The following is an 87,085-nucleotide window of genomic DNA, read 5'->3' on the forward strand; positions in this document are numbered from 1 at the left end:
TTCGGACGCCACGGCATTCGCACTGTGGCGGTGGATTATGGGGGCGAATATCTTACAGCTATTAAAAAAATCGTGGAAAGAGCCATTGTTGCCGCGAAACGGGAAGGGGTCATTCAAGAAACCCATGGCGATGAAGGAGCCGTTGCCGGTGCAACCCGGGAAGCTTTGAGCCAGATTATGCCCAAGGCCATGGGATTGAATATCGGTGGAAAAATAGGCATTGCCAGAAGAGATGAACATTTATCGGTAGCGGTTTTCTTCGGCGTGGGTTTATTGCATTTGGATGAGGTGGCGGTAGGCCTGGGACATAGGGCAGCGCCGAAAGAAATCAAGGACTAAAAGGGAGGTGAACCAATGTGACAAGAGTTCGTGGTATACGGGGTGCCATTACGATTCAAGAAAATAATGCTGAACACATCCGTGAAGGGACACAAGAGCTTTTGCAGGAGATGATCAAGTGCAATTCTTTAGCAACAACGGATATTATCAGTGCCATCTTCACCCTGACCAAGGATATTGATGCGGCATTCCCGGCGACTTTCGCCCGCCAGCTGGGCTGGGACCGGGTCCCTATGATCTGTCTGAATGAAGTTCCTGTTCCGGGTTCACTGCCGATGTGCATCCGCGTGCTGCTTCATGTGGAGTCTGCTTTGACCCAGGAAGAAATTCATCCGGTTTATCTAAGGGATGCCGTTAATTTACGCAGAGATCTTGTTGAGTAGAGTTGTATTATGGTAGATTTTGCTCACCTTGCCGGTGAGTAGTGGAAAAATGTAGGATGGTAGTTAAGGAGTGGAACATTATGATTATCGTATTAAAGCGTGGAGCCGGTGAGGCAGAGGTTCAGGAAATCAATGAGCGTTTAAGCCAGGAAGGATTCAAAATTCACCTCTCCCAAGGGGTGGAGAAGATCATCATCGGTGCTGTAGGGGATCGCTCACGGCTGAAAGCCCTGGATCTGGAAGCCCTGCCTTGGGTAGAGAAAGTGGTTCCGATTCTGGCGCCGTACAAACTTGTCAGCCGTGAATTTCAGAGTGGGAATACCATTATCAAGATCGGCGATTATGAGATCGGCGGCGAAGAAATTCACGTGATGGCGGGACCCTGCAGTGTGGAAAGCCGGGCCCAGATTATCGAGACTGCCCATGCTGTTAAAGAAGCAGGAGCTACCTTCTTGAGGGGGGGAGCCTTCAAACCCCGTACTTCCCCGTATGCTTTTCAGGGCTTGGAAGAGGAAGGCTTAAAGCTTCTTGCCGAGGCCAGGGAGGAGACAGGATTGCTGGTTATAACCGAAGTAGTGGATGTGCGGGATGTGGAACTTGTAGCCCATTACGCAGATATCCTGCAAATCGGGGCCCGCAATATGCAGAACTTCTTCCTCCTGAAAGAAGTAGCCAAAACCAATAAACCCATTCTCTTAAAACGAGGACCCTCGGCAACTCTTGAAGAATGGATGATGGCCGCCGAGTACATTATGGATGGCGGCAACTACCAGGTCATGTTCTGTGAGCGGGGGATTCGTACTTTTGAAACCTATACCCGGAATACCCTGGATTTAAGCATGGTCCCCGCTCTTCAATCCCTTTCCCATCTGCCGGTTATTGTCGATCCCAGTCACGGAACCGGTCGCTGGAACCTGGTGCCTCCCATGGCCAAAGCGGCGGTAGCAGCCGGAGCGGACGGTATCATTGTTGAGGTGCATCCCCAACCGGAGAAAGCCGTATCCGACGGCAAGCAGTCCTTAACTCCGGATAATTTTGCCTCGATGATGGCAGAGCTGGAGATTCTGGCTCAGGCACTGGGCAGACCGGTGAAAGGGGCTCGCCGGTGATGGAAAAAGGTCGGGAAATTATTTTGTCCGGAGGATGGACAGGGCAAAGGCAGCCCCGTGCTTGTGTCATCGGCCTCGGCCTGATTGGAGGGTCCTGGGCAGGTGCGCTGGCAGGGCAGGGGTGGTCTGTCTGCGCTGTAGAATGCAATGAAGAAAGTCTGAAAGAAGCAAAAGTTCGGGAATGGATCAAAGAGGGCTGGCAGGAGATACCGGAGAGCCTTGATGTGGATCTGGTTATCCTGGCGACGCCTATTTCCCTGCTGGCAGAAAGTTTTGCCCGGGTCGTCGGTTGTGTGCCTGCCGGCAGCCTCATCACCGATGTAGGAAGTGTAAAAATAGACATATGCCGGGCAGCCAATCAGATGAATTCGGTCTATTTTATTGGGGGCCACCCCATGACAGGATCAGAGCAGCAGGGATTTCAAGCGGCTAAACCGAATTTATTCCAGGGCTATCCTTATGTGATTACTCCTCCCCCCTCTTGTCCTCAGGAGATGGTGGAAAAGTTTTCTCAATTGGTCCAGAGGCTTGGGGCAAGAATCATCTTGCGGGAAGCTGAGGATCACGATGATGAAGTGGCCTTGATCAGTCACCTGCCTCATGTGCTGTCCCTTGCCCTGGCCTTAACTGCAGCAGAAGGGAATTTAAGAGGGAAACCCCTTGAAATAGCCGGTCGGAGCTTCCGGGAAATTACCCGGCTGGTGGATAGTTCGCCGGAAATGTGGCGGGATATATTGTTTTCCAACGCCTCGGCAATTCTCCGCTCCCTGGATATCTGGGAAGAAAAGGTTAAGGAGATTCGGGAGATCATCGCGGGCACTGATGGCGAAGAGATGCTTAAAGTGTTTGCGAGGGCTCAAGGGGCCAGGAGTCAAATGCTGAACCGGAGGGAATCAGATGCAAATAAATAATGAGTCTAAAGGAATACGGATTAATCCTATGGGGCGGATTCAAGGTGAGATAGAGGTCCCTGGAGATAAGTCCATATCCCACCGGGCTGCTTTGTTCGGCGGGATGGCTCAGGGTGAAACCCATATTACGAATTTTTTGCTGGGACAGGACTGCTTAAGTACGCTGGCATGCCTGAAGACACTGGGTGTGGAATGGGAACGACGGGATGCGGAAGTCTGGATCAGAGGCCGGGGCTTTGAGAATTGGCATGAGCCCCAGGATATTTTGGATGTGGGGAATTCCGGAACCACCATGAGGCTCATGCTGGGTGTTTTAGCAGGCTGTCCCTTCAGCGCGACCTTGACCGGGGATTCTTCCATCAGGTCCCGGCCCATGGCCCGGGTAACCCTTCCTTTGCAGGAGATGGGGGCTCGCATCCTCGGCCGGCAGGAGGGAAAATATGCCCCCCTGACCATTCAAGGCGGCCTCTTACAGGGGATTCAATTCCGTTCACCTGTGGCTTCCGCTCAGGTCAAGTCTGCCATTCTTCTGGCCGGGTTAAGAGCAAAAGGGGAGACTATGGTCACAGAACCTTGCCTTTCCCGGGATCATACGGAACGAATGCTGAGGGGCTTTGGTGTGGATCTGAAGAGTGAAGGGCGCACCGCCAAGGTAAGGGGAGGAGCCGCCTTATCCGGGCAAGAGGTAGCGGTGCCGGGGGATATTTCCTCCGCTGCCTTTTTCCTGGTTCTGGGAACCCTCATTCCCCAAGGAGAACTTCTGATTAAGAATGTGGGGATGAATCCTACCCGAACAGGGATCCTGGACGCTCTTTGGCAAATGGGGGCAGATATCCAGGTAGAAGAGGAACGGGAAGAATGCGGTGAACCCCGGGCCAATCTGCGCGTACGGCCGGCCCAGCTCCATGGCATAGAGATCCAAGGAGAAATGATCCCCAAGCTCATCGATGAAGTTCCAGTTTTGGCCGTAGCGGCCAGCCTTGCCCAAGGTGAAACCGTGATTCGTGATGCTGCTGAGCTCCGGGTCAAAGAGACGGATCGGATACAGACGGTCGTCCAGGGCCTGCAGGCTCTGGGTGCCAACGCTCAGGAGCTTCCCGACGGCTTGCGGATTCAAGGGGCTAAAAGCTTGCGCGGGGGAGCGGCTCATAGTCATGGTGATCATCGTCTGGCCATGGCTTGGGTGGTGGCAGGCCTGCTTGCCGAGGAAGGGATAAGTCTGCAAGGCATCGAAGCAGCAGAGGTTTCCTTTCCTAACTTTCTGGAACTGATCCATGAGATAGCTGAATCGTAAGCTTCTTAACTTATGAACGAAATATTCTCAATAAGGTAAAAAGGACTGCTTGGCATATAAGCGGTTCTTTTTTGCTTGTTTCTATACTATTTATTTAGGAAACCGAATATTTTGATAATAGGTAAAATAATTAATTATTAAAAAAGTTGCGCAAGTAGGAAGGAATTGACACGATGATGTCGAATTTCTTCGTTCAATGCTTTTAAAATTATTTTTGGTCTAGTGGTCAGCTCGGCAGATGATAGACGGATTATTGATAAATCACACTATCCGAAATAGAGTGAGTATTAAAATTATTGGAAATTATTTATTTCACGAAGAAGGGAAACGTATTATTACGTAGAATAACAGATAAATATAAACTCAAAATTCAGATTATTGAAAGTAAGCGGAATACTTTTGAAATTTTGAAAGGGGGGATGCTTAAAGAAGAAATGACTTTGCCGGATGTTCAGAAAATTATTTTATTCCAGATTTTGGAGGTGAGAAATTCAGCAAAGATCAGCCATAAGTGAAAGGGCAGTAGATATTATGAACATTTAGATTTTACTTCTGGAAATATTACTACCCTGAAATTACTGAATTATTATTTGTCATTTTTCTTAATTGGTTTAGTAGTATTAAAAAAGTAAATCTTATTGAGCAGTTTAAAATCACGAGCGGGAGGTAAATACATGAGCATTCTATTGCAAGGATTTTTGGCCTTATTGCCGATTTTGGTTGTGGCGATTTTTCTTGTCGGCTTGAGATGGCCGGCAAGTAAAGCGATGCCCCTTTCATATATTACGGTAGTAATCGTTGGCTTGTTAGTATGGAAATTACCGGTTATCCAGATCGTTGGCGGAACAGTCAAAGGTCTTGTCGTATCCCTTAGCCTTCTTTATATTATCTTCGGTTCCGTTCTTGTCCTCTATACAATTATGGAGTCGGGCGGTTTGGCACAGATTCGGCAAAGCCTTATCGGGGTTTCTGCTGACAGGCGTATTCAGGTCATCATCGTGGCCTGGCTGTTTGGTTCTTTCATTGAAGGCGCTTCCGGTTTCGGTACTCCGGCGGCTGTGGCTTGCCCCTTGATGCTGGGACTCGGCTTTCCGGCCTTTGCCGCGGTTATCGCCGGTATGATGATTCAGAGCACACCGGTTTCCTTTGGCGCAGTAGGAACTCCCATGCGTACGGGAGTCGGTTCCGGTCTGGGAGCCGGAGCGGATTCCGGCATCAATGAATTTGCCTCTAAACTCGGCATTAATATTGTGGATCAAGCAGGCAATCTGAATCCAATTGCTTATTATGATCAGTTTGTAGCGCTTATTGCTCATAATGTGGCTATTTTACACTTCGTCGGCGGATTTTTGACTCCTCTTTTCGTCGTCGCTTTCATGACCAGATATTTTGGCAAGAACAAATCCTGGTCGGAAGGGATCGCTATTTGGCCCTTCGCTTTGTTTAGTGCTCTTGCGTTTACCATCCCATACGTTTTAATCAACCGTTTTGTCAACTACGAGTTAACCTCGATGCTGGGAGCCCTCATCGGACTGGTGATCGTCGTTTTCGCTGCCAAGAACAAGTTCCTTACTCCCAAAGAAGAAGACACCTGGGACTTCATTGACAAGAAGGACTGGGATCCCTCCTGGACGGGCAATATTGATGTTCATTATGTTGAAAAGCCCGGTGGTATGTCAACATTGGTCGCATGGCTTCCTTACGTTTTTGTAGCAGGTCTGATCCTCATTACCCGTCTTGTGCCGCCTCTTAAAGCCTTTTTAAATGATGTGGCGATTACCTATCCTGCCATCGGCGGCTTGACTGAAAAATGGGTCATTCTCTATTCGCCGGGTACGATCTTTATCATTGTTTCCTTACTGACCTTCCTGGTTCATGGGATGAAGACAGATGCCTACGTCAAAGCCTGGAAACAAGCGGGTAAAGTCACTGCCGGTGCCAGCGTGGCCTTGATTTTCACCGTGCCCATGGTTCAAGTGTTCATCAACTCCGGTGGCGGAGCCGCCGAACTGCTCAAAATGCCCTATGCCTTGGCTGAAGCCACTTACCAATTAGCAGGTGGATTGTGGCCGTTGTTTGCACCGATTATCGGTGGTTTAGGCGCTTTTGTCGCCGGTTCCAATACCGTCAGCAATATGACCTTCTCCTTGTTCCAGTTCCAGACTGCTCAGCTGATTGTAGACGGCAATCCTGCCCTGGCTCCCATGGCAATGCAGTGGCCCCTTTGGGTTGTTGCTCTCCAGGCCATTGGCGGTGCAGCAGGAAACGTTATTTGTATCCACAACGTTGTAGCTGCTTCTGCTGTGGTTGGCTTCCTGGGCAGAGAAGGGGATACCATCAGAAAGACCTTTATGTTCTTCCTCTACTATGCCTTTATTCCCGGTGCCTTTGGCTATTCGCTTCTGTACTGGAACGCCCAAGGACCGTTTAACTTAGGTTCAATCATTCTTGCCGTGTTCTATGCAGTATTGATCTATGTTATAGCCACGAACAAAAACAGGCTTAAAAAGTTGAACACCTCCATACCCAAAAGCATCAATACTTGATTTATTTACTCCTTAAGCGAACTGTCGCAGTTAGACAGACTGAAAACAAGCAAAAAACGGCTTCTGGCATTCAGCCAGAAGCCGTCTTTTGCCGTAGATTCATTGGCCAAAATAGCGTGGTAATAAAAAATGAGTCGAAAAAAGAGGAAATAAAGGGACTAGGTCGAATTATAGGAATATGCTAAGCATTTAGAAAATATAGAATTAATAGTATAAACATCCTTACAAGTATCTTGAGAAAATTTTAATTATTGTAAATTTTCAAATTAAAAAGAGGAATATTAAGCTCTTTGTCGAAATAGTAAAACAAAGGCTGGTCTAGCCAGATGATATATTATCATTTGACTATTTTTTTTACGCTTAAAGGGGGGATGCTTATTGAGGTGAATGATATTTTAGAAATCAGCTTTAGAAACTAAATACTTTCTGGAAAACGATGAACAAGCAAACAAAGATTAAATGAGTATTATTTAGAGAAAAATTGAGGAGGTCTATAATGAGTACAGGACTATTAGCCATCCTATCATTGATGCCAATCTTAGTCGTTGCAATCTTTCTAGTCGGCTTAAAGTGGCCCGCAAGTAAAGCGATGCCAATTTCTTTTGTAGTAGCAGTGGTACTAGCCCTTTTTGTATGGAAAGTTCCGGGCGCCCAGGTCGGTGCAGCCACGGTTAATGGTATTGTCACTGCCATCACGCTCTTATATATTATTTTCGGCTCCATCCTGCTTCTGAACACCTTGCAGGAGAGCGGCGGGCTTCAAACCATTCGGAATGGTTTTACCAATATCACGCCTGACCGTCGTATTCAGGTTATTATTGTAGCTTGGCTTTTTGGTTCCTTTATCGAAGGCTCCTCCGGCTTCGGTACACCTGCTGCAGTAGCCGTTCCTTTGATGGTCGGCCTTGGTTTCCCAGCTATGGCGGCCGTTGTGGCAGGGATGATGATCCAAAGTACTCCTGTTTCCTTCGGTGCAGTTGGAACACCAATGCTCACCGGGGTAAGTACGGGGTTGAAAACTGCGGAACTCGAAGCTTATGCTTCCAGCTTAGGATTCTCTGACTGGCATAATTTCATAGCCTTTGGTATCGCCAATAAGGTTGCCTTGCTGCATGTCACAGCCGGTATCTTAATGCCCCTCTTCGTCGTTGCCTTCATGACTCGTTTCTTTGGCAAAAACAAATCCTTTAGTGAAGGTCTTGCCGTATGGCCATTTGCCATCTTTGCAGCTTTAGCCATGACTGTTCCTTATATTATCGTTGCCAACCTGCTCGGACCCGAATTCCCCTCTATGCTGGGTGGTTTGATTGGTCTGGCAATCGTGGTTCCGGCCGCTAAAAAAGGATTCCTTATGCCGAAAGGTGAAGCTTGGGATTTCGATGAGAAGAAAAATTGGGATCCATCCTGGACTGGCACTATTGAAATCCAAAATATTGCAGCTAAAAATAAGATGAGTGGATTAGTAGCTTGGATGCCCTATGTTCTCATTGGCTTAACCCTCGTGGCTACTCGTGTCTCTTTCTTACCTTTGGCAACCCTTCTTAAGAAAGCAAAAATTGTTATCCCCAATATTTTTGGAACGAGCATATCAGCTTCTTGGGAAATTCTGTTTTCCCCAGGATCAGCCTTCATCTTTGTTACCATCATTACTTTCTTCCTCCATAGAATGGACGGAGCGGCTTATGGCCGGGCATGGAAGAGTTCCTTCAAAACCATGCTGGGGGCCGGTTCTGCGTTAATCTTTACAGTGCCCATGGTTCAAGTATTCATGAACTCAGGTGGCGGATTGGCAGGCTATGCCCAAATGCCCATCGTTCTTGCTGAAGCAGTTGCAGGTTTAGCAGGCTCCGCATGGCCCCTCTTTGCTCCCACCATCGGTGGTCTGGGTGCCTTCGTAGCCGGCAGTAACACCGTATCAAATATGATGTTCTCCTTGTTCCAGTTTGGTGTAGGTGAGCGGATTGCTGTCGATCCGACCTGGATTGTCGCTCTTCAAGCCGTCGGCGGTGCAGCGGGCAATATTATCTGCGTCCACAACGTTGTTGCTGCATCGGCAGTCGTAGGTCTTCTGGGAAAAGAAGGTCTGGTTATCCGCAAAACATTCTTCCCCTTCCTCTACTATGCATTCCTTCCTGCAGCCATCGGCTACTCAATTATCTATACTCCGGCATCGAGTATTTTCAACATTGGTACGATTATCGCTGTGGCAGTATACACAGCGGCAATAGTCATTATTGCTACCAATAAAGGAAGACTGGCTAAACTTCCTCCGATGACACCGAATAGAAAAATCAACGCCTAGAGGCATTTCCGGGACGGACTAAGCAAGTTCAGGGATGGCTGGAGCATTTATGCTGCCAGCCATTCTTTTTTTCTCAGCACCACCAAAAGTATGCGCAAGGATGTTGTCGGCACTCTACTGGGAACCCAAAGGAGACTCCGAAGGATAACGGATGGCGGCATCAAGATAAACATAGTGGTCATCATGCTCCTGCCGTACCATGCCGAGGATACCGGGATCTTTCATCTCATCTAAGTAATGCTGAACAAAAAGCTGATAGGCCTGTTCATCCCAGGGATCAGTGAATTCAGCCACCCCGTCGAGGTAAACAGGAAGAGGAATTTTCAACCGCTTATGAAAAACCTGCAGTGTGGTAACAGGGGCAGTATCCACAACAATTGAATCGATGCCATCCATGCTTTGACCTCCCGGACACTTTGTTTTACAATAAGAATAGTATTGCCATAAACTCAATTAATTAGCAAATGGTAATGGTGAGGTGAGGGGAATCGAAAATCAAGAGCATGAACTAAAACAGGAACCCCATATAAAGCAGGAAGATGGACCAGAGATGATGCCCAGAAAATTAACTTGGGTTGACTTATTTTATGCCCTTCTGGGCATCATCTTTCTTTATCTCGGTGTAGGCTATGTCATGGCCTGGTTCGCCAGTTGGTGGGAATATGAGCGTGTTCTGCTTTATGTCAATGGCTTTGTGACCCAAGGTATGTTTCTGGTTGTTATTATAGCCATCATGAAAGTCCGCCGCTGGACCTGGAGTGATTTGGGATGGAAGGATGTTAAGGGCAGATATGTGGGAAGTGTAATCGCCTTTTATATACTGACCTGGATTATTAATATTTTTTATGCAGCGTATTTGCTGCAGAAAGGATTTACCCCTCCGGATACAGATGTTTATACACAATTAATGGGCAATGCCACGGTGGTGACCTTTTGCCTTAATCTTATCCTGGCCGGCATGCTGGCCCCGATTATTGAAGAGACCATGTTTCGCGGAATTATCTTCGGCAGTTTGCAGACTTATATGGGTAAGTGGACTGCAGCGGCCGTAAGTGCGGCGATTTTTTCCGGACTGCATTTGCAGTCTTACGGCTTTCTGCCCCGTTTTGTTCTGGGGATGGTTTTGGCTTATCTTGTAATGAAGCATAAGTCCATCAAACCTGCCGTAGCTTTACATGCCGTCAATAATATTGTGGCCTTGCTTTTAGTTGCTCTTTCCGAGGGACTGGTGTGAGGGAAGGATGAAGAACGGATTGTTGGTCAGGGGCCATTATGGTATAATAAACTGTCGTTTTGAAGTTGGCCAAATTGAGGGTGTTACTGTGAAAAAAAATCTTCAGATAGCAATTGACGGCCCTGCCGGTGCGGGAAAAAGTACAATTGCCAAGGCAATCGCCAGGCAGTTGGGATTTTTTTATGTCGATACAGGAGCAATGTACAGAGCCATAGCTTACAAAGCTTTGCGCCTGAATATAGCGCTTACACAGGAAGAGGAGATTGCGGGCATGGCCCGGCAAACGGAGATCACTCTGGAACACTCAACGGCAAGAAGGGTGTTTTGTGATGGCTTGGATGTTACGGAAGCTATACGCAGCCCTGAAGTATCCCGTTCGGTTTCCATCATTGCCGCTTACCCCGAAGTCAGAGAACGCTTGGTAGAACTCCAGCGGCAGGAAGCCGGGCAGGGAGGGGTGGTCATGGACGGCAGGGATATCGGAACCTATGTCCTGCCTGATGCCGACCTCAAAATCTTCCTGACCGCTTCATCTGAAGAAAGGGCCCGGCGGCGTTGGCTGGAACTTCAGCGAGCCGGAAAAGAGCTGTCCCTGGCTGAGGTGCAAAGGGACATGGATGCCCGGGATCACTATGATCAGCAAAGGGCTGTCTCTCCTTTAATTCCGGCGGCGGATGCGATTTTGCTGGATACGACCGGTTTACAGATCGAGGAGATTGTTGACCGTATCCTCAGCTTATTCAATGATAAAGTGGAGGATAAAGTGGAGACAGGGTACGTAAGGAGTCAGAACCAATGAACCTATATCAGTTTCTTAAAAGGATATTCCGCCTCCAGTTTCGAGTGATGGGCTGGAAAATCCATGGTGTTGAGAATCTCCCCAAGGAGGGACCGGTGATCATAGTCAGCAACCATGTCAGCATCTGGGATCCTGTGGTAGCTGCCTGCAGTGTTCCCCGGGATGTTTCCTTTATGGCTAAGGAAGAACTATTCGCCAACCCCCTTTTGGGGGGGATTTTTCGCAGATTGGGAGCATTCCCCGTCAAGCGGGGACAAGGAGATACCAGCGCGATTCGCAATTCCCTGAAGGTTCTTAAGGAGGAGAAAGTTCTGGGACTTTTTCCCGAAGGAACCCGCTCTAAAACCGGTGCAATGCAAAAGGGGTTTCCCGGGATGATTTTGTTGATGGAAAAAAGCCAGGCTCCCATCGTGCCTGTGCGGGTCAATGGAACTCAAAATCTTTTTGTGCGGGGATGGGGACACCTGGAAGTCATTGTGGGAAAACCGATCTTTCCTGAACAGCTCAAAGCGCCTGAAGGGGTTGAGAACCGCAGAGAGTGGGCTGCCGACCAAATCATGAAGGCCATTGTGGAATTAAAAGCCTAGATTATTTGTCCGTAAACGGACAATGAATTTTTTTTCTCAGAGAGGGCAATTTAATTCTAATGAAGGAATTTTGGGAATTATAGCGAATTTTAAGCGTAATGCGAGTTAAGGAGGGGCAAACTTGAAAATCATCCGGGCAGAAAAAGCCGGATTTTGCTTTGGTGTTAAACGAGCTTTGGATATGGCGGAGCGAACAGTTCAATCTTCAAGTACCGCTTCTTTAGGTCCCTTAATTCATAACCAACAGGTTGTGGAAAAAATGGAGAAACAAGGGGTTCGTGTCGTCGGGGAAGTGAAGGAGACTCAAGCCGGGGACACCTTGATTATTCGCTCCCACGGAGTGCCTCCGGATATCTATGAGGAAGCCCGGCGCTGTCAAGTCAAGGTGGTGGATGCTACCTGCCCCTTTGTGCAAAAGGCTCAGCGGCTGGCGGCAGAATCTTCCCAGTCCGGTCAGGTCGTGGTGGTGGGGGATCGGCAGCACCCGGAAGTCCAGGGGATTTTAGGCTGGGCCGGCGGCAATGCCATTGCTATTGAGACCCTTGAGGAAGCCAGGGAACTCCCCTTTTATGAGCAGCTCTCCGTGCTTGCTCAAACAACCCAGCCGGCTGCTAATTTCCACGGGATTGTGGATGAGTTAAAAACCCATACTCACGCGCTCAAGGTACATAATACGATTTGCAATGCCACTGAAGAGCGGCAGACCGTGGCCCGTGAATTGGCCGGCAAAGTTGATGTGATGATTGTGGTTGGGGGCAAAAACAGTGCCAACACCAGAAAACTGGCGGGGATTTGCTCTGAACGAACTCAGACCTATCTTATCGAAACCGCCGACGAATTGGAAGATAACTGGTTCACAGGGGTGGTCACCGTAGGATTAACGGCGGGAGCCTCGACACCAGATTGGATTATTGAGGAGGTTTATAGGAAGATGTCAACAATGGAAAACAAGGAAACTCATGAAATGATGAATATGGAGGACTGGGCCGAGGGAATGCAAAATTTGCACCGGGGAGCTCTGGTCACAGGAACTGTAGTAAAAATCAATCACGATGAAGTATTTGTCGATTTAGGTTGGAAATCGGAAGGCGTTATCGCTTTGAAAGAGCTTACCGTAGCTTCCGATCTGCAAACCAGCGATATTGTAGCCATCGGCGATAAAATCAGCGCCGTTGTTCTCCGTGTGGAGAATGAAGAAGGAAACCCGGTGCTCTCGAAACGCCGGGCTGATGAAATGGCTGCCGTGGACAAGCTGAAAGAATTAGCGGAGAGTAAAGAAGAAATTCAAGGCAAAGTGGCCGATGTGGTCAAAGGCGGGCTGATTGTTGATGTAGGTATGCGCGGCTTTGTTCCTGCCTCTCAAATTCAACCGGGTTATGTGGAAGATTTGAACCAATTTAAAGGCCAAACCCTCCGTCTCAGAGTGATCGAGTTTGATCCGGCTAAGCGGCGCGTTGTCCTTTCTCAGAAAGAAATCCTCCAAGAAGAGCAGGCGGCTAAGAAAGAGCATCTCCTGGCGACCCTTCAGGAAGGGGATGTGGTCAGCGGTGTGGTGAAGAGGCTGGCTCAGTTCGGTGCTTTTGTGGATATCGGCGGAGTGGATGGACTGCTTCATGTTTCCGATATAGCTTATACCCGGATTAAGCATCCTTCTGAATATGTCAATGTGGGGGATGAAGTAGAAGTTCAAATCCTCAAAGTGGATAAAGAGCAGGGCAAAATTTCTCTGGGTCTGAAACAATTAAAACCCAGCCCTTGGGAAAGTGCTCCTGAAAAATATGCCTTAGGCTCTTTGGTCACTGGAAAAGTAGTGCGCATCGCCCCCTTCGGAGCCTTTGTCCAACTGGAGGACGGCATCGATGCTCTGATTCATATTTCCCAGCTTTCCGAAAAGCGGGTTAATAAAGTTGAAGATGTAGTGAAAGTCGGTGACATGGTTCAGGCTAAGGTCATTGAATGCAAGCCGGAAGAGAAGCGGATTAGTTTAAGTATCCGTGAAGCCGCTGCCGAAGCACAGGCTACGGAAGATGCAGAACTCTTGGCCAGTCAGCCTGAAGCACCTCAGGTTACCATCGGTGATGTGGTTCAATCCGAATCAGAATCCTAAAAGGTAAAACTTGATCATTTGGCATGTATGACTTCTTGCAAGGTTGCAGGAAGTCATTTGCTGTCCGTAGAAATAATCCACTGATGAAAGTTAAAGTGAGGGATCAGCAGTGCCGAAAAAACGCAAACGCTCTCTTCTTGGAAAAATGCCCAAACCCTTGCATGAGGTGGATTTTTACTTATTGATAGCGGTGCTTGCTATCCTCGCTTTTGGGATGGTCATGGTGCTTACAGCTGGTTCGGTGCGAGGCTACAATGATAACGATAATACCTTTTTCTATGTGGTGAAGCAGGGGAAGTGGGCATTACTGGGTGGCTTTGCGGCACTGATCATGACCAGGATCCCCTATCCCTTCCTTAAAAAATTCGCCGGTATTGGGATGGGTGTTACCATGATTCTGCTGGTTATGGTCCTTAGCTCAGACAGTGTTGAAGAAGTCAACGGAGCTTCCCGCTGGCTGCAAATCGGCCCTGTCAATGTCCAGCCTTCGGAAATTGCCAAAGTCGCCATGGTGCTTTTTTTGGTCAACTTTATAGATCGTTATCCCGTGAAAAACCTAAAGGATCTTACCTTGCCGGCCCTCATCCTGATTCCTCTTTTTGCTTTGGTCTACAAACAGCCTGATTTAGGAACGACCATGGTTCTGGTGTTTACGGCCGCCGCCCTTTTCTGGCAGACAGAGCTGTCGGCGCTGTGGTTTATCCTGGCGGTTCCTTGTTTGGGCGGCCCTCTTCTCTACCTGATTTATAACACTTCCTACCAGTGGCAGCGCATTGTCGTTTGGCTGGATCCCTGGAAATATGCCATGAACGCGGGGTATCAGATTACCAATGCGGAAATTGCCTTCGGGTCGGGGGGGATTTTCGGTGTGGGCTTAGGACGAAGCATGCAAAAGTTCGGCTATTTGCCGGAGACCTATACAGATATGATCTTTGCTTTAATTGGCGAAGAGCTGGGATTAATGGGTGCCTTATTATTGATCAGCTTGTTTATCCTCTGCTACGGAAGGGGATTCTATATTGCCAGACGGTGCCCGGACCGTTTCGGACGTTTGCTGGCCTTTGGGATTACCTTTTCCCTGGCTGTTCAAACCGGGATCAATCTTGGCGTCGTCACAGGAGTATTGCCTGTAACCGGGATTACCCTGCCCTTAGTCTCTTACGGAGGGAGCTCCTTGGTGATTACTTTGGTGGAGATTGGCATCCTGCTGAATATTTCCCGATACAGCAAGATATCCAGGCCTCATGGGCGCTCTTCAGCTATGACCCCGGTTGAAGGACGGGCTTTGCGGGAATAATAGGAAAAGTCAAGCATAGGAGGGATGGGCTTGGTTTTTCCTTTAGGAGAGTGGCTGCTCCTTAGTCTGGGTTTTTTGGCCTGGATGGAGTGGCCCTATTTCCATATTGAAAAAGGCTTGAGGATGATCCCTTTGGCTTGGGTTCTGGGCTGGATTGTGGAATACAATGTCGCCTTTTCTCCGCCCTGGGATTGGCACTTTCCGCGGATCTTTGTCCTGATAACCCTTACCTTAGTGGCCTGGAAGAAGACCGAAGAGCGAAAATACCCAGGTATCCTTTTGGCAAGCTTTTGCTTAGTGGCTCAGGATTTGTTCGTACTCAATGAGCCGGGTATTTTTGCCTATGAACAATGGCTCTTTGCAGGGTTCTTTGTAGCGGTGGCCTTTTTCAGTACCCGCAGTCAGTGGGGCATGATCGCCACTCTTGGCGGAGGAATGCTTATAAGCATGGCCTTCACCGTCTTTTTGTTTGACGGAGTGGTGAGATATTATACGATTCCCAATGCCTTCCTTTGGCACTTCAGCATTGGGGCCTGCGCCATCATTGCTGTGCTCAGAGAAGTTCGGGAACATTACCAAACCAGAAAAGCCTTAAGCCTCTTGCCGATGGCTGCTCCTCAGGAATCACAAGGGGAAGAAGGCAGTGTTTATAGAAAGGATGACTAACTTGGCACAAGGTTTAGTCGTTGCGGCTGTCCATGCAGGCAGTATCGCCGAAGAGATGGAGATAGAATGTGGTGATCAGATCCTTGCCATTGATGGACAGGAGATTGGGGATATTATTGACTTTCAGTATTTAACCGCGGAAGATGAGTTTACCTTGCTGCTGGAAAAGGCCGGCGGAGAGCTTTGGGAACTGGAGATTGAACGTTCCTACGGCGAGGAATTGGGCTTGGAGGTTCAGGCTGTCAGTTCCCACGGTTTAAAGTTATGCCGGAACAATTGTATCTTCTGTTTTGTAGCCCAGATGCCCCCAGGAATGAGAGCCAGCCTCTATGATAAAGATGATGATTACCGCCTTTCCCTGACCCAAGGGAGCTTTATCACCCTTTCCAACTTAGATGAGGATGAGTTTGAGAGGATCCTTAAGTTCCATCTTAGTCCCTTATACATTTCGGTTCACGCCTGGGATGCCGAAGCCCGGGTCCGCCTGATGAAGAATCCCAGGGCAGGTGATTTATCCTCGCAATTAAAGCGGCTTGCCGGGGCGGGGATCCAAATTCATTCCCAAATCGTTTTGGTACCAGGTTATAATGATGGAGAGGTGCTTGAGCAGACCGTACGTGAGCTGGGAAACCTTCACCCCTCGGTGCAATCCATCGCGGTGGTGCCTGTAGGTTTAACAAAGCATCGGGCAAATCTCCCGGATTTACGCCCTTTTACTTCTGAGGAAGCCTGGAGTATTTTAGCCAAGGGTGAAATGTGGCAAAAGGAATACCGCCGGAAAACAGGTCGCAGTCTGGTGTATTTTTCCGACGAATTCTATGCTTCGGCAGGACGGGACTATCCATCTATAGAGATCTATGATGATTTCGCCCAGTTGGAAAACGGTGTGGGCATGGCCAGCAAATTCCGCCAGGAATTCGATTATGCTCGGCAAAGTCTTCCTCCTGCCATCCCGCAACGGAAGGTGCACTTGATTACCGGAGTGTCGGCGGCTCCCTTTTTTGAGGATTTGCTAAAAAAGTTAACGCCTATTGAAGGTTTGACCGTCCAACGTCATACTATTATTAATAGTTTCTTTGGCCCCACGGTGACCGTGGCAGGCTTGTTGACCGCTCAGGATATTGCCGGGCAGATAGGTAATATTAAAGGAGAGATTTTTTTAATTCCACGGGTGATGCTTAAAGCAGATGAAGAGGTATTTCTGGATGATCGAAGCGTGGAATGGCTGGCTGAAGAGCTGCAGGGGATACCACTGGTGGTTGAGAACCAGGGGAGGGCTTTCCTGGAAGCAGTGACCGGATTGGATTTGGAGGGTGAAGATTGTGAGTAAACCAGTTGTAGCTATCGTGGGAAGGCCTAATGTAGGAAAGTCAACCCTGTTCAACCGTCTGGCAGGGGGGCTTGTGGCTATCGTGGAGAACCGGCCCGGTGTGACACGGGACCGGCTCTATCGGGATTCTGAGTGGTTAGGGCGTAAATTTACAATTATTGATACGGGGGGTATCGAATTTGTCAATGAAAATACTCCCATAAGCGCCCAAATGCGCCGTCAGGCGGAGATTGCTATCGAAGAGGCGGATGTGATCGTCTTTGTGATCGATGCCCAGATTTCGCCGACTCCTGATGATGATATGATTGCTCAGACCTTAAGGCGATCAGGAAAGCCGGTTATTTTAGCCGCTAACAAAGTGGAGAATTTCGCTAAAACGGAGCTCTATGAGTTTTATAATCTGGGCTTAGGGGAACCCGTCCCGATCTCGGCAGTTCATGGCATGAATATCGGTGATTTGCTGGATGAGGTGGTTTCCCACTTTCCTGAGGACATTGAGGAAGAGGTGGACCCGGATACCATCCGGATCGCTGTGGTCGGCCGTCCCAATGTGGGGAAATCTTCTTTGGTAAACACCCTGCTGGGAGAAGAGCGGGTGATTGTCAGCAACATTCCCGGCACCACCCGGGATGCCATCGATTCTGCCTTTGAGCATGAGGGCAAGCATTATATCATTATCGATACGGCCGGGATGAGAAGAAAGGGCCGCATCGAGGAATTGACCGAACAATACAGCGTCTCCCGTTCTTTGCGTGCCGTGGATCGTTCCGATGTGATTCTGATGTTGCTCGATGCCGGTGAAGGGGTTACGGAACAGGATAAGAAGATTGCCGGATATGCCCATGAGGCGGGCAAAGGGATCGTCTTAGTGGTCAATAAATGGGATCTGATTGAAAAAGATGATAAGACCATGAACCGCTTTGAAAAGGATATCCGGGAGGAATTGGGCTTTATGCAATATGCCCCGACTCTCTTTATCTCAGCCAAAACGGGGCAGCGGGTCACTAAGCTTTTGGATTTAGTAGATTTTGTGGCCGAGCAGAATTCGACCCGTGTGGCGACAGCTACTCTGAATACCTTAGTGAGAGAGTGGGTCCATCTCAATCCCCCTCCCACGGATAAGGGACGGCGTTTAAAGGTTCTTTATGCCACCCAGGTGGGAGTGAAACCACCGACTTTTGTCTTCTTTGTCAATGATCATGAGTTAATGCATTTTTCTTATCGCAGATATTTGGAAAATCAGCTGCGCAGCAGCTTTGGGTTTGAGGGTTCACCGATTCGGATGATTGTGAGACAAAAGGATGAAGAGAGGGAATAAGGATGTGGGAATACGCGATATTTATTATCGCTTATCTGTTGGGGGCCATTCCTTTTGCTTATTGGGCAGGCCGCTATAAAGGCATGGACGTGCGCAAGCATGGCAGCGGGAACATAGGAACCACCAACGCTTTTCGTTTGCTGGGGGCAAAATTGGGAGTTCTCGTCCTTTTGGGGGATGCTTTAAAGGGAGCCTTGGCCGCTTATCTGGGCTATCGCTTTTTTGGCCCTTGGGGAGGGATTATAGCCGGATTACTGGCTATGGCCGGACACAGCTGGAATCCCTTTTTTGGCTTTAAGCCCAGTGGCAAAGGGGTGGCCGCGGGCTTTGGGATCATTCTCGTTTTGATGCCCAAGATTACTGTTATTGCCATTGTCCTCTTTGTTTTGGTTGTCTTTTTGACACGTTATGTTTCCGTGGGGTCCGTGTTGGCTGCCTTAACCGTGGGAATTCTCGTTTTTCTTTTTAATGAGCCCATGGCTTATAAAGTGTTTGCCGTGATCGCTGTCAGCGGCGTGGTGATTCGTCACCGAACCAATATTCAAAGAGTTCTTAAGGGAACGGAAAATAAATTTAACCTAAAGCGATAAGTGGGAAGGGGGATTACATTGGCTAAAATAGCTGTCTATGGCGCAGGCAGTTGGGGAACAGCCCTGGCCGTTTCCATGGGTAAAGCAGGTCATGAGGTTGCCTTAGTAGGGCGAAAGCTCAGCGAGATGGATCTCATGGAGCAGAGACGCGAAAACCGTCCTTATCTGCCGGGGGTGGTGCTGCCCCCAACAGTGCGCCCCACAGGGGACGCAGGGGTGCTTGAGGAAGCGGAAATGCTGGTGCTCAGTGTGCCCTCCCATAGCGTACGGGAGACGGCCCAAAAGATCAGGGCCTATCTCCAACCGGGAACCATCGTTGTGAACACGGCCAAAGGGCTGGAGGAGGGAAGTCACAAGCGGCTTTCTCAGGTCTTGACTGAAGAACTTCCCCATCATCCCATCGTGGTTTTATCCGGTCCCAGCCACGCTGAGGAAGTAGGCAAGGATATGCCGACCACGGTTGTGGTGGCTTCTCAAAACAGTCAGGCTGCGGAAGCTGTTCAGGATATGCTGATGACTCCTAAATTCCGCGTTTACACCAATCCGGATACCATCGGTGTGGAATTGGGAGGAGCTTTTAAAAATATTATTGCTCTGTGTGCCGGCTTTGCCGACGGCTTAGGCTTTGGGGATAATACCAAGGCTGCACTGATGACCCGTGGGATTGCTGAAATTACCCGCTTAGGTGCGGCCATGGGAGGGAACCCGCTGACCTTTGCCGGCCTGGCCGGAGTGGGGGATCTTATTGTAACCTGCACCAGCCGGCATAGCCGCAATCACCGGGCTGGGGTTGCTTTGGGCGAGGGTAAACCTTTGGAGCAAGTCCTCAAAGAGGTGGGTATGGTGGTCGAGGGCGTTCGCACTACCCGCGTTGCCTACGAGCTGAGCCGTCAGTATGAAATCTCCATGCCCATCACAGAACAGGCTTACCAGGTTCTTTTTCAGGGTGCCGATCCCAGGGCGGCAGTATCCGCTCTGATGATGAGAGGCAAAAAGCACGAGATTGAGGAAGTGGCTCTGATTGCCATGGAACAGGGTTCTTATCAGGAGAATGGCCCGGATGGTCATGGTGAGTAAAACCTGAACGATTGAATACTTGAGAAGGTTGGGAGTGTCGTCAGACTCTTTTTAATAAAGGGTTGGCGGTGCTCTTTTTTTGCAGATATATCCTCTTACAGTTCCGAAATTCGTAATCGATTCCGAATTTGGGTTAGCTTTTTGTACCCTATTTTTCGTTGAAATGGAATATATTGCTTGATTTTTACATAGCAATGATAAAGGATTGGGTGGTGAATTCGGATGAATTCAAGGAGAAAATTAATTTATCAGGGCAAAAAGGAATTTTGACATAATTGCCCAAGCCGGTCAATATACTTATACTGCGTAATGTGCTAGTCCAGTTATCCGGTATCCATCATCTTGTGTCAGGGAGGTGGGGGGATAAGGTGGGGGCCCTTCCCCGGTTTTGGGACAGCACTCAAAAGGGAGGGAATTTTTGTGGAAAAAGTGGACATTTTTAAAGATATTGCTGAGCGTACAGGGGGCGATATCTACCTCGGAATCGTTGGGCCAGTCCGCACTGGGAAGTCCACCTTTATCAAACGCTTCATGGACCTCCAAGTCCTGCCCAATATCATGGATGTATTTGAGCGGGAGCGGGCGAATGATGAACTTCCCCAAAGTGGTTCAGGAAGGCAGATCACCACGACGGAGCCTAAATTTATTCCATCGGATGCGGTAGAAATTCTGATTAAAGACAGCATCCAAATGAAAGTTCGTTTAGTGGATTGTGTCGGCTATGCTGTGGAAGGGGCTATTGGCTACGAGTCGGAAGATGGTGAAGAGCCTCGTCTGGTTCGGACCTCCTGGAGCGATGAGCCCATTCCGTTCCAAGAAGCGGCTGAGATTGGCACACGCAAAGTGATCACAGATCATTCCACCATCGGTATTGTCATTACCACAGATGGCTCCATTACCGACATTCCCAGGGAAGCCTATGTGGATGCTGAAGAGCGAGTCATTGAAGAGCTGAAACAGTTAGGAAAGCCTTATGTGGTCGTTATGAACACCACTCGTCCTTATTCGGAAATGACCATGGAGCTGAGCAGCTCACTCGAAGAGAAATATAATGTGCCTGTTATTCCGGTCAATTGCCTGGATATGACTCCGGAAGATATTACGCAAATTCTCGAAGAAGTTCTTTATGAGTTCCCGGTAGCAGAAGTTAATATTGAGATTCCTAAGTGGGTTGAAGAGCTGGAATCCAGCCATCCTGTCCGGGCCAGCTTCGAAGAGGCTGTTCGCCAATCCGTTGAGGGCATCCGCCGTATCCGCGATATCGATATGGCCCTGGATAAACTGGGGGAATGCCCCAATGCTCAGGATGTTCTGCTTAAGCAGATGAACCTGGGAACGGGGATCGCCGAAATTGAAATGACGGCTATTGATGGACTGTTTAAGACAGTCCTCGAGGAAATGACCGGAGTCAATGTAGAAGGGGAACACACCCTGATGAGGCTGGTCCTGGATTACAGCAAGGCCAAAAAGGAATGGGATAAACTGGCCCCGGCCATCGAAGAAGTGCGCAGCAATGGCTATGGCGTAGTAACCCCCCATCTTGACGAAATGTATCTGGAAGAGCCGGAACTGGTGAAATCCGGCGGGCATTATGGCATCAAGCTGAAAGCCAGTGCTCCCTCCCTCCATATTCTCCGGGCGGATGTTACCACAGAGATTACTCCTCTGATCGGAACAGAGAAGCAAGCTGAGGATTTAGTCCGCTATATCCTTGATGAATTCGAATCCGATCCCAAGAAGGTATGGGAATCCAATATCTTTGGCAAGTCCCTGCATGACTTGGTCCGGGAAGGGGTACAGACGAAGCTTTACCGGATGCCGGAAAATGCCCAGCACAAGCTTCAGGATACCTTACAAAGGATTGTCAATGACGGCAACGGCGGTCTAATCTGCATCATCATCTAGCCCAAAAGTGAATCAAGGGGACAGGTCCCGTTTTTCATTCATGAAAAACGGGACCTGTCCCCTTGATTCACTCTTGCTATAGGATAGACATTTGCTTATAATGGTCACTAATAACACCTGTAGCCCCATAGTTCAGGAGTAGGGAGCGAGAGCCAGTGGCGGGTCAGAACCGGAATAAAGATTTTTTAATCGTCAGCAAAGATATACTCCCCGAGGCCATCCTCAAAACAGCCCAGGCTAAAGAACTGTTGGTTAAAGGGGATGCAAATACGATTAATGAGGCTGTGGACCGGGTCCAGCTGAGCCGCAGCGCCTTCTATAAATATAAGGATGGGGTTTTTCCCTTCTATGAGGCCAGCAGGGAAAAGATCATTACCTTTTCCCTGACTTTGGAGAATACGGCAGGGGTTTTATCCAATGTGTTGAATACCATTGCCCGTTTTAAGGCTAATGTGCTGACCATTAATCAGGGAATCCCTCTCCAGGGGATCGCTAATGTCACCATATCCGTGGAGAATATGGGGATGGTGGATATCCCGGAAAATCTATTATCGGCATTAGGTGAGATAGACGGGGTTCGGAAAATAGAGGTTATCGGACAAAATTAGCTGATAAAATAAAGTGTGTGTTGCCAACTTATGTCTTGCATTTTTTTAAAACATGTGTTATTTTATATAAGTCCCTCAAATACGGGATGCAATCGGGGCGTGGCTCAGCTTGGTAGAGCGCTACCTTGGGGTGGTAGAGGTCGCACGTTCAAATCGTGTCGCTCCGACCATTAACGAAATTAGAGAAATCCGCAAACTTGCTCCAGGCAAAGATTTGCGGGTTTTTTTATACCCGGAGAGGAAGGGGTGCATGAACATATCGGGCTTTATTTTGGGTGTGATATTGATACTCTCTGTTTACGGAGGTGTGAACTATTATATCGGGAGAGGGCTATTCCAATGGCTTAGCTTGCTTTTTCCGTATATCAACGCCAGGGTTTACGCAGGTATCTATCTGTTTTTTGCTTTATCTCTGATCCTTGGTTTTTTGCCTCTTTCTGCTTCCCTAAAAAAGATCATGAGTTGGATAGGCGCACATTGGATGGGTGTCTTTATCTATCTGTTCTTATTTTTTATGGTGGCAGATTTGGTGATAGTATTAGGAAGTATCCTCAAGGTAATTCCCAGGCCTATCCCTCAGAATATCCGTTTCTATGCGGGCCTGCTTGTGATTTTATTAACGGCCGGCCTGGTCAGTTATGGGCTTTATAACGCCAATCAAATCAAATATGTTTCCTATGCCGTTCAAACAAAAGACACGACCTTAGCGGCCGATATGAACATTGTCCTGATCAGCGATCTGCATTTGGGTGCTGTCAATTCCGAAAGAAATCTGGAACATATCGTTCAGGGTATCAATCAGTTGGAACCGGATCTTGTCTGTCTGGCCGGGGATATTTTTAACGATGATTATCATGCGCTGCGCAATCCTTCCGCAGCCATTGAGCTGTTTAAAAGTATTAAGGCAACGTACGGCGTCTATGCCTGCCTGGGCAATCATGACGGGGGCAAAACCTTTAACGAAATGATGGGTTTCCTTGAGCAAAGCAATATCAAGCTTCTGAATGATGAATACGCCATAATTGATGAGCGGCTGGTTTTGATCGGCCGGTTGGACTCTTCACCCATCGGGGGCTTTGGGGAGCTGAAAAGAAAAGATATGACGGAGACCATTGCTTCCCTGCCGACCAATATACCCGTTGTCGTCATGGATCATACTCCCTCAAACCTTGACCAATATGGCCCGGAGATTGATCTGGTCCTTGCCGGGCATACACACAGAGGTCAGATATTTCCAGGCAGTTTGTTCACAAACGCCCTATTCGTTGTCGACTACGGGCACTACCAAAAGGATGCCGACAGCCCCCATGTTATCGTGACGTCGGGTGCGGGGACCTGGGGGATGCCCATGCGGATCGGTACCCACAGTGAAATCGTCAGTATCTTATTGCGTTAGAACGCAAGGGGATTCAATTAAATCTTCTTGCTATACCTTGATCATCTATGTATAATGTACATAGATGATCAAGGTATATTTATAAGGAGAGTGGCACGATGAAAATTGATAAAGGCTTGATTGGTGGCAGCACGAATCTTTTAGTGCTGACTTTGCTTCAAGAGCAGGATCGGTATGGTTATGAAATAATCAAGGAGCTGGAATCCCGTTCGGACAGTACCTTTCTGTTCAAAGAGGGGACACTCTATCCCGTTCTTCATAAGCTTGAAAATAACGGATTAGTCACCTCGTATATGGTGAAAGGTGAAACAGGTAAAGAGCGGAAATACTATAAAATAACCGGTAAGGGTCAAAAGCAGCTGGCGGAGGAGAAGCAGACCTGGGAAACGTTCTCGGTTTCAGTAAACAAAGTCATAGGTGGTAATGTCCATGCCTTCTCCTGAGCTTGATAATTTTTTGAGAAATGTTTTATCCTATGTTAAATTTTCCTTTGACAAAAAGGCCATCCGTTCTGAACTGGAAAGCCACCTTTGGGATAGAATCGAGGACTATCTTGAACAAGGCTATGAGGAAGAAGCCGCCGTACATTTAGCGGTGGAGGGTATGGGGGAGCCAAAGGAAATTGGCATAGAGCTCAATAAACAGCATAATCCGCTCATTGGCTGGTTATGGTGGTTAACCAATAAAGCGGTTGTGTTATTAGTTGCCATTAATCTCTTGATTTATGGAATACCTATCACGGACTCTTTGCTGGCTGATGATCCGGCCAAGGATATTCCCCCTACCGACATAGTCTATGATTTAAAGGTTGATGAAAAAGTATATTTGGATGATACAGTGATTGAATTTACCCGTGTTATTCTGAAAAAGAATGGGGAATTAAGCATTATCTATAAATATTACGATACCCGGTTCTGGGGGAGAGGATGGAGCTTAGGCGGAATCGGCAGGATCTCGGACAATCTGGAAAATGAATATTGGAGTGGCTCCGGCAGCAGCAACGGAGGAATTGTCACGAAAGGAATAAGAACCTTTAAGGATTTTGATAAAACAGCGGAGATCTTAATCATCAGCTATGATCACTTCAATAGAAGTTATCGGGTTGAAATCCCGCTGAAGGCCGGTGATGTCCATGAGTAGATCTAAGAAAATCATGCGCAACATGCTCCTGATGGTTGTGTTAGGCGCTATGTTTATTCTGCGTTCGGGCCTCTACCTGAGTCCGCTGTCAGCCCATGAACATTCTGAACGCAGCATCCATTATGGACCATCGAAGGTTGTGCATATGGAGGACTTTGACAAAGGTAAGTACATTTTGGGGAAATACGATCGATGGGTATCCTGTAATACGGTAAAAAAAGAGCTCTTCTTTTTTTGGAGCTTTGGCAATAACCCCGTCGGCTTTGAAAATGATCCTACTAAGGCAATAGACTATACGATGGATGGTTCTTTTAATGATGGTCATTATGATTTCAAACTTTATGGAATCGCCAATGACCCCAGAATTAAGAAGGTTGAGATTATCCTAAGGGATGGAAGGATTTTGACTCAGACTGAATTCTACGGGGATTTGTTTCTTTTTACCTGGCAGACCGATGAAGATGCTCCGAATGGGGGTCTAAAAGAGGTTCGTGGTTATGGTGAAGGGGACAGTATTTTATTTCGTGCCGAGAATGAAGTGGGCTAAGGGATGTGGTAAGATAGTTATGATGTGATTAGGCTAAGGAAGGATGAGGAATGTATTGAAGAGGCTGGACTTTAACAAATTTGTGGAGGCAGATTTTACTTATATGCGTTTTGTTCACGTAGCCAAACAGGAGAGTCAAATGGGAATGAGAGAGCGTATTGACAGGGAACTGGCTGTCATGATCGATGATTTGATGGCCATCAACTTAGAGTATAATAATGTGGGCAAGCAGGTCCTGGCTATTTGGCAGGGATACTGGATGGCCATATCGGCCCTGGATATCGATGTGGAAGATTAAGTCCGCTGAGAATCCAGGTTGGCAAATAAGGCATAAAGGAAGCGTGCCCGGGCAGGGCACGCTTCCTTTATGTATACTAGGCTGCATGGTGTTGGGTAGTCTGCAGAGCCTTTTTCTTATTTTTTTGGTGACCAAGAAGCAGGACGATAGTTATAAAGACGGCACTGAGGCCCCATTCAAGGAGGGCGCTTTCACCAATGAAATGCTTTACATAAGGTTCACCCACCAACATAGTTACGGCTGTGTGGGTTATGACTGCAGCGCCGAGGGGAATAATGATCGGAAAGCGGTTGATGGCCTTGATAACAAGGGTGCTTCCCCAGACCACGATAGGGATACTGATGCACAGTCCGAAAATAACCAGAAAGGGACTTCCGTGAGAAGCGCCTGCTACGGCTAAAATATTATCCAGCCCCATAATAAAGTCGGCAATAATAATTGTGCGGATGGCTCCCCAGAAATTCGCAGCACTTGCTACATGCTCCCCTTCTTTATCATCGGTAAGGAGGTTGTAAGCCATCCAAACCAGGAGAACACCGCCTACAAACATTAAACCGGGAATCTTTAATAACCAGACAGCCACGATGGTCGCTAAAGAGCGGATCAGGATTGCCCCACCAGTACCGATCAGAATCACTTTTTTCTGGGAGTCACGGGGTAGGTTTCGCGCTGCCATGCCGATGACAATGGCATTATCACCGCCAAGAACCAGGTCCATAAGTACGATGGATAGTACGGCTGAGAAAAACTCCGGGCTAAAGAACTCCATTTCTTTCATCTTCTCTCTTTTTATTTTTTTCAGTACCAGAATGGAATAAGCCTTTAACAGCAGCGGTATAAGGAGCAGTTGTCAGGAATGCGGGCATAAAAAAAACCTTTACCCGGATGGGCAAAGGTCTCGCTAACAACTGTGTTGCCAACAAAGCCGGGACTTTTAGTCCGTGAATGACGACTTTGCTGTACAGCTACTCCCCTTTGGACTTAATGATTTTAGTATAGCAAGGCTGAGGACAATCTTCAAGATTCCTCAAAAGTTTTTTCGTAGTCACACCAATTTCCGCTTCGTTAATATGCTGATAATGGAATAGAGATTATTCCTACTATTAGGTATTGGAGAGGAGAAACGGAAATGGCGTTATTAAGTTACAACAGAAGCATCATAACCAACGAAGCAGAGGCAACTTTTGTGCCGCTCACAGGCATACCAACATTAATTCTGGAGTTCGGTCTTTCTGTACCCGAACCAGCCAATTTTGTAGAATTGCAGACATCTGTTGGCTGGCAGGTTGTGAATACCATTGCCGATTTTCAACCCACCCTTAGACTGGTCGTTTTGCAGGATGGGCTCGAAGTAGGGGCTGCTCACCAGGAAGCCCTTGCAGACGGTGACGATGAACCGGTGGAAATGTTGGCAGCCTTCCAAACGGTTCTGACCGATGTAACGGTCGGTCATCATGTTTACCAAGTGTTGGTTTATAACCTTCAGCCCGCTCAAGGGGACATTGCCGTCACAGGCCCAGCTACGATATCCGGCAAAGTTATCAGCTAGAAACAAGCAGGGGACACTTCGGTGTCCCTTAACTTCATTAACCCGGCAGGAAAAGGCTGCCCCACAGCCGCCATTTATGGATGTCAGGGAGAAGGGGGATGATCCTCCGGCTTGACGGTTTCGGGGAGTTCATATTTATAGCCGCTGATCATGGAGGAGACAGTACCATCATCATCCAAAATATCCTGACGAAAGACCATATAGAGATGGCCGAGGAGAAAGGCGGCATAGCCCCAGGCAAACAGGTGATGGATCATTCTGACTTGACTTTCACTGCCTATCGCCGGGATCAGCCAGGAAAAAAGACCGAGAGCTCCACTGGGCGTGGCGGTGGCTCTCATGGCAAAACCGGTCAGGATCATGACCAGACTGGCCACCCAGATGAAGACAAGATACATCAATTGAGCCATGGAATTATGCCCGACATGGGTTGTATGTTCACGGGTTAAAAAGAGATAGTATTTTAGAGTGGCTACGGCATCCTGCCAGAACTCTTTGCGCCAAAACCGCAGCTTGGCGAACTCATTGCCGACCACAAACCAATACAGGCGGAAGAGAAGATTGGCTGTAAAGATATAAGCAGTTATCCCATGCCAATAGCGCATATTGCCCATGAAGAAATTTCCCACCGCTTCCCCGGGAGAGCTCAGGATGGGATTGCCAATATACAGCCCGGTTATAAACAGAACCACGATGGCGGCGGCATTGATCCAGTGGAAGAATCTGACCGGCCATTGCCACACGTAGATAGGAGAGCGGAGTTTTGAGGGACTCCCATCAGGTTGATAGTTTTTGGCTTCAGCCATGGGGCACACATCCTTTGTCTAGAGAACTTTTACTTTGGCTAATTCTTCTCCTGCCGGAGAGATGAGATGAGTCGCGCAGGCTAAACAAGGATCGAAGGAGTGGATGGTCCGCAGCAGCTCCAGGGGCTGATCCGGAACGGCCACAGGGGTATCCAGGAGGGAGGCTTCGTAAGGGCCTTTGACCCCTTTCTCATCCCGGGGAGCGGCGTTCCAGGTAGTTGGGACCACTGCCTGATAGCTTTCCACTTTGCCGTCACGGATTTTGACCCAGTGGGCCAGAGCACCCCGGGGGGCTTCGGCAAAGCCAACTCCTTGAGCAGTGGCCGGCCAACGGCTGGGTTCCCATTTCTCCGGATTGAAGGTTTGACTGTCCCCTGCTTTAATATTAGCCAGCAAATCCGCGTAAAATCCGGCTAAATGATCTACAGAAAGTTTAGCCTCCAGGGCCCTGGCCAAGGTCCTGCCCAAAGTAGAGAATAAAGCGGTAATGGGAAGGTCTAAGCGCTGTAAAGCATCGTCCACCAACCCCTTGATGGGCTTATTGCCCCGGGCATAGCCCACCACAAAACGGGCCAGGGGACCCACTTCCATGGGATGCCCCTGCCAATGGGGAGTTTTGATCCAGCTGTATTTTTTATTCTCATCGAGATTATGGTAGGGCGGTCTTGGCCCGTCATAAGCCGGAGCAGTCTTGCCCTGCCAGGGATGCAGCCCGGCCTGAGGATCGTCGTATTGGTACCAGGAATGACTGACGAATTCTTTGATGTGTTCGGGGTCTTTTAAGTCTACATCATAGACTTTGCTCAGATCCCGATTTAAGACGGCACCATTGGGGAAGAGGAAGGAATCAGGCTCCCGAATATCGGTCATCGGGACACCGCCGTAGCAAAGGAAATTGCCGATGCCGCCTCCCCATAAATCCCCTTTGTAGAAGCCGGCAATAGCAAAGAGATCGGGAAGGAGGACTTTATCCACGAAAGTTTGGGCCTCATCGATTTTGGACTTGACGAGATTTAATCGTTCCATATTGATCACATGAACATCATTCATATTGATAGTGGAGGGATGACCTCCCACACAATAATTAGGGTGAGGGTTTTTGCCGCCAAAGATGGTGTGGATTTTGACGATTTCTTTCTGCCAATTAAGAGCTTCAATATAATGAGCCACCGCCAGCAAATTGGCTTCAGGTGGGAGACGGTAAGCGGGATGCCCCCAATAGGCATTGGCGAAAATTCCTAACTGCCCGCTCTCCACCAGCCCCTTGACTTTGTTCTGGACATCCCGGAAGTAGCCTGCTGAGGAGTTGGGCCAATCCGACAGGGACATGGCCAATTCGCTGGTGGCTTTGGGATCGGCTTTAAGAGCACTGAGAACATCCACCCAGTCGAAACCATGCAAATGATAGAAATGAACCACATGATCATGAACCATTTGGGTAAGGGTCATGATATTGCGGATGATGTTGGCATTCTTGGGAATCCGGTAGTCAAGAGCATCTTCAACGGCACGGATGGAGGTGAGGGCATGAATGTGGGTGCAGACGCCGCAGATTCTTTGGACAAAGGACCAAACATCTCTGGGGTCCCGGTTCTCGACGATTTTTTCAATGCCTCGAAAGATAGTTCCCGAGCTTAAGGCTTCAGTGATTTGAGTTCCTTCAACCACAGCTTCGATTCTTAAATGCCCTTCTACCCGGGTCAGGGGATCAACGACAATTCTTGTAGCCATAGATTCCAAACCTTTCTTTACTATTCCTGTTTTTGTCTTTTCTCACTGGTTTTGGTGGCAATGGTCGCCGCGGCATGGGCTACCACGCCGACTCCGGCCACTCCCAGAGCGGCCAGGCCCAGTTCGTCGGGATTTTTGCCGATGGCATTATTGGGGATGTCCGCCAGATGAGTATAAAAGGGTGTGCTGGTATCGTACCAGTTATTTTCGGAGCAAGCCATACAAGGATGACCTGATTTCACAGGGAAGCTGATACCCCCATTCCATTCCATGACCGCACAAGCATTGTAAGCCACGGGCCCTTTACACCCCATCTTGTAGAGGCACCACCCTTTTTTAGCTCCTTCATCATCAAACTGCTCCACAAATTGACCGGCATCAAAGAAAGCCCGCCGGGTACACCCGTCGTGAACCCGCTTGGAATAGAAAGCTTTGGGGCGGCCCTGACTGGTTAGTTCAGGAATCTCGCCAAAGGTCAGATAATGCACGATGGTTCCGGTGATCACTTCAGCGATGGGCGGGCATCCCGGTACATCGATGACCGGTTTGTTTTTGACAATACGGCGGATGGGAACGGCTTCCGTAGGATTGGGGTAAGCCCCTTGAATACAGGCATTGGTGGCACAGGAGCCATAAGCAATGACTGCGGCCGCTCCATCGGCACATTCCTTGAGAAGATCATTGGCGGTCATTCCGCCAATGGTACAGTAGACCCCGCCGTCCCCTAAAGTGGCGCTGCCTTCGACCACTAAGACATAGTGTCCATAATAATCCTGCATGGCCTTGAGCCGGGCGGACTCAGCCTGTATTCCTGCAGCAGCCTGGATAACTTCCATATAATCCAGGGATATCATATTCAAGATGAGATCAGAAATCAGGGGATGAGCACTGCGCAGAAACGATTCGCTGCAACATGTGCATTCCTGTAGATTTAAATAAATCACCGGAACCCGGGGTTTTGTTTCCAGCGCTTTGACTATTTTGGGGACAGCTGAAGAATCAAGACCCAGCATAGCCGCGGTGAGTGTACAGAATTTTAGGAAGTCACGCCGTGATATGCCTCTGCGGCGGGCCCAGCTATAATAGGTATCCTCGCCCAAGATTATCCCTCCCTGACGCTGTAATTCAACCTATTGTTTTGCATAAAGTGGTAAATTATACATAAGACGGCCGCTTCTGTCCTCAAGCCAATGCTCTGCATGTGTTCAATCTTGGTTATTCCGGCAATACTAAGAAAGGCTAAATTGATGGAGAAGGTGAAGGGATGAGTCTTCTTATTAAAAACGGGTTGGTATGGCTTCATGAACAAGAGGATTATTTTAAGGCTGATATTCTCATTAAGCACAGCAAAATCAAAGAGGTGAGGCCGGTAATCGAAAGAGAGAAAGGAATCCCGGTTCTTGATGTGCGGGAGGGCTATATTCTGCCGGGATGGATTGACTGTCATACTCATCTGGGGATTATCGAGGAAGCAACAGGAAAAATCGGTGTGGATAATAATGAAATATCGGATCCCATTACTCCGAATCTGAGAGCAATCGATGGGGTGAATCCCATGGACATAGCCTTTAAGGATGCGGTTCGTCATGGCATCACCACCGTCATGTCCGGACCGGGAAGCGATAACCCGGTTGGGGGCCTCAACATGGCTTTCAAGACTGCGGGGCGAATCATCGATCAGATGGTGATTAAGAATCCGGTAGGTCTGAAGATAGCCCTGGGAGAAAATCCTCTCACCACCTATGGTGCAGATAAAAAATCCCCGGTGACCCGGATGGGGACGGCCTCTCTGATTCGTGAACTGTTCATGCAAGCTCAGGATTATATGAGCTTAAAAAAGGCGGATAAAGTGAAAAAGCGTGATGTCAAGCTGGAGGCTGTGATTCCCCTCTTAAGGGGTGAAATCCCCCTGCGGGCCCATGCTCATCGCGCTGATGACATCATAACCGCTGTGCGCATTGCGGAAGAATTTAAGATCGAAAAACTAGTGATCGAGCACGGCACAGAAGCGGATCTGATTGCCGACTACCTGTTTGAAAAGAAAGTCGCGGTAGCTTTGGGCCCCATGCTGACCCCCCGCATCAAGATGGAGCTGCGCAACAGGAATTATGCTTCAGCTCTTAAATTGATGGACTCAGGGTTAAAGGTGGCCCTGATCACCGATCATCCCTACAACTCTATCGAGCAATTGCGGACCATAGCCATCCTGGCTGTGGCCGAAGGCCTCTCCCCAAAAGATGCTCTCAAATGTCTGACGGTCAATCCGGCTGAGATTCTGGGATGTGATGACCGTATCGGCAGAATCGCCGAAGGGTATGACGCCGATCTGGTGGTCTATGATCAGGAACCGCTGAGTATTAACGCTAAAGTTCTGCAGACGATCATTGATGGGAAGATTGTCTACTCGGCCCAATGACTCTGACTATCATAAGATAAAAGTGAAAACCTGAGAAATGGGGAGCAAAGCGGCAGAGAGTTCGTCATATTCCGGAATTGGAGCGGAATAAAGGGTTTTATGGGATAAAGTTCACTTTTTTATTGACAAGCGGCCACATTGTGCTACAATTGTTTTCGATAGGAATTTGGGTCACCGGACGTTGGGTTCGGCTCGGATTCCTTCCATTTTGCTTTTGTAAAGGGGGCAAAGATGACAAAATGAGCAATTCTCTGGGACGTCATGTGTTGGCTGAAATCTATGGTTGCAGTTTTGAGATTCTTAATAACCGCGAAGAAGTCGAAGCAATCATGGTCAACGCAGCCCTGGAAGCAGGCGCAGAAGTACGCGAGGTGGTATTTCATAAGTTCAGCCCGCAAGGTGTGAGTGGTGTGGTGGTCATTTCCGAATCCCATCTAGCCATCCATACATGGCCGGAACTTGGTTATGCGGCAGTCGACGTATTCACATGCGGGGATCAGGTCAATCCCTGGGATGCCTGTAATTATTTGACCGAGCAATTTAAAGCAGGTCATATGACAGCTACGGAAATGAAACGTGGACTGGTGGAAGATCCAAAAGAAGCGGTAAATCTTTAGGAGGGATATTTATTTTATTCCAGACTGAGATAAGGCTGGCATAATAGACCTTGTGACGGGAAAGTTACAAGGTCTATTGTTTTGAATGATGGAATGTCAATATTTGCTAAGTAATTGCGGGATGATTTATATGAACTTGTAAAAAATAATGTTATTGATCCCAGGAACCTTGACAGGGGCAGGATTTTGATGAAAAGCCTCGAATATTACTTAGATTAGCCTCAAATATTAAGGAGAGATTGCCTTGTTGCTACTGTCTGAACACTTCAAGGAGGAGCTTGAAGAAATAAAAAGAACCCTTCGACGTGAAATCAAGCTCAAGGCTGCTGAATTTGACGAACTTGTGGAATTGAATTTTGGTGAACTTGAGAATAACGCCTGCCCGCTGATTGTCCTTGCTGTGAGCCAAACCTTTGGCGGTGCCGCTCGTTCAGCTATTGGCCTGGCCACAATCTTTCAATACATATTTATGGCCGATCAGGTTCATCGCCTGATGAAGGATGATCCGGATCTGGAAGAAAGTAAACGACAATTCCCGGTTCTTGTAGGAGATTTTCTTTATGGAAAGTTTTTTCTGAGTTTGTGTAAAGAGAAAATGCTCCATTTCCTGGCCCCTTTGGCTAAGGTTATTGAAAATATGAATCAAGGAGCAATCATCCGTTGGTTGTCGAGGGATAAAAAAGTAAGTGATGGCGAATATATAAGAACTATTGAGATGGAAAGAGCATCTCTGACCGGCCTTGCGGCACGGTTGGGGGCGGAGCTGGCTGGCTGTCCGCTGAAGGTGCAGGAGCAATGTGAGACCATAGGCTGGAATTTGGGGATTGCCTGGGCGGCGTCTCAAGAACGAAGGTCGGGCGGGGTGGTTGACTTTGCGCTGACTGAGGCCAGATCGATTCTCCGGGAGCTCCCCGATCACAGAAATCATTCTTTAAATCAATTAATCGATTATATTGAAAGCAATGTACAGGTTAAAACTCTGGAGTTGAATTATAGATAGCAAAACAGGGTTGTCTTTGTCAGCAAAGCAATTCCGTGCTAAAATTGAAGAGAACTTAGAAGTCGCAATTATTTCAAAAATGCGTGCTGAATAAAAGTAGAAGGATTATGGGAAGGATGTGTGGGGATGCGCAGGCGGAAACGTGTGGACGAAAATATGCCGCTTATGGAGCATATTAGCGCATTACGCAAAGTTTTCTTATTTGCAGCATACGGAGTCATTTTAGGTACGGTTGTCGGATGGATATACAGCGATCAGGTTTACGCATTCCTTGCCAATCCAGTGATTCAACTGGGTATAGAATTAATTACAACTACCCCCATGGAACCCATCATGGTTAAGCTGAAAGTATCTATTGTCGTAGGGGTAGTCATTGCTTTGCCAATAATTATCTGGCAGATTTGGAGTTTTATTCTCCCGGCCTTAAAGCAAAATGAAAAGAAATACCTTTATATGATTGTACCCAGCTCGGTTATCCTGATGTTGGCCGGTATTGCTTTTGCTTTTCTCTTTGTTATTCCTATCGGGCTTAAATTCCTGCTGTTTACCGGCCAAGCTGTTGTCACTTCAACTACCTTAGTGACAAAAGCGTCGTATTTATCCTTTATTATCCGTTTTCTTTTAAGCTTCGGTTTGATTTTCCAACTCCCTGTTATCCTGCTGCTTTTGATTCGTATTGGCGTCCTCTCCCCGGATAGTCTGGCTAAAAAGAGGAAGTATGCCTTCTTTGGGATTGTCGTGGTGGTTATGCTCATTTCACCTACTCCTGAGATTATGACTCAGGGACTCATGGTGCTGCCCACCTATATGCTGTATGAGGCTAGTATTTGGCTCGGTTACATTGTGGCACGAAAACGAGAGAAAGCGCTGGAAGGATAGGGGGGTAAGAGATGAGTTTTAATGAACTTATTATATTAATGGTTATTGCCTTGGTATTATTTGGCCCTGAAGATCTTCCCGACGTGGCTCGTGCCATTGGCAAAGTGGTTTTTGAGGTTAAGAAAATTGCCGGAGATATGACAAAAGAGTTTCAGGATGCTGTGAATACCCCCAGCAATGTCCTCAAGAAGACCTTGGATGACACACTGAAAACCCCGGCACCCAAGAAAAGCACCCAGGAAGTGACAAAGACGGCAGCGGCAGCCCCTTCAACCGCGGCAGCGGTTGCACCGGAAGCTGCAGATACGCCCAAGGATGAGAATGCAACACCCAATAAAGATGACGAAGAATTATTAACCTATGATGAGGATCCCCTTGCGGAACTCCCACAAGACATGGTGTCCTACGAAAAATAGGGTGCAAGCAGGTGAACCAAGATTGAAACAACTTTGGCTTTTTAACCAAATCAACTCCGATCTGCAGAGGGTTGAGAAAGAACTTCATGCTTATATAAAAACAGATTTTCCTATACTGGATCAATCCGCTGTTCAACTACTGGAAGCCGGTGGGAAGCGGTTGCGCCCGGCTTTTACCCTTTTAGCAGGAAAATTCTATGGCTATCCCATTGACAGGCTCCTTCCGGTGGCTATGGCTTTAGAATTGATTCACATGGCCACTCTGGTTCATGACGATGTAGTAGACGCGTCAATGACCCGGCGGGGACGGCCGACAGTTAAAGCAAAATGGGGAAATGTAGTTTCGATTGCTACCGGGGATTACCTATTGGCTAAAGCGCTGGAGCTGCTTGCTCAGATTAATCATCCTGAAGTGTCCAAGATTCTTGCTGAAGTCAGTGTGGAAATGAGCCAGGGAGAGATCCAACAGATTAAAGCTTCCAATGATGTCAATCAGAACTTGAAACAGTATTATTATCGTATTAAGCGTAAAACGGCCATGCTTATTTCGGCCAGTTGCAAACTGGGTGCTCTGGTTTCTGCTGCTCCGCGGCGGGAGGTTTGGGCTCTGGGTGCTTACGGACACGCTCTGGGTATGGCTTTTCAAATCGTCGATGATGTCCTGGATGTCACCGCTGAAGCCTCCGAACTGGGCAAGCCTGTGGGAGGAGATATCCGTCAAGGAATTATGACCCTGCCTTTGATTCTTGCCCTGCATCAATCCGGGGAGAGGGAGCGTCTGCATGAATTGCTGGTCAAACCGGAGAAGGATGAGGATGACGTCAGAGAGGCCATTAAAATGATCAAAGACTCCGGAGCAATTGCTGACTCCATGCACTATGTGGACTTATATATAAGTAAAGCCAATTCTTACCTTCAAGAGCTGCCCAATGTACCGACCCGGAAGGCTCTCGTGGATTTGGCTTATTTTGTGAAGGAACGCAAGTTTTAGGGTATATTAAAGATAGGTAAAATTTATTGCACTTGCATCTAATTTGCCCCAATGAACACTGGACCGAAAGAAATCAGCCTGGAGCTGATGGACTTCGGTCTTTTCGATAGGTTTATAATTGTGAATTTTTAGTGAAATAGTAATGAGAATGCAAAAATTACCGAAAGCTAATACTTTGCAATAAATAATTTCTATGGTATTCTTTATTACGAAGACAAGAAGCAAAGGCAAAGGTTATGAACTAATAAATAAATATAATATGCCGGAGCTTTTTGTGTGAAAAAATGGGTAAGTACTAGAGGGAATTAGAGAAAGGGGTTGTTCCATGTGTCAAAGCTCGATGTAAAACTAACACGTCGTACAGCTTTAAAAATCGGGGCTTTAACCGCAGCTGCCGTGGCAGTTGGTGTGCCGATGGGAAGTTTGAAAGAAGCGAGTGTTAAGGCTGCAGGAACGGAGTCGAGTGAATCCAAGCAATTAGGTTTTATGTATGACCAAACAAAATGCATTAATTGTAAGTTATGCGCCAAAGCATGTAAAGAAACGAACAAATGGGAGCCCGGTGCCGAATGGCGTAAGGTATATGTAGCAGAGCCGGCAAGCAACAAGGTGTATCTCTCGATGAGCTGCAATCACTGTGCCGATCCTGCCTGTATGGCAGTATGCCCTGTCAAAGCCTATACGAAACGGGATAAAGACGGTATTGTAGCCCATAATACGAAGAAATGCGTGGGCTGTGCCTATTGCCTCTATGCCTGCCCTTACCATGCACCACAGTTTGTTAAGTCCGGTACTGGAGCAGTAACTAAATGCAGTTTCTGTGCCGAGATTCAGGACCAGGGGGGCAAACCTGCCTGTGTATCCGCATGCCCGACCGGTGCATTAACCTATGGTGATATTACTGAACTGAGGAAAACTCCCGGTGCTGTAGCTCCGGAAGTCAATGGTCTGCCGCCGGCCAGCATCACCAATCCTTCATTAGTGATTATTCCGAAGGTATAAGGAAAGAGGAGGAGGAAAAAACATGCATCTTCATTGGCAATGGTTAATCGTTATATATCTCTTTTTAGGTGGTTTAGGTGCCGGAGCATACCTCACTTCTTATGCTGCCGGGAGAGGCTGGTTAGGGAACTCACCTGCTTTAAAACGGGCCGGATATTTTATAGCTGCCCCCATCGTGGCCTTTGGTACAGTGCTTTTAGTATTTGACTTGGGTCAGGGACTAAAGAAACCCTGGCTGCTCATCGGCCTTTTAAGTAACTTCTCCTCAGTCATGACCTGGGGCGTATATATTCTTGCCCTCTTCATCTGTGTGGGGTTAGTGGTTGCCTTCTTTGTCTGGAAGAAAAAAGCGATTCCCGGTGCGTTAGAGCATCTCGGAGCACTGCTGGCTTTCTCGACATGTGCTTACACAGGTTTGCTCGTTGCCGTGGTTGAAGCGATTCCTTTCTGGAATACCTATGTTATGCCGGTATTATTCGTTGTTTCTGCCATTTCCACAGGTCTTTCCATTACGGTCCTGGTCGGCAATATCATTGACAAGGGCGTACATGCCGATGAGTACAAGATTTCCAAGCTTCACTTCTATCTTGTCAGCGTTGAGATCATCCTCGTCGCCTTTATCTTCAGCGTGGCCAATGCCGGTGGCGGGGTGAAAGCCGCTTCTGCCGCTCAAGCCATTTCCGGCGGGCTGGCGCTTTGGTTCTGGCTGTTCCTTGTGGTACTGGGACTGGTGGTGCCTCTGCTGATCTCAGCTTTCGCAGTGAGAAAACTTGGCAGGTCCGCTCATACCGGTCATGCTCTGCATGCGGCAGCTGGAAGCGGCAATACCGTGGCCTTAGAGCAAGGACAAGGATTGGCCAATGTGCTCCTGCTCAGCGATGCTTTGGTTGTTCTGGGGGGATTTGTGCTGCGCTATGTGGTCATCTTTGCAGCACTGCCTATTTGGAACGGTACTTTAATGTAGTTTAGAATTCATAGATTGGGAATAGAATAGGGAGGCAAAGCTCGCAATGCCGGTGATCAGGGTTGAAGAGCTTTGCTTCCTTTTTTGCACTTTATGTACTTTTTGTAACTTAATGGGGGAGATCTTAATAAATCCTTTTTCAACCCTTAACAAACCCTTACGGAATCCTATGGAAACCCTAAATGAATCGTGATTTTTCTGTGAAACAAACTTTCATCCTAGGCTAACCTGAGAATATATAGTAAAATAATACATAAAATAATCCTTTGAATAATTCCATAATTTATACTGGAGGTTATTATGAGCAATAGGTCTGACGGATTGATTGAAAAAATTTGGGACATCTTCAGCTCAATGAAAACAGGGTTGGTATTACTCGGAATCGTTGCTCTGGTTTCAGGGATAGGAACTCTGGTACCACAGGAATCCCTCGATCCCGAAGGAGCACATGCAGTTGCTGAGATTTGGAGAACTTTAGGGTTTACCCATATCTATTCTTCACCTTTGTTTCAATTCTTATTAGGTCTACTCTGTATTAATCTCATTGTGTGTAGTGTACAGCGTTTTGGGGGAATCTATAAGTTGACATTTAATCCCGAGGCTCCCCGGGATAAGTCCAGTCTGCCTCAGAAGATTAGCGCCAAACTATCTGGGCAGACTGAAGATGTCCTAAAACAAAGAACTCAGGAAGTTCTTAAGAAGAAGGGGTTTCGCCTTACCGAAGCGGCAGGCGAAGGTCAATGGAGTTTTACAGCACAGAAGCGGCGCATGGGCAGTTGGGGCTCCTTCATCACTCATCTTGCTTTTGTCATCTTAATCCTTGGTGCTCTGATCGGGTCCCTCTCCGGCTTTAAAGGGTATATGATGGCCGGTGAAGGAAGCGTGGTTCCCATTCAGGAGATTGACCTCTATAAAGGCCAGGTAAAAGAAAACTTTATGGTTAAGATCAATTCGGTGGAAGATAGGATTCTGCCCAGCGGAGAGAGGGATAACTGGTATACCGATCTTAGTATCATTGAATCAGGTACAGAGGTTCACCGCCAATCCATTTCTGTGAATCATCCCTTGACCTATAAGGGTGTAACCTTCTACCAATCCAGCTATGCGCCGGGAGCCCAATTTACTGTGGAAATGGGCGATAAGACCCTTCCGGTAGCACTCCAGAATGGGTATGGTTATTTTAATGCACCGGGAACCAATCTTTACTTTGTGCTGGCGGCCATGAAAACAAGCCCCCAAGAGTCCGTGATCCTTTATCAGGTTTTTGATGAGCAGAGGCAGTTGGATATGGGGCAGCTCACACCGGGAGAATCCAAGAACATCCAGGATGCTTATACCATAACCTTTGATAAAGCGATAGCATTCACAGGATTACAGATTAAAGCAGATCCCGGAGTGGGGATTGTCTGGCTGGGAAGCGGCCTTTTAATGGTGGGATTGCTTTTATCCTTCTACTGGCGGCCTGTTCGGATAGCAGGTGTTTTGGAGGCTAATCATGAGACCCAGGAGGCAACCTTGACTTTGGGAGCTTACACCGGAAAGCTGAGCATGGGAGTCAAAGAAGAGTTCGACCGCATTGTTGCTGAAGTAGAAGGAATATCATAATTTTGTGTAAAGGAGTCGATATCGTTGGGCGGATCCATGGAAAATTTCGAAGTCATTTTATTTTATATCATGGTTGGAGCTTACATAGGAAGCACCGTCTTCTATTGGATCGGGATGGCTGCTAAAAAAGACGTCTTTACCCACCTGGGTACATTCGCTGCCATCATCGGACTGATAGCCAATACAGCGGCCATCGCTTTGCGCTGGGTGATTACGCAACGGCCGCCATTAACCAATGGTTATGAATTTATTCTTACCTTCTGTTGGGGAATTGTCATTATTTATATCTTTGCGGAGTTCCGCTATAAGATTAAAGCTCTGGGCAGCTTTGTCATGCCTGTAACCTTCATATTGCTTATGTTTATTATCATGAAAATGGGCCCTTCGGAAAGAGTGGCCGGAGCTATCCCACCGGCTTTGAAAAGCCAGTGGTTGACCTTCCATGTGTTCACTGCTATGCTGGCCTATGGAGCCTTTGCTATTTCCTGCGGTTTGGGAATCATGTATTTGCTTAAAACCGGCGCCGGTTCTCATGAAAAGCATGAAAAAGAAACCTGGCTCAACCGTTTCCCCCCTGAAAATGTTCTGGATGAACTGGCTTATAAGATGATTGGCTTTGCCTTCCCGATGTTGACCCTGTGTATCGTTACCGGCGCTATTTGGGCTAACTATGCCTGGGGCACCTACTGGTCCTGGGACCCCAAAGAAACCTGGTCCCTGATCACTTGGATTATCTACGCTGCCTACCTCCATGCCCGTTTGATGTATGGCTGGAAAGGAAAACGGGCGGCTTGGATGGCCATCATTGGTTTTGCAGCCGTGTTGTTTACATTCTTTGGGGTGAATTACCTGCTTCCAGGGTTGCATTCTTACGCCTAAAGAAGAGCTTGTTCATAAAAACACTTAATCATCCCATAAGAAATTGCTTGTTTTTTAGTTGGGATTTTCGTTGTAAGATGTGATTAGAATGATTTAAATTTTAAGGGTTCTAAAAAAGAAGCGGGGGGCTGTACGTGTCACATTATTACCCCATCTATGTTGAGTTGCAGAATAAGCCGGTTTTAGTCGTGGGCGGAGGAACAGTCGCTTTGCGCAAGGTGAAGACCCTGCTGGAGCATGGTGCTGTCGTTCGTATCGTCTCACCCGAGCTTCACCCTGAATTGGTGGAGCTGGTGGATGATGAACGATGTCTGTGGAAGAAAAAGGAGTATTCTGCCGATGATCTGCAGGATGAGGTGCTGGTATTTTCCTGTACGGAAATCGAGGAGGTTAACAGCGCCGCTGCCGGAGACGCTCAAAAATCCATGCGCCTGATCAATGTGGTGGATGATCCGGAGAAATGTACGTTTATTGTACCCTCTATATTAGAACGGGGAGATTTAAGCATTGCCGTCTCTACGGGAGGGAGCAGCCCCATTGTCGCCCGGCAGATTCGGGCCGAGCTGGAAGAACACTATGGGGAGGCCTACGAGGATTACCTGACTTTGCTGGGAAGCTGGCGTAAGGACGTTAAAGCCCGGCTGACAGCGGAGCAGAAGGAAAAGTTTTGGAATCGCGCTACGGATGGAGAGATGCTTGAACTTATAAAAAACGGTCGGCTGGACGACGCGAAGGGAGTAATGCAGAAGTGTTTCCAATCACTATTGGGTTGAACCATAAAACGGCTCCAGTAGAGATTCGCGAGAAGGTCAGCTTTCATCCTTCGGAGATCAATAAAGCCTTAATGGAATTGAATGAACTATCCGCCTTAAACGGGATAGTGTTGTTAAGCACCTGCAATCGTTTGGAGATCTATGCCGCCACTCCAGAAGTGGAACTGGGAGTCAGTGTGATTAAGAAATTTCTGGCCCGGCATGGGAAGCTTCGCGAAGAAGATATTAATCAATATCTTTATGTCCATACTCTTTATGATTCCGTACGCCATCTTTTCCGTGTCGTCGCCGGCCTGGACTCCATGGTGATGGGTGAAACTCAAATCCTGGGCCAGGTAGCGGAGGCCTACGAAAAATCATCACAGCTTAATCTAAGCAATAAAATTATTCATGCCATTTTTCAAAATGCCTTGGCAGTGGGAAAAAGGGTCCGCTCCGAGACACAAATTGACCAGCATCCCACCTCGGTTTCTTACACAGCGGTAGAGTTGGCCAAGCAAACCTTTGGCGATGTGCAAGGCAAGAGTATTTTGATTTTAGGGGCGGGCGAGATGAGCGCTCTGACGGCCAAGCATTTGGTGGCCAGCGGAGCGGATACTGTATTGGTGTCCAACCGTTCTATGCAGCGCGCTCAAGCCTTGGCAGAGGAATTCTCAGGAAGAGCCATTCCTTATGAAGAATTGGATACGGCCTTGGCCGAAGCCGATATCGTTATTTCGGCAACGGCTGCCGCTCATTTTGTCATCAAGCCGGAGCGCATGAGGCGGGTTATGGAACAGCGCCGGCAGCGGGCTTTATTGCTGATCGATATCGCCGTACCCCGGGATATTCATCCCAATGTGGGAGAATTAGAAGGTGTGACTTTGTTTGACATCGATGATTTGCGGGGAGTAGTGGACTCCCATCAAAAAGCCCGGGAGGAAGCAGCCCTGCAGGCTGGGAGGATTCTCGAAGAAGAGATGGGACGCTTTGTGAAGTGGCATAATTCTTTGTATGTAGTTCCCACCATCGTTGCTTTGCAGCGTCGTGGGGAGGAGGTCCGGGAGATTATGCTGAAAAGCGCCTTGAATAAACTGGGTCCTATCGATGAGAAACAGGAGAAGATTATCCGGTCCATGGCCAACTCCATCGTAACTCATCTTCTGCATGCTCCTATTGCCAATTTGAAGGAAGCAGCCAATACCAGCCAAGGTCATCTTTATACGGAAATACTTCAGAATTTATTTGACTTGGATGGTAATGAGCTTTCACCTCATGCGGGGTGGAGTGTTCATCATGCCGCCAGTCATCATTCCAACCAAGGTTAAGGGGGAGCACATGGGAAGCGTTAAAATAGGTACACGGGATAGTCAGCTGGCCCTTTGGCAAGCCGAATGGGTGAAAAGGAAACTGGAAGAGTATTACCCGGAAAGAGAGTTTGTCCTGGTCCCCATGAAAACAAAGGGAGATAAGATTCTTGATGTCCCCCTTGCTAAAATCGGCGACAAGGGTCTTTTTACAAAAGAGTTGGAAGTTGGTCTTCTCAATGGGGAGATTGATTGTGCTGTTCATAGCCTCAAGGATCTGCCTACGGTCTTGCCCCCAGGATTGGAAATCGCCGCTTTTTGCGAGAGAGAAGAGCCGCGGGATGTTTTTTTAAGTAAAGACGGCACGCCTTTAGGGTTATTACCGGCCGGCTCAATCATCGGCACCAGCAGTTTAAGGCGCAAAGCCCAGCTGCAGAATTATCGCTCCGATCTGTCTTTTGCGGATTTGCGCGGCAATCTCCAGACCCGTTGGCGGAAGCTGCAGGAGTCCGATATGGCAGGTATCGTTCTGGCGGCGGCCGGTGTGAAACGCTTAGGCTGGGAAGACCGAATCACCGAATACATCTCTGCAGAGATTATGCTTTCAGCAGTAGGCCAAGGAGCCATTGCTGTGGAGATTGCTGCCCAACGGGCTGATGTCAGGGAAATGCTTGACCTGCTGAACCATGGGGATACGGAAAGAGCCGTCAAAGCAGAACGGGCTCTCCTCTACCGCTTGGAAGGGGGCTGTCAGATTCCCATCGGAGCCTGGGCTGTGACAGAGGAGCAGCAGATTGTTCTGAAGGGAATGGTCGCTTCCCTGGACGGTCAACGCATCCTGAAGGTCACTCTGTCGGGAGAGCATCCTGAAGAACTGGGCAGGCAGGCTGCCGATCTGCTGATTGCTCAAGGAGCCCTGGAGATCCTGCAGGAAATTCGTACACCCTTAGAAAAGTAAGTTTTTATGCTCATAATACGCTACAGCAAGCAAGGAGTGTTCTGATTTGGACAAAGGATATGTATATTTGGTCGGTGCCGGGCCGGGGGATCCGAAACTCATTACGGTTAAGGGCGCGGAGTGCATTGCCAGGGCCGATGTGCTGATCTACGATCGCCTGGCTTCACGCCGTCTCCTGACCTTAGCCCGTCCCGATTGTGAACTTATTTATGTAGGGAAATCCCCGGACCGGCACACCCTGCGCCAGGAAGAAATCAACGCTCTTCTGGTCAGGAAAGGCCTGGAGGGTAAAATAGTGACGCGTTTAAAGGGGGGGGACCCTTTTGTTTTTGGACGCGGTGGGGAAGAAGCAGAGGATCTGCTTCAGGCAGGGATTCCCTTTGATATTGTTCCCGGTGTTACCTCAGCGATTTCCGTACCTGCTTATGCAGGTATCCCGGTGACTCATCGTGATTTAACCTCTTCTTTTGCTGTCATAACCGGTCATGAAGACCCCACTAAAAACAGCTCGGCTTTGGCTTGGGAACATTTAGCCACGGCTCACGGGACTTTAATCTTTTTGATGGGCATGGAAAATCTGTCCTTGATCGCCACTAAACTTATGGAAAATGGCCGTTCACCGTCAACCCCTGTGGGAATTATCCAATGGGGGACCCGGCCGGAACAAAGGGTGCTGGTCGGTGAACTTCAAAATATTGCTCAATTGGTAAAGGAAGAAGGCTTTACCAACCCCTCGATCATCATCGTGGGAGAGGTTGTTCAACTAAGGGAGAAACTGCAATGGTTCGAAAAGAGACCTCTCTTCGGTCAGCGGATCATTGTGACCCGGGCCAGGCATCAAGCCAGTGCCTTGTCTCAAGGCATTGAAGATCTGGGCGGAGAACCCTGGGAGTTCCCGGCGATCGAAATCGTACCCCCCAGGGACCCTCAGCCCCTGATTCAGGCCATCAAGAACCTGAAGCGGTTTGAATGGCTGATCTTTACCAGTGTCAACGGCGTGGAGGAATTCTTTAAAGTTCTCATGGAGCAGGGCAGGGACGTTCGTGATCTGGCCGGTATGGATGTGGTCGCTATCGGTCCGGCCACCAGAGATGCTTTGGAGAAGCGCTGCCTGAAGGTCTCTTTTGTTCCTGAAGAATATCGTGCTGAAAAAATCATCGAAGGGCTGGCCAGCCGGGTTCTGCCCGGTCAAAGTGTGCTCCTGGCCCGGGCCGAAGAAGCCCGGGATATTCTGCCCGAATCCCTGAAAGCTTTAGGGGCGGATGTCTGGGATGTTCCCACCTATCGTACAGTTTTGGGGAATGCCAACAAGGAGGAATTGATGAAGTTGCTGGAGGAGAAAGCTGTAGCGGCTGTTACCTTTACCAGTTCCTCCACAGTACGCAATTTCCTGCAACTAATTGATGGCAGGCAAAGCCTTTTGGATGGAGTTAAACTCTATTCTATTGGCCCCATTACCAGCAAAACAGCTCAGGAATTTGGGTTGAGCATTTACCGGGAAGCAAAGCAGTATACTATTAAGGGGCTGCTTGAGACTCTGGCAAGGGGGAACGAGGAATGATCAGTTTAACAAAATTGCTTTTTAATACAGAGTACTTCGGTGATTCGCTGCGCTACAGCAAAGAGTCAAAAGGGTCTATGCACGGAACCACTTCCGGATCAGGTCCGGTGGTGGTCTGGAACTCGACCCGGACCTGCAATTTGCAATGCGCCCACTGTTATATGGAATCCGATGCCCAAAAGTATCAAGGTGAATTGACCACAGAAGAGGCCAAACGCTTTATTGATGATTTGGCCGATTTTAAAGTGCCGGTGCTGCTTTTCTCAGGGGGGGAACCCTTGATTCGCCCGGATTTTTTTGAACTGGCTGAATATGCCGCCGCCAAAGGGATCCGTCCCACTCTATCCACCAATGGCACCTTGATCACCAGGGAAGTGGCCCAACGCATTAAAAACATTGGCGTAGGCTATGTGGGCATCTCCTTGGATGGCTTGCGGGAGGTTAATGATAAATTCCGCGGCAAGCAAGGGGCTTTCCAAGCGGCCATGGCGGGCATTCAGAACTGTGTCGCCGTAGGCCAGCGGGTAGGGCTGCGCTTTACGATTAATAGCCATAATTATGCGGAGCTGGATAAGATCTTTGACTTTATTGAAGAAGAAAATATCGATCGGGTCTGCTTCTATCACCTGGTCTATTCCGGACGGGGCAATCAAATGATCGCTGAGGATGTCACCCCCGAGCAGTCCAGACAGGCCATGGAGACCATCATCCGGCGGACCATCGACTTTGAAGAACGGGGACTCCGCAAAGAGATTTTAACGGTGGATAACCACTGTGACGGGGTTTATCTTTACCTGCGTACGTTAAAGGATGATCCGGAGAAGGCTCAAAAAATCAAGGAATTGATCAGCATGAACGGAGGCAACCGCTCCGGGATCGCTTTCGGGGAAGTGGATCCTCTGGGCTATGTGCATCCGGATCAATTTACTCAACATATCACCTTCGGCAATGTGCGGGAACGGAAATTCGGAGAGATCTGGACGGATCTGAACCATCCTATCCTGGCTGGGTTAAAGGATCGCAAACCCCTTCTCAAAGGCCGTTGCGCCCGCTGTCAGTACTTAAATAACTGTAACGGCAATTTCCGCACCCGTGCGGAAGCTGTCACCGGAGATTTCTGGGAATCCGATCCAGCCTGCTACTTGACCGATGAAGAGATCGGTATAGTGTAGGGAAATGGAGGAGGAATGAACAAATGCCAATGATTAGACGCCCCAGGAGATTAAGAAGCAGTGCAGCCATCCGCAGAATGGTCCGGGAACATCATGTCCGGATTGAGGATTTGATTTACCCGATGTTTGTCACGTTTGGGGAGAAGAAAAAGATCCCCGTTTCCTCTATGCCCGGAGTGTATAATTACTCTTTGGATGAGTATGCAGCGGCCTTAAAGGATGTGGTGGAGGCGGGAATCCCTGCCGTGCTGCTCTTTGGTCTGCCCGAGTCCAAAGATGCAGCAGGGACCGGGGCCTATGACCAGCACGGTATCATCCAGGAAGCTGTTCGTCTGACCAAGAAACATTATCCGGACCTTTATGTGATCACCGATGTCTGCCTCTGTGAATACACGGATCATGGCCATTGCGGAGTGATCCAGGATGGCCGGGTGCTCAATGATCCTACCCTGAAATTGCTGGCTCAGACAGCGGTTTCCCATGCTGAAGCCGGGGCGGATATGGTAGCGCCTTCAGATATGATGGACGGCCGGGTGGGAGCGATCCGGGAAGCTTTGGACGAAGCCGGTTACACGGATATTCCGATTATGTCCTATGCGGCCAAATTCGCTTCTGCCTTCTATGGGCCCTTTCGTGAGGCGGCCGGTTCGGCCCCTCAATTCGGAGACCGCCGCACTTATCAAATGGACCCTCCTAACGGCAATGAAGCCATGCTTGAGACGGCCCTCGATATCCAGGAAGGGGCGGATATGATCATCGTCAAGCCGGCCCTGGCCTATGGGGATATTACCTATCGGACCAAAGAGCAGTTCGGGCTGCCCATCGCCGCCTATAATGTCAGCGGTGAGTATGCCATGGTTAAAGCAGCCGCTGAGAAAGGCTGGATTGATGAAAAACGTGTGGTCATGGAGAGTCTGGTCAGCATGAAACGAGCGGGAGCCGATCTGATTATTACTTATCATGCCTTGGATGCCGCACGCTGGATAAAGGAGGAACAATCATGATTGTATCCTGGAATACCACCAATGCCTGCAATATGTATTGCGATCATTGCTACCGGGACGCCGGCTGCCAAGCCGAAGAAGAGCTGAACACTGCCGAAGCCAAAACCCTTCTGGAGCAGATTGCCAAGGCCGGCTTTAAAATTATGATCTTCAGCGGCGGGGAACCTCTCCTGCGCCCGGATATCGTGGAATTGGTGGCTCATGCCACTTCCCTGGGCCTGCGCCCGGTTTTCGGCACCAATGGGACCTTGATTACCGTAGAAATGGCCCGCCGCCTGAAAGAAGCAGGAGCCATGGGCATGGGCATTTCCTTGGACTCTCTGCATATTGACAAGCATAATCAGTTCCGCAAGTATCCCCGAGCCTGGGAAGAGGCTGTGCAAGGGATGCGCAATTGCCGGGAAGTCGGCCTGCCTTTTCAGATTCATACCACCGTCATGGATTGGAACCGGGATGAGCTGGAAGCCATTACGGATTTTGCCGTAGCGGAAGGGGCGGTAGCCCATCATTTCTTTTTCCTGGTTCCCACAGGGCGGGCCGTATCCATTGAAGAAGAGTCCCTGCGGGCTGAGGAATATGAAGATGCTTTAACCCGCATCATGAAGAAACAACAAGAAGTCGATATAGAGCTTAAACCAACCTGCGCTCCCCAGTTTATGCGGATTGCCAAAGAGATGGGGGTGAAGACCCGTTTTGGACGGGGCTGCCTGGCCGGTACTTCTTACTGCATTATCAGCCCCAAAGGTCAGGTACAGCCTTGTGCCTACCTCAATATCCCTTTAGGTGATGTCCGGGAGACACCCTTTGATGAGCTGTGGAAGACCCACCCGGTCTTAAATGAATTGCGCACTTTGGATTATAAAGGGGGCTGCGGCAGTTGCGGTTATAAAACCATCTGCGGTGGCTGCCGGGCCCGGGCTGCTTATTATGAAGAAGGAGACTTTATGGCAGAGGAGCCCTGGTGCCTTTATCACGGGCGTAAGGGGGGTAAATAATGGATGCTCTCGATCGGGCTCTGCTGAATATCGTGCAGACGGATTTTCCCATCACCTCCCGCCCCTATGAGACCTTAGCAGGTCTTACCGGGACCACGGAGGAGGAAGCCTGGCAAAGGATACAGCGCTTTCGCCAAGAGGGTGTGATCCGGCGCTTAGGGGGAGTCTTCGATTCCCATCGTTTGGGCTATAAAAGCACCTTGTGTGCGGCCAGAGTGCCCGAAGATAAGATTCAGATCCTGGCCGATCTGCTGATGGAACTTCCCGGCGTGACTCATAATTATCTGCGCAGCCATGACTATAATATTTGGTTTACCCTGATTGCCTCTTCCCAGAAGGAAGTGGAAAAAATCCTGACCACGATCAAAGGGCTCATCGGCACCGATGAGGTGTATTCTTTGCCCGCTCTCCGCTTGTTTAAAATCAGTGTGGATTTTGATTTTAATACGGAAGAACAGGCCGGAGAACAGCGCCATAGCGAAGAATGTGAGTGTACAGCCAATCCGCGGGGGTCCCAAAAGCTGGAGCCCTACCCGGTGGACGACATGGATAAATTGCTCATACGGGAACTGCAGGGGAATATCCCGGAGTCCCTGACTCCCTATGCCGAGATTGCCGCCAAGCTGATGTGGCAGGAGGAGAAGGTCCTCAGACAGACCCGGGCTTTGGTTGACAACCAGGTGATTCGGCGCTTCGGAGCGGTTCTCCGCCACCAGAAAGCCGGATTTACCGCTAATGCCATGGGTGTTTGGCAGATCCCCGAGGCCGAAGCTGAAGCCATCGGCAAAGTCATGGCCTCCTTCCGGGAGGTGAGCCATTGTTATCAAAGGCCTACGCTGAAAGATTGGCCCTATAATCTCTTTACCATGATTCATGGCCGTTCCGAAGCGGAGTGCGGCGAGGTGATGGCCAGGATCGCCCAAGCGACAGGAATCAAAGATTATGCCATGCTCTTCAGTATCAAGGAGTTAAAAAAGAGCAGTATGCAATACTATAGGGAAGAAGACGATTAGGAGGGTTTAATCTTGGGGTTTCAGGATCAACGAAGTAAAGAAGCTTTTGCCCGGGCCAATGGCGTCCTTCCCGGCGGAGTCAACTCTCCGGTAAGGGCTTTTAAATCCGTAGGGCGGGAGCCCATATTTATCGCCAAAGGACAGGGGGCAAGACTATGGGATATTGACGGCAATTCCTATCTGGATTACGTTTTGTCCTGGGGACCGCTGATTCTTGGTCATGCCCACCCGGTGGTGGTGGAGGCCATTAAAGCGGCCGCGGAGCGGGGAACCAGCTATGGAGCACCCACTGAGATTGAAACGGAATGCGCTGAAGAAGTGATTAAAGCCTTCCCCTCCATGGAAATGGTCCGCATGGTCAGCTCCGGAACCGAGGCCACCATGAGCGCCTTGCGCTTAGCCCGGGGAGTGACAGGCCGCAACAAAATTATTAAGTTTGAAGGGTGCTATCACGGTCATGGTGATTCCTTGCTGATCAAGGCGGGCAGCGGGGCTTTGACCTTTGGCGTCCCCACCTCTCCGGGTGTACCCTCTTCAGTAGCTTCACAAACTATTGTAGCTCAATATAACGACCTGGAAGGTTTAAAAGAGATTTTTAAGGAATGCGGAGAAGACATTGCCGCAGTGATCCTGGAGCCGGTTACCGGGAATATGGGCGTTGTTTTACCTCAACCCGGGTTTTTGGCGGGTTTGCGAACCCTGACTCAGGACTATGGCAGCCTGCTGATCTTTGATGAAGTGATGACAGGCTTCCGGGTGAGTTATGGAGGGGCACAGGGCCGCTATCAAATCGATCCGGATTTGACCTGCCTGGGTAAAGTGATTGGCGGGGGCCTCCCTGTGGCAGCCTATGGCGGCAAAAGGAAGTACATGGAACAGGTAGCTCCCAGCGGGCCAATTTATCAAGCCGGCACCTTATCCGGTAACCCTTTGGCCATGGCGGCGGGGCTGGCCACCTTAAAGCTCTTGCAGCAGGAGGGGGTCTATGAGGGACTGGAGAAGAAAACCACCCGTTTAGCTGAGGGCTTGCAGTCCATCGCTCAGGAATTAGGATTCCCCATCTGGGTCAATTCCGTGGGAGCCATGTTCTCCGCTTTCTTTACCGATCAACCTGTGATTGACTTTAAAAGCGCCTGCTCTTCCGATGTGGAGCGTTTTGGCTCCTTCTTCAGAGGGATGCTGGAGCGGGGGATCTACTTAGCGCCCAGCCAATATGAAGCGGTATTCCTTTCTGCCGCCCATACGGATGCAGATATTGACTATACCTTGGAACAGGCCAGGGATGTCCTTAAATCCTTGGGCTAAATTGTTGAGAAAGGATTAAACGGATGGAAGGTAAGAAAATCATTCGCGCGGTCATATCCATAGGTTTAGTTGTGGCTTTGATTACCATCATTTTTGTTTCTCAAGGACATGATCCCAATAATCCCCATGCCTCCATTCCCAGGGAAGAGTGGATTAGCGGGGAGAAGGGGCATGGATTTTCGGTTAAGAATAACCAGAATCCCCAAAAGCAATGCTATAGATGTCATGTCAAGCAGGATTTAGGCGGCAAGAGCTATTGCCAATCCTGTCATGACGCATCCGGGGTGGACTATGCTCTGCCTGACTAATACAGGGTTGCCCAGGGACCCGGCTTTCCTGAACAGCATAATGCGATAAGCCCCAAGAAGCCGCCGGTGCAATGACCGGCGGCTTCTTGAGCATGGGCCCGGAAAGAAGTCCAAATGATCCCAATCCCCTGATGAAGACAGTCACAGCTGTCTAGAATGTGGAATAATATGGTATATAATTCATCGGCATGGGGGTATTCTATGGATAAGGATGAACGACTTCATTATTTGGACAGTTTGGAAAGACTAAGAGGCTCAAAGGTTTTAGTTTACTTCGCCTATACACCCCTCGATGATAGCATTCTCGTGCCCCTCTACGAACAACTCAAAGCAATCGGGCATACAGAGAAAATTGATTTACTCCTGCACAGTTATGGCGGAGCGGTAGACACCCCCTATAAGGTTGTCATGCTGATTCGTGAGTTCTGCAACGAATTCGGCGTTATCGTCCCTTTTGTAGCCAAATCTGCGGCATCTATGCTGGTTCTGGGAGCGGATGAAGTTGTTATGGGACCCATCTCTGAGCTGGGGCCCATTGATCCCCTGATTAAGCACCCTATTTACAAGGAGTTATGGGTTCCCGTCCAAGCAATCCGCTATTGTATCGATTATCTTCAGCGTTCTATCGAATCCAATCCCAATCCGGAGCTGGTAACCGGCATCATCACCCCTATGATCAATAAACTGGACCCCTGGCTGATTGGAGATTACGAAAAAGCTTTAAAAGCATCCCACCAATATGCTGAAGCCCTCTTATCCCGTTATATGTTAAAAGATAACCCCGAGCTTGTTCCTATTGTAACCCGGGCTTTGACGGAGGGCTATTTTTCTCATGGCTATCCAATCGGGCGTCAGGAAGCCAAAGAGCTGGGTTTACGGGTAACAGAGGCCGAGGATGAGCTTTGGGATGTGATTTGGAGCTTGTACCGGGGCTACGAGGAACTTTTCAGCACTTGCGATAGTGGAGATAGAGTCTGAATTCAGGCTCTTTTTCTCGTCTACTTAAATACTCAATAAAATCAATATACCCAATAAAATCATATTGAAAAAATGGACATAATCCTGTAGGATAAGGGATGTAAAGGGAATGCAATATTATTCACGTTTTATTGGTTTTATTAAAATTATTGCTATGGTAGACTAGACTATGGAGGTGTATGACATGTTAGCAACATTTGGTATGGTAACCCCAACTGTAATGATCATTGTATTAATCATTGCATTGGTTATTTTTGGGCCCGGAAAACTACCTGAGCTTGGCAAGGCTTTGGGACGAGGAATCTCTGAATTTAAATCGGCAACCAATGGCGAAGAGGAAGAAAAGAAAGAAGTTGAAAGCAAAGAAGTTTAACCCCAGGGTAACTGTAATGCTCTTTCTTTTCTAAGTACTGTAAATTGATGGAACGAATAGACAGGAAGCAGGCATAACCAGCTGTAAGCGGGCGCCTGCTTTTTCTTTTAAATTAAAAGAACATGCCGCATTATATCTATAATAAAGATCTGCGGCACGTCCTTAACTTCTGTGCAAAATATTTAAGCTAATACAGCGCTATTGCTAGTCACCATCCATTTTTAACACCTCTTCAACAGATATTTGACTTTATTATATATCCTTTAGTATGGACAAGCAAATTACCAGTTATACATTTTTATACATAATATGTATTTGAATTAAAAAGGTGAAAATCAGGTGAATTCCCAGCTTATCCGATAGTAATATAATAGGCTGGGGTTATCAATGACCCATTCATACACATCATTATTACCAATTATTTTACAATGGATTATTTGTGGCTGGGATAAATTAATTTGCGCAAAACTATCGGCATAAACGCAGCGCTTGACACCTTTCACCATGTCGTTAGGGACACAAAGCCTTAGTATGATTCTTTCTGTTGGGTTTCTTACTAAATGTCCGATCATGGGCTGCATTATTTTTAATGAATCGCCTAGTTCATATTTCAACTTAAAGGTGGTAGGCTGGTTTTTCTCCAAGGGTACATCAAAGATGATTTTGGCCGTAGTTAACGGGCTGGCATCCTTGCATAGCTCTACTTTATGATTATGGGCCGATTCAAGAATTGGTGAACTGATATAATCACCTGTCCAGTTATGAGAACGTTTCATTTCACTTATTTCTTTTAAAGCAGATATATTATAATTTGAAGAATAGGCGATATTTTCCCGGGTTTTAAAGTGCAATTCTGTTTCGATTTCTTTATAGATATAATCCATTGAAAGTGAAGGGAACCTGGGTTTGAATTTATTCGAGTTATTCCTATAGAACTGGATGGAGCCCACTAACATTGCTCCTATAGAAATCCCTGCAACTAAATACTGCCAAAACAAAACAACTTCACTATGCCATAATGAAACTATATTTGCCGCAATTAATGACCAAAGGCTAATCAGGATAACCCAGATAATCGATGCGGATAAACTAGATACGATGCCCACCTTGTATTCCACAGTAAACTTTTTATCTAGTTTCATTTTATTCCCTCGCGATAATTCCATTTTTTACCTAATAGGTATAATTCGGCATAGTGCCGATAATTCCTTCTTGGGATGGGAGAATTATTGCACAAGGAAATGGGGTTAGGGGAGGGAGGACTGGTTAAACTAGAGTGGAACTTGAAATCGATAAGGAAGTGTATCTGTGGATATTGCCAAAGAAGTTTCTAATCCCCAATTGATTTATTCGTTTGTCAAAACCATATTTCCAGCGGTAAAGGCTCAGCTGAGCTTCTGGGAAGAGAAAGCGGGGCGTTGTCCTGACCGGGTGCTTGGGGAGCAAGCCCTGGCCAGTATAGCCCATAAGGAATTTCATTGTTTAGGGGGCAGTATTTATTCTCTGTATCCCGGGGCCAGGGTTGCCGAGGTGATTGAGTTTGTCGTGGCCTATCAGACCATCAGCGATTACCTGGATAATTTGGTGGATGCCCTGGAGATTCAGGATGAACAGGCTTTTCGCCAGCTTCATCTGGCCATGACTGAAGCTCTGGATGCCGATGCCCGGTGTTCCGATTACTATGCTTATTATCCTCACCGTGAGGACGGAGGTTATTTGGCCGAATTGGTACAGACCTGTCAGAGGAGGGTGCAAAAGTTGCCTTCTTATGAAGTCGTTCGGCCCTACATGATGAAACTGGCTGAGCTTTACACTTTGCTTCAAGTCAGCAAACATTTGCATCCGGCTGAGCGTGAACAAAAGATGTTAGGCTGGTTAGAGCAGGTCATTCCTGAATATCCGGGGCTATCCGTCTGGGAGCTGGCAGCTGCCACAGGATCAACCCTGGGGACGTTCTGCCTTTTTGCTATGGCTTATGATGCTCAGCTGACGGACAGAGAAGCAAAAAAAGTCAGGGATGCCTATTTTCCCTGGATTACAGGCTTGCATATTCTTCTGGACTATTTTATCGATCTTGAAGAAGACAGAAAGACCAACCAATTAAATTTTGTCGAGTATTATGCTTCAAAAAAAGAGCAGCAGGAGCGGCTGCTGCTCTTTGTAGAGACTGCTCTCAGTCAGGCAAGGTCTTTGCGCTACCCGGATTTTCATGAAGCCATTATCAGGGGGCTGCTGGCTATGTACCTATCCGACCAAAAAGGAAAATCCAGAGAATGCGGTCAAGTGACCGCGGAGCTGATACGGGCAGGGGGCAGGCCTGTTAAGGTGCTGTTCTGGATATGTCTCCAGTTAAGAAAAAAAGGCAAGCTATAGCTGCCTCTATGCTTGACGATAAAGGATAGTATGGGTGAGTTCGCTCAGGAAGGTTTTGGAGGGCGAAGGGGGGAGGGAGCTCAAGGCCTGAACGGCGGTTTGAGCACAACGAAGGGCAGTGGTAAAAGCTTCATTCAGGGCCCCTGAGGAAATAAGGGCCTGAATAATTCTCTGAACATTCGCCGGGGATAAATCCCGGGCTTGCAGCATCTCTCTTGCCCAAGGTCCGTAGAGGGGCTTATCCAAAAGATAGATGACGGGTAAAGTGATGTAACCGTTGAGGAGATCGGCGGCTGCGGGTTTACCTGTTACCTGGGGATTGCCAGTGAAGTCCAGAATGTCATCAATAATCTGATAGGCATACCCCAGATTCATGCCATACTGGCCAAGGGCTTCGACGGCCTCCTGGTTTGCCCCCGCACTGGCCGCACCGGAGCAGCAACAGCTTGCTAAAAGAATTCCTGTTTTCTGGGCAATGCGCTGGAAATATTGGCTGGGTTCAACAGCTAAGTCACAGCGTTGTTCAGCCTGTTGTATTTCACCGTCACACATGGATTGAATGGCGTCCACCAGGTAGGACATACTCGTAAGGAGATGTTTATTGGCTAAAATACGAAAGGCCTCGGCAAACACATAGTCCCCGGCTAAAACGGCCACCTGATTCCCCCGTTGCGAGTTGATCGTGGGTATGCCCCGCCGCCGGTCCGAATGATCGATGACATCATCATGAATCAGGGAAGCCATGTGAATTAATTCTGCGGCCACCGCCGCATCAAGTGCCGCCGAGTTGAGAGGGCCAAAACACTGGGCGCTTTGTAAGGTCAGCAGGGGCCTTAATCGCTTCCCACCTGAGTCAAGGAGCAGGAGACAAGAATCTTTGATGGTGTCCCCAGCTCTCAGAAAAGATTCCCGAAGCCGCTCTTCGACAATGAGCAATTCGGGAAAAGAGATAGCGGAGTTTGCGGATTTTATGGTTACAGAAGCCATATCCGGAGAAGCCATGAAATCAGTCCTTTACACTAACCTTTTCCTTAGTATTCCATGTTGATGAAAAAGGATACCTTAAAGGATTGGGATCTTGAACGTGCTCTCCTTCTGGGCTATACTGGAGAAAGCAAAAAGATGGATGCTTGCGGAAAGAGTTGTTAAGGAGGAAACGGTGATGTTGCAAGGGAAAACCGCTTTAATCACAGGAGGAGCGACAGGAATTGGCCGCGCCATTGCTTTAAAGCTTGCCCAAGAGGGTGTTAATATTGCTGTCAATTATTCCCGCTCCCGGGAAGATGCCGAACAAACCTCTCAGGAGATCGAAAAACTCAAGGTAGCCTGCAGGATTTATCAAGCCAATGTGGCAAAGGATCAAGAGGTTCGGGAAATGATCGGTGCAGTGGTCCGGGATTTTGGACAATTGGATATTCTTGTCAATAGTGCGGGAATGACTCATTTTGTTGAGCATGCCGATCTTGAAGGCATGAAAGATGACTATTGGGACGAGATTTTCAGTGTCAATGTCAAAGGCCTTTTCAATACCTGCCGTGCCGCGGCGGAAGCCCTCAAGAAGCAAAAAGGCTGTATCGTTAATATTACTTCTATCGCCGGTCTGACCGGATTGGGGAGTTCTATCGCCTATAGTGCTTCCAAAGCCGCTGCGATCAGTGTCAATAAATCCTTGGCCCGGGTTCTGGCTCCCGATGTCCGGGTTAATTCAGTGGCCCCAGGAGTAGTGTTGACCCGCTGGGTCAGCGGTCAAGAGGAACATATCACCCGCATGGCTGAGGGAACCCCTTTACAGAAGGTGTGTACTCCGGAAGATGTGGCTGAAGTCGCCTATGCTTTAATCGCCCATGCCGGATTTGTCACAGGTCAAACCTGGGTTGTGGACGGTGGCAATTTTATCTGATCATCAAGTTTGGTTTAGGCTTTCAGGTTTAGGGAGAGGATGATATGTTCAAGAGAGAGCATATATCCTCTTTTTTTGAAAAAGCCGGGCCGCGGCTTAGTCCTTGAAGGGTAAGGATTCCAACATGCCCAAGGCTTTGGTGCAGTATTCCAGAATTTCACGGCGGCGGACAATCCCGATAAAGATTTTTTGATCATCCACCACCGGGATAAAGTTCTGCTCAACAGCCCGGGAGATCAGGTCTTCCATGCGGGAGTTGATGGAAACCGGATAGTTTTGAATATGCTGTTCGATCTCTGTCAGCCGGATGCTCTGAGTGTTTTGAAAGTTGAGGCCGGGAGTATTTTTAAGCTTCCACAGAAGATCCCCTTCCGTAATCGTGCCGCGGTAGCAGCCCTGGTCATCAATAAGGGGAATGGCCGAGTAACGGTGGAATTCCATTTTTTCTATAGCCTGACGCATGGTAGAATTGATCTTGAGGTAAATTACATCTTGCTTGGGTATCAGGAAAAAAGCAACATTCATCGTTTTGAACACCTCTCTTTGTTTAACAGAAAGAGTAAAGATTCATTAGCCTGCCCTAGTATAGTTCAGCACAAATTAATTTGCAAGAGTATTTGTTTAAGGAGAATGAAAATATGAAAGCAGCTTATCTTGATTGTTTTTCCGGTATCAGCGGGGATATGCTTTTGGGCGCCCTGGTCGATGCAGGATTGGATTTTAATCTTTTGCAGAGGGATTTGGCTGGCTTGGATCTGGATGAATATGAATTGTATGAACAGAAAGTCCTTAAACAGGGAATCAGGGGTACCCAGATCCATGTTCACGCTTTGGAAGGTCATGTCCACCGCCATCTGTCGGATATTCAGGCAATCATCGGCAGAAGTGCTTTGCCTCCCCAGGTTAAAGAGAAGAGCTTAGAGATATTTACCCGTTTAGGGAAAGCTGAAGCGAAGATTCATGGCACCGATATCGAACAGATTCATTTTCATGAAGTCGGCGCAGTCGACGCTATTGTGGATATTGTCGGGGCAGTCATAGGCTTTTGGCGTTTGGGGATTGAAAAGGTGTTTGCTTCGCCAATTCATGTAGGGAAAGGCTTTGTTAAGGCGGCTCATGGGCTGCTGCCCGTACCTGCTCCGGCTACCTTGGAATTATTGACCGGGGTTCCGATCTATGCTCAGGATGTGGAAGGAGAGCTGGCTACTCCCACCGGAGCTGCCATAGTAACCGCCTATTGCCGGGAGTTTGGTCCATTCCCTAAAATTAGAGTAGAGAGAGTCGGCTATGGTGCAGGAGTGAAAGATTTAACCATCCCGAATCTATTAAGGCTGACCGTCGGAGAGCTGGCCGATGAGGATAAAGGGCAGGAGGGCATTCGGGAAGGAGAGGCATTAACCCTGGAAGTAAATATCGACGATATGAACCCGGAGTGTTACGATTATCTCTTTGAAAAACTTTTCCAAGCAGGAGCAATGGATGTCTATATCCAGACTATCCAGATGAAAAAAAACCGCCCTGCCGTACTGCTGACGGTGCAGACTCCCTATCATAAGCTGGAGGAAATGCGCAGGATTCTTTTCCAGGAGACGACCACCATAGGATTACGGGTTTATCCTATCAAAAAATATATGCTTCCTTACGAACTTCTTACTGTTGAAACAAACTACGGTTCAGCGAAGGTCAAGGTAGCTTTTATGGAAGGGAGAGCCTGCACGGTCAGCCCGGAGTACGAGGACTGCCGCCGGCTGGCCCGATTGACCGGAGAACCCCTTAAGCAGATCTATGAAGAGATAAAAGAAAAGGCGAAGATTTTACTTTATTCGACGAAATATCCTATGGACTAATTGGGCCAGATTTTGTAAGATATTTTTGTTAGGCTATTATTTGTTATCAATATAGAAAGGGAGTCAAATCTATGTGGAACCAGCAATTGCTTAGGCTCATTGAGGATATGAGAAAAGAGCTTAATCAATTAGGTAAGAGAAAGCCTCTTACCGACCCGGAAGTTATTAGTTTAAGCCAAAGGCTGGACGAGCTTCTCAACGAATATCACCTTACAGCGAAATAATGATTATTAATATGTAGCCCTATCAGCAGATAGGGCTTTTTTGTATCTTTTCGAACGGTCTACATCCCATGCTTCAATTACTGGAATTAAAGATATTCCAAATATAATCTTTGATGGTAATCATCGCTTTTTGGTACCCTTTGCTCCATATCCTGACCTCGTAGTTGTAGTCTTCGAGTGGTTTTTCGGCTTCGCGCTCGACAAAATCCAGTAATTGTTTTAGTTTTACATACAGTTCATCATTCATCATAATGCTCACTCCCTATTTGCCCTCTCTTTAATGTATGCACAGGGAGGCAGAGTCGTGTACAAGCTTTTAAAGTAAATTTATTTTTTTGCATATATTTTATAAACGGATTTTAAAATATTCTATTGACAAGTCGGCTTGGTTTTCATATAATGAATATTGTCTCGCGGACGTGGCGGAACTGGCAGACGCGCTAGTTTCAGGTACTAGTGAGTGTACGCTCATGGAGGTTCAAGTCCTCTCGTCCGCACCATAATGAAATTTTGAAGCCCTTGAAAAATCAAGGGCTTTTTCATTTTACATCTTGCAAGGACAGACCGCTGGAAGAGTTATTTCGATAAAGGGTATAATTTTAATTATTATAAATATAAATTTTTTATTAATCTTAATAATTGGTTGTTCATTTTTCACAGAAGCATAAGTATAATGGTTTTAAGGGAAATAGGCCCGTTTAAAGCCTTATAGGACCAAAGGGAAAATATTTTAGAGCAGAAAAAACAGAAGAGGATAAAGAGTAATTTTGGCGAAATTGTATATACGTTTTGTTTAAATGAGATAAAAAGTACATATTTGTAAATTGAGGGCAGGAGTGTTATATGCGTTTAGTAAATATTGCTTATGTGGGCGAAGGAGAAGTGCTTGCCCGACCGCTGGTTAGTCCCAACGGAAAGGTCCTATTGCAGGCAGGAGTAAAGCTCACTCGTAATTATATAGATAAATTATCCCATTTGGGGTTTGATACCATGTTTATTGAGGATGATACATTTCAGGATGTGGAGATTTATTCTGCGGTATCCATAAAAACACGTGAAGCAGCTTACGCGTCACTGGAAAATCTGAGCAAAAATCTCAATGAAGCACAACCTCACACCGTTAATCTGGGTGAGGTTAAAAAGGCAGTGCAAAACATCATCGCTGATCTTCTTTACAGCAAGGACATGCTGGGAAACGTTATGGAGATTCAGGGATACGATGATTATACTTTTCATCATTCCGTGAATACCACCATTATCGCCTTAATTATGGGAATATCTATGGGCTGGCATAACGGAAAACTGCTGGAGCTTGGCATGGGTGTGCTCATGCACGATGTCGGCAAGATAAAGATCCCTTCGGAGATACTTAATAAGAGAGGACCCCTTACTCCTGAAGAATTCGCGGAGATTAAGAAACATGCTGAATATGGATTTGAAATCCTCCGGAAAAACCATGACATTAACTTACTGTCTGCTCACATCGCTCTTCAGCACCAAGAGCGTTGGGATGGCAGCGGTTATCCGAGGGGATTAAAAGGGAACCAGATTCATGAATATGGCCGGTTAGCTGCTGTTGCCGATGTTTATGAGGCATTAACCAGCAAAAGGGTTTATCGGAATGCTCTGCAGCCGTATGAGGCCTACGAATATGTTATCGCCAATTCGGATACCCTTTTTGAACCTAAAGTAGTGCAGAACACCTTTTCCAAATGCATTACGCCCTATCCTACAGGTACAGGGGTCCGTCTTACCAACGGACTTCGCGGTAATGTGGTAAAGCAAAATTTCACTTTTCCCACCCGGCCTTATGTCCGAATGACCCATGAAGGAGAGATTCGCCTCATTGCCCCCATTGATTATAACCTGGCGGAACATCCTTCCTTGATGATTGTCGGCATAGAGAACAAATAAAGGATTAAGATTAAAGATGAAATAAAGAAGCAAAGCCGGATTTGGTATAGTATGCCCGGTTTTGCTTCTCTTTGCGTGGATTAGGTCAGTAAGGCAGACAGCTCTTCAGCTTTATGAACGGGTTTATGGCAAGCGTAATTCTGACACAGGTAGGCGGTCATCTTTTCAGAATCCAGGGGATAGTCTTTTAACCAAGGAATAAGCTCAGAAAGGGTACCCTCCTCATAAAGAAGAGTGGTATAGGGATGGAACTTTTTAAAGATTGTGGTCTTCATGTTCTTTAGCTCAGGATGCTGCAGAGAGCCGGCCAGGATAATCTCCCTGCTTTCCTGGAGAGCAAACTGGATGGCTTGCAGAAAAGCGCTGTACCCTGAAGGATAAGTGGCAAGGGTGGCTTTAAAGGCATTTATCTGTTCATAGGCTCTCTCTTCCAGCATGCCATCTCCGGTAAGCCGGGCCAGGCGGATCAGGTTCAGGGCAGAGATAGAATTGCCGGAGGGAGTTGCTCCATCATAGATTTCTTTAGGGCGGATCAGCAGTTCCTCAGCATCCCGGCCTGTTAAGAAGTATCCGGACTTTGCCCCATCCCAGAAAAGTTCATCCTGTTCTCTTTGCAGCTGGAGAGCGAATTCCAGGTGTTCCTTTTGGCCGGAAGCCTGATAGAGTTCAATAAGGCCCCAGATTAAAAAGGCATAATCATCCAAATAGCCTAAATGGGCGGAATCCCCATCACGGTAGCGGGCTAACAGGCGCTGGTTGGCATAGAGATTTTTCCGGATAAAATAAACAGCCTGCTCTGCTGCTTCAGCATAGGCGGGCTCGCCAAGGACTTGAGCGCCTTTGGCTAAGGCAGAGATCATTAATCCATTCCAGGAGGTGAGGATCTTGTCATCCTTGTGAGGAGGAATCCTTTCCTTGCGGACAGCAAAAAGCTTTTCCCGGGATTTTTCAAGGCGTCTTTTGAGGACTTCGAGGGAATGCTGCTCCTCTGAGCCCAGAGCTTCCCAATCTGTATCCAGAAGGTTGGGGATGCTTTTTCCTTCGAAATTGCCTTCCGGGCTGACTCCGTAAGCTTGGCAGTAGAGGCGGCCTTCTTCACTGCCAAGAATTTCGTGAATTTCCTGGGGAGTCCAGACATAGAATTTTCCTTCCACTCCTTCGGAGTCCGCATCTTCTGCAGAGTAAAAGCCTCCTTCCGGAGCGGTCATATCCCGGAGGACGTAGGAAAAGATCTCCCGGGCCTTTTGTTCGTCATAAGGGTCATGCTCTGCCTGATAGGTTTCAAGATAGGCGATGGCTAACAAGGCATTGTCATAGAGCATTTTTTCAAAATGGGGAACAAGCCAACGACGGTCCGTGCTGTAACGGGCAAAGCCAAAGCCCACATGATCAAAGATACCGCCTTGCCCCATGCGCTCCAAGGTGGTTCGGACCATAAGAGCTGCTTGCTGGGCTTCCAGCCCATCACCATGATCATGGGCGTAACGCAGGAGAAAGGTTAAATGATGGGGAGTGGGGAATTTTGGCGCTCGCCCAAACCCTCCGTATTGACGATCAAAGGACTTCTGCAGGGTTTGGAAAGCTGTGTCCAGAATCTCCTTAGCCCAAGGAATAAAATCATCCTGCTGAGCAGGGGTCAGTGAACTTACAGAGGGCTCTTCACGAGAAGTAACGGCCTTATAGATAGAGTCAGCCGAGCCGCGAATCTTGGGCTGATCTTTTGCCCAAAGCTCTCCCAGCTGGGACAAAAGATCGAGGATTCCCGGTCTTCCGTAGCGGCTTTCTTTGGGGAAATAGGTCCCAGCATAGAAAGGCTTCCGCTCATCTGGAGTCAGAAACAAAGTCAAAGGCCACCCCCCTGAGCCGGTGAGGGCCTGGCAGAATTCCATATAGATATGGTCTACATCGGGACGTTCTTCCCGATCCACTTTAATGGGCACAAAGTAACGGTTGATGAGCTGGGCGACCTCTTCGTCTTCAAAGGATTCCCGTTCCATGACGTGACACCAATGGCAGGTGGAGTAGCCTATGGATAGAAAGATGGGTTTGTTTTCTGCTTTTGCTTTGGCAAAGGCTTCTTCCCCCCAAGGATACCAGTCCACGGGGTTATGGGCATGCTGAAGGAGATAGGGTGATTTCTCCTGCAGCAATCGATTGGGTACTTTGTTTAAGTTAGTCATTATATCACCTTTTTTCACCATCAAATTCGGTTTTAGTATATCCTTAATGAGTGAAAGATACCATGAATTGTCTTATGATAAGAGAAGGGATAGAGGAGCACATGGTTGAATTTACAAAAGAGCACTTGGATTGGTGCTCTTTTGTAAATTCTCTGATACTTCTATCGTTTCCTTCTCTAAAGGGATGAATCATATTGAGCTCTGACATGTAATAGGCAGCCCTTGCCGAAAATTCTGCAGGGCTTAAAAGCCCTCACCTCTTAGTATTATTATACGAAAACTTAACATAAAAGATAATTTAGATAAGTCTATTTAAAGTAAATTATTGGTTATAGTAACTATTTTGCCATTAATGGCAGTCCACGGGGTTATAGGTGTGCTGGAAAGGATAGGATGATTTTTATAGCACAGCCGTTTGGTACGTCAAGATTAAGTTGAGATGTGCATAATCGTTTTGTTTTATTGGAATCATGAAATGCAGGGAAGGGTCTTTTCTGCTATGCTATGGTTACCTGAATAGGGAAGGAAGATTGTCTTGATCGACGTACATAATATGACCAAAAACTATGGTAAGTTAAAGGCTAACGATAATATCAATCTTTCGGTGTCGGCCGGGGAGCTTGCCGTTCTTCTGGGCCCCAACGGGGCGGGAAAATCTACATTAATAAAATCCGTATGCGGGCTGCTGCGGTATAAGGGTTCCATCACGATCGGCGGGCATGAAAACCATACGGTGGAAGCGAAGCGGCTCTTGGGGTATGTGCCGGAATTTCCCGTACTCTACCCGATGTTGACGGTGAGCGAACACTTGGAGTTCATTGCCAAGGCGTACCGGCTGGAAGGTTGGGAGGAAAGAGCTCAGGAACTGCTCCGCCGCTTTGAACTGGATGATAAGCAGCTGAAGTTGGGCAAAGAGCTTTCCAAAGGAATGCAGCAAAAGGTCAGTGTCTGCTGCGCGCTTTTGCCGGAACCCAAGACCGTTATTTTTGATGAACCGCTGGTCGGGCTTGATCCCCATGGCATTCGTGAGCTGAAAAACCTGATTGCCCGTCTGCGGGACAGCGGCTGTGCCCTGATTGTGAGCACCCATATGATTGAAAGCATGGAAGACAATTGGGATGTGACCTATATTATGGTCAAGGGCAAAATAGAGCGTGTGGTCCGCCGTGGGGATATAGCAGGCCAACGCCTGGAGGATGTCTATTTTGCGATCACGGAAGGACAGCTTCAAGGGGGTGCACAATGAGCAGCCTGGTGTTCCTCTTGGTGAAAAGCGCCAAAAACAGTTTTTTTGAGTTACTGCGCAAGCCGGCAAAGCTGATCATGTGGATTGTATTCCTGGCCATGATTGTGGGGCTCATCGTTCTTTCGCTGTTTACCACCCAGGAAGGGGACAGTTTCCAGGATATCATCTGGCTCAAGGGGATTCTTTTTCTGCTCATTCTGCTTTTTGTCGCGATTGCGGTTCAAAAAGGACTTTCCAACGGTGATGCGATCTTTGAGATGAATGATGTCAATTTGCTGTTCGTTTCTCCGGTCAATCCCCGCCTGATTTTGATGTACGGAATTGTCAAAATGGCCAAAACGTCCTTTCTCGCCGGATTTTTTATTCTCTTCCAAAGCAATTCGCTGAAGCTCGGCTTTGGGGTTGGATTTGACGCAGTGCTCATTGTCCTGCTTGGGTTTATGCTGGCCAACAGCCTGCTTCAGGTTATATCCCTGTTGATTTACACCCTGACCAACAGCAGGCCCAGGCGGAAAATGGCGGTGAAAATCATCGCTGTAGCGCTCTTTCTTCCGCTTATAGCAAAGTTGGGCATCCAGCTTGCCGGGGCCGGTAACCCGATGACTGCGCTGGAAAACACCATGCGCTCACCGGTATTCTCCTGGACACCGGTAGCAGGCTGGACCTCGGAGGGTGTTGTTGCGCTGATTGCCGGCGACCTGGCAAAGGGTCTGCTGTTTCTGGGCATAACGGTGCTGACCGGTGCACTCCTGATTCTCTATATCGCCTTGAGCAACCCCGATTATTATGAGGATGTGCTGGTGGCCACGGAAACCACCTTTGAGAAAAAACGCAGCCTGTCCGAGGGGCAGATTAACCCGGAAGCTGCTTCGACTAAGAAAATAAAGGTGGCCGGGACGGGCATCAGCGGACTTGGTTCGAACACTATTTTTTATAAACATCTGCGTGAATCCTTCCGCGCCAACCGGTTTGGTCTTTGGGGCTTGCCATCCGTGATTATGATTGTGAGCGTGGCGATTCTTTCTTCGTTTCTGCCTTCCGATGCCGGCGGTCTATTGATTATCCTGCAGATTCTGATGTGGATGCAAATTTTCATGATTGGGACAGGGAGAGGGTTGAAGGAACTTTATACCCATTATATCTACCTGATTCCCGAGAGTTCTTTTCGGAAAATCGTCTGGAGCAATTTGGAGATTGCTTTTAAGGTTCTGGTGGAAAGTGTGGTTTTGTTCTCTGTCAGCGGTTTGATCATGGGTGAAACTATTGTGTTGATCCTTCTGACCATTGCGGTTTATACTTTGTTTTCTTTCCTGCTGCTGGGCATCAATTATTTATCCATGCGCTGGACGGGTGCGGACATCAGCGCCGGGATGATGATCATGCTTTACATGTTCGCCGTCATGATCATCATGGCACCGGGTTTGGCGGCCGCGATTGCCCTTGGCACTACGATCGAAGGGATTGGGGTGTTGATCGGAATGGGAGTTCTCGCCGGATGGGAGCTCTTTGCCGGTCTCCTTTGCTTTGCCCTGTCCAGGGGAATTTTGCATAACAGCGATATGCCTGTGTTAAGAACCGGAAAATAATGCGGAAACTATCACTCAAGGACAAAACAAAACGGATGTCCCACAGGGTCAAACATGACCGTCCACTCGTCGCTATACTGGGTATCTGCTTTGGTTGCGCCGCATGAAATGGCGTGTTTCACAGCACGTTCCATATCTTCCTTGCTTTGTACCGCAAAGTCCATGTGCAGCATCTGCTGCTGAGCATGAGGCTCTTCCGGCCAAACAGGCGAAACGTAATCCGTATTGGTTTGAAAGGCGATCTTAACATCACCCAATGGGGAACGGATATCCAGAAACTCCCCTTCCTCTACATAATCCTTTTCCCAGCCAAGCATCCGGATATAAAAATCAGCTAAAGCTTGAATATCGGGGCAATCAATGACAATTGATTTCAGTTTGATTGTGGGTACGTTATTCATTTGCCGGCTCCTTTCCAAAAATATAAGGCTTTTATTATGTGCATTGTAGCACTTTGTTGAAATATATTCCAGGTATTGAGCAGCTTCTTAAACCACCTTTTTAATGGACAAATACTGATAACCTTCCGCAGTAAAGCGGAGAGTATAGGCTTTGGTATAGAAAACATTTTCGTATTCAGGATCACAATAGTCAACTGTTAGCTTCAAGGTATCACTATTAAGCTGTTCTTTCGCAACTAATTTGGGAAAGCGGCCCCCGCCGAATCCACCCAGGCCGCCGACCACAATCTCTTGTGCTTGCGGCTGGTAACCGTCGATTTGAGCTGGGTCGAAGTTATGTCCGTCAAAATAGCGGTTTAACACCTCCTCGATATCAGCTATCGGGACATGATATTTATCATCTGTTTTGGAATACCATTTCTTGTCTTGGTAGTTTCGCTCGTATACATATTGATTGCTGGTCATATAACAGAAAAAAGTAAAAAGCGTTTCAGAAGGAATATCCTTTGCGTAGGCGAAAAGCAAATCGTCCCCAAGACAAAGGTCTATACCGCTGCAGTAGCTGTCCAGCAGTTCTTCATCCGGCAACTTTAACGCCTGTTCCAGCCCTGGGACATTTGCCGGGGGCGGGACGTCATTGGTGCTGGGTGTGCTTTTCTTGTTGCAGCCTGACAGTAGACTCGCGGTAATCAATACTAATAAGAAGAGATAGACAGCTTTTTTCATTTTCTCATCCTCCCAAATTTTTAACTCTATATTATAAAACAATCGACATGATTTTTTGCAACAAATTATTTTCATTCTGAATCCAAAGACAAGCCTGGGCAGAAATGCCAGGCTGAATTTTTTAGATCGGCTGTTCCTTAGTTACAGAACAAAATCATGTTCAGATGCTTCCCTCCTAACCCCTCCTGCAGTTACCATAAACACCTATTTAAAGGAATATGTGTTATTATTGTTATGAGAGGAGGAGTGAATGTACGGTGCTGATGTTATTAACCAGTATAAAAGATGATAGCGATAGAGCTTTTATATTAAGTTTATATCAGGATTATTACGGTCTCGTCCGTAAGAAGATTTTTGATATCACCCGTGACCAGGAAAGCCTGGAAGATCTGATCAATGATACCTTTATTAAACTTATGGAAAAGATTTCTCTAATTCGAACTTTAGAGTGTTGCAAAACAGCCGCCTATGTTGTCTATACTGCTAGAAGCGTGGCGATTAACTTTATAAAACACAGAGATGTGGAAAATAAATATTTGTTTTATGGGGCAGGGGAAGATTTAGCTGAGAAGATTCCTGACTATGAAGCAGTTGAGGAGAGCATTATTCGCGAGGAACGAATTGAAGAGCTGGGTAAGGCCATAGCCAAGCTTCCGGAAAAAGAAAAAGATTTGTTGTACTTTAAATATATCCTGGAAATGGATAATGAGCAACTCGGGCAAATCTTAGGTATAGCGCCCGCCAGTGTGCGGCAGTATTTGACCAGAAGCCGCCGCAAGGCCAAAAAGCTAATCGACAAGGAGGTGAATCAGGATGGCAAATAAGAGCCCGGAACAAACCCGCAAAAAGCTCTATGAGGACTATGAAGACAGCTTATTCAGGCTGATTATGGATGAAGCTGCCGAAGAAGAGGGAAAGGGTTATTTAGAAGAAATTGAACGCTTAAAAAGTGAACCGGAGTTTTTGCCATCCCAGGAAGCACTTGAGAAATTTAACCGACGACTGGATACCTACTTCAAAAAAGAGAATGCCGCCCTCAGAAGGAAGCGTATTATAGGCATTTCCAATAGAGCGGCTATAGCCATGCTGATTGTCATTGCTCTGTTATTTACCACGGTAGCAAGTGTGCAGGCTTTAAGAGTTAAGGTATTGAACTTATTTATAGATATTCAACAGGATCATACCTCTTTTCAAATAAGGGATGAGGATAATCGTGCCAATAGGGAAGGACCGGTTGTTAATTGGACTAAGGCCTATGTACCGACATATATACCGGAAGGATATGAAATCAGGGACATTTCCAGTAATAGCCTTGTTAAAACAATTGTGTTTAGTAATCTAAAGGACTCTACTATCACTTACTCGGAATTAAGTGAAGGAAGCAAACCTGCGTTAGATACAGAGGGTGCTGATAGATTTGAATCCATTGATATTAACGGGCATCAAGGAAGCATCATCGTTAAGAATTCCTTAGTCACACTTATTTGGGAAATGGATGGACATATGTTTATGGTCCAATCTCTAACCACTGAAGACATAGCAATAAAGATAGCTCAAGGCGTAAAATTCGTAGAATAAAAATTTTAAATTTTCTGTTGCAAAAAGCCTCCTTGCTTGTCTCTATATATGAGAAAAACTAAGGAGGTTTTATTGTTATGAAAAAACTTATCTGCATGCTACTTGTTATGTTTATGACTGCTTTCACCGGTGCATCGGTCAACGCAGCGGAGACCAAAGGCCTGGAAGAAAAAAGTGTTGTAAGCCCTCTATACACTTATATCTCCAGCATTATTCCAAGTTTCAAAATTGATTCGTCAGGAAAATCTACCTCCTATGGAGGTGCTTCAGCTTACAACAATAAACATACAATATATGTCAATGTTGAATTGGAGAAATCTTCTGGAAGCAGTTGGAGTACAGTGAAGAGCTGGAGCATATCCGGCCCTGGAGGTATGCTGGTTGGGACAGAAAATGACTACTATGTTACTTGGGGAACTTACAGGGTGTGCGTTACTGCTAAAGTATACGATGCTTTCGGCAAACTCTTGGAGACTCAATCAGCATATTCTCCTGTGATAACCTATTGATTATTGCAGTTGATAATTAAGAGATAAACCATTTGTGTGCTATGCGAGTCACTGGCACATGAATTGTTTATATAATTAACAGAGGAGGAAAAATTACATGAAAAGAAAACTTATCGCCAGTGTTGTCGCATTGGCCTTGGCATTGCCCTTGGGAGTGACCTCTGTTCTCGCCTCAGAAAATGATACATCTTCAATTGCTCCTTTATCTGCTCAAGCACCATTCTCTTTTGCGCTTCAAAAAGGTGCTGCCTCTTCTTCTAGTGCTGTGGCCTACAAGAATGATTATACCTCGGCTGAGGTTTATCCTCAAAACGGCACAATTTCTGCAAGTAATATAGTCGCCTTCCGAGTAAGAAATGGAGATCATACTACGGCCACAGGATTATATGAGAGAGACGATTTAACGTCTTTCGGCATGTACTATTATCCTGACTCAGGAAGTCCTGGGAATAAATATCTGTATGCGAATGCACCTTCAACGAATGCAAGTACTTGGGTAAGTATATCAGGTGTATGGTATCCTTAAGAAGATGATACCTAATCTTTAGAATCAAAACCAACCGGCATACTCGCTGCCGGATATTACAATAAGGGAGAGAGTTTGGGATGATAAAGTCAAGATTTTGGATAGCGATGTTACTTTTGTTTATACTCATAGCAGGAAGCGCTTGTCAGAAGCGGCCTGCCGACTCCGGGCAAGATATCCTAACCAAGCTTCCGGGGGGAGATTCTGAACAATTGATTCAAGCTCAGCTTGCCGAAAACTTGAGTATTGATGCAGAGATAGCCTCTACCCCTGCGGCTCAGAAGCTCAATACCTATCTGGTCAGCTCCCTCAAATTGGACTCACAAGTGCAGAAGCTGAAGGAAAGGCTCATTGCTGAGAGTAAGATTGTGGAAAGTGGGCACCCAGGAGAAGTTGAATTTTTTCGCACAACAGAGGGGAACTATTTGGCAGTAGGAGCTAATTATGTGCGCTTCGATACATCGTACTTTCAGCCCTATGTAAGTCAGCTCTTATTCAAGTATGTTATTCCTGGGGATACCACTTACAATTTAGACCATATCCAAGAGAGCCGGGATTTGGATTTGCCTTTTATGAAGCGTTCCCAGGCGGAAGCTGAGGTCAAAAAGATATTGACGGAAGTGGGGATTTCCGTCCATGACGACGTGGAAACCTATGCCCTGGATTCCAAAGCCTTACAGGCCTTGGAACAATCCATGAAGGAAAAAGGTGATCTGACAAGTCCTCGGGATGGAAGCATTGTGGTTAAGGAGCAATGGAGTGAAGAAGATAGTATCTATTATATGATTTTTCGCACCGATATTGACACTATTCCGGTTTACAATTTGGAACACGGCTCTGTTGAAAGCAATACCCTTGTGATGGGGAGCAGCATTTATGCCGCCTATTCTTCAAGGGGCGTGGAGTATCTGGATATTCATTACCCCTATGAAAAAAAGGCCGTTGCTGAGGAAACTTTACCAATCATCAGTGTTAAAGAAGCATTGGCTTCCGTCACGAATAAATATGCTAATATCATCCTGACCGAACCAACAATCATTACTGCTGTCGAATTTTGCTATGTGCCAACCTTGAACAGTCGTTCCCGGGAAGAGTTCAGGATGGTTCCGGCCTGGGTTTTTGAATTGGAGGAACACAGGACAATCGCTGATGAAAGCTATCTTGCTCATAGCAGAATGATCGTTGATGCCACTACAGGTGGTGAGATCTTATGAGGCGGCTTTTGCGCACCGTTCAAGTGGACGCCTACCGGGCTTTTTTTTCTTTCGGTTTTCTCCTGGCTGCCATGGGCATGTGTCTGTCCATGTTTTTCAATATCAGCACCGAGATTATAGCGATTAAAGAGGGATATGCGGATGTGCTTTACCTTTATAGAGTTGCCCATTTACAGGCTTTCACCATGCTTTCGGTGCTCTTGGCAGCCTTGCCTTATGGAGCCAGTTTCTGCACGGACTGGGATCATCAGTTTATTCGTCCGACTGTTATCCGCTCCGATGTTAAGCGTTATAGTGCTTCTAAGGTCATAGTCAGTGCTTTAGCCGGAGGGAGCGCCGTAGCTCTGGGGGAGCTGATCTTCATTCTTCTGCTGCGGTTTTCCGTGCCCTTGGTCAATGAAAAGGGACCGATGTTTCAAAATGCCCTTGACGATAACCTCTATGGAGGTTTGCTTTCCGAAGGACATTATCTTCTTTATTTTGCGGTTAGGATCGCCATGATTTTTTGCGTCGCCGCTTTTTTTGCCGTGCTGGCTTTTTGGATTTCGACTTATATTACCAATGTCTTTGTCACCTTTGCCTCGCCGATTTTGGCTTATTATTTTTTAGGGAAATTACTTCATGGGTTTGGTGTTCCCGGGTGGTTCAATATCATGAGTATTCTATCTGGAGTCTCCCTTGACCAACCGCTTTTCTCCTTGGCTTATGCTGTTTTGGCCGTGACCTTATCCTGCATCTTTATAGGGATTCTGAGCCTTCATCAGATTCAAAGGAGGCTGGAACATGGATAAGTTGCGTAAAATTCTTTTCTGCAGTATGCAAAATCTACTGAAATGGTCGGCTAACCCGCGGATTTATGTCCTTGGCTTGCTCCTTCTTGTTTTCTTAAGCGAAAGTGTAAGACCCATTGCTGAGTTTTCCAGTGCGGTCAATGTACCGGTGACACCCTGGGTTTTTCCTTATCTAGCCCTTCATCAATTGGTGCTCTTATGTATTATGCTGGGAGTCGTTTTGTTGTTTTGTGACGCGCCCTTTATTGATGCCCATCAACCTTATGTCATTATTCGCTCGGGAAAGAAGAATTGGTTGTGGGGTCAGATCCTCTATATTATGATCGCCGCCGCCTTGTATTTTCTGTTCATTGTGCTGTGTTCCATCCTGATGCTGCTGCCCAATTTGACGTATGCCAATGAATGGGGCAAAGTGTTCAGTACCTTGGCTTTGACTGATGCGGGGAATCAATTTAAGGTTGCCCTTCCCATCAGTTACCAGTTGCAGCATGCCTATACCCCTATGTCGGCCATGGTCTGGAGTTTCCTGATGAGTTGGCTGGTGGGTGTTTTTTTGGGTTTGCTAATGTTCGTGCTGAATATGCGCTTCAAACGGGAGATTGGAGCAGTAGTGGCTACAGCTTTGGTCTTCTTGCAATACTTTGCTTTTGAGGCCAGCGGTTTTTTAACCTTTTCTTTATCCCCTGTATCCTGGGCAAGTCTGGGTAATCTTGATATCACTCATACCTCGGCTTTGCCGTCTCTGACCTATGCCGTTTGTGCGTTAATTGGGCTTAACCTTATATTAATCCTTTTGGCAAATTTACTTAACCGGAAAAAAAGCATCGATGTCTTGCCACCGGTGTAAAGGAGAGAGAAGAATGGCTGCTAAAGATGTGCTGGTGATCCAGGAAGTTACAAAAAAGTTCAAAAATTCGACTGCCCTTCATGAGGTTTCTGCTGCTTTTGCAGCGGGGAAAATTCATGGCATCATTGGACGCAATGGTTCGGGAAAAACCGTGTTGTTTAAATGCATCTGCGGTTTCATGCCGGTTACCTCAGGACAAATTTTGGTTAATGGCAAGAAAGTCGGGGTGGATATCCAGGTGCCGGAGAATATTGGCATTATTATCGAAGCGCCGGGATTTTTGCCTCATTATAGTGGGTTCAATAATCTCAAACTGTTATCCCTCATTCACAGGCAAATTGATGATACTAAAATAAAAGAGACGATCAAACGGGTCGGGTTAGACCCTGAGAGCAGGAAATGGGTGAGTAAATATTCACTTGGCATGAGGCAACGCCTGGGAATCGCTCAGGCCATTATGGAAGATCCCGCTTTTTTGATTTTGGATGAACCCATGAACGGGCTAGATAAGCAAGGCGTTAAAGATGTCAGAGAACTTCTCCTGAACCTCAAAAAAGAGGGCAAAACCATGCTGATCGCCTCTCATAACTCAGAAGATATCGATCAGTTATGCGATACGGTGTTTGAAATGGATGCAGGGGTCATGACGAGGGTTCGCTGAAAAAAGTGGAGGCAAGCATATCAATTTCTTTGGCCAGCCAAGGTCCGCAGCCAGGAAGGGCATGAATCTCCCAGAGGTTATCATTTTGAGGGTCCTGAACTCCTAAGAAGGCATTGTCCTCACAATCAGGATCAATATAGATAATGAGATCCTTATGGGCCCAGGCATTCATTCCCTGCCCGGGGATATAAGGCTTGTAATCAGCCTGATCCAACTATGCTTACTGCCGGTATGATCATAAAAAAGCATCGTTTCATGGGGAAGATTTAGCTCGCTTTCTTTGATGACGGGAAGCTCCGCGGCACTTTTTTTCTCACGTTCAGAATCGGTGAATTCACTGCGGGATACCATCCACAGTATCTGTTCAATATCGGATACCAGTCCATAACTGCCAAGAGTTCGTAATTTATCGGAAGCATCATTGTTTATCCCCACGCATAACCAGAGCTTATCCCAGCCCCGTTGGTAAATGATAGATTCCAGTGCCGGCCGATCCTGAGACAGATCTCCCAGGGAACGGGATAATTCGGAAAGGGATTCCGGCGGGTTCTCCGGGGAAGTTGCAATGTTCGACTTAGCCGCTGTGCTGCAGGCAGTGCTCAGGGTTAGGGTGAGTACCAATATCGAGCCTATAGATGATATTTTTTTCACTCTCTCGTCCTCCGGATTATTTTTTCATCACTAATGAATCATTAGCAAAACCGGCGGTTTTCCCTCATCAAAACACCGGATGTGGATGAGGAATGGAAAAGGTTTCTTTTACGGCTTGAAGAATTGGAGTCTGAAGAGAAGAAAGACCGGGACCGCAGCCCCGGTTGAGATGGCCGCCAAGGTTATCGGCCTGAGCACTACAGCATTTCCTACATTTTCCCGATAAATTTTAAAATGGAACTAGGTGAATTCGGAATGAAAATTTCACAGAAAACGATTGTCATCGTACTTTTACTGCTCACCATAGGTCTGGGAATCGCCTTGGTAATCCAGTCTAGCGCAAAAAATGAGCTGGCATCCCAACTGAGGAAAGCTACTGCTGAAGTGGATCAAAGAGTAGAAGAGATACTAGACGAAAGAAAAGCAGCAAGAGAAAAACATCAGGATGCACAGGACAAACTGTATCAAGCAGTATCCCTATGCGGTGCCTACGACAGCTTTTTTGTGAATTCAGCTAAAAACTGGGGAATAGAACTCCCGCTGTATGAATATGACCTAAAGGATCAGGAGATTGTAGAGAAAGCGGAAGCCTATATTCAAAGCCAGATAAACCCTGAACAGGAATTGATCTATAAAATGGGGCCCGTCACTCAGAAAGAAAACGGGGACTATATTGTAAAATTTATCACCTATAACAAATTGGGTTTGGATACACATTTGAACAGAGATCCTGCTGATTTGGATAAGGATTTGGCTAAGATTACAAGAATTATGCTGATTCCGCTAAAAGGCTATAGCCTTAAATATAGTGATGGTCATTTTGAGTACTGGGGGTAGCATGAAAAAGTATCTTATGTGATCTTGGCTGGTTTATCCTTGGATTAAGGGGGAGCCAGCTTTTTCTTGTTGTAAAAAGCGGTCTTGGTTGTCTTACTTATGAGAAAGCAAGGTATTGCTTGCAGATAGGTAAGATTTTAGGCTCAACTTATTTATATTGTTGTTGTCATATAAGCAAGCATATCAATTTCTTTGGCCAGCCAGGGTCCGCAGCCAGGAAGGGCATGAATCTCCCAGAGGTTATCATTTTGAGGGTCCTGAACTCCTAAGAAGGCATTGTCCTCACAATCAGGATCAATATAGATAATGAGATCCTTATGGGCCCAGGCATTCATTCCCTGCCCGGGGATATAAGGCTTGTAATTCAGCCTGATCCAACTATGCTTACTGCCGGTATGATCATAAAAAAGCATCGTTTCATCATGGGGAAGGTTTAGCTCGCTTTCTTTAATGACGGGAAGCTCCGCGGCACTTTTTTTCTCACTTTCAGTATCGGTGAATTCACTGCGGGATACCATCCACAGTATCTGCTCAATATCGGATACCAGTCCATAACTGGCAAGAGTTCTTAATTTATCGGAGGCATCATTGTTTATCCCCACGCATAACCAGAGCTTATCCCAGCCTCGTTGGTAAATGATAGATTCCAGTACCGGCCGATCCTGAGGCAGATCTCCCAGGGAACGGGACAATCCGGGAAGGGATTCAGGCAGCGTCTCCGGGGAATTTACTGTGTTCGGCTTAGTCGCTGTGCTGCAGGCAGTGCTCAGGGTCAGGGTGAGTACCAGTATCAAGCCTATAGATGATATTTTTTCCATTCCTCATTCTCCCCAATGATTAGTTTCGTAAATATTAGACAACTAACCTGATAATTTGCAACAAGCAATGTGGCTGCATCAACCCCAAACTTACTGTGCCATAAAAAAATTAAATAGCAAATTTTGTAACCTTATCGCCAGATAAACCCTCTAAATAGTAGGGGAGTAAATTCGGCCGGCTGTTAAGCACAGTAGGGCAGCTAAGAAAGGAGGTAAGGGAATGAAATGGAAGAGTATGAACGAGCGGCAATTGGATGAGGCGATCAAAAGGGAGATTGAAAAGGAATTATCCCTCATTCCAGTTCCCGATGTGGATGAGGAATGGAAAAAATTTCTCTTGCGGCTTGAAGAACTGGAGTCTGAAAATAAGAAAGACCGGGACGGCAGCCCCGGTTGAGATGGCCGCTAAGGTTAGCTTCGGCTCTTTATGACGACAGCATTTTCCCCATTTTCCCGATAAACTCACCGATCTCGCCTTTGTATTTTTGGTGGGTTTCCGGGTCTGCCGGGGCTAATTTCGTCAGCTCCTTCAGCAACTCGTTGAAGGATTTGGTCAGGCTATCGAAATGAAAAATAATTTTGTTGGCGGATACTTTAGCCCGGGCAGCCTGGAGCTCTTTTTCCAGGGCGGCGATTTTGCCGGCCGAGGCGTCCCCTTTTTTGGCGGTCTCCAGTTGCTCCTGCAGGGTTCTGATGGTGGCCTCATTCGTTCTGCCGGCCGCCTTCAGCCCTGAGGCCTGTTTTCTCAGCTCGTCCCGCTCGGCGGTTAATTGAGTAATGGTGCCGGTGTTGGAATCCACGGTTTCCTGGAGCTCCGCATTTTTGCCGAGAGCCTCATCTCTTTCTTTGACAGCCTGCTGGAGTTCCCGGGTGGACATAGCGGACACTTCATTCTCAACGATGAATGACTCACGTTCAGCCTCCGGAACCCCCAGAAGGATAACCGCTTGGGTGTAGCTTAAACTCGTCATCGCTTCCGAATTTGCGCCGGCCTGGTGATCGGCGGCCAGTTTGGACCCGTACTCCGCGAAGACGCGCATCAGTTTATTGGCCGTGCTTTGGGAGTAACTCACTGAACTTTCCAGCCATTTCTGCCATTCACCGTGATTGACCATGGCCTTGGCCTCCGTCAGGCGGCGGCCAATCTCAATGGCACTGTGCAGGAGGATCTTTCCGGTTTGCTCTTTGATACTGTTGATTTCAGCCGCAATGATTTGAGGTGTGCGGCTGCTAAGTTCCAGATCCATACAATCTGCCCCTTTACTTATTATTCAGCTTTTCCAGTGGAAAAGCTCCATAAGATTCCGGCGCAGGGCCGGACTTGGGCATAAGAGCGGCCTGGTGGCCGCTAAGGAGTAAAAGTATTAATACTGGGGCGGATCATATAAATCCGCAGTAGTGGTATCCACTACTTTGATGTCCCGGATACCACCCAGCTCGCCTCCGGTTGTCATGAACATATTCTTAGCAAGAATAAGGTTCATGGCGGCCTCCGCTTCCACCGCGGTTAAATCTTCTTTGGGGGCGGGCAAAGTGAGACTAAAGGTGCTCCCCAAAGTCGTAGCGAAAGTTAAGCGAAGAATCTTCTTCTGCGTGTTATCAGCCATATTCAGACCCTCCTTGAAACAAAATAGTTCATAATCTACTCCTCTATGAGATCATAGCGGTTATTCCGGGTTACGGATATTAAGGGATAGTCTAACAAATCAAAAAGTGCAACCGCTACTTCATAAAGGTCGGTGTCAGTTACATCTGCCTTAAGCCCGGTAATACTCTTTTGCCGGATAACCGGCGAGCCGTTGACCATTCCGGTCTGATACCGGACGATCATTTCCGTAGCTAAAGGAATAGAGATGACTGTCATGATTATTCCCCCCTTAGTTTGATGTTGACCGGCCCTGAAGGGGCCCGTCTCTATACTCTATGCTCCCCGGGGAGAAGGGGTTACACTTGTCTGCAAGAAATTTCCTATATTTGTAATTTTGGGATGTGGAAATGGGAAAATTTTAGGCTAAAAGATCTTGACATCCGATAGCTATATCCCTATAATTTAGACAATTTACCTAAATCCAATCAAGGATTAGCCAAATGGCTAATCAAATGGGGGGAGCGCACTGCTCGGCAATTGGCTGCAAAAACATGTGCTGATCGAATACTCACCGTTTTTAGAGATGGTGGCCAGCCTTCATGTTTTACAGGATCCGGAACACCATCTGGGGAGACTGAACTGGGCACGGGAAACAGAGGCCTTACTTTCCCCTGCTCTGAAAAGGCAACTAGTCAAATTGGGACAGATTTCCAACGATTGGCTGAACCTTTATGATCTCCATGATCTGGGTAATTTTCAGGAATCCTCAGTAGAAGAAGGAATCGAAAAGCTTTTGGCAGTTGAGGAGAGACAGTTTGTCTACTGTTTGTTGGGACAGGTCATGCCGCTGGACCACGTTGATCAGTGGTTACAGGGTAACGAAGTAGATAAGGAGCAATGGCGGAAGGAACGGCCCCTTTTACTCAAGCCTGCCACTTGGCGCCGACAGTTTGCAGAGGTGCTCTTCACCTATTATCAGGAGTATTTTTCCCAAGAGTTGCGCCGGATCGAGCCCTGGCTGATTTCCTCCGTACATACCTTCCAGGAAAGGCTTCGTAAAGAGCCTTTGGAGGCCATGGAATCCATTCATCCGCGTTTTGTCCTGCGTGACCAGGAAATTCTTTTCTATAAAGCCCAGACCTGGCGCTTTTCCTATCAGGATATCTCCGGAATTATGGTTCGGCCGTCCACTTTTATAGCCCCTCATCTTTTAATGGGGACCAATGAAGCTGCAGTTACTGTGGGATACGCGGTAACCGTTCCCGGTGCGGAGCGATATGATGCTGTCCCCAGGGATTTGCTGGGTATTATGAACGCCATGTCGGATGAGAGCCGGATGAAGATTCTCAGGCAGGTGTTTTATCATCCCTACTGTACACAGCAGTTAGCAGAGATGTACAATCTTTCCGAAGCAACGGTGTCCAAGCATTTGAAAATTTTAAGCCGGGCGGGGTTGGTTTATAGTCAACGTAAAGGAAACTATGTGTTTTATTACGGGGACAGGAACAGGATTCAGCTGATCCCTGTAGATTTGAATCAGTTTTTTGACCAACCTCTTCTTGACTAACCGATCCTTGATCAATTGAATGAGCGGAAGGGGAAATAGAGATGTGGCAAACCTTCAGAGCCACTTTCCGGCGCAATTATCTCACCATGCGCCGGGCTTATCCGTGGTCCTTTTTTATAGGCAATATCTTAAGTGCCGTCTACACGGTCTTGTTTGCTTATCTAACCTATAACTATGTTTTTTTAGGCCAGATGGAAACCCGGTTTGCGGATTTTGCCGGAACCGGGGATTATATTTCCTACGTAGTGCTGGGAGGAACAGTGTATTCTTTAGCTGTATCCATGCTCATGATCGTCAGCCGTGCTCTGATCACGGAGCTCAGGGAAGGAAGCCTGGAAGCACTGCTGCTAACCCCATCTTCCCGCAAAGGTTATTTCCTGGGAACAGGGTTGCAGGGATTGATGCGTGTTGGAATAGAGTTCAGTGTTATCATCCTGATCGGCTGGTTTCTTGGGCTTAATCTGACCCATATCAATGGGCTGACCGCCTTTATCATCCTATCGATCACGATAGGCTCTTTTTTTGCCCAAGCTTTAGTCTTGGGGTCAATCATGCTCTACTTTCGCGATACTTACATAACTCAAAACACACTTTTCATCGTGATGGCGCTGGTGTCAGGAGTGACTTTTCCCGTTCAGTATTTGCCCGGCTGGCTGCAGCCGCTGAGCATGATGATGCCCCTCAATTACGGGCTGCAGGCTTTCCGACGCAGTGTCATAGAGGGAAGTGGGTTGTGGGCCAGCAGAAATGAGCTCACTTCATTAATTGCACTCGGTTTGATCTATTTTGCAATTGGGGTATGGGCTGTTCAGGTCACAGAAAAAAGGGTTGTGGAAAAGATCTTCGATTAATTGATATAGGGAGGCTGGAACATGTTAACAGCTGTAAATTTGCGCAAAGTTTTTGTCACCAAGGAGAAAAAGGGACCTTGGCGAAGCAGGAAAAAAGAAGTAGTGGCCGTCAATACCTTGGATTTGGCAATAAGGCCGGGGGAAATTGTTGGGCTGCTGGGAATAAACGGAGCCGGTAAAACCACCACGATCAAAATGCTCTCCACCCTATTGGTGCCTACAGCCGGAAGCATTATGGTTGATGGGACAGATGCCGTAAAGGAACCTATGAAGGTGAAGAAACGCATTAATATGATTGCCGGGGGCGAGCGGATGCTCTACTGGCGATTGACGGCACGGGAGAATCTAGCCTATTTTGGCAGTTTATATGGATTAAGCGGGAAAGCGCTGACGGAGCGCATCCATCGTTTGCTGCAAGCGGTGGAACTGGAAGCTGCCGCCGATACTCCGGTGGAGCAGTATTCAAAAGGGATGAAACAAAGGCTGCAAATTGCCCGGGGCCTGATCAATAACCCCAGTTATCTTTTTCTTGATGAGCCGACTTTAGGGTTGGATGCCCCTATCGCCAAACATTTGCGGGAGCATATACGCAATCTGGCCCTTAAGGAGGGAAAAGGGATCCTTTTAACCAGTCATTATCTCACGGAAGTTGAGGCCCTGTGTGAACGGGTCTATATCATTGATCAGGGTGAATTGGTGATCCATGATACCCCGGAGAGGGTTATCCAGAAAGTGGCTGCGGGTGAAATTCTTTTCCTTTGGGTATCCGGGCTTCTGCCTGCAACCCATGAACACCTGAGACAAATGCTGGTGCCCCTTGAAGCTTCATTAACCATCCTGGAGCAAAGTGATGGGGTGGAGCTGCGTATACAGTCCAAGGGAGAGATAACGGCACAGGTGCTGAAATTTTTATTTGAGCATGGTGTCATTCCTCATCGTTTGGAGGTCGAAAAACCAAAGCTTGAGGATGCTATCCTAAAGCTGGCCGGAAGAGAGGAAAAAGGGAGGGAAAAAGCATGAAAGAACTCATTCAGGTTTTGGGGGCCGAGATGAAAAAAAGCCATCGCCTCAATTTTCATAGCTCACTTATTTATTTCTCTTTACTTGTCTGGCCGGCTATTACTTATGTCTCAGCCTACTATTCATTTAAGCCCTTTGATTTGGGGGAGTACAGTCCTCTGAACCGTTTTTTGAACGCTGAGAATATAGGCTTGTTTCTTTTAACCGGGTATTTAGGATATATTTTCTTCTGGTCCCTGGTCCAATCCGCCTGGCAGATGTCTTTTGAACGGTATGCCGGGACCATAGAACTTATTTTTCTTTCCCCTGTATCCCGCTTGGGAGTGATTTATGGGCGGGCTGCCGCTGATCTTTTGGCAGGAGTATGGCTTTTTTCCACCTTCGCTTTTTTGGCGGCAGTGTTGGTGGGCGGCGTTCATCTGGCCGGTTGGTGGAGCGTTCCTTTAGGGTTGCTGATTCTGGCCTTTTCAGCCGTGATTTGGGGTGGATTTTTAAATGTGATTTTCTTATTTTCCAGGGACTCGGGTTTTCTCTACACTATCCTGGATGAACCCATGCTGATTTTTTCCGGAGTGCGTATTCCCGTTGCCGCCCTGCCTTGCTGGGGGAAGCTGATCGCCTTGGTATTTCCCCTTACCTATGTCTTGGCGATTCTGAGAGACCTGGTCATCGAAGGATATGGCTTTACTCAGATTCTTCCCTCTTTGGGGGTCTTGCTGGCAGTGCTGGCGGTGCTTTTTCTTTTCAGCAGCCGTTTGGTGATCCTTGCCGAAAAGCATGCTTTGAAGACTGGGAATCTTAATTTGTTCTAAAGGGACAAAGAATGGGGACGTGAAAGTGGGGAAACATAATATTTACTAGATTTCCACAAGATTCTTATATTGGAAAGGAATATATCATAATGATGACGAAATATAGTAGTAGTGCTACTTAAATAGTGCTGCTTAGTGGTCGCGGTCAAGGCCCGATTGTGCAGATGGTTTCTTAGTCAGTTGATGAGAGCCTCCATAGGGCGTCGTCGACTAGGAATAATCTAAAGGGAGTGAGAGTTATGAGTTTATTCAAAAGGGTGAGTGACAACATCAGGGCCAATCTTAACAGTTTGCTGGATAAGGCAGAAGACCCGGAAAAAATGTTGGATCAATATCTGCGGGATATGGAAGAGGATATTGCCGAGGCGGAAGTGGCTGTAGCCAAGCAATTGGCAGTGGCCTGGAAATTCAAAGCTCAGCTGGATGATGCGGTGGCTCTGGTTGAAAAACGGGAAGCTCAGGCTATGGAGGCTTTGGGAAATAATCGTGAAGACCTGGCCCGCCGAGCCCTTGAGGACAAGAAAATCAATAAAGCTAAAAGCGAGGAATTCCGCCGGCAATACGAAAGCAGCAGTGCCATGGCGGAACAGCTTCGCTCTGAATTAAAAGAGATGAAAAACGAATACGAAAAGCTGCGGATTAAGCGGGATACCCTGGTGGCCAGGGCCCAAGCGGCTAAAGCCCAGCAAGAAATCCACGGGGCTGTGAGCGGATTGGGCAAGGACAGCACCCGGAGGAACTTTGACAGAATGGAGGACAAAGTCCTGCGTATGGAAGCCGAGGCCAAGGTTGCGGGGGATTTAAGAGAAAAAGATCTTGATCAGGAATTGGAGTCCCTGGGCAAGGATGCCGAAATAGAGAAGGAATTGGCAGCCTTAAAGGAACGCCTTATGACTAAAAACGAGTAAGGGCCGTAGGTTGAACAGCGCGGGGAGGGGATAGTAGTGCTGGAAGTATATTGGATGTGCTTAAGCGGCGGAGTGCTGTTCGCGCTGGTGAGCATTATCTTTGGTGATGTATTAGGAGATATCTTTGACGGTGTATTTGATGCCCTCTCTTTCGATCATGTTGATTTTCTCCATCCCATGGTTTTGGTGGGAGGAGTTACGATCTTCGGCGGGTCCGGGGTGATGTTGAGCCGTTATACGGCTATGGAGCCTGTTCCCGTGGCTCTTCTTTCCTTGATGATTGCTATTGCCCTCTCGATTTTGGTCTATTTTGCCTATGTGAAGCCCATGAAAAACAGTGAGAATTCCACAGGTTTTTCCATGAAGGATCTTGTGGGAAAAATCGGTGAAGTAAGTGTTCCTATCCCGGTGGGAGGTTATGGAGAAGTGATTCTTAGGGTTGGGGCCGGCAATACCAACCAGATCGCGGCCACTCTTGAGCAGGCGGACATACCTGCCGGAACGAGAGTTGTGGTTGGGGAAACGAAAGACGGAGTACTTTATGTATTCCCTTATGATAAGTCCTTCGGTAATATGTCAAGACTCTAAGCGAGTCAAATTTTCAGTTAGCTAATAATCAGTGGGCAAAAAAGGCAACAAGAAACCATCTCATTCCCAAACTATCGTGGGAAAAAGTTACAAAAATGGAGTATCGGTTAGCGCAATTCATGCTTGGTTAGCATTCCCCCTATTGCCATGTGGCCTATAGATTTGGTTGCTGCGTAGCAGAGCATCAACCATACGGACGAGTTTGCGTGCAGTAAGCACGAGAGCACGGCGATGATGATGAGTCTTACTTTCCGAAAATTTACGTTGGTAGAAGACCTTGTACTCTGGTTCCTTTTGGCGTACTAAGTTAGCAGCCTGGATGATATAACTGCGCAAGTAGGTGTTGCCAGTTCGAGTTAAGGGTGTGTCATCGGCTGTAAAATCACCTGACTGGTGGGTACGCCAGGTTAACCCAATAAACTTTGCTAAGGCTCCTTCATTCGGAAAACGACGGATGTCTCCGATCTCAGCAATAATACCCGCTGAAAGCACAGGGCCAATACCGGGAATGGTAATGAGCGTATTCGGGAAATGCCTGATTTCTGCTTCGATTGCCTTATCGATTTTCTTTACCTGCTTCTCCAAGGTGTGGATGGTTTCAATGCTCGTGGCCAGGATAAGGTTAATGGGTTGCAATAGGCTTCCACGCAGTCGATGGGCCTTGCGGGCAGCTTCCTTCAACTCTCTGGCTTTGGTTTCCGGATCCTCGAAATGACGTTTTCCTTTCTCCATGAGGAAATCAATCAGTTCATCAAGCGGTCGAGCCGCAACCTCTTCTGGAGAAAAAAACTCAAGTGTCAAGGATTCAGAAGTAGCGCCGAAAGTGTTACTAAAAACCGCACCTTGGGCAAGCGTGCTAAACTTCAAGAACAAGTTCGTGAGAAAATAATTCTTCTCTCTGGAAATCATCTCAATCAAATGACACCGAAAGCGAGTGAGGCGCTGTAAGGGTAAGTAGCGGAAATCGACCTGAGAGCCCTCTGGGAGCCGACCGAAGCGTAGACGTTCGGCAATGACCCAGGCATCAATCCAATCGTTTTTCGGAAGGTCCACATAAGCCTTCTTGAAATTAGCAACGACCTTGGGGTTAAAGGAATAAATTTGGGGCTGCAAAGGGGCTAAAGAATGGTCTTCCGCTAAGAACATTTGTAACGGCCAACTGTATACGGAAGTGGCCTCTAAACCAATAACCAGCCGGTCCACATTCACTTGAGCACAGGCGTCAAAGAGATATCGGGCAACTTGCTCACAACCAGGCTGATCATTCAAAGCCCGTAGCCTTTTAACCGGTTCATTACCACGCTCATCTAAGATTCGCACTTTAAAATCACTGGAACTCACATCAATACCGACAAATAAACTCAATTAAAATCACCTCACTTTCTGAGCCAAACAATTTGTAAGATTAACGTTGGGACCAGGCACCACAACAGGTCAACAACCTCGCCGAATCAGCACTTGTCCTAAAAAGACCTCGGATCCAACCGATCTGCTACTATCGGAGGAGTTCCCTTTAAGCTGTGCAACCTTCGAGTTAAAAGTTCAAATTGTGGGCTGGCAGTCAGACTTAAAAAGAGGTCAGAGCCTCAAGGAGGAAAAGGCTTTGCCAGAACGAACCTCACGGTACCATTTTGCTTGAAATCCCAACAAATTTAAATACTTTTTTGTTGTCAAAGAACGATCTGAGGAATCTCAGGTATTCCTCATCCTGAGCCTGTGGACAGTGCCAGCCTGTGGAAAAGTCCTTTGGGGTCTGTCTTAAAAGAGCTTTCCCAACAGGCTTTGGACAAGTCGAATTTGAAGTATGCCTTGGGGTTGACTTGTCCACACTGCCCACAGGCACGACGGCTGCATGGGGTATGCGTTATCCTGTGTGCATCTTGTTGCTGTTGACCATATCTACTGAATTTCCAGTTTTCTATGGTCATTTAAATACCCCACGTTCCATTAGTTTTTGGGACTCGTGGGGCAGGAACTAAATCAATTATACGAGGAGGAAATATAATGTTGGATTTTTTAGCGATACCGATGATTGTGCTGGCGGTTATTATTGTGCTCGGGTTGGCCTTTTGGGCCAGGTATAAGACGGTAGGTCCGGATCAGGCCATGATCGTCACCGGTTCTTATCTGGGCACGAAAAATGTTTATACCGACGAATCGGGCCGCAAGATTAAAATCGTCCGCGGTGGCGGGGCCTTTATTCTGCCGGTTTTCCAGCAAGCGAAATTTATCTCTCTGCTTTCCCATAAGCTTGACGTTACCACTCCGGAGGTGTACACGGAGCAGGGGGTTCCGGTGATGGCGGATGGGGTGGCTATCATCAAAATCGGCGGTTCGGTGGAAGATGTGGCTACAGCGGCTGAGCAATTTCTCAGCAAGCCTGCTCAGGCTTTAAGTCAGGAAGCCCAGGAAGTTTTGGAAGGACACCTGCGGGCGATTTTGGGGATGATGACTGTTGAAGAAGTCTACCGTAACCGGGATAAGTTCGCTCAGGAGGTTCAGGGGTCGGCAGCCAAGGATTTACGGAAAATGGGTCTGCAAATCGTCTCCTTTACCATCAAAGATATCCGCGACAAAAACGGTTACCTGGAAGCCTTAGGTAAACCGAGGATCGCTATCGTCAAGAGGGATGCCGAAGTTGCGGAAGCGGAAGCAGTGCGTGATGCCCGGATTCAGAAAGCGAAAGCCGCCGAAGAAGGTCAGAAAGCGGAGCTGTTGAGAGATACCAGCATCGCTGAAGCAACGAAAGAAAAGGAACTCAAAGTCGCTTCCTTCAAAAAAGAACAGGATACGGCTATGGCTGAGGCTGACCAAGCCTATCATATTCAGGAAGCCCGTTCCCAACAACAGGTCACAGAAGAGCAGATGAAGGTTACTTTGGTCCAGAAAGAAAAAGAAATCGAAATTCAGGAAAAAGAAATATTGCGCCGCGAGAAGCAATATGATGCTGAAGTGAAGAAAAAGGCCGATGCTGACAGGTATGCAGTGGAACAGGCTGCGGAAGCGGATAAAGCCAAAAGAATGCGGGAAGCTGATGCCCTAAAATATAAGATCGAAGCGGAAGCCAAGGCCAATGCCGAGCAGAAACGCCTGGATGGTCTGGCTATAGCCGAGGCTGAAAGGGCGAAAGGAACGGCTGAAGCAGAAGTGGTCCGCCTGAAGGGATTAGCTGAAGCCGAGGCTAAGGAGAAACTGGCGGAAGCCTTTGAAAAATACGGTCAGGCTGCCGTTCTGGACATTATCGTCAAGATGCTGCCCGAGTTAGCCGGCAAGATCGCCGAGCCCTTGAAAGCCATTGATAAACTGACGGTTGTCGATACCGGAACGGGGCAGGGGGCGGCTAAGTTAAGCAACTATGTCACCACCCTGATGGCCACCGCCCCGGAAATGCTCAACAGCGTGTCGGGCATCGACTTGGACAAACTGGTCAAGCAGCTCACCGGTGAGATTGTGGATGCAGCTGAGCCTGAAGATAAAAATAGGCAGGGATAGTCAGGCCAACCAAAGGTGCGGAAAATTTTCCGCACCTTTATCAATGTGCACATGGCCGCCAGGGTGCCAGGGACTACTCCAGCAGCTCAAAGATCTCCAGCCAGCGCTTTTCCAATCCTTCCTTCTCAGCATAGACCTGTTGCAATTGGGCCAGGTCCACAATCTCCCGGAGTTGAAGATCCAGGGATGATATCTGCTCCTCCAAGTCCTTGAGCTCTGATTCCAGTTTTTCGAGGCGATAGTCCGGAGTTATTTTATCCCTGGTCGGGAGGGAGTCACTCCCGCCTTGTTTGACCGTCGGTTTCTCTCTCTTGAGTTGTACTTCCTCGTTATGAACCCTCTCATTTTGATGGTGGGCGGTTCCCATCTTCTCTTCCGCATAGCTGAAGTTTCCCTCAAAGCAGTGCACCGCTCCGGCTTCAAGCCAATACACCTTGTGAAAGAGCTTATTGAGAAAGTAACGGTCATGAGAGACAGCCAGCAGGGTTCCATCATAGTTTTCCAGGGCATCCTCCAGGACCTGCAGGGAGTCCATGTCCAGATGATTGGTGGGTTCATCAAGGATCAGGAGATTATTGTCCTGATACATAAGCTGGGCTAAGCGGAGCCGCATCCGCTCCCCGCCGCTCAGCTGAGATACCTTCTTATAAACCATAGGCCCGTAAAAGAGGAAGCGGGCGAGAGTATTTCTGGCCTCTCCTTCAGTCATGGGGATGTCTTCACGGAAAAGATCGATCACTGTTTTTTCTTTCGTGTCGGAGAAAACCTGCTGGGATAGATAGCCGATTTTGACATTGCTGCCGATGCGCACTTCTCCTTGGTCCGGGCTCAGTTCCCCTAAGATCAATTTAATTAAAGTGGATTTTCCCGTGCCGTTTTCACCGACGATGGCAGCCCGCTGCCCAAAAGCAAGGTGGAGGTTGACGTTGGTGAAAAGGGGGTGATTGCCGCCAAAGCCCTTGGCGACATCCTGGAGCAGAACCACATCTTTACCGCTGCGCTCGGAAGCCTCCATCTCCAGATTCATTTTCTTGCGGTTGAGCTGAGGGCGGCTGAGTTTTTCCAT

The 87,085-nt window shown here is 47.6% G+C and carries 91 protein-coding genes, 2 tRNA genes and 1 pseudogene (1 of these 94 only partly in view); 73 read left to right on the top strand and 21 right to left on the bottom strand.

Annotation, left to right across the window (positions count from 1 at the left end; genetic code table 11):
* The 7 genes from DESLBE_RS25940 to DESLBE_RS25975 all read left to right on the top strand — a co-directional run.
* Positions 1-339, top strand: the 3' portion of a protein-coding gene (locus DESLBE_RS25940; RefSeq protein ID WP_015944588.1) for a HutP family protein. Its footprint begins 90 nt before the window's first position; 339 of the gene's 429 nt are visible here — the last part of the coding sequence; its start codon lies beyond the left edge, outside the window; it ends in the stop codon at positions 337-339.
* Positions 340-356: 17 nt separating this feature from the next.
* Positions 357-722, top strand: a complete 366-nt coding sequence (aroH, locus tag DESLBE_RS25945; protein ID WP_144678554.1) for a chorismate mutase — start codon at positions 357-359, stop codon at positions 720-722.
* 80 nt (positions 723-802) lie between these two features.
* On the top strand, positions 803-1,831 hold the full coding sequence (gene aroF, locus DESLBE_RS25950) for a 3-deoxy-7-phosphoheptulonate synthase (protein ID WP_011460211.1): 1,029 nt from the start codon (positions 803-805) through the stop codon (positions 1,829-1,831).
* Positions 1,831-2,742: a prephenate dehydrogenase/arogenate dehydrogenase family protein gene (locus tag DESLBE_RS25955; protein ID WP_144678725.1), complete on the top strand. Its 912-nt coding sequence runs from the start codon at positions 1,831-1,833 to the stop codon at positions 2,740-2,742. Before aroF ends, DESLBE_RS25955 begins: the two co-directional genes overlap by 1 nt.
* Positions 2,729-4,036, top strand: coding sequence for a 3-phosphoshikimate 1-carboxyvinyltransferase (gene aroA / locus DESLBE_RS25960; RefSeq protein WP_011460209.1), 1,308 nt, complete (start codon positions 2,729-2,731; stop codon positions 4,034-4,036). Before DESLBE_RS25955 ends, aroA begins: the two co-directional genes overlap by 14 nt.
* A 674-nt stretch (positions 4,037-4,710) precedes the next feature.
* On the top strand, positions 4,711-6,582 hold the full coding sequence (locus DESLBE_RS25970; protein WP_144678556.1) for an L-lactate permease: 1,872 nt from the start codon (positions 4,711-4,713) through the stop codon (positions 6,580-6,582).
* 496 nt (positions 6,583-7,078) lie between these two features.
* Positions 7,079-8,884 carry an L-lactate permease gene (locus DESLBE_RS25975; protein WP_144678557.1) on the top strand — a complete coding sequence of 602 codons (1,806 nt, stop codon included), beginning with the start codon at positions 7,079-7,081 and terminating at the stop codon, positions 8,882-8,884.
* Positions 8,885-8,998: 114 nt separating this feature from the next.
* Here the strand turns inward: DESLBE_RS25975 and DESLBE_RS25980 are convergent, their stop codons facing one another.
* The gene (locus tag DESLBE_RS25980) at positions 8,999-9,337 is read right to left on the bottom strand and encodes a hypothetical protein (protein ID WP_172625505.1); all 339 of its coding nucleotides are present in this window, start codon (positions 9,335-9,337) and stop codon (positions 8,999-9,001) included.
* A 25-nt stretch (positions 9,338-9,362) separates the two neighbouring features.
* On the opposite strand from DESLBE_RS25980, the gene DESLBE_RS25985 reads away from it, so the two are divergent.
* The 18 genes from DESLBE_RS25985 (at position 9,363) to DESLBE_RS26070 (ending at position 25,783) form a co-directional block, all read left to right on the top strand.
* On the top strand, positions 9,363-10,118 hold the full coding sequence (locus tag DESLBE_RS25985) for a type II CAAX endopeptidase family protein (RefSeq protein WP_018306792.1): 756 nt from the start codon (positions 9,363-9,365) through the stop codon (positions 10,116-10,118).
* An 88-nt stretch (positions 10,119-10,206) separates the two neighbouring features.
* Entirely contained in the window at positions 10,207-10,917 is a 711-nt protein-coding gene (gene cmk, locus DESLBE_RS25990) for a (d)CMP kinase (RefSeq protein WP_144678559.1), read from the top strand.
* The gene (locus DESLBE_RS25995; RefSeq protein ID WP_005811133.1) at positions 10,914-11,504 is read left to right on the top strand and encodes a lysophospholipid acyltransferase family protein; all 591 of its coding nucleotides are present in this window, start codon (positions 10,914-10,916) and stop codon (positions 11,502-11,504) included. The genes cmk and DESLBE_RS25995 overlap by 4 nt, the downstream gene beginning before the upstream one ends.
* Positions 11,505-11,625: 121 nt before the next feature.
* Complete coding sequence (locus DESLBE_RS26000; RefSeq protein WP_144678560.1) at positions 11,626-13,611, top strand: bifunctional 4-hydroxy-3-methylbut-2-enyl diphosphate reductase/30S ribosomal protein S1; 1,986 nt, start codon at positions 11,626-11,628, stop codon at positions 13,609-13,611.
* A 109-nt stretch (positions 13,612-13,720) separates the two neighbouring features.
* Positions 13,721-14,908 carry a putative lipid II flippase FtsW gene (gene ftsW, locus DESLBE_RS26005; RefSeq protein ID WP_018306795.1) on the top strand — a complete coding sequence of 396 codons (1,188 nt, stop codon included), beginning with the start codon at positions 13,721-13,723 and terminating at the stop codon, positions 14,906-14,908.
* 24 nt (positions 14,909-14,932) lie between these two features.
* The gene (locus tag DESLBE_RS26010) at positions 14,933-15,574 is read left to right on the top strand and encodes a hypothetical protein (protein ID WP_144678561.1); all 642 of its coding nucleotides are present in this window, start codon (positions 14,933-14,935) and stop codon (positions 15,572-15,574) included.
* Complete coding sequence (locus tag DESLBE_RS26015; RefSeq protein ID WP_144678726.1) at positions 15,567-16,904, top strand: DUF512 domain-containing protein; 1,338 nt, start codon at positions 15,567-15,569, stop codon at positions 16,902-16,904. Before DESLBE_RS26010 ends, DESLBE_RS26015 begins: the two co-directional genes overlap by 8 nt.
* A complete protein-coding gene (der, locus tag DESLBE_RS26020) occupies positions 16,897-18,222 on the top strand; it encodes a ribosome biogenesis GTPase Der (RefSeq protein WP_018306797.1) in 1,326 nt (441 codons plus the stop codon). Before DESLBE_RS26015 ends, der begins: the two co-directional genes overlap by 8 nt.
* A 2-nt stretch (positions 18,223-18,224) precedes the next feature.
* Positions 18,225-18,812: a glycerol-3-phosphate 1-O-acyltransferase PlsY gene (gene plsY / locus DESLBE_RS26025; protein ID WP_144678562.1), complete on the top strand. Its 588-nt coding sequence runs from the start codon at positions 18,225-18,227 to the stop codon at positions 18,810-18,812.
* An 18-nt stretch (positions 18,813-18,830) separates the two neighbouring features.
* On the top strand, positions 18,831-19,889 hold the full coding sequence (locus DESLBE_RS26030; protein ID WP_144678563.1) for an NAD(P)H-dependent glycerol-3-phosphate dehydrogenase: 1,059 nt from the start codon (positions 18,831-18,833) through the stop codon (positions 19,887-19,889).
* Positions 19,890-20,309: 420 nt separating this feature from the next.
* The gene (gene spoIVA, locus DESLBE_RS26035) at positions 20,310-21,794 is read left to right on the top strand and encodes a stage IV sporulation protein A (RefSeq protein WP_015944577.1); all 1,485 of its coding nucleotides are present in this window, start codon (positions 20,310-20,312) and stop codon (positions 21,792-21,794) included.
* Positions 21,795-21,949: 155 nt separating this feature from the next.
* A complete protein-coding gene (locus DESLBE_RS26040) occupies positions 21,950-22,402 on the top strand; it encodes an ACT domain-containing protein (protein WP_005811150.1) in 453 nt (150 codons plus the stop codon).
* A gap of 93 nt (positions 22,403-22,495) precedes the next feature.
* Positions 22,496-22,572: transfer RNA gene (locus DESLBE_RS26045), tRNA-Pro, on the top strand.
* Positions 22,573-22,652: 80 nt separating this feature from the next.
* A complete protein-coding gene (locus tag DESLBE_RS26050; RefSeq protein ID WP_015944576.1) occupies positions 22,653-23,798 on the top strand; it encodes a metallophosphoesterase in 1,146 nt (381 codons plus the stop codon).
* A gap of 98 nt (positions 23,799-23,896) precedes the next feature.
* Complete coding sequence (locus tag DESLBE_RS26055) at positions 23,897-24,241, top strand: helix-turn-helix transcriptional regulator (protein WP_015944575.1); 345 nt, start codon at positions 23,897-23,899, stop codon at positions 24,239-24,241.
* Positions 24,228-24,938 (top strand): permease prefix domain 1-containing protein, encoded by a 711-nt coding sequence (locus tag DESLBE_RS26060; protein ID WP_144678564.1) that lies wholly within the window; start codon positions 24,228-24,230, stop codon positions 24,936-24,938. The genes DESLBE_RS26055 and DESLBE_RS26060 overlap by 14 nt, the downstream gene beginning before the upstream one ends.
* On the top strand, positions 24,925-25,485 hold the full coding sequence (locus DESLBE_RS26065) for a hypothetical protein (protein ID WP_015944573.1): 561 nt from the start codon (positions 24,925-24,927) through the stop codon (positions 25,483-25,485). The genes DESLBE_RS26060 and DESLBE_RS26065 overlap by 14 nt, the downstream gene beginning before the upstream one ends.
* 55 nt (positions 25,486-25,540) lie before the next feature.
* Positions 25,541-25,783: a hypothetical protein gene (locus DESLBE_RS26070; protein ID WP_015944572.1), complete on the top strand. Its 243-nt coding sequence runs from the start codon at positions 25,541-25,543 to the stop codon at positions 25,781-25,783.
* 76 nt (positions 25,784-25,859) lie between these two features.
* Here DESLBE_RS26070 and DESLBE_RS26075 read toward each other — a convergent pair whose 3' ends face one another.
* Positions 25,860-26,552, bottom strand: a complete 693-nt coding sequence (locus tag DESLBE_RS26075) for a TerC family protein (protein WP_026183781.1) — start codon at positions 26,550-26,552, stop codon at positions 25,860-25,862.
* A 360-nt stretch (positions 26,553-26,912) separates the two neighbouring features.
* Between DESLBE_RS26075 and DESLBE_RS26080 the strand changes: the two genes are divergently transcribed.
* Positions 26,913-27,332: a hypothetical protein gene (locus DESLBE_RS26080; RefSeq protein ID WP_015944570.1), complete on the top strand. Its 420-nt coding sequence runs from the start codon at positions 26,913-26,915 to the stop codon at positions 27,330-27,332.
* An 83-nt stretch (positions 27,333-27,415) separates the two neighbouring features.
* On the opposite strand, the gene cybH is transcribed toward DESLBE_RS26080, so the two are convergent.
* From cybH to DESLBE_RS26095, 3 genes are read right to left on the bottom strand one after another with little or no spacing between them, the layout of a single operon-like run.
* The gene (cybH, locus tag DESLBE_RS26085) at positions 27,416-28,138 is read right to left on the bottom strand and encodes a Ni/Fe-hydrogenase, b-type cytochrome subunit (protein ID WP_005811165.1); all 723 of its coding nucleotides are present in this window, start codon (positions 28,136-28,138) and stop codon (positions 27,416-27,418) included.
* Between the two features lie 18 nt (positions 28,139-28,156).
* On the bottom strand, positions 28,157-29,869 hold the full coding sequence (locus DESLBE_RS26090) for a nickel-dependent hydrogenase large subunit (RefSeq protein ID WP_144678565.1): 1,713 nt from the start codon (positions 29,867-29,869) through the stop codon (positions 28,157-28,159).
* 20 nt (positions 29,870-29,889) lie between these two features.
* Complete coding sequence (locus DESLBE_RS26095) at positions 29,890-30,969, bottom strand: hydrogenase small subunit (protein ID WP_011460190.1); 1,080 nt, start codon at positions 30,967-30,969, stop codon at positions 29,890-29,892.
* Between the two features lie 164 nt (positions 30,970-31,133).
* Between DESLBE_RS26095 and DESLBE_RS26100 the strand changes: the two genes are divergently transcribed.
* From DESLBE_RS26100 to tatA, 22 genes are all read left to right on the top strand, one after another.
* Complete coding sequence (locus DESLBE_RS26100) at positions 31,134-32,285, top strand: amidohydrolase (protein WP_144678566.1); 1,152 nt, start codon at positions 31,134-31,136, stop codon at positions 32,283-32,285.
* Between the two features lie 239 nt (positions 32,286-32,524).
* Entirely contained in the window at positions 32,525-32,902 is a 378-nt protein-coding gene (gene speD, locus DESLBE_RS26105) for an adenosylmethionine decarboxylase (protein ID WP_011460188.1), read from the top strand.
* A gap of 244 nt (positions 32,903-33,146) precedes the next feature.
* Positions 33,147-33,902, top strand: coding sequence for a polyprenyl synthetase family protein (locus DESLBE_RS26110; protein ID WP_011460187.1), 756 nt, complete (start codon positions 33,147-33,149; stop codon positions 33,900-33,902).
* 126 nt (positions 33,903-34,028) lie between these two features.
* On the top strand, positions 34,029-34,781 hold the full coding sequence (gene tatC, locus DESLBE_RS26115) for a twin-arginine translocase subunit TatC (protein ID WP_005811176.1): 753 nt from the start codon (positions 34,029-34,031) through the stop codon (positions 34,779-34,781).
* Positions 34,782-34,792: 11 nt separating this feature from the next.
* A complete protein-coding gene (locus DESLBE_RS26120) occupies positions 34,793-35,197 on the top strand; it encodes a twin-arginine translocase TatA/TatE family subunit (protein ID WP_144678567.1) in 405 nt (134 codons plus the stop codon).
* 22 nt (positions 35,198-35,219) lie between these two features.
* Positions 35,220-36,188 carry a polyprenyl synthetase family protein gene (locus DESLBE_RS26125; RefSeq protein WP_011460185.1) on the top strand — a complete coding sequence of 323 codons (969 nt, stop codon included), beginning with the start codon at positions 35,220-35,222 and terminating at the stop codon, positions 36,186-36,188.
* A 327-nt stretch (positions 36,189-36,515) separates the two neighbouring features.
* Positions 36,516-37,190: a 4Fe-4S dicluster domain-containing protein gene (locus tag DESLBE_RS26130; protein WP_005811184.1), complete on the top strand. Its 675-nt coding sequence runs from the start codon at positions 36,516-36,518 to the stop codon at positions 37,188-37,190.
* A 22-nt stretch (positions 37,191-37,212) separates the two neighbouring features.
* Complete coding sequence (gene nrfD / locus DESLBE_RS26135) at positions 37,213-38,154, top strand: NrfD/PsrC family molybdoenzyme membrane anchor subunit (protein ID WP_005811186.1); 942 nt, start codon at positions 37,213-37,215, stop codon at positions 38,152-38,154.
* Between the two features lie 300 nt (positions 38,155-38,454).
* Positions 38,455-39,759 carry a cytochrome c biogenesis protein ResB gene (locus DESLBE_RS26140; protein ID WP_144678568.1) on the top strand — a complete coding sequence of 435 codons (1,305 nt, stop codon included), beginning with the start codon at positions 38,455-38,457 and terminating at the stop codon, positions 39,757-39,759.
* A 24-nt stretch (positions 39,760-39,783) separates the two neighbouring features.
* Positions 39,784-40,638 (top strand): c-type cytochrome biogenesis protein CcsB, encoded by an 855-nt coding sequence (gene ccsB / locus DESLBE_RS26145; protein WP_011460183.1) that lies wholly within the window; start codon positions 39,784-39,786, stop codon positions 40,636-40,638.
* Between the two features lie 134 nt (positions 40,639-40,772).
* Complete coding sequence (locus tag DESLBE_RS26150) at positions 40,773-41,411, top strand: bifunctional precorrin-2 dehydrogenase/sirohydrochlorin ferrochelatase (RefSeq protein WP_005811192.1); 639 nt, start codon at positions 40,773-40,775, stop codon at positions 41,409-41,411.
* Positions 41,387-42,718: a glutamyl-tRNA reductase gene (hemA, locus tag DESLBE_RS26155; RefSeq protein WP_011460182.1), complete on the top strand. Its 1,332-nt coding sequence runs from the start codon at positions 41,387-41,389 to the stop codon at positions 42,716-42,718. The genes DESLBE_RS26150 and hemA overlap by 25 nt, the downstream gene beginning before the upstream one ends.
* Before the next feature lie 10 nt (positions 42,719-42,728).
* Positions 42,729-43,655, top strand: coding sequence for a hydroxymethylbilane synthase (gene hemC / locus DESLBE_RS26160; protein ID WP_144678569.1), 927 nt, complete (start codon positions 42,729-42,731; stop codon positions 43,653-43,655).
* Between the two features lie 46 nt (positions 43,656-43,701).
* On the top strand, positions 43,702-45,216 hold the full coding sequence (cobA, locus tag DESLBE_RS26165; protein WP_144678570.1) for a uroporphyrinogen-III C-methyltransferase: 1,515 nt from the start codon (positions 43,702-43,704) through the stop codon (positions 45,214-45,216).
* Positions 45,213-46,388 carry a putative heme d1 biosynthesis radical SAM protein NirJ1 gene (gene nirJ1 / locus DESLBE_RS26170; protein ID WP_144678571.1) on the top strand — a complete coding sequence of 392 codons (1,176 nt, stop codon included), beginning with the start codon at positions 45,213-45,215 and terminating at the stop codon, positions 46,386-46,388. Before cobA ends, nirJ1 begins: the two co-directional genes overlap by 4 nt.
* Positions 46,389-46,411: 23 nt before the next feature.
* Complete coding sequence (gene hemB / locus DESLBE_RS26175; RefSeq protein WP_144678572.1) at positions 46,412-47,392, top strand: porphobilinogen synthase; 981 nt, start codon at positions 46,412-46,414, stop codon at positions 47,390-47,392.
* On the top strand, positions 47,389-48,387 hold the full coding sequence (gene nirJ2 / locus DESLBE_RS26180; RefSeq protein ID WP_005811201.1) for a putative heme d1 biosynthesis radical SAM protein NirJ2: 999 nt from the start codon (positions 47,389-47,391) through the stop codon (positions 48,385-48,387). The genes hemB and nirJ2 overlap by 4 nt, the downstream gene beginning before the upstream one ends.
* The gene (locus tag DESLBE_RS26185; RefSeq protein WP_144678573.1) at positions 48,387-49,400 is read left to right on the top strand and encodes an AsnC family transcriptional regulator; all 1,014 of its coding nucleotides are present in this window, start codon (positions 48,387-48,389) and stop codon (positions 49,398-49,400) included. The genes nirJ2 and DESLBE_RS26185 overlap by 1 nt, the downstream gene beginning before the upstream one ends.
* 12 nt (positions 49,401-49,412) lie before the next feature.
* A complete protein-coding gene (gene hemL / locus DESLBE_RS26190; RefSeq protein ID WP_018211316.1) occupies positions 49,413-50,705 on the top strand; it encodes a glutamate-1-semialdehyde 2,1-aminomutase in 1,293 nt (430 codons plus the stop codon).
* Positions 50,706-50,728: 23 nt separating this feature from the next.
* Entirely contained in the window at positions 50,729-51,013 is a 285-nt protein-coding gene (locus DESLBE_RS26195) for a hypothetical protein (protein WP_005811205.1), read from the top strand.
* A 201-nt stretch (positions 51,014-51,214) separates the two neighbouring features.
* Positions 51,215-51,991, top strand: coding sequence for a peptidase (locus DESLBE_RS26200; protein ID WP_026183783.1), 777 nt, complete (start codon positions 51,215-51,217; stop codon positions 51,989-51,991).
* 184 nt (positions 51,992-52,175) lie between these two features.
* Entirely contained in the window at positions 52,176-52,364 is a 189-nt protein-coding gene (tatA, locus tag DESLBE_RS26205) for a twin-arginine translocase TatA/TatE family subunit (RefSeq protein ID WP_015944555.1), read from the top strand.
* 335 nt (positions 52,365-52,699) lie between these two features.
* Here tatA and DESLBE_RS26210 read toward each other — a convergent pair whose 3' ends face one another.
* A complete protein-coding gene (locus DESLBE_RS26210; protein ID WP_144678574.1) occupies positions 52,700-53,506 on the bottom strand; it encodes a hypothetical protein in 807 nt (268 codons plus the stop codon).
* Positions 53,507-53,672: 166 nt separating this feature from the next.
* On the opposite strand from DESLBE_RS26210, the gene DESLBE_RS26215 reads away from it, so the two are divergent.
* A complete protein-coding gene (locus DESLBE_RS26215; RefSeq protein ID WP_144678575.1) occupies positions 53,673-54,737 on the top strand; it encodes a tetraprenyl-beta-curcumene synthase family protein in 1,065 nt (354 codons plus the stop codon).
* Positions 54,738-54,743: 6 nt separating this feature from the next.
* Here the strand turns inward: DESLBE_RS26215 and DESLBE_RS26220 are convergent, their stop codons facing one another.
* Positions 54,744-55,739 carry a polyprenyl synthetase family protein gene (locus DESLBE_RS26220; protein ID WP_018306812.1) on the bottom strand — a complete coding sequence of 332 codons (996 nt, stop codon included), beginning with the start codon at positions 55,737-55,739 and terminating at the stop codon, positions 54,744-54,746.
* Positions 55,740-55,899: 160 nt separating this feature from the next.
* Between DESLBE_RS26220 and DESLBE_RS26225 the strand changes: the two genes are divergently transcribed.
* Positions 55,900-56,637 (top strand): SDR family oxidoreductase, encoded by a 738-nt coding sequence (locus DESLBE_RS26225; RefSeq protein WP_011460169.1) that lies wholly within the window; start codon positions 55,900-55,902, stop codon positions 56,635-56,637.
* 96 nt (positions 56,638-56,733) lie between these two features.
* Here the strand turns inward: DESLBE_RS26225 and DESLBE_RS26230 are convergent, their stop codons facing one another.
* Complete coding sequence (locus tag DESLBE_RS26230) at positions 56,734-57,162, bottom strand: CBS domain-containing protein (protein WP_011460168.1); 429 nt, start codon at positions 57,160-57,162, stop codon at positions 56,734-56,736.
* A 113-nt stretch (positions 57,163-57,275) separates the two neighbouring features.
* Here DESLBE_RS26230 and larC point away from each other — a divergent pair, with 113 nt between their 5' ends.
* Entirely contained in the window at positions 57,276-58,484 is a 1,209-nt protein-coding gene (gene larC / locus DESLBE_RS26235; RefSeq protein WP_018306813.1) for a nickel pincer cofactor biosynthesis protein LarC, read from the top strand.
* A 71-nt stretch (positions 58,485-58,555) separates the two neighbouring features.
* Positions 58,556-58,708, top strand: coding sequence for an aspartyl-phosphate phosphatase Spo0E family protein (locus tag DESLBE_RS26240; protein WP_018306814.1), 153 nt, complete (start codon positions 58,556-58,558; stop codon positions 58,706-58,708).
* Positions 58,709-58,781: 73 nt separating this feature from the next.
* Here the strand turns inward: DESLBE_RS26240 and DESLBE_RS26755 are convergent, their stop codons facing one another.
* Positions 58,782-58,958 carry a hypothetical protein gene (locus DESLBE_RS26755; protein ID WP_015944548.1) on the bottom strand — a complete coding sequence of 59 codons (177 nt, stop codon included), beginning with the start codon at positions 58,956-58,958 and terminating at the stop codon, positions 58,782-58,784.
* Between the two features lie 163 nt (positions 58,959-59,121).
* Between DESLBE_RS26755 and DESLBE_RS26245 the strand changes: the two genes are divergently transcribed.
* Together DESLBE_RS26245 and DESLBE_RS26250 are read left to right on the top strand one after the other, a co-directional pair.
* Positions 59,122-59,208: transfer RNA gene (locus DESLBE_RS26245), tRNA-Leu, on the top strand.
* 343 nt (positions 59,209-59,551) lie between these two features.
* The gene (locus tag DESLBE_RS26250; RefSeq protein ID WP_011460119.1) at positions 59,552-60,622 is read left to right on the top strand and encodes an HD-GYP domain-containing protein; all 1,071 of its coding nucleotides are present in this window, start codon (positions 59,552-59,554) and stop codon (positions 60,620-60,622) included.
* An 80-nt stretch (positions 60,623-60,702) separates the two neighbouring features.
* Here the strand turns inward: DESLBE_RS26250 and DESLBE_RS26255 are convergent, their stop codons facing one another.
* Together DESLBE_RS26255 and DESLBE_RS27380 are read right to left on the bottom strand one after the other, a co-directional pair.
* Positions 60,703-62,802 carry a thioredoxin domain-containing protein gene (locus DESLBE_RS26255; protein ID WP_058490789.1) on the bottom strand — a complete coding sequence of 700 codons (2,100 nt, stop codon included), beginning with the start codon at positions 62,800-62,802 and terminating at the stop codon, positions 60,703-60,705.
* Between the two features lie 43 nt (positions 62,803-62,845).
* Positions 62,846-63,031 (bottom strand): annotated as a pseudogene (locus DESLBE_RS27380) (Fic family protein); the annotation flags it as partial.
* A 306-nt stretch (positions 63,032-63,337) separates the two neighbouring features.
* Here DESLBE_RS27380 and DESLBE_RS26260 point away from each other — a divergent pair.
* Positions 63,338-64,048: an ABC transporter ATP-binding protein gene (locus tag DESLBE_RS26260; protein ID WP_018306816.1), complete on the top strand. Its 711-nt coding sequence runs from the start codon at positions 63,338-63,340 to the stop codon at positions 64,046-64,048.
* Entirely contained in the window at positions 64,045-65,634 is a 1,590-nt protein-coding gene (locus DESLBE_RS26265) for a putative ABC exporter domain-containing protein (protein ID WP_018306817.1), read from the top strand. Before DESLBE_RS26260 ends, DESLBE_RS26265 begins: the two co-directional genes overlap by 4 nt.
* An 11-nt stretch (positions 65,635-65,645) precedes the next feature.
* On the opposite strand, the gene DESLBE_RS26270 is transcribed toward DESLBE_RS26265, so the two are convergent.
* Together DESLBE_RS26270 and DESLBE_RS26275 are read right to left on the bottom strand one after the other, a co-directional pair.
* Positions 65,646-66,035 carry a VOC family protein gene (locus tag DESLBE_RS26270; protein WP_018306818.1) on the bottom strand — a complete coding sequence of 130 codons (390 nt, stop codon included), beginning with the start codon at positions 66,033-66,035 and terminating at the stop codon, positions 65,646-65,648.
* A gap of 87 nt (positions 66,036-66,122) precedes the next feature.
* Positions 66,123-66,761 carry a hypothetical protein gene (locus DESLBE_RS26275; protein ID WP_144678576.1) on the bottom strand — a complete coding sequence of 213 codons (639 nt, stop codon included), beginning with the start codon at positions 66,759-66,761 and terminating at the stop codon, positions 66,123-66,125.
* Between the two features lie 257 nt (positions 66,762-67,018).
* On the opposite strand from DESLBE_RS26275, the gene DESLBE_RS26280 reads away from it, so the two are divergent.
* The 8 genes from DESLBE_RS26280 (at position 67,019) to DESLBE_RS26315 (ending at position 72,887) form a co-directional block, all read left to right on the top strand.
* Entirely contained in the window at positions 67,019-67,585 is a 567-nt protein-coding gene (locus DESLBE_RS26280) for a sigma-70 family RNA polymerase sigma factor (RefSeq protein ID WP_144678577.1), read from the top strand.
* Entirely contained in the window at positions 67,575-68,339 is a 765-nt protein-coding gene (locus tag DESLBE_RS26285; protein ID WP_144678578.1) for a DUF4367 domain-containing protein, read from the top strand. The genes DESLBE_RS26280 and DESLBE_RS26285 overlap by 11 nt, the downstream gene beginning before the upstream one ends.
* 77 nt (positions 68,340-68,416) lie before the next feature.
* A complete protein-coding gene (locus DESLBE_RS26290) occupies positions 68,417-68,848 on the top strand; it encodes a hypothetical protein (RefSeq protein ID WP_011460111.1) in 432 nt (143 codons plus the stop codon).
* A 97-nt stretch (positions 68,849-68,945) separates the two neighbouring features.
* Entirely contained in the window at positions 68,946-69,374 is a 429-nt protein-coding gene (locus tag DESLBE_RS26295) for a hypothetical protein (protein WP_144678579.1), read from the top strand.
* An 80-nt stretch (positions 69,375-69,454) separates the two neighbouring features.
* Positions 69,455-70,588, top strand: coding sequence for a hypothetical protein (locus tag DESLBE_RS26300; RefSeq protein WP_144678580.1), 1,134 nt, complete (start codon positions 69,455-69,457; stop codon positions 70,586-70,588).
* Positions 70,585-71,379 carry a hypothetical protein gene (locus DESLBE_RS26305; RefSeq protein WP_011460107.1) on the top strand — a complete coding sequence of 265 codons (795 nt, stop codon included), beginning with the start codon at positions 70,585-70,587 and terminating at the stop codon, positions 71,377-71,379. Before DESLBE_RS26300 ends, DESLBE_RS26305 begins: the two co-directional genes overlap by 4 nt.
* Positions 71,372-72,226: a hypothetical protein gene (locus tag DESLBE_RS26310; RefSeq protein WP_011460106.1), complete on the top strand. Its 855-nt coding sequence runs from the start codon at positions 71,372-71,374 to the stop codon at positions 72,224-72,226. The genes DESLBE_RS26305 and DESLBE_RS26310 overlap by 8 nt, the downstream gene beginning before the upstream one ends.
* Before the next feature lie 13 nt (positions 72,227-72,239).
* Positions 72,240-72,887, top strand: coding sequence for an ATP-binding cassette domain-containing protein (locus DESLBE_RS26315; protein WP_011460105.1), 648 nt, complete (start codon positions 72,240-72,242; stop codon positions 72,885-72,887).
* Here the strand turns inward: DESLBE_RS26315 and DESLBE_RS27210 are convergent.
* Both DESLBE_RS27210 and DESLBE_RS26320 read right to left on the bottom strand, forming a co-directional pair.
* Positions 72,868-73,101 carry a hypothetical protein gene (locus tag DESLBE_RS27210; protein ID WP_243131384.1) on the bottom strand — a complete coding sequence of 78 codons (234 nt, stop codon included), beginning with the start codon at positions 73,099-73,101 and terminating at the stop codon, positions 72,868-72,870. The two genes, DESLBE_RS26315 and DESLBE_RS27210, sit on opposite strands and share 20 nt — an antisense overlap.
* Positions 73,056-73,538 (bottom strand): hypothetical protein, encoded by a 483-nt coding sequence (locus DESLBE_RS26320; protein ID WP_011460104.1) that lies wholly within the window; start codon positions 73,536-73,538, stop codon positions 73,056-73,058. Before DESLBE_RS26320 ends, DESLBE_RS27210 begins: the two co-directional genes overlap by 46 nt.
* Before the next feature lie 255 nt (positions 73,539-73,793).
* On the opposite strand from DESLBE_RS26320, the gene DESLBE_RS26325 reads away from it, so the two are divergent.
* Entirely contained in the window at positions 73,794-74,375 is a 582-nt protein-coding gene (locus DESLBE_RS26325; protein ID WP_041272369.1) for a hypothetical protein, read from the top strand.
* A 152-nt stretch (positions 74,376-74,527) separates the two neighbouring features.
* On the opposite strand, the gene DESLBE_RS26330 is transcribed toward DESLBE_RS26325, so the two are convergent.
* Entirely contained in the window at positions 74,528-75,193 is a 666-nt protein-coding gene (locus DESLBE_RS26330) for a hypothetical protein (RefSeq protein WP_011460102.1), read from the bottom strand.
* Between the two features lie 220 nt (positions 75,194-75,413).
* On the opposite strand from DESLBE_RS26330, the gene DESLBE_RS26765 reads away from it, so the two are divergent.
* Positions 75,414-75,590, top strand: coding sequence for a hypothetical protein (locus DESLBE_RS26765; protein WP_015944536.1), 177 nt, complete (start codon positions 75,414-75,416; stop codon positions 75,588-75,590).
* Between the two features lie 28 nt (positions 75,591-75,618).
* Here the strand turns inward: DESLBE_RS26765 and DESLBE_RS26335 are convergent, their stop codons facing one another.
* The 3 genes from DESLBE_RS26335 to DESLBE_RS26345 form a co-directional block, all read right to left on the bottom strand.
* Positions 75,619-76,440 (bottom strand): DUF3102 domain-containing protein, encoded by an 822-nt coding sequence (locus tag DESLBE_RS26335; protein WP_011460101.1) that lies wholly within the window; start codon positions 76,438-76,440, stop codon positions 75,619-75,621.
* Between the two features lie 117 nt (positions 76,441-76,557).
* Positions 76,558-76,800, bottom strand: coding sequence for a DUF2922 domain-containing protein (locus tag DESLBE_RS26340; protein ID WP_041272368.1), 243 nt, complete (start codon positions 76,798-76,800; stop codon positions 76,558-76,560).
* A 35-nt stretch (positions 76,801-76,835) separates the two neighbouring features.
* On the bottom strand, positions 76,836-77,057 hold the full coding sequence (locus tag DESLBE_RS26345; RefSeq protein ID WP_041272367.1) for a DUF1659 domain-containing protein: 222 nt from the start codon (positions 77,055-77,057) through the stop codon (positions 76,836-76,838).
* A 277-nt stretch (positions 77,058-77,334) separates the two neighbouring features.
* Here DESLBE_RS26345 and DESLBE_RS26350 point away from each other — a divergent pair, with 277 nt between their 5' ends.
* From DESLBE_RS26350 to DESLBE_RS26375, 6 genes are all read left to right on the top strand, one after another.
* Positions 77,335-78,348: a metalloregulator ArsR/SmtB family transcription factor gene (locus DESLBE_RS26350; protein WP_011460099.1), complete on the top strand. Its 1,014-nt coding sequence runs from the start codon at positions 77,335-77,337 to the stop codon at positions 78,346-78,348.
* A 41-nt stretch (positions 78,349-78,389) separates the two neighbouring features.
* On the top strand, positions 78,390-79,199 hold the full coding sequence (locus tag DESLBE_RS26355) for an ABC transporter permease (RefSeq protein ID WP_144678581.1): 810 nt from the start codon (positions 78,390-78,392) through the stop codon (positions 79,197-79,199).
* Between the two features lie 21 nt (positions 79,200-79,220).
* The gene (locus DESLBE_RS26360; RefSeq protein ID WP_144678582.1) at positions 79,221-80,219 is read left to right on the top strand and encodes an ABC transporter ATP-binding protein; all 999 of its coding nucleotides are present in this window, start codon (positions 79,221-79,223) and stop codon (positions 80,217-80,219) included.
* Entirely contained in the window at positions 80,216-81,031 is an 816-nt protein-coding gene (locus tag DESLBE_RS26365) for an ABC transporter permease (RefSeq protein WP_018306830.1), read from the top strand. The genes DESLBE_RS26360 and DESLBE_RS26365 overlap by 4 nt, the downstream gene beginning before the upstream one ends.
* 239 nt (positions 81,032-81,270) lie before the next feature.
* Positions 81,271-81,939, top strand: coding sequence for a PspA/IM30 family protein (locus tag DESLBE_RS26370; RefSeq protein ID WP_144678583.1), 669 nt, complete (start codon positions 81,271-81,273; stop codon positions 81,937-81,939).
* Positions 81,940-81,975: 36 nt separating this feature from the next.
* Positions 81,976-82,527 carry an NfeD family protein gene (locus DESLBE_RS26375; RefSeq protein ID WP_144678584.1) on the top strand — a complete coding sequence of 184 codons (552 nt, stop codon included), beginning with the start codon at positions 81,976-81,978 and terminating at the stop codon, positions 82,525-82,527.
* A gap of 117 nt (positions 82,528-82,644) precedes the next feature.
* On the opposite strand, the gene DESLBE_RS26380 is transcribed toward DESLBE_RS26375, so the two are convergent.
* Complete coding sequence (locus DESLBE_RS26380; RefSeq protein ID WP_005808714.1) at positions 82,645-83,892, bottom strand: IS110-like element ISDha12 family transposase; 1,248 nt, start codon at positions 83,890-83,892, stop codon at positions 82,645-82,647.
* A 639-nt stretch (positions 83,893-84,531) separates the two neighbouring features.
* Between DESLBE_RS26380 and DESLBE_RS26390 the strand changes: the two genes are divergently transcribed.
* The gene (locus DESLBE_RS26390) at positions 84,532-86,019 is read left to right on the top strand and encodes a flotillin family protein (protein WP_011460095.1); all 1,488 of its coding nucleotides are present in this window, start codon (positions 84,532-84,534) and stop codon (positions 86,017-86,019) included.
* Between the two features lie 73 nt (positions 86,020-86,092).
* Here the strand turns inward: DESLBE_RS26390 and DESLBE_RS26395 are convergent.
* Positions 86,093-87,085, bottom strand: a 993-nt coding sequence (locus DESLBE_RS26395; RefSeq protein WP_144678585.1) for an ATP-binding cassette domain-containing protein, incomplete at its 5' end; no start/stop codon positions are given.

Source organism: Desulfitobacterium sp. LBE (genome assembly GCF_007830365.1).
In the GTDB taxonomy this organism is placed as follows: Bacteria; Bacillota; Desulfitobacteriia; order Desulfitobacteriales; family Desulfitobacteriaceae; genus Desulfitobacterium; species Desulfitobacterium hafniense.

Excerpts from the sequence above, each read along its gene's own strand:
- DESLBE_RS26755 (WP_015944548.1), bottom strand. The coding sequence starts at position 58,958 with ATGATGAATGATGAACTGTATGTAAAACTAAAACAATTACTGGATTTT.
- nirJ2 (WP_005811201.1), top strand. The coding sequence starts at position 47,389 with ATGATTGTATCCTGGAATACCACCAATGCCTGCAATATGTATTGCGAT.
- DESLBE_RS26080 (WP_015944570.1), top strand. The coding sequence starts at position 26,913 with ATGGCGTTATTAAGTTACAACAGAAGCATCATAACCAACGAAGCAGAG.
- hemC (WP_144678569.1), top strand. The coding sequence starts at position 42,729 with ATGGGAAGCGTTAAAATAGGTACACGGGATAGTCAGCTGGCCCTTTGG.
- tatC (WP_005811176.1), top strand. The coding sequence starts at position 34,029 with ATGCGCAGGCGGAAACGTGTGGACGAAAATATGCCGCTTATGGAGCAT.
- DESLBE_RS26290 (WP_011460111.1), top strand. The coding sequence starts at position 68,417 with ATGAAAAAACTTATCTGCATGCTACTTGTTATGTTTATGACTGCTTTC.
- DESLBE_RS26185 (WP_144678573.1), top strand. The coding sequence starts at position 48,387 with ATGGATGCTCTCGATCGGGCTCTGCTGAATATCGTGCAGACGGATTTT.
- plsY (WP_144678562.1), top strand. The coding sequence starts at position 18,225 with ATGTGGGAATACGCGATATTTATTATCGCTTATCTGTTGGGGGCCATT.
- DESLBE_RS26270 (WP_018306818.1), bottom strand. The coding sequence starts at position 66,035 with ATGAATAACGTACCCACAATCAAACTGAAATCAATTGTCATTGATTGC.
- DESLBE_RS26195 (WP_005811205.1), top strand. The coding sequence starts at position 50,729 with ATGGAAGGTAAGAAAATCATTCGCGCGGTCATATCCATAGGTTTAGTT.
- DESLBE_RS26295 (WP_144678579.1), top strand. The coding sequence starts at position 68,946 with ATGAAAAGAAAACTTATCGCCAGTGTTGTCGCATTGGCCTTGGCATTG.
- DESLBE_RS26015 (WP_144678726.1), top strand. The coding sequence starts at position 15,567 with ATGACTAACTTGGCACAAGGTTTAGTCGTTGCGGCTGTCCATGCAGGC.
- DESLBE_RS26340 (WP_041272368.1), bottom strand. The coding sequence starts at position 76,800 with ATGGCTGATAACACGCAGAAGAAGATTCTTCGCTTAACTTTCGCTACG.
- DESLBE_RS26345 (WP_041272367.1), bottom strand. The coding sequence starts at position 77,057 with ATGACAGTCATCTCTATTCCTTTAGCTACGGAAATGATCGTCCGGTAT.
- DESLBE_RS26275 (WP_144678576.1), bottom strand. The coding sequence starts at position 66,761 with ATGAAAAAAGCTGTCTATCTCTTCTTATTAGTATTGATTACCGCGAGT.
- DESLBE_RS26285 (WP_144678578.1), top strand. The coding sequence starts at position 67,575 with ATGGCAAATAAGAGCCCGGAACAAACCCGCAAAAAGCTCTATGAGGAC.
- larC (WP_018306813.1), top strand. The coding sequence starts at position 57,276 with ATGAAAGCAGCTTATCTTGATTGTTTTTCCGGTATCAGCGGGGATATG.
- DESLBE_RS26120 (WP_144678567.1), top strand. The coding sequence starts at position 34,793 with ATGAGTTTTAATGAACTTATTATATTAATGGTTATTGCCTTGGTATTA.
- DESLBE_RS26090 (WP_144678565.1), bottom strand. The coding sequence starts at position 29,869 with ATGGCTACAAGAATTGTCGTTGATCCCCTGACCCGGGTAGAAGGGCAT.
- DESLBE_RS26305 (WP_011460107.1), top strand. The coding sequence starts at position 70,585 with ATGAGGCGGCTTTTGCGCACCGTTCAAGTGGACGCCTACCGGGCTTTT.
- DESLBE_RS26310 (WP_011460106.1), top strand. The coding sequence starts at position 71,372 with ATGGATAAGTTGCGTAAAATTCTTTTCTGCAGTATGCAAAATCTACTG.
- DESLBE_RS26010 (WP_144678561.1), top strand. The coding sequence starts at position 14,933 with ATGGGCTTGGTTTTTCCTTTAGGAGAGTGGCTGCTCCTTAGTCTGGGT.
- DESLBE_RS26330 (WP_011460102.1), bottom strand. The coding sequence starts at position 75,193 with ATGGAAAAAATATCATCTATAGGCTTGATACTGGTACTCACCCTGACC.
- DESLBE_RS26360 (WP_144678582.1), top strand. The coding sequence starts at position 79,221 with ATGTTAACAGCTGTAAATTTGCGCAAAGTTTTTGTCACCAAGGAGAAA.
- aroF (WP_011460211.1), top strand. The coding sequence starts at position 803 with ATGATTATCGTATTAAAGCGTGGAGCCGGTGAGGCAGAGGTTCAGGAA.
- DESLBE_RS26370 (WP_144678583.1), top strand. The coding sequence starts at position 81,271 with ATGAGTTTATTCAAAAGGGTGAGTGACAACATCAGGGCCAATCTTAAC.
- nrfD (WP_005811186.1), top strand. The coding sequence starts at position 37,213 with ATGCATCTTCATTGGCAATGGTTAATCGTTATATATCTCTTTTTAGGT.
- DESLBE_RS26075 (WP_026183781.1), bottom strand. The coding sequence starts at position 26,552 with ATGGAGTTCTTTAGCCCGGAGTTTTTCTCAGCCGTACTATCCATCGTA.
- DESLBE_RS25995 (WP_005811133.1), top strand. The coding sequence starts at position 10,914 with ATGAACCTATATCAGTTTCTTAAAAGGATATTCCGCCTCCAGTTTCGA.
- DESLBE_RS26390 (WP_011460095.1), top strand. The coding sequence starts at position 84,532 with ATGTTGGATTTTTTAGCGATACCGATGATTGTGCTGGCGGTTATTATT.
- DESLBE_RS26300 (WP_144678580.1), top strand. The coding sequence starts at position 69,455 with ATGATAAAGTCAAGATTTTGGATAGCGATGTTACTTTTGTTTATACTC.
- nirJ1 (WP_144678571.1), top strand. The coding sequence starts at position 45,213 with ATGATCAGTTTAACAAAATTGCTTTTTAATACAGAGTACTTCGGTGAT.
- DESLBE_RS26225 (WP_011460169.1), top strand. The coding sequence starts at position 55,900 with ATGTTGCAAGGGAAAACCGCTTTAATCACAGGAGGAGCGACAGGAATT.
- DESLBE_RS26055 (WP_015944575.1), top strand. The coding sequence starts at position 23,897 with ATGAAAATTGATAAAGGCTTGATTGGTGGCAGCACGAATCTTTTAGTG.
- DESLBE_RS26265 (WP_018306817.1), top strand. The coding sequence starts at position 64,045 with ATGAGCAGCCTGGTGTTCCTCTTGGTGAAAAGCGCCAAAAACAGTTTT.
- DESLBE_RS26335 (WP_011460101.1), bottom strand. The coding sequence starts at position 76,440 with ATGGATCTGGAACTTAGCAGCCGCACACCTCAAATCATTGCGGCTGAA.
- aroA (WP_011460209.1), top strand. The coding sequence starts at position 2,729 with ATGCAAATAAATAATGAGTCTAAAGGAATACGGATTAATCCTATGGGG.
- DESLBE_RS25955 (WP_144678725.1), top strand. The coding sequence starts at position 1,831 with ATGGAAAAAGGTCGGGAAATTATTTTGTCCGGAGGATGGACAGGGCAA.
- hemB (WP_144678572.1), top strand. The coding sequence starts at position 46,412 with ATGCCAATGATTAGACGCCCCAGGAGATTAAGAAGCAGTGCAGCCATC.
- cybH (WP_005811165.1), bottom strand. The coding sequence starts at position 28,138 with ATGGCTGAAGCCAAAAACTATCAACCTGATGGGAGTCCCTCAAAACTC.
- DESLBE_RS26210 (WP_144678574.1), bottom strand. The coding sequence starts at position 53,506 with ATGAAACTAGATAAAAAGTTTACTGTGGAATACAAGGTGGGCATCGTA.
- DESLBE_RS26200 (WP_026183783.1), top strand. The coding sequence starts at position 51,215 with ATGGATAAGGATGAACGACTTCATTATTTGGACAGTTTGGAAAGACTA.
- DESLBE_RS26355 (WP_144678581.1), top strand. The coding sequence starts at position 78,390 with ATGTGGCAAACCTTCAGAGCCACTTTCCGGCGCAATTATCTCACCATG.
- DESLBE_RS26220 (WP_018306812.1), bottom strand. The coding sequence starts at position 55,739 with ATGGCTTCTCCGGATATGGCTTCTGTAACCATAAAATCCGCAAACTCC.
- DESLBE_RS26315 (WP_011460105.1), top strand. The coding sequence starts at position 72,240 with ATGGCTGCTAAAGATGTGCTGGTGATCCAGGAAGTTACAAAAAAGTTC.
- DESLBE_RS26250 (WP_011460119.1), top strand. The coding sequence starts at position 59,552 with ATGCGTTTAGTAAATATTGCTTATGTGGGCGAAGGAGAAGTGCTTGCC.
- DESLBE_RS26140 (WP_144678568.1), top strand. The coding sequence starts at position 38,455 with ATGAGCAATAGGTCTGACGGATTGATTGAAAAAATTTGGGACATCTTC.
- DESLBE_RS26365 (WP_018306830.1), top strand. The coding sequence starts at position 80,216 with ATGAAAGAACTCATTCAGGTTTTGGGGGCCGAGATGAAAAAAAGCCAT.
- DESLBE_RS26240 (WP_018306814.1), top strand. The coding sequence starts at position 58,556 with ATGTGGAACCAGCAATTGCTTAGGCTCATTGAGGATATGAGAAAAGAG.
- DESLBE_RS25975 (WP_144678557.1), top strand. The coding sequence starts at position 7,079 with ATGAGTACAGGACTATTAGCCATCCTATCATTGATGCCAATCTTAGTC.
- DESLBE_RS26325 (WP_041272369.1), top strand. The coding sequence starts at position 73,794 with ATGAAAATTTCACAGAAAACGATTGTCATCGTACTTTTACTGCTCACC.
- speD (WP_011460188.1), top strand. The coding sequence starts at position 32,525 with ATGAGCAATTCTCTGGGACGTCATGTGTTGGCTGAAATCTATGGTTGC.
- tatA (WP_015944555.1), top strand. The coding sequence starts at position 52,176 with ATGTTAGCAACATTTGGTATGGTAACCCCAACTGTAATGATCATTGTA.
- DESLBE_RS26065 (WP_015944573.1), top strand. The coding sequence starts at position 24,925 with ATGTCCATGAGTAGATCTAAGAAAATCATGCGCAACATGCTCCTGATG.
- DESLBE_RS26060 (WP_144678564.1), top strand. The coding sequence starts at position 24,228 with ATGCCTTCTCCTGAGCTTGATAATTTTTTGAGAAATGTTTTATCCTAT.
- DESLBE_RS26050 (WP_015944576.1), top strand. The coding sequence starts at position 22,653 with ATGAACATATCGGGCTTTATTTTGGGTGTGATATTGATACTCTCTGTT.
- DESLBE_RS26230 (WP_011460168.1), bottom strand. The coding sequence starts at position 57,162 with ATGAATGTTGCTTTTTTCCTGATACCCAAGCAAGATGTAATTTACCTC.
- DESLBE_RS26765 (WP_015944536.1), top strand. The coding sequence starts at position 75,414 with ATGAAATGGAAGAGTATGAACGAGCGGCAATTGGATGAGGCGATCAAA.
- DESLBE_RS25970 (WP_144678556.1), top strand. The coding sequence starts at position 4,711 with ATGAGCATTCTATTGCAAGGATTTTTGGCCTTATTGCCGATTTTGGTT.
- DESLBE_RS26255 (WP_058490789.1), bottom strand. The coding sequence starts at position 62,802 with ATGACTAACTTAAACAAAGTACCCAATCGATTGCTGCAGGAGAAATCA.
- DESLBE_RS26100 (WP_144678566.1), top strand. The coding sequence starts at position 31,134 with ATGAGTCTTCTTATTAAAAACGGGTTGGTATGGCTTCATGAACAAGAG.